This is a genomic window from Arthrobacter sp. 10T419 (genome assembly GCF_056394105.1).
In genome coordinates, this window is record NZ_JBFTHF010000005.1 from 1 (window position 1) to 113,491 (window position 113,491).

General features: G+C 69.1%; 102 protein-coding genes and 2 tRNA genes (1 of these 104 cut by a window edge). 62 read left to right on the plus strand and 42 right to left on the minus strand.

Going from position 1 to position 113,491, the window contains the following annotated elements; genetic code table 11:
• Window positions 1-155 precede the first annotated feature (155 nt).
• Both AC1DBD_RS10100 and AC1DBD_RS10105 read left to right on the plus strand, forming a co-directional pair.
• On the plus strand, window positions 156-818 hold the full coding sequence (locus AC1DBD_RS10100) for a TetR/AcrR family transcriptional regulator (protein WP_441417168.1): 663 nt from the start codon (window positions 156-158) through the stop codon (window positions 816-818).
• A gap of 58 nt (window positions 819-876) precedes the next feature.
• The gene (locus AC1DBD_RS10105; protein ID WP_476982037.1) at window positions 877-1,488 is read left to right on the plus strand and encodes a hypothetical protein; all 612 of its coding nucleotides are present in this window, start codon (window positions 877-879) and stop codon (window positions 1,486-1,488) included.
• 14 nt (window positions 1,489-1,502) lie between these two features.
• Here AC1DBD_RS10105 and AC1DBD_RS10110 read toward each other — a convergent pair whose 3' ends face one another.
• Window positions 1,503-2,354: a hypothetical protein gene (locus AC1DBD_RS10110; protein ID WP_476982038.1), complete on the minus strand. Its 852-nt coding sequence runs from the start codon at window positions 2,352-2,354 to the stop codon at window positions 1,503-1,505.
• Between the two features lie 96 nt (window positions 2,355-2,450).
• Entirely contained in the window at window positions 2,451-3,461 is a 1,011-nt protein-coding gene (dapD, locus tag AC1DBD_RS10115) for a 2,3,4,5-tetrahydropyridine-2,6-dicarboxylate N-succinyltransferase (RefSeq protein WP_476892191.1), read from the minus strand.
• Window positions 3,462-3,532: 71 nt separating this feature from the next.
• On the opposite strand from dapD, the gene dapE reads away from it, so the two are divergent.
• A complete protein-coding gene (gene dapE, locus AC1DBD_RS10120; RefSeq protein WP_441417172.1) occupies window positions 3,533-4,657 on the plus strand; it encodes a succinyl-diaminopimelate desuccinylase in 1,125 nt (374 codons plus the stop codon).
• A gap of 105 nt (window positions 4,658-4,762) precedes the next feature.
• Here the strand turns inward: dapE and AC1DBD_RS10125 are convergent, their stop codons facing one another.
• The 4 genes from AC1DBD_RS10125 to AC1DBD_RS10140 form a co-directional block, all read right to left on the minus strand.
• A complete protein-coding gene (locus AC1DBD_RS10125; RefSeq protein ID WP_441417173.1) occupies window positions 4,763-5,599 on the minus strand; it encodes an amino acid ABC transporter permease in 837 nt (278 codons plus the stop codon).
• Window positions 5,596-6,246 carry an amino acid ABC transporter permease gene (locus AC1DBD_RS10130; protein ID WP_441417174.1) on the minus strand — a complete coding sequence of 217 codons (651 nt, stop codon included), beginning with the start codon at window positions 6,244-6,246 and terminating at the stop codon, window positions 5,596-5,598. The genes AC1DBD_RS10125 and AC1DBD_RS10130 overlap by 4 nt, the downstream gene beginning before the upstream one ends.
• A gap of 100 nt (window positions 6,247-6,346) precedes the next feature.
• Complete coding sequence (locus tag AC1DBD_RS10135; protein ID WP_441417175.1) at window positions 6,347-7,228, minus strand: glutamate ABC transporter substrate-binding protein; 882 nt, start codon at window positions 7,226-7,228, stop codon at window positions 6,347-6,349.
• 88 nt (window positions 7,229-7,316) lie between these two features.
• A complete protein-coding gene (locus AC1DBD_RS10140; RefSeq protein ID WP_441417176.1) occupies window positions 7,317-8,072 on the minus strand; it encodes an amino acid ABC transporter ATP-binding protein in 756 nt (251 codons plus the stop codon).
• Window positions 8,073-8,233: 161 nt separating this feature from the next.
• On the opposite strand from AC1DBD_RS10140, the gene AC1DBD_RS10145 reads away from it, so the two are divergent.
• The 4 genes from AC1DBD_RS10145 (at window position 8,234) to AC1DBD_RS10160 (ending at window position 11,282) form a co-directional block, all read left to right on the plus strand.
• Entirely contained in the window at window positions 8,234-9,139 is a 906-nt protein-coding gene (locus AC1DBD_RS10145) for an LOG family protein (protein WP_476982039.1), read from the plus strand.
• Between the two features lie 35 nt (window positions 9,140-9,174).
• Window positions 9,175-9,582, plus strand: coding sequence for a DivIVA domain-containing protein (locus AC1DBD_RS10150; protein WP_441417178.1), 408 nt, complete (start codon window positions 9,175-9,177; stop codon window positions 9,580-9,582).
• A 20-nt stretch (window positions 9,583-9,602) separates the two neighbouring features.
• Window positions 9,603-10,889: a hypothetical protein gene (locus AC1DBD_RS10155; protein WP_476982116.1), complete on the plus strand. Its 1,287-nt coding sequence runs from the start codon at window positions 9,603-9,605 to the stop codon at window positions 10,887-10,889.
• Window positions 10,890-11,114: 225 nt separating this feature from the next.
• Complete coding sequence (locus AC1DBD_RS10160; protein WP_079550332.1) at window positions 11,115-11,282, plus strand: DUF3117 domain-containing protein; 168 nt, start codon at window positions 11,115-11,117, stop codon at window positions 11,280-11,282.
• A 65-nt stretch (window positions 11,283-11,347) separates the two neighbouring features.
• Here the strand turns inward: AC1DBD_RS10160 and AC1DBD_RS10165 are convergent, their stop codons facing one another.
• Entirely contained in the window at window positions 11,348-11,980 is a 633-nt protein-coding gene (locus tag AC1DBD_RS10165; protein ID WP_441417179.1) for an O-methyltransferase, read from the minus strand.
• A 235-nt stretch (window positions 11,981-12,215) separates the two neighbouring features.
• Here AC1DBD_RS10165 and sigE point away from each other — a divergent pair, with 235 nt between their 5' ends.
• The 3 genes from sigE (at window position 12,216) to AC1DBD_RS10180 (ending at window position 14,502) form a co-directional block, all read left to right on the plus strand.
• Window positions 12,216-12,851 carry an RNA polymerase sigma factor SigE gene (sigE, locus tag AC1DBD_RS10170; RefSeq protein WP_175321762.1) on the plus strand — a complete coding sequence of 212 codons (636 nt, stop codon included), beginning with the start codon at window positions 12,216-12,218 and terminating at the stop codon, window positions 12,849-12,851.
• A gap of 8 nt (window positions 12,852-12,859) precedes the next feature.
• Window positions 12,860-14,023, plus strand: coding sequence for an anti-sigma factor family protein (locus AC1DBD_RS10175; RefSeq protein ID WP_476982040.1), 1,164 nt, complete (start codon window positions 12,860-12,862; stop codon window positions 14,021-14,023).
• Between the two features lie 101 nt (window positions 14,024-14,124).
• Window positions 14,125-14,502 carry a twin-arginine translocase TatA/TatE family subunit gene (locus tag AC1DBD_RS10180; protein ID WP_441417181.1) on the plus strand — a complete coding sequence of 126 codons (378 nt, stop codon included), beginning with the start codon at window positions 14,125-14,127 and terminating at the stop codon, window positions 14,500-14,502.
• 33 nt (window positions 14,503-14,535) lie between these two features.
• Here AC1DBD_RS10180 and AC1DBD_RS10185 read toward each other — a convergent pair whose 3' ends face one another.
• The 3 genes from AC1DBD_RS10185 to AC1DBD_RS10195 are packed head-to-tail and all read right to left on the minus strand — an operon-like array spanning window position 14,536 to window position 17,713.
• Window positions 14,536-15,687, minus strand: coding sequence for an Mrp/NBP35 family ATP-binding protein (locus tag AC1DBD_RS10185; RefSeq protein WP_476982041.1), 1,152 nt, complete (start codon window positions 15,685-15,687; stop codon window positions 14,536-14,538).
• A 12-nt stretch (window positions 15,688-15,699) separates the two neighbouring features.
• Window positions 15,700-16,449 carry a DUF1003 domain-containing protein gene (locus AC1DBD_RS10190; RefSeq protein WP_441417183.1) on the minus strand — a complete coding sequence of 250 codons (750 nt, stop codon included), beginning with the start codon at window positions 16,447-16,449 and terminating at the stop codon, window positions 15,700-15,702.
• Window positions 16,430-17,713 (minus strand): magnesium transporter MgtE N-terminal domain-containing protein, encoded by a 1,284-nt coding sequence (locus tag AC1DBD_RS10195; protein WP_441417184.1) that lies wholly within the window; start codon window positions 17,711-17,713, stop codon window positions 16,430-16,432. The genes AC1DBD_RS10190 and AC1DBD_RS10195 overlap by 20 nt, the downstream gene beginning before the upstream one ends.
• Window positions 17,714-17,790: 77 nt before the next feature.
• Here AC1DBD_RS10195 and AC1DBD_RS10200 point away from each other — a divergent pair, with 77 nt between their 5' ends.
• Window positions 17,791-18,663, plus strand: coding sequence for a YflT domain-containing protein (locus AC1DBD_RS10200; RefSeq protein ID WP_476982042.1), 873 nt, complete (start codon window positions 17,791-17,793; stop codon window positions 18,661-18,663).
• Between the two features lie 88 nt (window positions 18,664-18,751).
• On the opposite strand, the gene AC1DBD_RS10205 is transcribed toward AC1DBD_RS10200, so the two are convergent.
• Window positions 18,752-20,335, minus strand: coding sequence for an aminopeptidase P family protein (locus AC1DBD_RS10205; protein ID WP_441417186.1), 1,584 nt, complete (start codon window positions 20,333-20,335; stop codon window positions 18,752-18,754).
• 71 nt (window positions 20,336-20,406) lie between these two features.
• Between AC1DBD_RS10205 and AC1DBD_RS10210 the strand changes: the two genes are divergently transcribed.
• Both AC1DBD_RS10210 and AC1DBD_RS10215 read left to right on the plus strand, forming a co-directional pair.
• Window positions 20,407-21,252 (plus strand): PHP domain-containing protein, encoded by an 846-nt coding sequence (locus AC1DBD_RS10210; protein WP_476892198.1) that lies wholly within the window; start codon window positions 20,407-20,409, stop codon window positions 21,250-21,252.
• Window positions 21,253-21,260: 8 nt separating this feature from the next.
• Entirely contained in the window at window positions 21,261-21,869 is a 609-nt protein-coding gene (locus tag AC1DBD_RS10215; RefSeq protein WP_441417841.1) for a MarC family protein, read from the plus strand.
• 65 nt (window positions 21,870-21,934) lie between these two features.
• On the opposite strand, the gene AC1DBD_RS10220 is transcribed toward AC1DBD_RS10215, so the two are convergent.
• The 3 genes from AC1DBD_RS10220 to AC1DBD_RS10230 all read right to left on the minus strand — a co-directional run bounded on the left by AC1DBD_RS10220 (window position 21,935) and on the right by AC1DBD_RS10230 (window position 26,391).
• Window positions 21,935-22,816, minus strand: coding sequence for a DNA-methyltransferase (locus AC1DBD_RS10220; RefSeq protein WP_441417188.1), 882 nt, complete (start codon window positions 22,814-22,816; stop codon window positions 21,935-21,937).
• A gap of 8 nt (window positions 22,817-22,824) precedes the next feature.
• Entirely contained in the window at window positions 22,825-24,567 is a 1,743-nt protein-coding gene (locus tag AC1DBD_RS10225) for a DEAD/DEAH box helicase (protein WP_476908520.1), read from the minus strand.
• Window positions 24,568-24,885: 318 nt separating this feature from the next.
• Complete coding sequence (locus tag AC1DBD_RS10230) at window positions 24,886-26,391, minus strand: RNB domain-containing ribonuclease (protein WP_441417190.1); 1,506 nt, start codon at window positions 26,389-26,391, stop codon at window positions 24,886-24,888.
• 40 nt (window positions 26,392-26,431) lie between these two features.
• Here AC1DBD_RS10230 and AC1DBD_RS10235 point away from each other — a divergent pair, with 40 nt between their 5' ends.
• Complete coding sequence (locus tag AC1DBD_RS10235) at window positions 26,432-27,103, plus strand: ferritin-like fold-containing protein (RefSeq protein WP_476982043.1); 672 nt, start codon at window positions 26,432-26,434, stop codon at window positions 27,101-27,103.
• Here the strand turns inward: AC1DBD_RS10235 and thiE are convergent.
• Window positions 27,100-27,828 carry a thiamine phosphate synthase gene (thiE, locus tag AC1DBD_RS10240; RefSeq protein ID WP_441417192.1) on the minus strand — a complete coding sequence of 243 codons (729 nt, stop codon included), beginning with the start codon at window positions 27,826-27,828 and terminating at the stop codon, window positions 27,100-27,102. The two genes, AC1DBD_RS10235 and thiE, sit on opposite strands and share 4 nt — an antisense overlap.
• A gap of 138 nt (window positions 27,829-27,966) precedes the next feature.
• Here thiE and thiO point away from each other — a divergent pair, with 138 nt between their 5' ends.
• The 8 genes from thiO to AC1DBD_RS10280 all read left to right on the plus strand — a co-directional run bounded on the left by thiO (window position 27,967) and on the right by AC1DBD_RS10280 (window position 34,727).
• Window positions 27,967-29,262, plus strand: a complete 1,296-nt coding sequence (gene thiO, locus AC1DBD_RS10245) for a glycine oxidase ThiO (protein WP_476982044.1) — start codon at window positions 27,967-27,969, stop codon at window positions 29,260-29,262.
• Window positions 29,259-29,495, plus strand: coding sequence for a sulfur carrier protein ThiS (gene thiS / locus AC1DBD_RS10250; RefSeq protein WP_441417194.1), 237 nt, complete (start codon window positions 29,259-29,261; stop codon window positions 29,493-29,495). Before thiO ends, thiS begins: the two co-directional genes overlap by 4 nt.
• Window positions 29,496-29,500: 5 nt before the next feature.
• Entirely contained in the window at window positions 29,501-30,310 is an 810-nt protein-coding gene (locus tag AC1DBD_RS10255; protein ID WP_476982045.1) for a thiazole synthase, read from the plus strand.
• Window positions 30,311-30,497: 187 nt separating this feature from the next.
• Entirely contained in the window at window positions 30,498-30,779 is a 282-nt protein-coding gene (locus AC1DBD_RS10260) for a DUF3311 domain-containing protein (protein WP_441417196.1), read from the plus strand.
• Window positions 30,776-32,470: a monocarboxylate uptake permease MctP gene (gene mctP / locus AC1DBD_RS10265; RefSeq protein ID WP_441417197.1), complete on the plus strand. Its 1,695-nt coding sequence runs from the start codon at window positions 30,776-30,778 to the stop codon at window positions 32,468-32,470. Before AC1DBD_RS10260 ends, mctP begins: the two co-directional genes overlap by 4 nt.
• Window positions 32,471-32,653: 183 nt before the next feature.
• Window positions 32,654-32,980, plus strand: a complete 327-nt coding sequence (locus AC1DBD_RS10270) for a YciI family protein (protein WP_441417842.1) — start codon at window positions 32,654-32,656, stop codon at window positions 32,978-32,980.
• Between the two features lie 53 nt (window positions 32,981-33,033).
• Window positions 33,034-34,329, plus strand: coding sequence for an RNA polymerase sigma factor (locus AC1DBD_RS10275; protein WP_476892203.1), 1,296 nt, complete (start codon window positions 33,034-33,036; stop codon window positions 34,327-34,329).
• A 5-nt stretch (window positions 34,330-34,334) separates the two neighbouring features.
• Window positions 34,335-34,727 carry a VOC family protein gene (locus AC1DBD_RS10280; protein WP_441417199.1) on the plus strand — a complete coding sequence of 131 codons (393 nt, stop codon included), beginning with the start codon at window positions 34,335-34,337 and terminating at the stop codon, window positions 34,725-34,727.
• 78 nt (window positions 34,728-34,805) lie between these two features.
• Here AC1DBD_RS10280 and AC1DBD_RS10285 read toward each other — a convergent pair whose 3' ends face one another.
• From AC1DBD_RS10285 to AC1DBD_RS10295, 3 genes are all read right to left on the minus strand, one after another.
• A complete protein-coding gene (locus tag AC1DBD_RS10285) occupies window positions 34,806-35,108 on the minus strand; it encodes a hypothetical protein (protein WP_476982046.1) in 303 nt (100 codons plus the stop codon).
• Window positions 35,109-35,173: 65 nt separating this feature from the next.
• Window positions 35,174-35,398, minus strand: a complete 225-nt coding sequence (locus tag AC1DBD_RS10290) for a DUF3107 domain-containing protein (protein WP_441417201.1) — start codon at window positions 35,396-35,398, stop codon at window positions 35,174-35,176.
• 105 nt (window positions 35,399-35,503) lie between these two features.
• Complete coding sequence (locus AC1DBD_RS10295; RefSeq protein WP_476982047.1) at window positions 35,504-36,250, minus strand: TetR/AcrR family transcriptional regulator; 747 nt, start codon at window positions 36,248-36,250, stop codon at window positions 35,504-35,506.
• A gap of 6 nt (window positions 36,251-36,256) precedes the next feature.
• Between AC1DBD_RS10295 and moeB the strand changes: the two genes are divergently transcribed.
• A complete protein-coding gene (gene moeB, locus AC1DBD_RS10300; RefSeq protein ID WP_476925284.1) occupies window positions 36,257-37,468 on the plus strand; it encodes a molybdopterin-synthase adenylyltransferase MoeB in 1,212 nt (403 codons plus the stop codon).
• A gap of 69 nt (window positions 37,469-37,537) precedes the next feature.
• Window positions 37,538-38,551 (plus strand): SDR family NAD(P)-dependent oxidoreductase, encoded by a 1,014-nt coding sequence (locus AC1DBD_RS10305; RefSeq protein ID WP_476925283.1) that lies wholly within the window; start codon window positions 37,538-37,540, stop codon window positions 38,549-38,551.
• A 75-nt stretch (window positions 38,552-38,626) separates the two neighbouring features.
• On the opposite strand, the gene AC1DBD_RS10310 is transcribed toward AC1DBD_RS10305, so the two are convergent.
• Window positions 38,627-39,976 (minus strand): glutamyl-tRNA reductase, encoded by a 1,350-nt coding sequence (locus AC1DBD_RS10310; protein ID WP_476892206.1) that lies wholly within the window; start codon window positions 39,974-39,976, stop codon window positions 38,627-38,629.
• A gap of 158 nt (window positions 39,977-40,134) precedes the next feature.
• On the opposite strand from AC1DBD_RS10310, the gene hemE reads away from it, so the two are divergent.
• The 10 genes from hemE (at window position 40,135) to hemL (ending at window position 51,124) form a co-directional block, all read left to right on the plus strand.
• On the plus strand, window positions 40,135-41,268 hold the full coding sequence (gene hemE / locus AC1DBD_RS10315; RefSeq protein WP_476925282.1) for a uroporphyrinogen decarboxylase: 1,134 nt from the start codon (window positions 40,135-40,137) through the stop codon (window positions 41,266-41,268).
• Between the two features lie 5 nt (window positions 41,269-41,273).
• The gene (gene hemG / locus AC1DBD_RS10320) at window positions 41,274-42,791 is read left to right on the plus strand and encodes a protoporphyrinogen oxidase (protein ID WP_476982048.1); all 1,518 of its coding nucleotides are present in this window, start codon (window positions 41,274-41,276) and stop codon (window positions 42,789-42,791) included.
• 181 nt (window positions 42,792-42,972) lie between these two features.
• Window positions 42,973-43,632: a hypothetical protein gene (locus AC1DBD_RS10325; RefSeq protein WP_476908529.1), complete on the plus strand. Its 660-nt coding sequence runs from the start codon at window positions 42,973-42,975 to the stop codon at window positions 43,630-43,632.
• Between the two features lie 99 nt (window positions 43,633-43,731).
• Window positions 43,732-44,445: a hydrogen peroxide-dependent heme synthase gene (gene hemQ, locus AC1DBD_RS10330; protein ID WP_441417209.1), complete on the plus strand. Its 714-nt coding sequence runs from the start codon at window positions 43,732-43,734 to the stop codon at window positions 44,443-44,445.
• Window positions 44,442-45,722 (plus strand): ferrochelatase, encoded by a 1,281-nt coding sequence (locus AC1DBD_RS10335; protein ID WP_476982049.1) that lies wholly within the window; start codon window positions 44,442-44,444, stop codon window positions 45,720-45,722. Before hemQ ends, AC1DBD_RS10335 begins: the two co-directional genes overlap by 4 nt.
• Complete coding sequence (gene hemC / locus AC1DBD_RS10340; protein ID WP_476908531.1) at window positions 45,719-46,717, plus strand: hydroxymethylbilane synthase; 999 nt, start codon at window positions 45,719-45,721, stop codon at window positions 46,715-46,717. Before AC1DBD_RS10335 ends, hemC begins: the two co-directional genes overlap by 4 nt.
• Window positions 46,718-46,737: 20 nt before the next feature.
• Entirely contained in the window at window positions 46,738-47,658 is a 921-nt protein-coding gene (locus AC1DBD_RS10345; protein WP_476982050.1) for a uroporphyrinogen-III synthase, read from the plus strand.
• Complete coding sequence (hemB, locus tag AC1DBD_RS10350) at window positions 47,655-48,638, plus strand: porphobilinogen synthase (protein ID WP_476908533.1); 984 nt, start codon at window positions 47,655-47,657, stop codon at window positions 48,636-48,638. The genes AC1DBD_RS10345 and hemB overlap by 4 nt, the downstream gene beginning before the upstream one ends.
• Entirely contained in the window at window positions 48,635-49,756 is a 1,122-nt protein-coding gene (locus tag AC1DBD_RS10355; protein ID WP_476908534.1) for an LLM class flavin-dependent oxidoreductase, read from the plus strand. Before hemB ends, AC1DBD_RS10355 begins: the two co-directional genes overlap by 4 nt.
• A gap of 36 nt (window positions 49,757-49,792) precedes the next feature.
• Window positions 49,793-51,124, plus strand: a complete 1,332-nt coding sequence (gene hemL, locus AC1DBD_RS10360) for a glutamate-1-semialdehyde 2,1-aminomutase (protein WP_441417215.1) — start codon at window positions 49,793-49,795, stop codon at window positions 51,122-51,124.
• Window positions 51,125-51,235: 111 nt separating this feature from the next.
• On the opposite strand, the gene AC1DBD_RS10365 is transcribed toward hemL, so the two are convergent.
• From AC1DBD_RS10365 to AC1DBD_RS10380, 4 genes are all read right to left on the minus strand, one after another.
• The gene (locus tag AC1DBD_RS10365; protein WP_476982051.1) at window positions 51,236-52,078 is read right to left on the minus strand and encodes a MetQ/NlpA family ABC transporter substrate-binding protein; all 843 of its coding nucleotides are present in this window, start codon (window positions 52,076-52,078) and stop codon (window positions 51,236-51,238) included.
• A 108-nt stretch (window positions 52,079-52,186) separates the two neighbouring features.
• Complete coding sequence (locus tag AC1DBD_RS10370) at window positions 52,187-52,858, minus strand: methionine ABC transporter permease (RefSeq protein WP_441417217.1); 672 nt, start codon at window positions 52,856-52,858, stop codon at window positions 52,187-52,189.
• Window positions 52,858-53,883, minus strand: a complete 1,026-nt coding sequence (locus AC1DBD_RS10375) for a methionine ABC transporter ATP-binding protein (RefSeq protein WP_476982052.1) — start codon at window positions 53,881-53,883, stop codon at window positions 52,858-52,860. Before AC1DBD_RS10375 ends, AC1DBD_RS10370 begins: the two co-directional genes overlap by 1 nt.
• 285 nt (window positions 53,884-54,168) lie before the next feature.
• Window positions 54,169-54,879, minus strand: a complete 711-nt coding sequence (locus AC1DBD_RS10380; protein WP_476908537.1) for an exonuclease domain-containing protein — start codon at window positions 54,877-54,879, stop codon at window positions 54,169-54,171.
• Window positions 54,880-54,983: 104 nt separating this feature from the next.
• Between AC1DBD_RS10380 and AC1DBD_RS10385 the strand changes: the two genes are divergently transcribed.
• From AC1DBD_RS10385 to AC1DBD_RS10395, 3 genes are all read left to right on the plus strand, one after another.
• Window positions 54,984-55,400, plus strand: coding sequence for an MGMT family protein (locus AC1DBD_RS10385; RefSeq protein ID WP_441417220.1), 417 nt, complete (start codon window positions 54,984-54,986; stop codon window positions 55,398-55,400).
• A 62-nt stretch (window positions 55,401-55,462) separates the two neighbouring features.
• Complete coding sequence (locus AC1DBD_RS10390) at window positions 55,463-58,711, plus strand: ATP-dependent helicase (protein ID WP_476982117.1); 3,249 nt, start codon at window positions 55,463-55,465, stop codon at window positions 58,709-58,711.
• Between the two features lie 107 nt (window positions 58,712-58,818).
• Window positions 58,819-62,268, plus strand: coding sequence for an ATP-dependent helicase (locus AC1DBD_RS10395; RefSeq protein ID WP_476982118.1), 3,450 nt, complete (start codon window positions 58,819-58,821; stop codon window positions 62,266-62,268).
• A 6-nt stretch (window positions 62,269-62,274) separates the two neighbouring features.
• Here AC1DBD_RS10395 and AC1DBD_RS10400 read toward each other — a convergent pair whose 3' ends face one another.
• The gene (locus AC1DBD_RS10400; RefSeq protein WP_476982053.1) at window positions 62,275-63,603 is read right to left on the minus strand and encodes a macrolide 2'-phosphotransferase; all 1,329 of its coding nucleotides are present in this window, start codon (window positions 63,601-63,603) and stop codon (window positions 62,275-62,277) included.
• A 383-nt stretch (window positions 63,604-63,986) separates the two neighbouring features.
• Between AC1DBD_RS10400 and nudC the strand changes: the two genes are divergently transcribed.
• From nudC to AC1DBD_RS10415, 3 genes are all read left to right on the plus strand, one after another.
• Window positions 63,987-64,934 (plus strand): NAD(+) diphosphatase, encoded by a 948-nt coding sequence (nudC, locus tag AC1DBD_RS10405; protein ID WP_476982119.1) that lies wholly within the window; start codon window positions 63,987-63,989, stop codon window positions 64,932-64,934.
• A 171-nt stretch (window positions 64,935-65,105) separates the two neighbouring features.
• Complete coding sequence (locus tag AC1DBD_RS10410) at window positions 65,106-67,226, plus strand: ATP-dependent DNA helicase UvrD2 (protein WP_476892299.1); 2,121 nt, start codon at window positions 65,106-65,108, stop codon at window positions 67,224-67,226.
• Complete coding sequence (locus tag AC1DBD_RS10415; RefSeq protein ID WP_476892217.1) at window positions 67,226-67,858, plus strand: M48 metallopeptidase family protein; 633 nt, start codon at window positions 67,226-67,228, stop codon at window positions 67,856-67,858. Before AC1DBD_RS10410 ends, AC1DBD_RS10415 begins: the two co-directional genes overlap by 1 nt.
• Before the next feature lie 80 nt (window positions 67,859-67,938).
• Here the strand turns inward: AC1DBD_RS10415 and AC1DBD_RS10420 are convergent, their stop codons facing one another.
• The gene (locus AC1DBD_RS10420; protein ID WP_441417223.1) at window positions 67,939-69,390 is read right to left on the minus strand and encodes a zinc-dependent metalloprotease; all 1,452 of its coding nucleotides are present in this window, start codon (window positions 69,388-69,390) and stop codon (window positions 67,939-67,941) included.
• 235 nt (window positions 69,391-69,625) lie between these two features.
• Between AC1DBD_RS10420 and AC1DBD_RS10425 the strand changes: the two genes are divergently transcribed.
• The 3 genes from AC1DBD_RS10425 (at window position 69,626) to AC1DBD_RS10435 (ending at window position 74,338) form a co-directional block, all read left to right on the plus strand.
• The gene (locus tag AC1DBD_RS10425) at window positions 69,626-70,855 is read left to right on the plus strand and encodes a YlbL family protein (RefSeq protein ID WP_476982054.1); all 1,230 of its coding nucleotides are present in this window, start codon (window positions 69,626-69,628) and stop codon (window positions 70,853-70,855) included.
• Window positions 70,856-71,014: 159 nt separating this feature from the next.
• Window positions 71,015-74,044, plus strand: coding sequence for a UPF0182 family membrane protein (locus AC1DBD_RS10430; protein WP_476982055.1), 3,030 nt, complete (start codon window positions 71,015-71,017; stop codon window positions 74,042-74,044).
• Between the two features lie 220 nt (window positions 74,045-74,264).
• Window positions 74,265-74,338: transfer RNA gene (locus AC1DBD_RS10435), tRNA-Met, on the plus strand.
• Window positions 74,339-74,392: 54 nt separating this feature from the next.
• On the opposite strand, the gene AC1DBD_RS10440 is transcribed toward AC1DBD_RS10435, so the two are convergent.
• Window positions 74,393-75,955 (minus strand): acyltransferase family protein, encoded by a 1,563-nt coding sequence (locus AC1DBD_RS10440; RefSeq protein ID WP_476982056.1) that lies wholly within the window; start codon window positions 75,953-75,955, stop codon window positions 74,393-74,395.
• A 336-nt stretch (window positions 75,956-76,291) separates the two neighbouring features.
• Between AC1DBD_RS10440 and AC1DBD_RS10445 the strand changes: the two genes are divergently transcribed.
• Window positions 76,292-76,368: transfer RNA gene (locus AC1DBD_RS10445), tRNA-Met, on the plus strand.
• A 52-nt stretch (window positions 76,369-76,420) separates the two neighbouring features.
• On the opposite strand, the gene AC1DBD_RS10450 is transcribed toward AC1DBD_RS10445, so the two are convergent.
• The 3 genes from AC1DBD_RS10450 to AC1DBD_RS10460 all read right to left on the minus strand — a co-directional run bounded on the left by AC1DBD_RS10450 (window position 76,421) and on the right by AC1DBD_RS10460 (window position 80,877).
• Window positions 76,421-77,845 carry a cryptochrome/photolyase family protein gene (locus AC1DBD_RS10450; protein WP_476982057.1) on the minus strand — a complete coding sequence of 475 codons (1,425 nt, stop codon included), beginning with the start codon at window positions 77,843-77,845 and terminating at the stop codon, window positions 76,421-76,423.
• 82 nt (window positions 77,846-77,927) lie between these two features.
• Window positions 77,928-78,716 carry a PspA/IM30 family protein gene (locus AC1DBD_RS10455; RefSeq protein WP_441417228.1) on the minus strand — a complete coding sequence of 263 codons (789 nt, stop codon included), beginning with the start codon at window positions 78,714-78,716 and terminating at the stop codon, window positions 77,928-77,930.
• A 115-nt stretch (window positions 78,717-78,831) separates the two neighbouring features.
• The gene (locus AC1DBD_RS10460) at window positions 78,832-80,877 is read right to left on the minus strand and encodes a TPM domain-containing protein (protein WP_476982058.1); all 2,046 of its coding nucleotides are present in this window, start codon (window positions 80,875-80,877) and stop codon (window positions 78,832-78,834) included.
• A 306-nt stretch (window positions 80,878-81,183) separates the two neighbouring features.
• Here AC1DBD_RS10460 and AC1DBD_RS10465 point away from each other — a divergent pair, with 306 nt between their 5' ends.
• The 6 genes from AC1DBD_RS10465 (at window position 81,184) to AC1DBD_RS10490 (ending at window position 87,684) form a co-directional block, all read left to right on the plus strand.
• Complete coding sequence (locus AC1DBD_RS10465; protein WP_441417230.1) at window positions 81,184-82,758, plus strand: S1C family serine protease; 1,575 nt, start codon at window positions 81,184-81,186, stop codon at window positions 82,756-82,758.
• A 309-nt stretch (window positions 82,759-83,067) separates the two neighbouring features.
• Window positions 83,068-83,868 (plus strand): electron transfer flavoprotein subunit beta/FixA family protein, encoded by an 801-nt coding sequence (locus AC1DBD_RS10470; RefSeq protein ID WP_476892300.1) that lies wholly within the window; start codon window positions 83,068-83,070, stop codon window positions 83,866-83,868.
• Window positions 83,869-83,882: 14 nt separating this feature from the next.
• Window positions 83,883-84,836, plus strand: coding sequence for an electron transfer flavoprotein subunit alpha/FixB family protein (locus tag AC1DBD_RS10475; RefSeq protein ID WP_476892224.1), 954 nt, complete (start codon window positions 83,883-83,885; stop codon window positions 84,834-84,836).
• Between the two features lie 3 nt (window positions 84,837-84,839).
• The gene (locus tag AC1DBD_RS10480) at window positions 84,840-85,619 is read left to right on the plus strand and encodes a PIG-L deacetylase family protein (protein WP_441417232.1); all 780 of its coding nucleotides are present in this window, start codon (window positions 84,840-84,842) and stop codon (window positions 85,617-85,619) included.
• Window positions 85,620-85,693: 74 nt separating this feature from the next.
• Window positions 85,694-86,227 (plus strand): gluconokinase, encoded by a 534-nt coding sequence (locus AC1DBD_RS10485; RefSeq protein ID WP_441417233.1) that lies wholly within the window; start codon window positions 85,694-85,696, stop codon window positions 86,225-86,227.
• A gap of 62 nt (window positions 86,228-86,289) precedes the next feature.
• On the plus strand, window positions 86,290-87,684 hold the full coding sequence (locus tag AC1DBD_RS10490) for a GntT/GntP/DsdX family permease (protein WP_476917217.1): 1,395 nt from the start codon (window positions 86,290-86,292) through the stop codon (window positions 87,682-87,684).
• Window positions 87,685-87,768: 84 nt separating this feature from the next.
• On the opposite strand, the gene AC1DBD_RS10495 is transcribed toward AC1DBD_RS10490, so the two are convergent.
• The 4 genes from AC1DBD_RS10495 to AC1DBD_RS10510 all read right to left on the minus strand — a co-directional run bounded on the left by AC1DBD_RS10495 (window position 87,769) and on the right by AC1DBD_RS10510 (window position 90,980).
• Complete coding sequence (locus AC1DBD_RS10495; protein WP_476982059.1) at window positions 87,769-88,641, minus strand: anti-sigma factor; 873 nt, start codon at window positions 88,639-88,641, stop codon at window positions 87,769-87,771.
• 10 nt (window positions 88,642-88,651) lie between these two features.
• A complete protein-coding gene (gene sigK, locus AC1DBD_RS10500; protein WP_441417235.1) occupies window positions 88,652-89,257 on the minus strand; it encodes an ECF RNA polymerase sigma factor SigK in 606 nt (201 codons plus the stop codon).
• Between the two features lie 255 nt (window positions 89,258-89,512).
• Window positions 89,513-89,980, minus strand: a complete 468-nt coding sequence (locus AC1DBD_RS10505) for a tRNA (cytidine(34)-2'-O)-methyltransferase (RefSeq protein ID WP_441417236.1) — start codon at window positions 89,978-89,980, stop codon at window positions 89,513-89,515.
• A 28-nt stretch (window positions 89,981-90,008) separates the two neighbouring features.
• Window positions 90,009-90,980, minus strand: a complete 972-nt coding sequence (locus tag AC1DBD_RS10510) for a J domain-containing protein (protein ID WP_476892227.1) — start codon at window positions 90,978-90,980, stop codon at window positions 90,009-90,011.
• Between the two features lie 126 nt (window positions 90,981-91,106).
• Here AC1DBD_RS10510 and AC1DBD_RS10515 point away from each other — a divergent pair, with 126 nt between their 5' ends.
• Both AC1DBD_RS10515 and AC1DBD_RS10520 read left to right on the plus strand, forming a co-directional pair.
• Window positions 91,107-92,009, plus strand: a complete 903-nt coding sequence (locus AC1DBD_RS10515) for a diacylglycerol/lipid kinase family protein (RefSeq protein WP_476982060.1) — start codon at window positions 91,107-91,109, stop codon at window positions 92,007-92,009.
• Window positions 92,010-92,023: 14 nt separating this feature from the next.
• Window positions 92,024-92,695, plus strand: a complete 672-nt coding sequence (locus AC1DBD_RS10520; RefSeq protein WP_476925542.1) for a hypothetical protein — start codon at window positions 92,024-92,026, stop codon at window positions 92,693-92,695.
• Window positions 92,696-92,735: 40 nt separating this feature from the next.
• On the opposite strand, the gene AC1DBD_RS10525 is transcribed toward AC1DBD_RS10520, so the two are convergent.
• Window positions 92,736-93,149 (minus strand): hypothetical protein, encoded by a 414-nt coding sequence (locus AC1DBD_RS10525; RefSeq protein WP_476892229.1) that lies wholly within the window; start codon window positions 93,147-93,149, stop codon window positions 92,736-92,738.
• An 89-nt stretch (window positions 93,150-93,238) separates the two neighbouring features.
• On the opposite strand from AC1DBD_RS10525, the gene AC1DBD_RS10530 reads away from it, so the two are divergent.
• Complete coding sequence (locus tag AC1DBD_RS10530; RefSeq protein WP_476925269.1) at window positions 93,239-93,937, plus strand: helix-turn-helix transcriptional regulator; 699 nt, start codon at window positions 93,239-93,241, stop codon at window positions 93,935-93,937.
• Here AC1DBD_RS10530 and AC1DBD_RS10535 read toward each other — a convergent pair.
• Entirely contained in the window at window positions 93,924-94,799 is an 876-nt protein-coding gene (locus tag AC1DBD_RS10535) for a DMT family transporter (protein WP_476982061.1), read from the minus strand. The two genes, AC1DBD_RS10530 and AC1DBD_RS10535, sit on opposite strands and share 14 nt — an antisense overlap.
• Before the next feature lie 148 nt (window positions 94,800-94,947).
• On the opposite strand from AC1DBD_RS10535, the gene AC1DBD_RS10540 reads away from it, so the two are divergent.
• A complete protein-coding gene (locus AC1DBD_RS10540; protein ID WP_476925267.1) occupies window positions 94,948-96,174 on the plus strand; it encodes a cysteine desulfurase family protein in 1,227 nt (408 codons plus the stop codon).
• On the opposite strand, the gene AC1DBD_RS10545 is transcribed toward AC1DBD_RS10540, so the two are convergent.
• A complete protein-coding gene (locus AC1DBD_RS10545) occupies window positions 96,171-97,415 on the minus strand; it encodes an NAD(P)/FAD-dependent oxidoreductase (RefSeq protein ID WP_476925266.1) in 1,245 nt (414 codons plus the stop codon). The genes AC1DBD_RS10540 and AC1DBD_RS10545 overlap by 4 nt on opposite strands.
• A 182-nt stretch (window positions 97,416-97,597) precedes the next feature.
• Here AC1DBD_RS10545 and mnmA point away from each other — a divergent pair, with 182 nt between their 5' ends.
• The 7 genes from mnmA to AC1DBD_RS10580 all read left to right on the plus strand — a co-directional run bounded on the left by mnmA (window position 97,598) and on the right by AC1DBD_RS10580 (window position 106,725).
• The gene (gene mnmA / locus AC1DBD_RS10550) at window positions 97,598-98,722 is read left to right on the plus strand and encodes a tRNA 2-thiouridine(34) synthase MnmA (protein ID WP_476892234.1); all 1,125 of its coding nucleotides are present in this window, start codon (window positions 97,598-97,600) and stop codon (window positions 98,720-98,722) included.
• 803 nt (window positions 98,723-99,525) lie between these two features.
• Window positions 99,526-101,160, plus strand: coding sequence for an ABC transporter substrate-binding protein (locus tag AC1DBD_RS10555; protein ID WP_476892235.1), 1,635 nt, complete (start codon window positions 99,526-99,528; stop codon window positions 101,158-101,160).
• 132 nt (window positions 101,161-101,292) lie between these two features.
• Window positions 101,293-102,384, plus strand: coding sequence for an ABC transporter permease (locus AC1DBD_RS10560; RefSeq protein WP_476925265.1), 1,092 nt, complete (start codon window positions 101,293-101,295; stop codon window positions 102,382-102,384).
• 1 nt (window position 102,385) lies between these two features.
• Entirely contained in the window at window positions 102,386-103,417 is a 1,032-nt protein-coding gene (locus AC1DBD_RS10565; protein ID WP_441417247.1) for an ABC transporter permease, read from the plus strand.
• A complete protein-coding gene (locus AC1DBD_RS10570) occupies window positions 103,414-105,129 on the plus strand; it encodes an ABC transporter ATP-binding protein (protein ID WP_476982062.1) in 1,716 nt (571 codons plus the stop codon). The genes AC1DBD_RS10565 and AC1DBD_RS10570 overlap by 4 nt, the downstream gene beginning before the upstream one ends.
• Before the next feature lie 133 nt (window positions 105,130-105,262).
• A complete protein-coding gene (locus AC1DBD_RS10575; RefSeq protein WP_476982063.1) occupies window positions 105,263-105,685 on the plus strand; it encodes a chorismate mutase in 423 nt (140 codons plus the stop codon).
• 2 nt (window positions 105,686-105,687) lie between these two features.
• Window positions 105,688-106,725 (plus strand): uroporphyrinogen decarboxylase/cobalamine-independent methonine synthase family protein, encoded by a 1,038-nt coding sequence (locus AC1DBD_RS10580; protein WP_476982064.1) that lies wholly within the window; start codon window positions 105,688-105,690, stop codon window positions 106,723-106,725.
• A gap of 3 nt (window positions 106,726-106,728) precedes the next feature.
• Here the strand turns inward: AC1DBD_RS10580 and AC1DBD_RS10585 are convergent, their stop codons facing one another.
• Genes AC1DBD_RS10585 through AC1DBD_RS10610 form a run of 6 tightly spaced genes read right to left on the minus strand, consistent with a single transcriptional unit; the run spans window position 106,729 to window position 113,005 of the window.
• A complete protein-coding gene (locus AC1DBD_RS10585; RefSeq protein ID WP_441417251.1) occupies window positions 106,729-107,439 on the minus strand; it encodes a DUF4166 domain-containing protein in 711 nt (236 codons plus the stop codon).
• Between the two features lie 16 nt (window positions 107,440-107,455).
• Window positions 107,456-108,748 (minus strand): DUF58 domain-containing protein, encoded by a 1,293-nt coding sequence (locus AC1DBD_RS10590; protein ID WP_476892238.1) that lies wholly within the window; start codon window positions 108,746-108,748, stop codon window positions 107,456-107,458.
• Window positions 108,749-108,751: 3 nt separating this feature from the next.
• Window positions 108,752-109,852, minus strand: a complete 1,101-nt coding sequence (locus AC1DBD_RS10595; protein ID WP_476908549.1) for an AAA family ATPase — start codon at window positions 109,850-109,852, stop codon at window positions 108,752-108,754.
• Complete coding sequence (locus tag AC1DBD_RS10600) at window positions 109,849-111,006, minus strand: DUF4350 domain-containing protein (protein ID WP_476908550.1); 1,158 nt, start codon at window positions 111,004-111,006, stop codon at window positions 109,849-109,851. The genes AC1DBD_RS10595 and AC1DBD_RS10600 overlap by 4 nt, the downstream gene beginning before the upstream one ends.
• Window positions 111,003-111,716, minus strand: a complete 714-nt coding sequence (locus tag AC1DBD_RS10605) for a DUF4129 domain-containing protein (RefSeq protein WP_476982065.1) — start codon at window positions 111,714-111,716, stop codon at window positions 111,003-111,005. The genes AC1DBD_RS10600 and AC1DBD_RS10605 overlap by 4 nt, the downstream gene beginning before the upstream one ends.
• Complete coding sequence (locus AC1DBD_RS10610; RefSeq protein ID WP_476982066.1) at window positions 111,713-113,005, minus strand: DUF7847 domain-containing protein; 1,293 nt, start codon at window positions 113,003-113,005, stop codon at window positions 111,713-111,715. Before AC1DBD_RS10610 ends, AC1DBD_RS10605 begins: the two co-directional genes overlap by 4 nt.
• A 264-nt stretch (window positions 113,006-113,269) precedes the next feature.
• Here AC1DBD_RS10610 and mtrA point away from each other — a divergent pair, with 264 nt between their 5' ends.
• Window positions 113,270-113,491 carry the beginning of an MtrAB system response regulator MtrA gene (gene mtrA / locus AC1DBD_RS10615; RefSeq protein ID WP_175321836.1) on the plus strand. Its footprint extends 453 nt past the window's final position, so 222 of the gene's 675 nt are visible here — the first part of the coding sequence; the start codon lies at window positions 113,270-113,272; the stop codon falls past the right edge of the window.

Here is a 113,491-nt window from a genome sequence, read left to right on the forward strand (position 1 = left end):
GCCGCGCACCTCAWGCWTGAGGTGCGCGGCCGGCGTCGTTAGCGGGGAAGTCCGTGGTGCTGGAGTGAATGGTGCTGGAGTGAATGGTGCTGGAGTTGCGGGTGTGACCGGCGTGGGCAACCCGGGTGGGGGCACATCCGTGCTAAAAAGGAGCAATGCCCAAATTTGTCGACGCTGCATTGCGGCGCCAGGAAGTTGTCGAAGCCGTCTTCAGGATCGTCGCGGCGGACGGGCTGGAACGGGCCTCCCTCCGCGAAGTAGCGGACGAAGCCGATCTGGCGGTGGGCTCGGTGCGGCACTACTTTGCCAGCAGCGACGAACTCCTGGCCCACTCGTTCGGCGTCGTGGTGGACCGCATCGCCGGCCGGCTCGACGCCGCCGAGGACCGGCTGGCGGAAACCGCCCCTGGCTCGGCCGAGCACCGGCGAGGCGTGTTAACCCTGCTGGGGGAACTGCTGCCGCTGGATGAGGAGCGGGCCGTGGATGCCTGCGTCTGGATGGCCTTCAAGAACGCGGCCCGGACCAAGCCATTCCTCGCCGCGGAAGCCGACCGCAGCCACCGCACGGTGGCAGCCGTCGTGGGCCGGTTGATGATGGACCTAGCCGCGGCCGACGGCACGGCCGCCGTCGACGGCACAGACGGCACGGAGGTGCCGGGGCAGCAGCGGCTCGTCACCGAGGCCGAGCGGCTGCTGGCGACCCTGGACGGACTTACCATGCACGCTTTGCTGCAGCCGGAATGGATGACGGCGCAAATGTGCCACGATGTACTGGAAGCCCATCTGGCGAGCCTGGACCGCCGCGCTGCCAGCCATTAACGTGCGCTACCTTCAGGAATAGACTGGATAAGTACGTCATGCCAAGGGAGGCAATCGGATGCACCACACAGGCGGTCCCGGCTGGCGAATCACCATGGACACCTCAGGTCCCATGCTCATAGCGCTTTACGTCCGCGACGCGGCCGGCCTGGAAACCGCGGGCCACCCCGCACTCTCCCACGTGGCACCGAAAATCCGGTCCTCCGACCATACGCACCTGATTGACGAGGTCGGCGGCATGCCGGCCCTCAAGACCGAGTGGGAAGCCTGGTGGGCGCAGATCCTGAAGGCCCACCCGGAGATGGAGCCCGAGCTTGGTCCGCCTGGCTTCCGGGCCTTCGGTAACTCGCCGGCCCTCCGGCGCGTGCTGCAGGCGCACTTCGGCGCCGCCCTCAGCTGGGCCCGGGAACGCCGCGGGGAGTATCTTGCCCTCGAAGCCGAGCGGGACGCCAGCGGGGCCAATCAGGTGCTCGCCGACATGGTCGATGACCGGCTGCTGGAAGTCGGCCGGGCCGCGCGCGACTTCGAACTGACCATCATCGAGCTTCCGCTCGCCGAGCCCCGGGCCTGGTACCTGGAGCCGGACAAGATCATCATGAGCTCGGCCTTGCTGTCCGAACCGGAGCTCTTCCGCAGCTACGTCCAGCCGGTCGTCGAACTGCTGGTCTGAGCGGGGCCCGGCAGCTACGACGCGGGTTTGTCGGCAACCGTGATGGTGACCTGCCCCTCAGGCCCTTCTGCGGTTTGCCAGCCCTTGTGGGACACCCTGGTCCAGCCCTGCCCGTCAACCCGCACCTCCGTGACGGACAAGGCCTTGGCGTTGGCCACCGCCCACTGCGCCACTGCCCACGCCTCGCTGCCCTGGACCTGGATGGTCAGCGTCCGGCCGGCCGCCGTCGCCGGGATGCTCCCGAAAGCCGCCAGCAGGCGCTGGCGGACCTGCCCGGCGGCCCCGGCGGTATCCGGCTTGCGCAGCGAGCAATCGACGCCCTGCGGGGTGTACCCGGTCAGCGCCGAGGCGAAGGCCCGGGCCATCGGCTCATGCTGGGCATAGGCGCCCGGGTACGCTGAACGCTGGACCCGCTGCGCGGCCTCCGTGATGGGAAGCGATTCGTAGCCCGGGATCTTCACCAGCGCATCGTAGAAGGCGTTTGTGGCGTGGTACGGGTCCATCACCTGCTGCTCGGTGCCCCATCCCTGCGACGGCCGTTGCTGGAACAGCCCTCGGGAATCCGGGCCGGCCTGGTCGCCGTGGCCGATGTTGCGCAGCTTCGATTCCTGCATGGAGGTGGCCAAGGCGATGCTGGCTGCGCGTGCCGGCAGCCCGCGCCGGACCGCAATGGCGCTGATCAGGGCGGCATTGGCGGCCTGGTCGGTGGCAAGATCTTCGCCGCCTGCGCCCACCGCGGTGCAGCGCTCCGTGATCAGCGTTTCGGAGCGCTGCAGGAATCCCACCGCCGTGTAGATGGCACCCGCCACCATGGCCAGGGTCAGCAACAGCACGATCCGACGGCGCCAGCCACCTCTGCGTGCCACGTAACTACTCCCTCAAGCCCTGACGGGCTAGTTAGTTCTTCAGCCAGTTGTTCTTCAGCCGGTTTGTTCTTCAGCCGGTTGGTTGGCGGCAGCCGCCTAGTTGGCGTGCAGGGCCTCATTGAGCTCGACAGTCTGGCCCTTGCGCGGCAGTACTTCCACCTCGCCGCTGGAGGAGTTGCGGCGGAAGAGCAGGTTCGGGACGCCGGAGAGTTCGACGGCTTTGACGATCCGGCTGGTGTCCTCGCCGTCGGCGTCCTTCGGCCCGATCACCCGCACCCGGGTTCCGGCCGTGACGTAGAGGCCGGCCTCGACGACGGAGTCGTCGCCGATGCTGATGCCCACGCCGGAGTTGGCGCCGAGCAGGACCCGTTCCCCAAGGGAGATCTTCTCCTTGCCGCCGCCGGAGAGGGTGCCCATGATCGAGGCCCCGCCGCCGACGTCGGAGCCGTCGCCGGCCACCACGCCGGCGGAGATGCGGCCCTCGACCATGGATGTTCCGAGCGTGCCGGCGTTGAAGTTTACGAAACCCTCGTGCATGACGGTGGTGCCCTCGGCCAGGTGCGCGCCGAGGCGGACCCGGTCGGCATCGGCGATCCGCACACCGGAGGGGATGACGTAGTCGACCATCCGGGGGAACTTGTCCACGCCGTAGACGGTCACCGCGCCGCGCTTGCGCAGCCGTGCGCGGGTCAGTTCGAAGTCCTCGACGGCGGCCGGGCCGAAGTTGGTCCACACGACGTTGGGCAGCTTGCCGAAAACGCCGTCCAGGTTGATGCTGTTCGGCCGCACCAGACGGTGGGAGAGCAGGTGCAGGCGCAGGTACGCGTCGGCGGTGTCGGCAGGCGCCTCGTCAAGGTGGATCTGCGCGAAAACGACCTTTTGTTCGGTGCCACGGTCCGCGTCGGCGCCGTGTGCGGCGATGTCGAGCAGTGACTGGTCCGCGTTCGCGACGTCGCGCAGGTTCTCTGCAGCGGTTCCGAGCGCCGGCGCCGGGAACCAGACGTCCAGCACCGTGGCCGTGCCGTTGCGGGTGGCGATGGTTGCGAGCCCGTAACCGTAGGCGGAGCGGGAGTTGTCGGGCACAGCAGCAGAAGCGGTTTCAGTCATGCGTCAAGTCTATAGACGGCCCCCGCGCTCCCCGAAACCGGTGACGGGGGGCGGGCAGATACAGTGGAACGGTGACTGATCATACTGCCCCCGCCCGCCTGGACCTGCGCCAGGACGTTGCCCTGCTGACCGCGGACATCATCGACATTTTCAGCGTCTCCGGAGAGGAACGCCGGCTGGCCGACGCCGTGGAGCATGCCCTCCGCGCCATCCCGCAGCTGGAGCTGACCCGCGACGGCGACGCGATGATCGCCCGCACCAACCTGGGCAGGGCGGAGCGCGTCATTCTCGCCGGACACCTGGACACGGTCCCGCTGCCGACCACCGAGGGCGCGCTGGGCACCGTCCCCTCCTACTGGCCCTCAGGGGCGCCGGGGGAGGGCGTCCTGTACGGGCGCGGCGCCACCGACATGAAGAGCGGCGTCGCGGTGCAGCTCGCGCTGGCAGCGGGCCTGTTCGACGGCGGCGCGGCACCGGATAAGGACGTCACCTTCGTCTTCTATGACCACGAGGAAGTCGAGGGGGTCAAGAGCGGCCTCGGCCGGCTGGTCCGGAACCACGGCGGCCTGCTCGAGGGCGACTTTGCGATCCTGCTGGAACCGACCGACGGGACCGTCGAGGGCGGCTGCAACGGCACCATCCGTTTCGAGGCGACCACCCTCGGTGAGGCGGCCCACTCGGCGCGGGCCTGGATGGGCAGCAACGCCATCCACGCTGCGGCCCCGATCCTGGCCAGGCTGGCCGCCTACCAGCCGCAGACCGTCACCGTGGACGGACTGGACTACCGGGAGAGCCTCAACGCCGTGCGGGTCAACGGCGGGACGGCCGGCAACGTCATTCCGGACCGCTGCGTGGTGGAGATCAACTACCGCTTCGCCCCGGACAAATCCATGCAGCAGGCCGAGGAGCACGTCCGCGAACTGCTCGCCGGCTTCGACCTGGTCCGCACCGACGGAGCGAACGGGGCCCGGCCCGGCCTGAACCACCCCGCCGCCGCGTCCTTCGTCGCCGCCGTCGGCGCGGAGCCGAAGCCGAAGTACGGCTGGACCGACGTCGCGCGTTTCAGCGAGCTCGGCGTCCCCGCCGTGAACTTCGGGCCGGGTGATGCGCTGCTGGCGCACAAGGACGACGAGCACGTCGACGCCGACGCGATCCGCGAGTGCCTGCGGGCGCTGCGGAGCTGGCTGGGAGTCTAGCCGGCCGGGACCAATTCGCCGCTGGCCCGTCCGGGAAAAAGGCAGAAGGTCCGGAACCCGACTGGGTTCCGGACCTCCTGCGTTTGTACTGGCGGCTGGTACCGGCTACTTGGCCGGTGCGACTCCGGCGACCGGGACGTGGGCCATGCCGCCGGCGGCCTTCTTGGAACCGCGCTTCTCGATCCAGATGGCGATGCGGGAGACCGCCAGGTTTATCGCGATGTAGATCGCGGCGGCCACGAAGAACACCGGGAAGAGGAACTGCGGACCCAGGAAGTCCGCCATGACCTGCACCGCGCGGAGCAGCTCGCCGTAGGCCACGATGTATCCGAGCGAGGTGTCCTTGAGCAGGACAACCAGCTGCGCCACGAGCGAGGGGAGCATGCGGCGGATGGCCTGGGGCAGCTCGATGGTCAGCCGGGACTGGAAGCTGGTCAGGCCGATAGCGAGGCCGGCTTCCCGCTGGCCCTTGGGCAGCGACTGGATGCCGGCCCGGATGATTTCGGCGAAGATGGCCGAGTTGTAGAGGACCAGGCCGGCCACGACGGCGATGAAGGAGCTGGTGGCAAAGACGAGCAACACGAACAGCATCATCAGGACCACCGGCATGCCGCGGAGGAACTCCAGGACGATGCGGGTGGGGACACGGATCCAGGCGACGTCGGAGATCCGCATCAGGCACAGCAGCAGGCCCAGGGGGAAGGCGATCACGGCCGAGACCGCGGCGGCGCTCAGCGTGGCGCCGATGCCGTTGGCGATCAGCGTCCAAACGTCGGCCTGGCCGAAGATGGCCCACCGCTGGCCTTCGAAGATGCCCTGCTGGGCCAGGGTCATTACGGCCAGGACCAGGAGCGCGCCGATCACAATGACGCCGATGACCGAACCGATCAGGGAAACGCGGCGGGCCTTGGGACCCGGGACGTCGTAGAGAACTGAGGTCATCGTGCGATCGCCACCTTTCGTTCAACCACGTTGGCGAGGTAGCCAAGCGGGACGGTTATCAGCAGGTAGAAGAACGCGACGCCCACCAGGACCCACATGACGGCATCGCCGTGGTCGTTGGCAAGCTGCTTGCCGTAGCCGAAGAGCTCCAGCACATAGAACGCGCCGGCCACGGAGGAGTTCTTCACCAGGGCGATCAGGATATTGATCAAGGGCGGGATCACCGTGCGCAGGGCCTGCGGCAGGATGATCAGGGAGAGCACCTGGCTGAACTTCATGCCGATGCTGCGGGCGGCCTCGGCCTGGCCCACGGGAACGCTGTTGACGCCGGAGCGGACGGCCTCGGCGATGAAGGCCGAGGTGTAGGCGCTCAGGGCGATGATGGCGGCGACTTCGAACTGCTGGAACGTGACACCCAGGCGGGGCAGCACCACGGCGGCGAAGAAGAAGGCGATGGTCAGCGGGGTGTTCCGGACGATCTCCACGTAGGCCATGCTGAAGCCGCGCAGCGCGGCGATGGGGGAGACCCGGGCCGCTGCGAGCAGGGTACCGAAGACAAGGGCGATGATTCCCGAGACCACTGCCAGGAAGAGGGTTCTGAGAAAGCCGTCCCAGTATTGGGGCAGGCTCTCAATGATGACGTCCATAGGTTCCTTCAGCTGCGTTGAGGGGATTCAAGCGTTAGCGGGGCTGTGGCGGCCGCCGGGCCGCGAGTGCCGCGGTTTCCGGCGGCCGCCACATCCGGCTTTAGTAGCGGTTGATGGCGGGGAGCTTCGGGGCCGTCTTGATGACGGAGCCCGCGGTGGCTTCCCAGGCCTTCTTGTAGGAGCCATCCTTGTCGAAGGCTTCCAGCTGGTCGTTGATCCAGTTGCGGAAGACCTTGTCGTCCTTCTTCAGGCCAATGCCGTAAGGCTCCTTGGTGAAGGTCTCGTCCGAGGCCAGCTTGAAGGCGTCCGGCTCCTTGTTGACGAATCCGGCGAGGATGACGTTGTCGGTGGTGACGGCTTCAACCTGCTTGTTGCGCAGCGGCTCAAGGCAGGCCGAGTAGGTAGCGGCCGGGACCAGGATTGCTCCGTACTTCTCCACGATGGTGGAGGCAGGGGTGGAACCGGTCACGGAGCAGACCTTCTTGCCCTTGACGTCCTCGGGCTTGGTGATGGAGTTGTTGTCCTTGTTCACCATGAGGGCCTGGCCAGCCTCGTAGTACGGGCCGGCGAAGTCGACTTCGGTCTTGCGCTTGTCGTTGATCGTGTAGGTGGCGACGATGATGTCGACCTTGCCCTGCTTGATGAACTGCTCGCGGTTGGCGGAAACAGTCTCGACCCACTCGATCTTGTCGGCGGGGATGCCCAGCTTCGCGGCGATCAGCTTGCCGATCTCAACGTCGAAACCGACAGGCTTGCCGTCGAGGCCCTTCTGGCCGAACAGCGGCTGGTCGAACTTGGTGCCGATGGTGATCTTGCCGGCAGAAGAAAGCTTTGCCATGGTGCTGTCGGCGGCGAAGCTCGGCTTCTCGGCTACGGGCGGGTTCGTCGTGGAGGAGCTGCCGCCGCAGGCGCTCAGGCTCAGCGCCAGAGCTGCGGATGCGGCCACCAGAAGGGATTTCCTTCGGGTCAAAAATGCCATCATGACATTCCTTTCATTGGACGGCCGCCTCGCGGCAGCCTGGGTGCGGAATCTGCGGAATTTCAGTGGTGGTGTGCGGAGCCTTGCCGGCTCAGTGGGTCAGGAGCTTGGACAGGAAGTCTTTGGCCCGATCGCTCTTGGGGTTGGTGAAGAACTCCTCGGGCGTCGCGTCCTCGACGATCTGGCCGTCGGCCATGAAGACCACGCGGTCGGCTGCCTTGCGGGCGAAGCCCATCTCGTGGGTCACCACGATCATCGTCATGCCTTCCTTGGCCAGCTGGATCATGACGTCGAGGACTTCGTTGATCATTTCCGGGTCCAGCGCGGAGGTGGGCTCGTCGAAGAGCATCACCTTCGGCTTCATGGCCAGGGCGCGGGCGATGGCCACGCGCTGCTGCTGGCCGCCGGAGAGCTGAGCCGGCAGCTTCGGTGCCTGGTGTCCGACGCCGACGCGCTCCAGCAGAGCCATGGCGTCCTTGTCGGCCTCGGCCTTGGACACCCCCTTGACCTTGATCGGGCCGAGCGTGACGTTTTCCAGGATCGTTTTGTGCGCGAACAGGTTGAAGGACTGGAAGACCATCCCGACGTCGGCGCGCAGCTTTGCGAGTTCCTTGCCCTCGGCGGGAAGTTCCTTGCCGTCGATCGTGATGACGCCGTCGTCGATGGTCTCGAGGCGGTTGATGGCGCGGCAGAGCGTTGACTTGCCGGAGCCCGAGGGGCCGATGACAACAACGACCTCTCCCTTGCGGACGTTCAGATTGATGTCCTTGAGGACGTGCAACTGGCCGTAATGCTTGTTGACGGCATTTAGGGAGACGAGGGCATCGCCGGGCACTTGAGTAGTCATAAGAAGAATCTAGCGAACATTAGCGGATTATGACCCCAATCACTCGGAGTTGGTCAACATCGTGACCCAAGAGATATCCGCAGGTCAGGGTCGTACCACACCCTCCCGGCGCCCCGCCGCGCCGCGGCGCCGGGCCTTCCGATCCGCGCTAGCCTATGGGCATGAGTACCGAGCAGCAGCCCACGCCAGAGCAGAACCCCGCACCGAACGCCGGGGCCGGGCGGCGGGACGCCCCGCAGGCGAACGGCATCCGGCACAAGGGTCCGTTGGAGCTGCGCCGCAAGGCTGCCAGGGTCACGATGTCGGACCAGACGCTGCTGGACACCAAGGGCCCCGGACAGTTTGTGCACACCGACCCGTGGCGTGTGCTGCGGATCCAGAGCGAATTCGTGGAAGGTTTCGGCGCCCTCGCGGACCTTGGCCCGGCGGTCAGCGTGTTCGGCTCCGCCCGGACGCTGCCGGGCAGCCTCAACTATGAGCTGGCCGTCGACGTGGGCCGCAAACTGGCCGAAGCCGGCCTGGCCGTGATCACCGGCGGCGGTCCCGGGTCCATGGAAGCGGCCAACAAGGGCGCGGTCCAGGGCAACGGGGTGTCGGTAGGCCTGGGGATCGAACTGCCCTTCGAGCAGGGCATGAACCAGTGGGTGGACCTGGGCATCAACTTCCGTTATTTCTTTGCGCGCAAGACCATGTTCGTGAAGTACGCCCAGGGTTTCATTGTCCTTCCCGGCGGCCTCGGCACCCTGGATGAGCTATTCGAGGCCATGGTCCTGGTCCAGACCCGGAAGGTGACTTCCTTCCCGATCGTGCTGATCGGGACCGCCTTCTGGAGCCCGATGCTGGACTGGATCCAGACCACCCTGGTCGCCGAGGGCATGATGGCGGAGGAAGACCTCGACCTGGTGCAGGTCGTTGACGACCCGGCGCTCGCCGTCGAACTCATCGTCGAAGGCGCCGCCCGCCACCGCAACCCGAACGGAACCAGCCCCAGTAATGGGAATAACAGCACGGGGACCAGCGGCACTGGAAACGGCAGCTACGGCGCGGCTAACGGCCCGCGGGCCTGAGCAGCCCGCACGGCCGGGTCTGGCACGATGGAGCTGTGAGTTTCTTCCTGGTTTTCGTGGCGATCGTGCTGGCCGCCGTCGCCATCCTCGTCGGCACCGACCTGGTGCCGCGGATCTTCCGCCGCGGCGCCGGCGAACAGCCCTTCAACGACGGCTTCGACGAGCCGGTGGCCTCGCTGCCGGCCGTGCTGCTGCCCGCCGACGCGGACCCGGCCGACGTCGACCGGATCAGGTTCGGCGTCGGGCTGCGCGGCTACCGGATGGACCAGGTGGACCAGGTCCTCGACGAGCTGCGGGACCAGATCGCCCGGAAGGACCGTGAAATCGCCCGGCTCCGCACGGAGCGTGAGGCAACGACGCCGGAACTACCCCCGCTGGAACACCCGCTGCCGGAAGGGGCGCCGGAACGGCACCCGGACCCTGCGCCGGACCCGGCCCCGTGACCCCGGTGGCTCAGGAGGGCCTGAACTCCGCCGTGTGGAGCCGGATTGCGGCCGCCGGCACGCGCGCCGCCCGCTGGCCGTGGTGGCTGCAGGTCGGCGGCATCTACCTTGCCGCGCGGCTGGTCAGCGCCTGCATCTTCATGGCGGCCGCCCTGCACCAGGGCGTGAACCCGTGGTTTCCGGCGAAGCCCGACTACTGGAACTTCATCAACATCTGGGATGCCCGCTGGTACGGCGAGGCCCTGCGGAACGGCTATCCCGCCCAACTGCCGACCGACGACGCCGGCGCGGTGCAGGAAAACACATGGGCCTTCTACCCGCTCTTCCCGCTGCTGGGCCGGACCCTCGCCGGGCTGGCCGGAATCGCGCCCGCCGCCGCGCTTACCGTCATCGCCATGCTCTCCGGACTGGCGGCGGCCCTCGTGGTCTACCGGCTATTCCGGCACAAGGCCACCCACCGCACGGCGCTCTGGGGCACGGTGTTCTTCTCCACCTTCCCCGTCTCCCCGGTGCTGCAGGTTCCCTACGCGGAGTCCCTGAATCTCCTGCTGCTGGCCGCGGCGCTGCTGCTCGTCCTGCGCCGGCGCTACCTCTGGGCCATGCCGGTGGTGCTGCTGATGTGCCTGTCGCGGCCAACCGGCGTGCCGTTCGCCGCGATGGTCGGGCTGCTGTTCCTGTACCGCGTGTACCCGAGCCTCGTCGCGACGGTCCGCGGCCGGCCCCGGACCGGTGCGGTGCACAGCCCCGACCTGGGGATGCCCGCCGCCGGGATCCCCGCCGCCGGGCCGCATAGCCGCGGGGAGCTGTGGTCGCTGGCCGGCCTTGCCGCCGTCAGCGGCCTGGGGGCGCTGTTGTGGCCCGCGTTTGCCTGGGCCGTCACGGGCGACGTCCAGGCCTACACCAAGACCGAAACGGTGTGGCGCGGGCATGACCTGGTGCCGTTCAAACCCTGGTTCGACGCCGGCGTCCAGCTCTTCGGACCCGTCCTGGGGCTGCTGGCGCCGTTCGTCTTCGTGGCCGCCTTTGTCCTGCTCATGATGTCCCGTCCCGTGGCGGCGCTGGGCACGGAGCTGCGGCTGTGGTGCGTTTGTTACGTGGGTTATCTGCTGGTGTTCCTGCACCCGCAGACCAGCACCTTCCGGATGCTGCTGCCGCTCTTCCCGCTGGCCCTCGGCGCGGCACTCGTATCCCGCTCCCGCGCCTACCGCGCGACGGTTGTTGTCATGTTTATTCTGCTGCAAATCGTCTGGATCGTGTGGCTTTGGGCGTGGGCCCAATTGCCCGGCGGCGGCGACTATCCGCCGTGACGCCGAACACGTTTTCCTGCCGTAAGCGCGACATTCCCAAGGAGCATAAAAAGTCCATCGATTAGCTACAAGCGCGTAATTACGGGATAATGGGCCGTAAGCAAAGGAAAACTGAGTGTTGAGCCACGGCGGCTGCCATCACGGCCGCCAGGCGTCTTGTTTGACCAAGCGGACACAGCCCGGCCGGGCTGGTAAGTCACGGGACTACTGGAGGGGATATTCCTCATGGCGGCTATGAAACCACGCACCGGCGACGGCCCTATGGAAGTGACCAAAGAGGGCCGCAGCCTGATCATGCGGGTTCCGCTCGAAGGCGGAGGACGGCTTGTGGTCGAACTCAACGCTGCCGAAGCGACAAATCTTAAGGAATGCCTGGTCGGCGTTACCGAATAGCCTTATCGTCACAGGAAAAGGGGCCCGCAGCCGGTTGGCAGCGGGCCCCTTTCCGGCAGCCCGGGCTATTTCTTGACCGCCACCAGCAAACCGTCGCCGGTGGGCAGCATGGCTGAGGCGAGGCGGTCGTCGTCGCGGATGGATTTTCCGACCTGGCGCAGGACGACGGTGGTTGCCTCGCGGGCCGCGGGGTTGGAGACGCGGTCCTTGTCCAGGGCGTCGTTGACGATCAGCAGGCCGCCGGACTTGAGCAGCCGGACGGCCTGCTCCACGTAGCTGGGGTAGTTGGGCTTGTCCGCGTCGATGAACACCAGGTCATAGGCGCCGTCGGTCAGGCGCGGCAGCACGTCGCCGGCACGGCCGGAAATGGTGCGCGTGCGGTTGGCGGGGCTCCCGGCCTCCTGGAAGGACTCCCGCGCGGCGCGGAGGTGTTCGACGTCGACGTCGATCGTCGTCAGCACCGCCTGCGGCCCCAGGCCCCGCAGGATGCAGACGCCGGAAACGCCGGCCCCGGTGCCGATTTCCACCGCGGTCTGAGCCTTGGAGGCGGCTGCGAGTACGGTCAGGACGGCGCCGACGCCGGGCCCGATCGGGGTGACGCCCAGTTCGAAAGACCGTTCGCGCGCGTGCAACAAGACCTCATCCTCGGCAGGCAGATCTTCTGCGTAGGACCAGCTCGTGGACTTATCGGCGCTCATGGGTATCGCTTTCCGGGCAGGAGGGGAGTGTTTCATACAGCGTACTGTGTCCTGCGCGGTCTTCTGCGTTCCGCCGTGGGCGGAAGAACCGGCCACGTCAGGAAATTCCCAGCTTATTTTGAAATGATGGATATCCGCTCATCCGCGTGGTGATCGGCGCCGAATCTAGGGGTGTAGGGGCTTGCAGCAGCAAGTGCCATCCAGGCGTAAGCACCATCCGCGAGGGGAGTGGACAATGTCGGTTGTGGCAGCTGTCCCGGTAACTGACGAGTCCCAGCCCACGGCCGAGGCCGAGTGGGTCAGGCCGACGTGGGAAGAGGTGGTGACCAACCACTCCGCCAAGGTCTACCGCCTGGCGTATCGGCTCACGGGCAACAAGTACGACGCCGAGGACCTCACCCAGGAAGTCTTCGTCCGGGTCTTCCGCTCGCTGGACAACTTTAAGCCCGGTACGCTCGACGGCTGGCTGCACCGCATCACCACCAACCTCTTCCTCGACCAGGCCCGGCGTAAGAGCCGGATCCGCTTCGATGCGCTGGCCGAGGACGCCGAGTCGCGCATTCCCGGCCGCGAGCCCGGTCCGGAGCAGAGCTTTGAATTCAACAATCTCGATCTGGACGTGCAGGCCGCCCTCGAGGAGCTCCCGCCGGATTTCCGCGCCGCCGTGGTGCTTTGCGACCTTGAGGGCCTGTCCTATGACGAGGTTGCCGTGGCCCTGGACGTCAAACTCGGCACCGTCCGGTCCCGGATCCACCGCGGCCGGACGATGCTCCGCGAGAAGCTCGCCCACCGCGACCCCAGGCCGCAGCCGGCCGCAAAGCAGTCACTGAAGCCCCGGCTCAAGATGCCCCGCATCGCCGGCCTCCTCTGAACCAGGCAATGGGTCAACTGAAACACTTCCTCGCGGGCCTCACGTGCACGTATTTCGGCCGGAAACCGGGCCGGGTCCGGACGGGCGCGCAGCCGCTCGCCGGCAGGGCCCAGGAGCGGCGCCGGAAACACCTTGAGCGGTGCACCGCGTGCCGTGCCCGGCTGCAGCGCGAACGCCAATACCTCGAACGGCTGCGCGGTGCCGCTGTGCCCGCCGCAAGCGAAGACCTGACCGCCCGCCTGCTGGCCCGCACCGGCGTCCTGGCCGCCGGGCAGCAGGATGCGGAGGCGGCTCCCGCGCCCGGTCCGGCCTCGGTTGCGCCGCGGCGGACGCCGCCACAGCAGGGGCGGCCGCTGCGGCTCGCTGTCCAGATCGCCGGCGGCGTGGCTGCCACCGCCGTCCTGATGGGCGGTGCCGCCTACCTCATGGGCAGCGATACGGCGCTGCCCGCCGACGAGGCGTTCACCTCGGCCTTTCCCGGGTCGGGTCCGTCCGGCCCGGCGCTGTCTTCCGAGAGCATCTCGGCGGCCGCGTGGAAGCTCAGCGTCGAGCCGGACGTCACGCCGGCCGGCTCGCTGAGCGCCGAACAGCTCTCCGCACTGCGTGCCCGTGGCTGGACCTGCCCGGAACTGCGGGAGCTGGGCTACCACCTCGTCTGGGCCCGCGGCGGGGTCGCCGACGGCTCGAAACTCCTGGAGCTTCGCCTCACCGACGGCCGGCACTTTGCGACGGTCCTGGAACAACACGCGGACGTCTCCGCCGACCAGCACGGCACGGCTGGCACTGTGCGGCCGACCCCCGGGGCCGCTGGCCCAGCACAGCCTGGCCCAGCACAGCCCGCCGCCGGGCCGCCGGTGAATGTGCTGACCGGGCATCCGGCCACCGAGGACGGCTTCGTTGCCGCCCGGCTGGACGCCGCCGCGGCGGTTGGCCCCGCCGCCCCGGCCGGCTCGCTCTGGATCAACAAAGAGGCGCCCTTCCGCGCCATCTACCGGACGTCCACGGCCACCTTCACGTATATCTCCGAGCTCCCGGCGGAGCAGGCGGACGACGGCGTGGGCGCCATGGTGCATGCCCATCCCGTTAAGGCCCCGACGGCGCACGGCGCGGAGGGAGTCCCGGCCCGCCTTGAGCGGGGCCTGGAACGGATTGTGGAGCTGCTGGCACGATGACGCACACCATGGCGCCGCACCGTAACGGGGCCCGTCCGCCAGGCCCGGGCAGCGTTTTCTGGAATCGTCGCGCACAGGACTGAGAGGGTAATCTTCCTAGGGTGCTTGGAATCAACGGACCGGAGTTCATACTTCTGCTGATCATCGGCCTTTTGGTGATCGGACCCAGCAGGCTGCCCGAATACACGCAGAAGCTGGCCAACATCGTCAAGGAAGTCCGGCGGATGGCCTCCGGCGCCCGCGAGCAGATCAAGGAAGAAGTCGGCATCGACATCGACGATGTGGACTGGAAGAAGTACGACCCCCGGCAGTACGACCCCCGCCGGATCATCAAGGAAGCCCTCCTGGAGGACGACACCAAGCCCGTGAGCGCCGGTGCGCCCGCCGCCGTCGCCACCGCCGAAGAGCGCCGGCCGGCCCGGGTCGTTGAGCGGCTGCCGGAGGGCGAGGCTGCGCCGTTCGACTCCGAGGCAACCTAAACAGGACGTCCGGCGGGCCCGGTGCGGCCCGTGTCAGCGGGGCTGGAGGCCCAGCGACATCCCTTTCAGCCCGCGCGGGCTGGCAGCCAGCCTGCCGGCTATGCCCGCCAGGGCCAGCGCTGCCGGAGTTTCGGGCCGGCCAAGCACAAGCGGAACGCCGGTGTCTCCGCCTTCGCGAAGCAGGATGTCGAGCGGAATCTGGCCCAGCAGCGGCACGTCGGTGCCAACGGTGGCGGACAGACGCTCGGCGAGCACGGCGCCTCCGCCGCTGCCGAAGAGTTCCATCCTGCCGCCGTCGGGCATTTCCAGATAGGACATGTTCTCCACGACGCCGGCCACTGACTGGCCGGTCTGGACCGCGATCGCCCCGGCCCGCTCGGCCACGTCGGCCGCCGCGGCCTGGGGAGTGGTCACGACCAGGATCTGCGCCCTGGGCAGCAGCTGCGCCACCGAGATGGCGATGTCGCCCGTGCCCGGCGGCAAGTCCAGGAAAAGGGCGTCCAGGTCGCCGAAGTAGACGTCGGTGAGGAACTGCTCGAGGGCGCGGTGCAGCATCGGCCCGCGCCAGGCCACCGGCTGGTTGCCCGTGACGAACATGCCGATGGAGATGACCTTGACGCCGTAGGCCACCGGCGGCAGGATCATGTCGTCCACCCGGGTGGGTGCCTGGCTGATGCCCATCAGCGCCGGGACAGAGAAGCCGTACACATCCGCGTCGACGATCCCCACCCGCAGCCCCTGGGCCGCGAGGGCGCAGGCCAGGTTCACGGTCACCGAGGATTTCCCCACCCCGCCCTTGCCGCTCGCCACGGCGTAGACCTTGGTCAGGGAGCCCGGCGCGTTGAACGGGATGCCGCGCGCACCGCCCGGGCCGCGCAGTTGCTCCTTGAGGGTGTCGCGCTGTTCCTGGGACATGACCTTGAGTTCGACGTCGACGGCGGTGACGCCCGGCACGGCGGCCAGGGCCGCCTCGCAGTCCGCGGTGATGGTGCCGCGCAGCGGGCAGCCCGCAATGGTGAGCAGCACGGCTATCCGTACGTGGCCGGAGCCGGAAATGTCCACGGAATCGACCATGCCGAGTTCGGTGATGGGGCGGCGCAGTTCCGGGTCGATCACGGTGGCCAGTGCGGCGTGCACGGCCTGGTCCAGGGGGAATGCCGGGGTTGATCCCTGCGGGGTGCTCATTGCGGGCTTGGCTCAGCTTTCGGGGAAGGTGCGGTGCGCCGGCGCGCCGGTGGCGTCCGGACCGGAACCGGACTGCTTGTCCGGCGTTGCCTCGCTCCTGACGCGGGGGATCTGCTGGGTACGCGGGCTGCGCTGTTTGTCGCGGCGTTCCTTGAGCTTTTCCTTGACTTTGTCCCGCGGGGTCTCGTGTACGCCGGCCGAGGGGTCGTGGGTGCGCAGTTCCTCCTGCGCTTCGAGCATGTCCTCAAGGAGGCTGCGCAGCTCGGCCCGGACGTAGTCGCGGGTTGCGACCTCGCGCAGGGCGATGCGCAGCGAGGCGAGTTCCCGGGTCAGGTATTCGGTGTCGGAGAGGTTGCGTTCGGCACGCTGGCGGTCCTGCTCCAGCGAGACGCGGTCACGGTCGTCCTGGCGGTTTTGGGCCAGCAGCAGCAGCGGTGCGGCGTAGGAGGCCTGCAGGGAGAGCATCAGGGTCAGCAGCGTGTACCCGAGCGCCTGGGAGTCGAACTGCCACTCCTTCGGCGCAAAAGTGTTCCAGACCAGCCAGAAGACGCAGAACACGGTCATGTAGACCAGGAACGTCGGCGTGCCCATGAACCGGGCGAAGCCCTCGGTGGCGTGGCCGAAGGCATCCGGGTTGGGGGAGAACTTGGGCAGGATCCGGGCGCGGCCGCTCAACGGGGTATCAAGGCCGCCGGTGGTCCGGGCTCCCGGGCGGACGTTGGGGTTCCGTGGTGTGCTGATATCAGCCAATGCGGCCTCCAAGTTTCCTTATCGGGGCGTCGTCATCGTGGGCGCGCCAGTCGTCGGGCAACAGATGATCAAGCACGTCATCAACAGTCACCGCCCCGACGAGTCGGCCGTCTTCGTTGACCACGGGGAGTGAGTTCAAGTTGTAGGTAGCCAGGGTGCGCGCCACCTCGCTGATGTGGGCCTGGTCAGAGACCGGTTCGAGGTTCTTGTCCACCAGGTTGCCCAGCGGTTCCGGCGGCGGGTAGCGCAGCAGCTGCTGGATGTGCACGACGCCGAGGAAACGCCCCGTCGGCGTCTCCAGCGGCGGGCGCGCGATGAAGATCGACGAGGCCAGCGCGGGGGAGAGCTCCTCGCGCCGGACGTGGGCGAGGGCCTCGGCGACGGTCGCTTCCGGGGGCAGGATGACCGGAACGGGCGTCATCAGGCCGCCGGCGGTGTCCTCGTCGTATTCGAGCAGGCGGCGCACGTCCTCGGCGCCTTCGGGTTCCATCAGCTGCAGCAGTTCCTCGGCCTGCGCGCTGGGGAGCTCGGCGAGGAGGTCTGCGGCGTCGTCGGGGTCCATCTCCTCCAGCACGTCGGCGGCGCGTTCGACGTCGAGGGCGGAGAGGATTTCCACCTGGTCGCCCTCGGGCATTTCCTGCAGGACGTCGGCGAGGCGTTCGTCCTGGAGCTCGCTGGCGACCTCGAAGCGGCGCTTGTCGCTCATCTCCTGGAGGGCCTCGGCAAAGTCGGCGGGCTTGAGGTCCTCGTGGGTGGCGACGAACTGGGTGGCGGCCTGGGGCTCGGTGCGGGCGCCCTGCTGGGCGTCTGCCCAGTCGATGATCATGGTTTCGTTGCGGCGCAGCCTGCTCAGCGGCGAGAGGGAGTGGCCGCGGCGGACGAAGAGCTTGCTGACAAACCAGTCGCCGGAGCGGTGCCGGTCCATCGCGATGTCCTCGATGGTGGCGTCCCCGCTGCCGTCGGCCAGGGTCACGCGGCGGTCGAACATCTCGGCGACCACGAGGGTTTCCGCGCCGCGCTGTTCGAACCGGCGCAGGTTCACCAGCCCGGTGCAGATGACCTGGGTCTGGTCGATCGAGGTGATCCGGGTCATCGGCACGAAGACGCGCTTCTTGCCGGGGACCTCGACGACGATGCCCACCACGTGCGGGGCGCCCCGGTTGCCGCGGGAGAGCACGACGACGTCGCGCAACCGGCCCAGACGGTCGCCCAGTGGGTCGAAGACGTCCAGTCCGAGGAGGCGCGCGACAAATACCCGCGAAAGAGTTGTGCTCACACCTACAGGCTACCGAGTCCGCTCTCTTTTAGCTGAATTTGCAGCCGCTGCCCAGCTGGATGGGTGAGAATGGGCGTATGTCTAACATTTTTGGTGGTCCAAAGGCCGGCGCTCCCGGCGGGGCGGACGAGTCCCGCGCTGTTCCCAAGGGGGACACCGTCGGTTCCTACAACTCCTACCTGGACGCCCAGAAGGCGGTGGACTATCTGGCGGACCAGCAGTTCCCCGTGCAGCTGGTCTCGATCGTCGGCAATGACCTGAAGATGGTGGAGCGCGTCACCGGCCGGCTCACCTACCCCCGCGTGGCGCTCTCCGGCGCGCTGAGCGGCATGTGGTTCGGCCTCTTCGTGGGAGTCATGCTCTCCTTCTTCTCGGAGTCGGGCGGCTACTTCTCGATCGTCACCTCGGTGTTGATGGGTGCGGCCTTCTTTATGCTGTTCGGCATCGTCACGTACGCCATGCAGCGCGGCCAGCGTGACTTCACCTCCACCAGCCAGGTGGTCGCAACGAACTACGACGTCGTGGTGGCCTTCGAGGCCGCCCATGAGGCGCGCCGCCTGCTCCACCAGCTGCCGATGACGCAGCATGACGCCTCCGCCGCGGGCTACCAGCAGCACGACCACCAGCACCAGCCGTTCCAGCCCGGTCCGCGGCAGTCCGGTCCGCAACAGCCGGGCCCGCAGCAGCAGCAGCCCGGCCACCAGGGGCAGGGGCCGATGCCCCAGCGTCCCGCGGGCTGGAGCGACCCGTATGGCCAGCGGACCGCCGACGCCGGCCAGCCGGCGGCCGCCGGTGAGCCCGCCGCGGAGGAGGAGCCGGTGCGCCCCTCCGGGGTCAGCTACCCGGACCTGCCCGACGGCCGGCCGCAGTACGGCGTCCGGGTCACCAACGAACCCCGGCAGGGAGAACCCAGCGCGGACGGACCCCGCCGGGACGGCGAGCAGCGCTAAGGCCGCCAGGCAGTCAAAGCACGGCACTGGACAAGAAAGGGAGGGCCGCCGGATCACCGGCGGCCCTCCCTTTCTTGTTGCCCGGCTGCTAGGGCAGCTGCGCCTCAACGTCCTGGTAGATGCCCGCCATCCAGGACTCGACGTCGTCGGCCTTCCGCGGCAGCGCCGCGCTCAGGTTGACCGGGCCGTCCGCCGTCATCAGGATGTCGTCCTCGATCCGGACGCCGATTCCTCGGTATTCCGCCGGAATGCCGAGGTCCTCCTCCTTGAAGTACAGTCCCGGTTCGATCGTGAAGACCATGCCGGGGGCCAGGATCCCGTCCAGGTACAGTTCACGCTTGGCCTGGGCGCAGTCGTGCACGTCCAGGCCCAGGTGGTGGCTGGTGCCGTGCGGCATCCAGCGGCGGTGCTGCTGGCCCTCGGGGCTGATGGCTTCCTCGACGGACACCGGCAGGAGGCCCCACTCGGCGAGGCGTTCGGCCAGAACGGTGGTGGCCGCGGTGTGGATGTCGCGGAACTTGGTGCCGGGCTGCGCGGCGGCAAAGCCGGCGTCGGCGGCGTCGAGCACGGCTTCGTAGACCTTGCGCTGGATCTCGGAGAAGGTGCCGTTGGCCGGCAGGGTGCGGGTGATGTCCGCGGTGTACAGGGAGTCGGCCTCGACGCCGGCGTCCAGCAGCAGCAGCTCGCCGGCGTTGACCTTGCCGGTGTTGCGGGTCCAGTGCAGCACGGTGGCGTTGTTGCCCGAAGCGGCAATGGTGTCGTAGCCGAGCTCGTTGCCTTCCTCGCGGGCCCGGGCGAAGAAGGCGCCCTCGACCACGCGTTCGCCGCGGCGGTGGGTGAGCGCCCGCGGCAGGGCCTTGACCACTTCGGTGAAGCCTTCAACCGTGGCGGCCACGGCGGTCTTCATCTGTTCGACTTCCCATTCGTCCTTGATCAGGCGCAGCTCGGAGAGGGCCTCGCTGAGCTTCTCGTCGAGCGCGTCCAGCACGCCCAGGTCCAGGTTCTCCGGATCCTTGGCGGTGTTGTAGCGGGCGGTGTCCACGAGCGCATCAATGTTCTCGTCCACCTTGCGCACCAGCCGGATGGAGATGCCGCCGATTTCCGGGGCACCGACGTTCTTGGTGATGGCGAGCTCGAGTTCGGCCAGGTCGGCGGTCTCCAGGCCCAGCTGGGCCTTGAACTCGGCGAGGGTCGGCCGGGCGCCGATCCAGAACTCGCCTGAGCGGGAGTCGGCGTAGAACTGCTCGGTGTCGCGGCCGGCCAGCGGGCGGAAGTACAGCGTCGCGCGGTGGTGTCCGCCGTCGTCGCCCTTGCCTTCGTCGGCCGGCTCCAGGATCAGCACGGCGTCGGGCTCGTGATCCAGGCCCAGGCCGGTGAGGTGGGCGAAGCCCGAGTGGGGGCGGAAGCGGTAGTCGCAGTCGTTGGAGCGGACCTTCAGCGGGCCGGCGGGGATGACCAGGCGTTCACCTTTGAACAACTCTGAGATGGCCCGGCGGCGGGCGGCGGCGTGGCCGGCCACGGCGTCGAGTTCCGGCAGCTGTTCCCGGGACGGGGCCCAGTTGCTGGCCATGAACGCCTTGAAGGCATCGGAGCTGGGCCGCTGCGAGCGGTTGTTGACGCGCTCTTCGAGGGGCTGGGAAGCGGAGACTTGGGTGTTATCTGCATCGTTCACCGTCCCATCGTCTCACCAGCTGCGCGGCTTAGGCCAACAAGCCGCCCCGGCGGATCTACTAGGCTAGGGAGGTGAGGATTGACCTGCATGCCCACTCGAATGTTTCCGACGGCACCCAAGCGCCCGCGGAGGTGATCGCGTCCGCTGCGGGGGCCGGGCTCGACGTCGTCGCGCTGACCGACCACGACTCCACCGACGGCTGGGCCGAGGCTTCCGCCGCCGCCCGGGAAAACGGCGTGGCGCTGGTCCCCGGCATGGAGATCTCCTGCCGGACTCGGGAGGGCATCAGCGTCCACCTGCTCAGCTACCTGCACGACCCGGCGCACCCCGGGCTGCTGGAGGAAATCACCAAGGCCAAGGACGCGCGCTTCACGCGGGCCGAACGGATGGTCAGCCTGCTGGCCGAGGACTACCCGCTGACCTGGGACGACGTCATCCACCACGTCGCCCCCGGCGCCACCCTGGGCCGGCCGCACATCGCCGACGCCCTCGTTGCCGCGGGCGTGGTCGAGGACCGCAGCGAAGCCTTCGAATCGATCCTGACCTCGCATTCCCGGTACTGGGTGCAGCACTACGCGCCGGACCCGGTGTACGCCGTCGAACTGGTCCGCGACGCCGGCGGGGTGCCCGTGTTCGCGCATCCTGTGGCGTCCTCCCGCGGGCGGATCGTGAGGGACCGCACCTACGGGGAGATGATCGACGCCGGCCTGGCCGGGCTGGAAATCGACCACCGGGACAACCCTGAGGAGGGCCGCGCCTTCCTGCGCCGCCTCGCAGCACAGCACGGACTGCTCGTGACCGGGTCCTCTGACTACCACGGGACCGGCAAACCCAACCTGCTGGGCGAGAACCTGACCGCTCCCGAGGTCTTCGCGCGGATCGAGGAACTGGGCACTGGATCGTCCGTGGTGCGCTGATGGAGTGGATTGACCTCCAGCTCCTGGCCTCCGTGATCGTCACGCTGTTCGTGATCATGGATCCGCCCGGGACGGTGCCGATCTTCATGTCCCTGACGGCCCAGATGGACGCCAGGGACCGCAACCTGTCGGCGCTGCAGGCGCTGCTCGTGGCCACGGGCGTGATCGTGACCTTCGCGATTTTCGGGCAGTCCATCCTGAACTACATGCACATCTCGCTCGCCGCGCTGCAGGGGGCCGGCGGCCTGCTGCTGGTGCTGATCGCGCTGCAGCTGCTCACGGGCTCCACCAGCGGCGAGGAGAACGCCGCCAAGTACAAGAACGTCGCGTTTGTGCCGCTGGGGACGCCGCTGATGGCGGGCCCGGGTGCAATCGTGGCCGTCATGGTGTTCGTCCAGCGCTCCGGCAGCATGGCGCAGTACCTCGCCGTCGGGCTGGGGATCGCCGTGACACTCGCGTCCCTGTACCTGGCGATGCGGTTCGCCGGTCTCGTGCAGCGCGCCCTGGGCGAGAACGGCGTCGAACTCATCACCCGGATCGCCGGCCTGCTGCTCTCCGCGATTGCGGTGCAGATGATCGCCGACGCCGTGCACGCCTTCATCAAGAGCTGGACCTGACGACGTCGCCCAACTGACTCCCACTTGTTGTCGTTTTGAGGCGTCAAAACGACAACTAATGCGAGCTAGTTGGGGTCTGAGCCCGGCAGCGCGGTGAACGACGCGTGCGCGCTGAGCCGCTTGGCCATGACGTCCACGGCCGCCTGGTTCTGGTCCACACACACAAACCGACGGTCCAGCTTGGCCGCCACAGCGCCGAGCGTGCCGGAACCGGCGAAGAAGTCCAGGCACCAGTCCCCGGGGCGGCTGGAGGCCGCGACCACCCGCCGGATCAGGCCTTCGGGCTTCTGCGTCGGGTAACCGGTCTTTTCCTTGCCGGTGGGCGAGACAATCGTGTGCCACCAGACGTCGGTGGGAAGCTTGCCGAGTTCGCGCTTGGCCGGCGTGACGAGTCCGGGTGCCATGTACGGCTCCCGGTCCACCTCGGCGCTGTCGAAGTGGTATTTCGCCGGGTTCTTCACGTACACGAGGATGTTGTCGTGTTTGGTCGGCCAGCGGAACTTGGCCCGGGCGCCGTAGTCGTACGCCCAGATGATCTCGTTGAGGAAGCACTCGCGGCCGAAGATCGCATCCAGCATGACCTTGGCGTAGTGCACCTCGCGGTAGTCGAGGTGCAGGTACAGGGTGCCGTCGTCGGCGAGCAGCCGCCAGGCTTCGACCAGCCGGGGCTCCAAGAAGGACCAGTAGTCGCTGAAGGCGTCGTCATAGCTGTGCAGCGCGCCCTTGATGGTGTCGTAGGAGCGGCCCTTGAAGCCGACGCGGTCGCCCTCGCCGCCGGTGTTGAGCACCATTTTGGTTTCCTGGCGCCGCTGGACCCGGCCAGTGTTGAAGGGCGGATCCACGTAAATGAGTGTGAAGGCGCCGTCCGGCAGCGTCGGGAGGTATTCCGCGTTATCCGCGTGAACCACCAGGTTGCTGCCGTCCGGCGCCCAGACGGTGTCAGTCATGTAGGGGATTAGGCCTCGGCGCTGCGTGCCGGGGCGCCGCCCTGTGCCTCGCCGGCCACCACTTCGCCGTTGCGGCGGCGGGTGCGGGTCCGGCGGCGCGCGCGGGTAGCCCGGTCGACCTCGGTCGGAGCGCTCGCCGTTGCCGGGGCGCTTGCCTCGGCGGGTCCCGTGGCGGTCTCCTTTTCGGGCGAACGACGACGGCGCTCACCGGAGCGTCCGGCGTCACGGCCGCCTTCGCGGGAGCCTGAGCGGCCATTGTCGCGTCCGCCCTCGCGGGAGCCTGAGCGGCCGGCGTCGCGTCCACCCTCGCGGGAGCCTGAGCGGCCGCCGTCGCGTGCACCGTCGCGTGTGCCGGGACGGGCGTTCTTCTTGCCGGTCTCGCCGAGGTCCTCGAGGACTTCGGCGTCGACGCCGGCGAGCACCCGCTTGTCGCGGGGGAGGCGGCCCTTGGTGCCCTCCGGGATGTCCAGCTCCTCGAACAGGTGCGGCGAGGAGGAGTAGGTCTCCACCGGTTCGGGCACGCTCAGGCCGAGGGCCTTGTTGATCAGGCCCCAGCGCGGCATGTCGTCCCAGTCGACGAAGGTCACGGCGGTGCCCTTGTTGCCGGCGCGGCCGGTGCGGCCGACGCGGTGCAGGTAGATCTTCTCGTCTTCGACGCACTGGTAGTTGATCACGTGCGTGACGTCGTCGACATCAATGCCGCGCGCGGCGACGTCAGTGGCGACGAGAACGTCCACCTTGTTGTTGCGGAAGGCGCGCAGCGCCTGCTCACGGGCGCCCTGGCCGAGGTCGCCGTGGATGGCGGCCGCAGCGAAGCCGCGGTCCACGAGCTCCTCGGCGACCTTGGCGGCGGTGCGCTTGGTCTTGGTGAAGATGATGGTCCGGCCTCGTCCGCGGGCCTGCAGGATGCGAGCCACCACCTCGATCTTGTCCATGCTGTGGGCACGGTAGATCAGCTGGCGGATGTCGCGCTTGGTGAGGCCCTCATCCTCGGGATCCGCGGCGCGGATGTGGGTGGGCTTGGTCATGTAGCGGCGCGCCATCGCGACGACCGGGCCGGGCATCGTGGCGGAGAACAGCAGCGTCTGGCGAACGGCCGGGGTACCTGCGATGAGGGTCTCGACGTCCGGCAGGAAGCCGAGGTCCAGCATCTCGTCGGCCTCGTCGAGGATGACCATCTTGACGTTCTTGAGGACGAGGTGCTTCTGCTTGTAGAGGTCGATCAGGCGCCCGGGGGTGCCGACGACGATCTCGACGCCCTGCTGCAGCGACTCGACCTGCGGCTCGTAAGCACGGCCGCCGTAGATCGTGGTGATGCGGGCGTTGCGTTTGCGGGCAGCGTTCTGCAGGTCGCCGGCGACCTGCACCGCGAGCTCACGGGTCGGCACGATCACGAGGGCCTGCGGTGCGCCGGGGGCCGGGAGGTCGGCGAAGCCCGCGTCGTCGCGTCCGATGACGCGCTGCAGGGCCGGGATGCCGAAGCCGAGGGTCTTGCCCGTGCCGGTTTTGGCCTGGCCGATGATGTCGTGGCCGCTCAGTGCGACCGGCAGCGTCATGGCCTGGATCGGGAACGGGTGGGTGATTCCGGCGTCGGCAAGGGATTCAACAATGTCGGCGCGGACGTTGTAGTCGGCGAAGGACTTTTCCGCGATTTCGTGCGGGGTTTCGTCCGAAATGATGGTCTCTTCCGGCTCGATCGATTCCGTGCCGGACTCGTCGGTAAGAAGCTGGTGCGTGTGCAATTCACTCACAGGGGAGTTTCCTTATTCATTTGGGCTGCGCTGCTTGCTCAACGGGGCCGGCCGAGGGCCGTTCCGGAGCACGCTCAGGAGCGCAAGCAAGTCCAGTGGAAGCCGATCGCGGGCTATCTAAATGCTGGCACTGGGACCAGCGGGTGTGTCTCAAGATCGCGTAGGGGCGGGCTTGTTGAATTCGAAAAACATGGAAATCAACGACCGGGCATCCATTACTACCCTTCCAGTCTAGCTGTTCGCCGTTCGGAACCTCGACCGGGGCCCGCGGTGCGGCGCGCCAGTGGCACGGCTGCGGGGCGCAAGCCGGGCGTAACATCAGCCCACGAGTTCGAGCCGGACCTCCCGCGTGGCGATGTCCGAGGATACGACCCGCACCCGGACCTGGGTGCCGGGTTCCAGCTCGCCGGGGCACCGTGCGGTCACCGCGGGCTCGGCGATCTGCACGATCCCGGACGGGCCATTGCCGTTCCCGTTGCTCTTCCCGTTCCCGTTGCTGCCCTTACCGTTTCCGTTCGTGCCGCCGTTCTTAGCGGGCTTTGAGCCCGAGATCACGACGGCGTCGAACTCCTGCCCGATGTGGTTGCTCAGCAGGGCCGCCTCCACGGTGTCCAGCGACAGCCGCTCCAGCTTGGCGGCCAGTTGGTCCGAAGCCGCCATGATGGCCGGCAGCGACGGGAGGGCTTCGCGGGCCCAGCCCGGAACCTCGGCGCCGTTGGACAGGGCCTCGCAGATGACCAGGACGAAGCGGTCGATCAGGCGCCGCAGCGGGGCGGTGGAGTGGGCATACGCCGCGCCGATAGCGGACTGGATGGCGTCCTCCGGGACGGCGCCGTCGAAGTGGGTGTAGCCGGCGCCGCGGAAGAGCATCCCGGCCGAGTGCACGATGGCAAGCTGGCGCGGGTCGGTGGGGTCCAGAGTGCGCAGGTATTCGCCGTAGCTGATCCGGCCGTCCCAGGGCTTGCCGAGTGCGCCGGTCTGGCGCCGGAAGTGCCGCAGCGAGCTCTCATCCGGGGCGGGCATGGTCCGCAGGATGCCGACCTTGCCCTGCAGCATGAGCTCCGCTGCGGCCATGCCGGTCATCAGCGAAATCTGGGCGTTCCAGTCCTCCACCGGCAGCGGCGGCGCCGCGACGATCCGGTAGCCGCCGTCGGGCAGCTGCTCGATCTCCTGCTCCGGCATGTTCAGGCTGGCCCCGCCGCGCAGGCGCTCCAGTTCCACCCGCTTGCTGCCGACTTCCTTGAGCAACTGCAGAACGGGGTCCGCGGTACCGCCGTCGAGTTCGGCCTGCACACCTTGGTAGCTGAGCTTGGCCCGGCTGCGGACCTGTGCCCGGCGGACCAGCACGGAGGAGACCTCGGCGGCGGCGTCGAGCTCGAACTCCCAGACGAAGGCCGCGCAGAGCTGGCCCGCCAGCAGGCTGCCGGCCGCTTCGCTGATGACCTCGGGGTGCAGGGGGATTCGGCCGTCCGGAGTGTAGAACGTCTGGCCGCGGCGCCGGGTCTCGGCGTCGAGCGCGCCGCCGGGGGCGACGAAGGACGGGACGTCGGCGATCGCGTAGAAAACCCTGTACCCGTCGCCGGCGCGGTCAATGAACAAGGCCTGGTCCAGGTCCGTCGAGGACGCCGGGTCGATGGTCACGAACTCCACGTGAGTCAAATCCAGTTCCGGCAGCTCGTGGGAGGCGACGGCCGCCTCGGCGTCCCGGAGCACGGCTTCCGGAAACGGCCCGGGCAGCTCCAGGACGGTGCGCAGTGCGTTGAGCGCCTGGGCAAGCTGGTTCTTCTGCTGGCGGACGCTCGGAGTCAGGCGATGATGAGACACGGAATCAGGTTAGCCCGATTTCCGCTACTAGTCTTGAAGCATGAGCACCTCCCCGGCCGAGCCCGCCCGCTACAACCGTTTCCTCCGGGACCTGCTGGGCGTGATGGCCTACGGGGAGCTCTCGGCCTTCGAACGGCTCTCCTCCGACGCCCGGTATTCGCCCACCCTGCACGACCGGGCGGTGCTGGGCGGCCTCGCCGTCATCGAGTTCCAGCATTTTGAACTGGTCTGCGCGAAGCTGGCGGAGATGGGCATTGACGCGGAGGAGGCCATGCTGCCGTTCCAGCCTTCGGTGGACCACTTCCATGAGCGCACCCGCCCCGCCGACTGGCACGAGTCGCTCATGAAGGCCTACGTGATCGACACGGTCTCCGCGGACTTTTACCGGTCCATTTCGGGCTATGTCGACGCCGGGACGGCCGGGCTGATCGAACTGGTCCAGGCGGCCGGGGACGCGACGGTGGTGCTGCGGGACCGGCTCAAGGCCGCGCTCGCCGACGATCCGCGGCTGGCGTCCCGGCTGGCCCTGTGGGCTCGGCGGTTGCTCGGCGAAGCGCTTACCCAGGCCCAGCGGGTCAGCGTGGAGCACGCCTTCCTCGGCGGCCTGACCGGCACGGACGATGACCGGGCCGGTGAACTCGCCCGCGCCCTGACCGCCGAGCTTGCCGCCGCCCATTCCCGTCGGATGTCAGAGCTGGGACTAGCCGGCTAGTTGTCCGCGGCGCCGCTGTGGACGTCGGCGTCGGCGTCCGCCCCGGCGTCGAGCGCGGCGAGCAGGGCACGCGCGGCCCCGGCAGGATCAGCGGCCTCGGTAATCGCCCGGACCACCACAATCCTTCTGGCTCCGGCGTCGACCACCTGCGCCACGTTGCCCAGGTCGATGCCGCCGATCGCGAACCACGGCACCACCCCGGCGACTTTCCCGACGTCGGCGGCCTCGGCCCGGCCGATCGCCGCGGCGGCGTAGCGCACCAGGTCCAGCCCGACGGCGGCGCGGCCCGGCTTGGTGGGGGTGGCCCAGACCGGGCCCACGCAGAAGTAGTCCAGCCCGCCCCGGCCCGGGGACGCCGCGATGGCCGCATCCACCTGTTCCGGCGTGTGCGTGGACATGCCGATCACGGTGCCCTTGCCCAGGAAATCCCGTGCCGCGGCGAACGGGATGTCCTTTTGCCCAATGTGGAACACCGGCGCCCCTGCCAGTGAGGCCAGGTCGGCACGGTCGTTTACCGCCCAGAGCCGGCCGTGCCGCCGCGCCACGGAGTGCAGGACCTCCAGCAGCTCAAGCTCCTCGGCCGCCTCCAGCGACTTGTCCCGCAACTGGATGATGTCGACGCCGCCGGAAAAGGCAGCGTCAACGAAGTCCTCGAAGTCACCGCGCTCCTTCCGGGCATCGGTGCACAGGTACAGGCGGGCGGTGGTGTGGACATCCTGGCTCATGCCCCAAGCCTAGTTCCTCTAAACTGGGCGCATACCGCGGGAGCCCGCGCGGGCCGCCAGACGGCCGACGGGCTGAGAGGGCGTCAGAGCCGACCGCTTGACCTGATCCGGCTAGTACCGGCGTAGGGAAGGAACCCCATGGACGTATCCGTCGCACCGCCCGCCACACCACCGGGCCCATCCTCGGATTATTACGACGTCATCGTGATCGGCGGGGGAGTGATCGGCCACGGCATCGCCTGGGAGGCCCGCCGTTCGGGCCGTACCGTCGCGCTGGTCGACGACGCCCCCGGCACCGGCGCCAGCTGGGCTGCCGCCGGCATGCTGGCGCCCGTGAGTGAACTCCACTACCAGGAGGAGGAGCTCCTGGCCCTGATGCTGGAAGCCTCAGGGCTGTGGCCGGAGTTCGCCGCCGGCCTGGCCGGCGGCAGCACTGACGGCGGCGGTACTGGATATCTCACGACGCCGACCCTCGCCGTCGGCGCGGACGCGGCCGACCGCCGGGCGCTCGCCGACCTGCGGGCCGCGCAGCAGGCCTGCGGCCTGGCCGTGGAGCCGCTGACCGTCCGTGAAGCACGCAGCCGCGAACCGTTGCTCAGCCCCGGTATCTCCTGCGCCTTCGACATCCCGGCCGACCACCAGGTGGATCCGCGCCGGTTGTTGGCCAGGATTGGTTCACTGCTGGCTGCCGACAGCCGGTTCACGGCCGTGCCCCGCCGCGCGGCCGGGCTGCTCTGGCGGGGCGGCCGCGTCGCCGGCATCCGTTTCGAGGGCGGCGGAGAGCTCCGCGCCGGCGAGACGGTCGTAGCCAACGGCCTGGCCGCGGCGGAACTGCATGGCCTGCCCGGGGGATTGTCCCTGCCGCTGCGTCCGGTTTACGGGGACATCCTGCGGCTCCGGGTCCCGGCACGGCTCCGGCCACTGCTGCGCTCGACCGTGCGGGGCCTGGTCCGCGGGGTTCCGGTCTACATCGTCCCGCGGGAGGACGGCACGGTCGTGATCGGCGCAACCCAGCGGGAGGATGCGCCCTCCGAGGCTGGCGCCGTCTCTGCCGGCGGCGTGTACCAGCTTCTGCGTGATGCCCAGCAGCTGGTCCCGGCCGTTGCCGAGCTGGAACTGCTCGAGGCCACGGCGCGGGCACGGCCCGGGACCCCGGACAACGCCCCGCTCCTAGGGCGCGTGGCCAGCGCTGGATCCGGACAGGACGTCGAGGGACTCATCATTGCCACCGGGTTCTTCCGGCACGGGGTCCTGCTCACCCCGGCGGCCGCCGCCATCTGCCGGGCGCTGCTGGACGGAGAGCCGGATCCGCGCTGGGCGGGCTTCCGCCCGGACCGCTTCTCCAGCCGCCGCCCGGTTTCTCCAGCCCCCGGCTCATCCGAGCGGGACGCTTCACCCGCGGACGCTCCAGCGAAAGACAGGACGACAGCATGAATATCAGGCTCAACGGAGCGCAGCACGCCCTCGCCGACGGCGCCACAATCAGCGCCTTGGTCAGCGGGGTGACCGGCCGGACGCTGGCCGCCGACGGCCGGGCCACGGACGGCCGGAAACTGGGCGTCGCCGTCGCCCGCAACGCCGAGGTGGTGCCGCGCAGCCAGTGGCACGCGACCGCGCTCGCCGAGGGCGACGACGTCGAACTCGTTACGGCAGTACAGGGAGGATAGAGGGCATGGAAGCAACAGCAATGCAGGAAACGCAGCAGGGGCGCCGGGACCCGCTGACGGTTGACGGGGTGGAATTGGGCTCTCGCCTGATCATGGGCACCGGCGGTGCCCCCAGCCTGGACGGCCTCGGTGCCGCGCTGGCGGCCTCCGGAACGGAACTCACGACGGTGGCCATGCGTCGCTACTCTCCGGCCGAGAGCGGCTCGTTGTTCCAGATGCTGGCGGACCACAACATCCGGGTACTGCCCAACACCGCCGGATGCTTCACCGCCCGTGACGCCGTCCTCACGGCCGAACTGGCCCGCGAAGCGCTGGAGACGGACTGGGTGAAGCTCGAGGTGATCGCGGATGAGCACACCCTGCTGCCCGACGCCTTGGAACTGGTGGAGGCAACCGAACAGCTGGTGGCGCGCGGCTTCAAGGTCTTCGCTTACACGAATGACGACCCGGTCCTGGCCCTCCGGCTGGAGAACCTCGGCGCCACGGCCGTGATGCCGCTGGGCGCCCCGATCGGCACCGGCCTGGGCATCTTGAATCCGCACAACATTGAACTCATCGTCTCCCGTGCCTCGGTGCCGGTGGTGCTCGACGCAGGAATTGGCACCGCCTCCGACGCCGCGCTCGCGATGGAACTGGGCTGCGACGCAGTGCTGCTCGCTACCGCCGTGACCCGGGCCCAGGACCCGGCGCTGATGGGGGAGGCGTTCCGGCACGCCGTCATCGCCGGCCGGCTGGCGCGGCGGGCCGGCCGGATCCCGCGCCGCGAGCACGCCCTCGCGTCGTCCGCGATGGAAGGACGCGCCGAGTTCCTGTAGCGGCCCCGGCGGCGCTTCCGTCCGGGCCCGTTCGCCTCGCCAATCGGTGGCTAAAGGCACTGTTTAAGATTTAAATCCAGTGTCTATCCTGTTGGGTAACGACCGCTGCACTGCACGGTCCGCAGGCCGCCGGCACGTCCCGGGAAGCCTTCCCGCTCCGGGGGCCCGTCTCGGTGAGGAGGCGTCCATGTCCAGTCCTGATGTGCCAACGCGGGGGCCGGCCAAGCCGGGTCCCTATGTAGTGTCCGGAATCCTGTTGCTCGTCGCCATTGTGGTTCCGTTGGTTGTGCCCGCGTACGCCTTCGACGAACCGCGGCTGGCGGGTATCCCGTATTTCTACTGGTATCAGATGGCATGGATCCCGGTCACCGCGGCCTTGGTGGGGATCTCCTACTGGCTGGTCACCAGGGAGGACCGCCGTCGCCGTGAATCCGTCCGCGGGGCGGCCGCTGCGGGGGAGGAGCGGTGAACGGGGCGGTCGTGCCGCTGGCGGCACCGGACCGGCCGGTCAACGGCATAGCCCTCACTATTGTGATCATCCTCTTCGTCCTGGTGGCGGTCCTCGGCTTCTTTGCCGCGCGGTGGAGGCGGGAAGAAACGACAGGGCTGCATAGCCTCGACGAATGGGGACTGGGCGGCCGGGGCTTTGGTACCTGGGTGACCTGGTTCCTGCTCGGCGGGGATCTTTACACGGCTTACACTTTCGTGGCGGTCCCGGCGGCGATGTGGGCCACCGGAGCCGTGAGCGGCTTCTTCGCGGTGCCGTACACAATCGTGCTCTATCCGATCGTGTTTTTGCTGATGAGCAGGCTGTGGTCCGTCTCGCACCGCCACGGTTTCGTCACGCCGGCGGACTTTGTTGGCGGCCGGTATGGCAGCAGGGCCCTTACCGTTGCGGTCGCCGCCACCGGCATCGTCGCCACCATGCCCTACATTGCCCTGCAACTCGTGGGCATCAAGGCCGTACTCACTGTGCTCGGCCTGGGCAGTGCTGAGAACGCGCTGCTGACCGACCTGCCGCTCATCATCGCGTTCGTGGTTCTGGCCGCGTATACCTATACCTCGGGCCTGCGCGCTCCTGCCCTGATCGCCGTCGTGAAGGACCTGCTGATCTATCTGGCCGTGATCGTGGCGGTGATCTACCTGCCTATCAAGTTCGGCGGGTGGGGTACCATTTTCGACTCCGCCGAGGCGAAGCTGGGAGCGGTCAATCCGGCGACGGGCAAACCGGCGGGCGCGTTCATCCCGGGGGCGTCCAGCTACTCCGCGTATTGGACCCTGGCGCTTGGTTCCGCGCTGGCCCTGTTCATGTATCCGCACTCGATCACGGGCGTCCTGGCGACCAAAAGCCGGAACACCATCCGCCGGAACGCTGCGGTGCTGCCGCTGTACTCCTTGATGCTGGGCTTCCTGGCACTCCTGGGCTACGCGGCCATTTTCGCCGGCACCAAGCCCACCGACCTGAACGGCGCCGTCAATCCGCAACTGGTGGTGCCGCAGTTGTTTCTGGATCAGTTCCCGGCCTGGTTTGCCGGCATTGCGCTCGCCGCCATCGCCATCGGGGCGCTGGTCCCGGCCGCCATCATGTCCATCGCCGCGGCCAACCTGTTCACCCGAAACATTTACCGGGACCTGATCAAGCCGGACGCCACGCCCCGGCAGGAAGCCAGCGTTTCCAAGATCGCCTCCCTGGTGGTGAAGTTCGGCGCGCTGGTCTTCGTGATCGCCATGGACCAGTCCGCGGCCATCAACATGCAACTACTTGGCGGCATCTGGATCCTGCAGACCTTCCCTGCCATCGTGGCTGGACTCTATACCCGTTGGTTCCACCGGTGGGCGCTGTTCCTCGGTTGGGCGGCCGGCATCGCCTATGGCACGATCGCGGCGTATAACGTCGTCAATCCCGTCACGAAAGCCCACTTTGGCGGGTCCATCTCGGCCATCCCCGGCACCGATATCCAGGTCTACATCGCCGTTGTGGCGTTCGTGATTAACCTCGTCGTCGCAGCTGTGCTGTCCCTGGTTTTCCGGGCAATGAAAGTCCCCGACGGCAAGGACATCACCCGCTCCTCGGACTACGGCGCAGACGAGAACGATCCGAAGGTGGCCCAGCTCCAGCGCGAACACCCGCTCGCCGAACCAGGGGGCCCGACGTACTGAAGCCCTTTATCCGTGGTGACCATGGATCGGCGATTGACCGCCCGCGGGCGTTCACGGGCCATAGACTCCGGTTGGAGGTGGCTGGCCGGCCGACCAGGAATTTTTCCACCGGGTGTCCTTTTGCCGGCAGCTCCTTCGTCGTATTGACGTATCGACCTACTAGAAGGAGTCACCGTGGACTACATGCTGTTCATCTGCACCGATCCGACTGCGCCGGAATATGTGCCGGCCGAGGACAACATCGAGGAATGGGCGGCGGAGATAGAAGCGCGAGGCATCGCGCGCCACGGCGACAGGCTGCGACCTGTCGAGGACGCGACCACCGTGACGGTGCGGGCGGGGGAGGTGGTCGTCGCGGACGGCCCGTTTGCCGAGACAAAGGAATGGATCGCGGGCTATGACATCATCGCCTGCACCGATCTTGACGAGGCGATCGAGGTGGCGTCCAAGCATCCGATGGCAAAATTCGGCAAGATCGAGATCAGGCCCGTGTGGCCGCTCGGTTTATAGCACTCGTTACAGCAATCGGCGCCTCAGCGCGGGAGGGCGAAAAGGGGGATCAGATGGCAGCGGACGCGGCGGAGGTGCGGGCGGCCCTCGGGGGTGCTTCCGCCGAGGCGGCAGCACGGATCACGGCCACCCTCATCCGCATCACCGGCGACTGGAGCCTGGCCGAGGACTGTGTCCAGGACGCGTTCGCGCGTGCCCTCGTCGACTGGCCCCAGCGCGGCATCCCCGGAAACCCGGCGGCCTGGCTGACGACCGTTGCCAAGAACAGGGCTATTGACTGCTTGCGGAGCGCAGCGAGCGAGAAGAAGGCGGTGCGGGAGCTCTCGGTCCTGGCCAGGCTCGAAGAGCTGGCGGAGGATGCTCCCGGGGATCCCGTGGACGGCGACGACCGGCTGCGCCTGATCTACACCTGTTGCCATCCCGCCCTTCCGCTTGAGGCGCGGGTCGCCCTGACCTTGCGCACCGTGGCTGGCCTGACGACCAGCGAGATCGCTCGCGCGTTCCTCGTCTCGGAGTCAACCATGTCCAAACGGCTGGTCCGTGCCCGCGCCAAAATCCGCGACGCCGGGATCCCCTACCGGGTGCCGCCGCCAGAATTAATAGCGGAACGCACGGCCGGGATCCTGGCAGTCCTCTACCTCATGTTCAATGAAGGGTATGCGGCCACCGGCGCCAACACACTGATCCGCGAGCCCCTTGCCCGGGAGGCGATCCGTCTCGACCGGCTGCTGATTGGCCTGCTCAAAGGGTCACCGCAGGAACCCGAAGCGCTGGGCCTGCTGGCGCTGATGCTCCTCCAGCACGGCCGCCGGCACGCACGTACGGACGCGGCCGGGGACCTGGTGACGCTGGAGGACCAGGACCGCGAACGATGGGACCGGGCAGCGACTGCGGAAGCGGTGGCGCTCCTGGCGGCCGCCGACCGCGCCGGCATTTCACTCGGCGTCCGGCCCGGCAGCTACCGGATCCAGGCAGCCATCGCCGCGTGCCATATGACCGCCCGCGATTTTGGCAGCACCGACTTCGGCCGCGTGGCAATGCTGTACGACCGTCTTGCGCGGCTGGCACCGTCACCGGTCGTCGAACTCAACCGTGCCGTCGCCGTCGCGATGTCCCAAGGGCCGGACGCCGGGCTGGCGCTCATCGACCGGCTGGAGGATGCCCGGTCACTGGAGGGGTACTACCTCCTGCCTGCCGCGAAGGCGGACCTCCTGCGGCGCCTTGGCAGAATGCCGGAGGCCAGCCAGGAATACCGGCGTGCCCGGGAGCTCGCACCGTCTGAGGCCGAGCGCCGCTACCTCAGCAAACGCCTGGCGGAGACCCGCCCGGAAGTATCGGGAGTACTGTGATGCGCATGGAGATGCGTCTGGAAGTCGTACAAGTGCCGGTCACCGACGTGGACGCGGCCAAGTTGTTCTACACGGAGAAGCTGGGTTTCGTACTGGACCACGACGTCGAATACATTCCAGGCATGCGGGTCGTCCAGCTCACGCCGCCCGGCTCCGCCGCCTCAATCGTCATCGGCACCGGAATGACCGCCATGGCCCCCGGAAGCCTGGAAGGACTGCAGTTGGTGGTCCCGGACATGGCCGGCACCCGCGCCGAACTTCTGGGACGCGGAGCCGAGATCAGTGAAGTCCAGGACATCGGCGGGATAGCCTTCGCCTACTTCAGCGACCCGGACGGCAACCGCTGGGTCCTTCAGGAAACCACGGACCCGGAAGTGAAGGAAGCTTCCCGGCGCTGAGGGCTTCAGCCGGTTAAGGCACTGCGGCCACTCACCCGAGGGGGAGTGGCCACAGCGCTTTGCGACTTCAGCTGTCCGCTAGATGCGCAGGATGGCGGTCATCCGGGCCGTGTCCAGCCGGGTCCGGGACTTGCCGAGGTACAGCACCGCGCCGACCGCCGCCGCCGAGCCCAGCAGTAGGGGCAGGACCCACGGAATCCAGGTCAGGCCCGGCTGGTACCCGAAGCCGGCCGCCATGAAGATGATCCAGCTCAGCATCGCCACGCCCAGGGCGATACCGGCCGGGACAGTGATGCCGTACTTGGCGTGCCGCTTGTCGTTCGCCCAGACCAAAAAACCCGCGGCCACGGCGACCATGGCCACCACAATCAGGGACAGCATTCAGACTCCTTTGGGAACTGCGGGTTGAGGGACGGGTTGAACGGTAGGGGGATCCGGGGCGTTGCCTAGAGGGCGCCGAAGCCGACCCGGCGGACCTCTTCGGCGCCGATTTCCACGTAGCCCAGGACGTTCGCCGGGATGATGATCTGGCGGCCCTTCTCATCGGTCAGGCGGAGTTCGGTGCCCTTGGAAATGGCCTCTTCCACAAGCTTCGCCACCGCGTCCGCGTCCTGGTTGGATTCGAGGGCAATTTCGCGGCCGATGTTCTGAATGCCGATCTTTACTTCCACAGCAAGGCCTCCCAGCCAATCAAAGTGTTCAAATTTTCTCTGCGAGGGTTTCTCTGCGAGGCGTTCTCTGCGAGTTTCCTCCACGAGGTGTTCTCTATTTGTAGTCTAGGACTCTTTGGGAAAGCGGGAGATTCCGCGCCAAGCTAAACGGTAAATCAGGTCACTGGCCACATCGATGTCCAGGTTACCGTCGGTTTCCAGCCAGTACCGGGCACTGACCTGCGCCATTCCGGACAGTCCGCGGCCCAGGAGCTGGGCTTCCAGCAGCGGCAGTTTGGTGTCCTCGGCGATGACTTTCGCGATCGCGTCCGCGAAAGTCTTGTTGAACGTTTCCAGCCGCGCGCTCACATCTTGGTCGTTGACCAGATCGGATTCGAAGACCAGCCGGTGGGCCTGGTCATCGTTGGCGATGAAATGGAAATAGGCCCGCATGACGGCCTGGACGCGCTCGTCGTTGTCCGTCGTGGAGTTCAGCGCACCGAGCAGCAGTTCCGTGAGCGCCGACAGGTGGCTGTCCAGCAGGGCCAGGTACAGCTCGCGCTTGGACGGGAAGTGCTGGTACAGCACGGGCTTGCTCACGTGCGCTGTCTCGGCGATTTCGTCCATGGCGGCGCCATGGTAGCCGTTGGCGACGAAGACCTCCTGCGCGGCGGCGAGCAGCTGGGCCCGCCGTTCATCGCGCGGCAGCCGCGCCGAGCGCTGTGTCCCGCTCCGCGCCTGGGCCGCCGACGACTTTCCGGTATGTCCCCGCTCAACCGGTGCCTGATGAACCACTATCGGCCTTCTTTCCTTCGCTGTTAGCTCCACTTTACGCGGGGGTAATATGACCTGGCGGCATCTTCGGGCATACATTGAAGTATGGCTTCCCAGTTGACCCCAAACGGAACCCCCGCAACCCCGCCGCCGGCGCCCGGACCGCTGGTCGAACCTGCGGACGCGCTGACGCCGGACGAGGTGGAGCGCTACTCCCGCCACCTGATCATTCCCGAGATCGGTACGCTCGGACAGCGCCGGTTAAAGAACGCCAGGGTCCTGGTGATCGGCGCCGGCGGCCTCGGCTCGCCCGCGCTGCTCTACCTGGCCGCCGCCGGGGTGGGAACCCTGGGCATTATCGACGACGACGACGTGGACCTCAGCAACCTCCAACGCCAGGTGATCCACGGCGTGGCCGACGTCGGCCGGCCCAAGACCGAGTCCGCCCGCGACGCGATCGCAGCGCTGAACCCCCTGGTCGATGTCCGGCTGCACAACGTCCGGCTGGATGCCTCCAACGCTCTGGAGCTCTTCGCCGATTACGACCTGATCGTCGACGGCGCCGACAACTTCGCCACCCGCTACCTGGTCAACGATGCCGCCGCCATCCTCGGAAAGCCCTACGTGTGGGGCTCGATCTTCCGCTTCGACGGACAGGTCAGCGTCTTCTGGGAGCAGCACGGCCCGACGTACCGGGACCTGTACCCCGAAGCGCCGCCCGCCGGCTCGGTGCCCTCCTGCGGGGAAGGCGGCGTGTTCGGCATGCTGTGCGCCGCGGTCGGCTCGCTCATGGTGACCGAGGCGGTCAAGCTCATCACCGGCGTCGGGCGTTCCCTGCTGGGCCGGGTCGCGCTGTTCGACGCCCTCGGCGGCAGCTGGCGCGAAATCAAAGTCTCCCGGGACCCCGGAGCCCCGCGCGTCACCGAGCTCACCGACTACGAGGCCTTCTGCGGGATCGCCCCCGCCGCGGACGCCGGAACCGAACACACCGTCACCGCCACCCAGCTCGCCACCATGCTCGCGTCGCGCAAGGCCGGCCTGAAGGATTTCCAGCTCGTGGACGTGCGCGAGAGCGGCGAATTCGACATCGTCCGCATCGACGGCGCCACGCTGATCCCGCAAGGCAGGATCCTGGCCGGCGACGCGTGGGCCGAGCTGCCGCAGGACACGGACATTGTGTTCCACTGCAAGGGCGGGACACGCTCCGCGGCCGTGCTCGCCGCCGCCCGGGCAGCCGGCTACGAACGGGTCAGCCACCTGGAGGGCGGGATCCTCGCCTGGGTGCGCGAGGTGGAACCGGGAAAACCGGTCTACTGACGTTTTTGAACACCTTGCCCTGAACACCTTGTCCCCGGACCGCCGGGCCCCTACCCGAGAGGCACTGCCATGAGCGAAGACACCAGCCTGACCCCGCAGCACAAGATCGGCTCGGGTTTCGGCCCGCGTTCGACGGCGGCGGAGGTCATTGCGGGCGTGGACCTGAGCGGGAAGACCGCCGTCGTCACCGGCGGCTATTCCGGGCTCGGCCTGGAGACGGTGCGGGCGCTATCGTCCGCCGGGGCCCGGGTGATGGTTCCGGCGCGGCGCCCCGACCATGCCCGCAAGGTCCTGGCCGAGGCCGGCCTCGACGGCGTCCGCGTGGCCGGGCTGGACCTGGCCGAACTGTCCAGCGTGAGGGAGTTCGCGGCCGGTTTCCTTGCCTCCGATTTCCTCGGCGACGGCGGCAGCCTGGACATCCTGATCAACAACGCCGCCATCATGGCCAGCCCGGAGCAGCGCGTCGGCCCGGGGTGGGAATCCCAGTTCGCCACGAACCACCTGGGCCACTTCGCGCTCACCAACCTGCTTTGGCCCGCGCTCTCCGCGGGGGAGGGGGCGCGGGTGGTGGCACTGTCCTCCACCGGCCACAAGCTGTCGCCCATCCGGTTCGATGACATCAATTTCGACTCAGGCTACGACAAGTGGAAGGCCTACGGTCAGGCGAAGACCGCGAATGCGCTGTTCGCGGTGCAGCTGGACGCGCTCGGGAAACATGCCGGCGTCAGGGCCTTCGCCGTGCACCCGGGAGGCATCATGACCGAGTTGCAGCGGCACCTGCCCCGGGAAGAGATGATCGCCTCGGGCTGGATGGACGCGGAGGGCAACCTCAACGAACGGTTCAAGACGCCTGCCCAGGGGGCCGCGACCTCGGTCTGGGCGGCCACCTCGCCGCTGCTTGCCGGCGAGGGCGGCGTCTACTGCGAGGACTGCGACATTGCCGAGCCGACGGTGCCGGGAACCCCGGAAGCACGGGTCAGGGGAGTCGACGCCCACGCCGTGGACCGGGCGGACGCCGAGAGGCTGTGGCAGCTGTCCGCCGAGCTGACGGGCGTCAACGCCTTCGCCGCGCAAACGGACTAGGCGCCTGACTGGCCGGCCGGACTGACCGGACTGGCGGCCGGACGGAAATACCGCCGGGCAAGGCGCTGAACGTTATTAGGCCGTTTCCCGCTGGCCGTCGGCGGCGGGAAACGCGCTGTGGTCGACCGGGCACTCGGCCTCGGTGCCGGAAGCGGGGCGCCGTGCCGCAGGCTGTTCAACCGTGATGCCGTAGACGGCCTCGAGGCCGGCCACATAGTCGTCCTGCTGGCCGTTCGCAGCGAGTTCCCGGGCACGGACGGTGGGCACGTGCAACAGCTGCTTGACCATCCGGCGCAGGGCAAACTCGACTTCCTCGGCCGCGGCGGTGCAGCCGTGGCGGGCGCGCACCTTTTCCATTTCGGCGTCGAGCACGTCCATCGTGTGGCGGCGCAGGGCGACGATGGCCGAATCAACCGAGCGCGCCTCGCGCTCCTGCTCAAAGGCGGTGGCGGCGCCGTCGACGATGCCGCTGGCCTGGTTCAGGGACTCCGCCTGCTCCTGCGGGGCGGCCAGCCGGACGGACTCAAGCGTGAGCAGCTCGACGCCGTCGAGTTCGGCGACGGCGGGGTCGAAATCGTGGGTGAGGGCCAGATCGATCGCGATCAGCGGCTGCGGCGACGCCGAGCGGATCCGGGCCAGTTCGGGGGCCTCGACGCGGTTGTCGGAGCCGCTGCAGCCGATCATCACGTCGGCGGCCGCGACTGCGTCCGGCAGGGAAGCGCTGTCCAGGGCGGTGCCGCCGCGGGTGGCGACGAAGCCGGCGGCGCGGCCGGAGGAGGAGAAGACGGAGATGTCGGTGCAGCCGCGTTCGCGGAGCAGGGACATGGTTGCGCCCGCGTAGGCGCCGGTGCCGAAGACGACGGCCTTCTTGGTGGACCAGTCGGGGTTCTCGGAGAGGTCGGTCGCGAGGTCCAGAGCGACGGAGACGATCGACAGTCCGCGCGAGCCGAGGGCCGTCTGCGCACCGACGTCCTTGGCGGTCTTGGAAGCGGCCTGGAACAGCCGCACGAGACCGGAGCTCGCGGTGCCTTCGTGCTGCGCGGTGATCAGGGCGCGCCGGACCTGGCCTGCGATCTCCCGTTCCCCGACGACGGCGGAATCCAGTCCGGAACTGACCGCGAACAGGTGGCGGCTGACGTCCGGGCCGGTGCGGGTATTAAAGGACCGGGAGACGAGCTGTTCGTTGAGTCCGCTGGCACCGCTGATCTCGGAGACCAGCGCGGCGCGGGCCGCCTCGACGTCGTCCGGGTGCGGCGCTTCGCCGTAGATTTCGAAGCGGTTGCAGGTGGCAAGGACAACGGCACCCGCCACGGCCGGCGATCCGGCGAGGGCGGATGTGGCAAGCCCGGAAGCGCCGGTGCTCAGTTGAGCAACGGTCTCCAGATCGATGTCGGCGTGTGTAGCCACCAATGAGAAAAGAACCACAGCACGACAATCATAGCTTTTTCGCGTCCGTGTAGAACAACTACCGGGCGTGGGACTGCCCACCCGGGGTTGTGATTCCCGCCACGGCGGCGCCTGCAGCGGCTGCCGTGACAGGTTGTCGTTATCTTTTGGAGCCGATTTTCGGCACAATCAAAGGCATGACTCTTAGCGCTGCGGCCACGAACGGCACTGCAATCGACGGCACGGCAAACTCCGGCACGGCACACAACAGTCTCGACGCCGGCCACCCCCTGATGGACGGCCGTACCGCCGACTCGCCGCTGATCACCGCCTACCGCGGCGGCAAGCCCTCCCGGCGCCCCGTCTGGTTCATGCGCCAGGCCGGCCGGTCGCTGCCCGAGTACCTCAAGGTACGCGAAGGCGTGGCCATGCTGGATTCCTGCCTGCGCCCCGATCTCGCCTCCGAGATCACCCTCCAGCCCGTGCGCCGGCACGACGTCGACGCGGCGATCTTCTTCTCCGACATCGTCATCCCGCTCAAGCTGGCCGGCGTCGGCGTCGACATCGTCCCCGGCGTCGGCCCGGTGCTGGACAAGCCCGTGCGCACCGCCGCGGACGTTGCCGCGCTGCCCCAGCTGAGCTGGGAGGCCCTGGAGCCGATCCGCGAGGCCGTGCGGCTCACCGTGGCCGAACTCGGCAGCACCCCGCTGATCGGTTTCGCCGGCGCCCCCTTCACCCTGGCGGCGTACATGGTGGAGGGCAAGCCGTCCCGCGACCACCTCGGCCCGCGCACCATGATGCACGCGGATCCGGAGACCTGGACGGCGCTGGCCAACTGGGCGGCCGACGCCTCCGGGATGTTCCTGCGCGCGCAGCTGGAGGCCGGCGCCTCCGCCGGGCAGCTCTTCGACTCCTGGGCCGGCTCCCTGGGCCTGGCCGACTACACGCGGTTCGTGGCTCCGGCGTCCGCCCGCGCCCTGGATCACGTCCGGCACCTCGGAGCACCCCTGATCCACTTCGGCACCGGCACCTCGGAGCTGCTGGTGGCAATGCGCGACGTCGGCGTGGACGTCGTCGGCGTCGACTACCGGCTGCCACTGGACGAGGCCAACCGCCGGCTCGGCGGGACCGTGCCGCTGCAGGGAAACATCGACCCGGCACTGCTCTCCGCACCATGGGAAATCCTCGAGGCCCATGTCCGCGACGTCATCAAAGCCGGCGCCTCGGCCCCGGGCCACGTCCTGAACCTGGGCCACGGCGTGCCTCCGGAGACGGACGCGGCGGTGCTGACCCGCGTGGTCGAACTGATCCACTCGATCGCCCCGGAGTAACCCCGATGGCCACCGACGCCGCCACTGACACCAACCCCGGCTCCAACACCAGTGCTGCTCCCGCGCGGACGGCCGTGGTGGTGGGCGGCGGCATCTCCGGCCTGCTCGCCGCCCGGGAGCTGGCGCGGGCTGGCGTCCGGACCACGGTGCTGGAAGCATCGGGCGACTGGGGCGGCTGCGTGGGCAGCCATGTGGTGGCCGGCCTGACCCTGGACAGCGGCGCCGAATCCTTCGCCACCCGGTCCGCCGCGGTGGCCGGCCTGGCCGAAGAGCTCGGCCTCGGCGCGCAGATCGTTCCGCCCAACCCCGGCGGCGCCTGGGTCCAACTGCCGGAGGGTCCGCGGGAATTGCCGAAGACCGGGGTGCTGGGCATTCCCGCCAACCCCTGGGACCCCGAAGTCCGGCGTTCCCTTGGCCTGCTCGGATCCCTGCGCGCATCGCTCGACGCACTGCTGCCGGCTTCCATGGGGACCGCTGCCGAGGCCACAAGCGTGGCGGCCCTGGTCCGCGCCCGGATGGGCCGACGCGTGCTGGAGCGGCTGGTGGCGCCGGTGGTCGGCGGCGTGCACTCGGCCGACCCGGCCCTGCTTGACGTGGACATGGTGGCGCCCGGATTGCGCGCCGGAATCCGCACGCACGGCTCCCTCGCGGCCGCCGTGGCCGCGCAGCGCCGGGGGGCTGGGCCCCGGCCGGGCGCGCCGGAGTCCAGCGCTCCCGCGCCCGGTGCCCAGCAGCCTGGGCTGCAGAAGGCGGGCTCCGCCGTGGCCGGCCTCCGCGGCGGGATGCACACCCTCGTCACTGCCCTCCTCACCGAGCTGCGCGGGCTGGACGTGGCCCTGCTCAGCGGCACCCGGGTAGGCGCGGTGCAGCGCATCCCGGGCGGCTGGCGGGCCACCGCGGGCCAGGCCACCTTCGACGCCGGGCGGCTAATCGTGGCGGTTGAGGGCCCGGCGGCGGTCTCGCTGCTCGCCGGCACGCTGCCGGCATTGGCGGCCCTCCGTCCGGACGCGGGACCCGATGTGCGGCTCGTGACGCTGGTGCTGGACAGTCCCGCGCTCGACGCCGCACCGCGCGGCACCGGAGTGCTCGTGGCCCCGCAAAGCCCCGGCATCCGCGCGAAGGCCCTCACCCACGCGACCGCCAAGTGGGCCTGGCTGGCCGAACGGACGGCGCCCGGCCGGCACGTCCTCCGGCTCTCCTACGGACGCGGCGCGAACGTGCCGGACGCCGCGGCGGCCCCGGAGCCCCGGAGCGACGAGGAGTTGTTCGACGCCGCGCTGCAGGACGCCGCCGCGCTGCTCGCCGTCCCGCTGGCCCGGACCGACGTCGTCGGCTGGGACGTGGTGCGCTGGTCCGGCGCGCTGCCCTTCGCGGCACTCGGCCACAAGCGGCGGGTCGAGCAGGTTCGGCAGCTTTGCGCGGCGGAAGGTGGCCTCGCCGTCGTCGGGGGCTGGCTGTCCGGAAACGGCCTCGCCGCCATCGTCGCCGACACCCCCAAACAGGTGGCCGCCCTGCTTCCCTGAAGCCTGCCCCGGGGCTTGATGGGGGGCCACGGCACGGTGCCCGATAGCCGGAAAGTAGGCGTTTGGGCAAATTTTCCACGCCGGCGTTCTCCGGCTAGGGTCGATGACCATGGTTATGCACAGGTCCGAAGTTCCAGAAACGCCGGCCGGTCACCATGGGGGACTCCGACGCGGCACGGCCGTGGCAGCACTCGGAGCGGTACTGGCTCTCACCGCAGGGGTTCCTGCCACCCAGGCTGCCACCCCGACGCCCAGCCCGGACGGCCCGTCAGCCTCGATTTCCGTCGGCATCGACGACCTGATCGGCGGCCTGGTGGAATCCCCGACGCCGTCGCCCTCGCCGACCTCCGACTCCGGCAGCCCGGACCCCACCGAAAGCACGGCCCCGCCGACGTCGACCGCACCGGATCCGACCGAGACGCCGGAGCAGCGGGCTTCCCGGCAGGCCTCCGAGCGGGCCACGGCGCCGGGAACCTCGGTTCCGCCACCGGTGCCCGCAGCCCCGCAGCCGGCAGCCGGCCAGCCCTCCGGAACCCAGCAGGCCCCGGCCCCGGTCCAGGCGCCAGCGAACGACACTCCCGCCGGTGCCGCTCCCGGTGTTGCGGCTGGTACGCCGGCGGCAACCGGTACGCCGGCGGCAACGCCGAGCGGCCCGCCCAGGTCCGCCACCACGATGTCCGCCGCCAAGCAGGCTCCCACCGCCGCGCCCCGGTCCGGCGACAAGATGCAGGCTGCCTCCTCCGTTGAACCGTCCCCCTCCGCCCTGGTCGGCTGGGGGATCTGCCTGCTCGCGGTGTCGCTGGGAGCAGGCGTCGTGGCCCTACGGATGCGCAAGATCTAAGGGACGTCCGAACCACCCGGCTGTGAAATTGAGCACTTCTACGCGTTGTAGAAGTGCTCTATTTCGACTTAGCTCGGGGGAGGGGGCAGACTGGTATCCATGAGCCACACTTCTGCCGAATCTGTCACTAAAACCGGAACAGCAGCCGAGGAATCGACCGAGCAGTTCTTCACGCTCTGGACGGTTTTCAAGCGCTCCGCCGATGTCCTGCGCAGCGGCGACGCGGCTGAGGACTTCGACGCACTCATCGAACGGCTGGCCGAGGACGGCGTCGTCCACCGCGGCAGCTACGACGTGTCCGCGATGCGGGCCGACGCCGACATCATGATCTGGCTGCACGGCCCCCGGGCCGAAGCGCTGCAGCGCGCCGTGCGCGACATCCGGCGCAGTAAGCTCTTCACGGGGACTGAGATCGCCTGGTCCGCGATGGGCGTCCACCGCGAGGCCGAGTTCGCCAAGAACCACACGCCGGCCTTCTCCCGCGGCGTGGAACCGGCCGAATGGCTCTGCGTCTACCCCTTCGTGCGCTCCTACGAGTGGTACCTGCTCCCGGACGCCGAGCGCGGCGCGATGCTGCGGGACCACGGCCTGCTGGGCCGGGACTTCCCGCAGGTCATCTCCAACACCGTTTCCTCCTTCGCCCTGGGCGACTGGGAGTGGATCCTGGGCCTCGAAGCACCGGAGCTGGTGGACCTCGTGGACCTGATGCGCCACCTGCGCTCCACCGAAGCCCGCCACCATGTTCGCGAAGAAGTCCCGTTCTACACCGGCCGCCGCGTCAGCGCCGTCGAGATTGCCGAGGTCCTCGCATGAGCCCGCTCGATCCGCAGGATCCCACGGCCACCGCCGTGAATCCCGTCACCGAGGCCGGCCGGATGGCCCCCAAAGACTACGACGCCGTGCTGCTGGCCTCCTTCGGCGGTCCCGAAGGCCAGGAAGACGTCATCCCGTTCCTGCGCAACGTGACCCGCGGCCGCGGCATCCCGGACGAACGGCTCGAAGAGGTCTCGCACCACTACCGCGCCAACGGCGGCATCAGCCCGATCAACCAGCAGAACCGCGAGCTCAAGGCCGCCATGGAGAAGGAGCTCGCCACCCGGGGCATCGGCCTGCCGGTCTTCTGGGGCAACCGCAACTGGGATCCCTACATCCCGCAGACCCTGCAGGAGATCTACGACGCCGGGCACCGCAAGGTCCTGATGGTCACCACCAGCGCCTACTCCTGCTACTCCAGCTGCCGGCAGTACCGCGAAGACATCGGCATGGCGCTCACCGAGACCGGGCTGGACGGCAAGCTCGAGGTGGACAAGGTGCGCCAGTACTTCGACCACCCGGGCTTCGTGGAGCCTTTCGTCGAGGGCACCGCCGCCGGCCTCGCCGACGTCCGCGCCCAGCTGGCCGCGGCCGGCACCCCTGACGCGCCGGTGCACATCCTCTTCGCGACCCATTCGATTCCGACCCGCGACGCCGAAGCCGCCGGCCGCTCCGAGGGCGAGCCGCGCCACTTCGAACAGGACTCCGCCTATGTGGCCCAGCACCTGGCCACCGGCACCGAGGTCATCCGCCGGGTCGAAGCCGAAACCGGCCTGACCGCCCCCTGGTCCCTCGTGTACCAGTCCCGGTCCGGGGCCCCGCACGTGCCGTGGCTCGAACCCGACATCAACGACGCCATCGAGGAGCTCGCCGGCCAGGGCGTCAAGGGCGTCGTGATCGTGCCGCTGGGCTTCGTCAGCGACCACATGGAAGTCGTCTGGGACCTCGACACCGAGGCCCTGGAAACCTGCGGCAAGCTGGGCCTCGCGGCCACCCGCGTTCCGACGCCCGGGACGCACCGCAAATTCGTTGCCGGGATCGTGGACCTGATCAGCGAGCGGACGGCGGCAAACAACATCGCCGACCGGCCGCACCTGACCAAGCTCGGCCCCTGGTACGACGTCTGCCGCCCCGGCTGCTGCGCCAACTTCCGCGGCGAAAAGCCCACCATCGCGGGCGCGGACACCACCGTCGGGACAGGGCATGATCCCTACCCGGCAGGAGCATCCGCGGCTGCGGATGAGGCGGTCCCGGCAGCAGGCCAGGCCACGCCGTGACCGTACGGATCGGCACCCGGGCCAGCAAACTTGCCCTAACCCAGACCCAGCAGACTGCGGACCAGCTGGCCGCCGTCGGAGGGTTTCCGGTGGAACTCGTCCACATCCGCACCGACGGCGACGTCCTGACCGGCCCGCTGTCCCAAATGGGTGGCACCGGCGTGTTCGTGGCGGCGCTGCGCGACGCCCTGCTGCGGGACGCGTGCGACGTCGCGGTCCATTCGCTCAAGGACCTGCCCACCGGCGCTGCCCTGGGCCTGACCCTCGCGGCGACGCCCAAGCGCGTGGACGTCCGGGACGTGCTCTGCGCCCGGGACGGGCTCACGCTGGCCCAGCTGCCGGCCGGCGCCACCGTCGGCACCGGCTCCCCGCGCCGGGCCGCCCAGTTGCGCGCCGCACGGCCGGACCTCGACATCCGGGACATCCGCGGCAACGTCGACACCCGCCTGGGCCGCGTGCCGGGCCTGCCGGGCAACAACACAGGCGCCGTCGTCGAAGGCAAGTCCGGCGACCTCGACGCCGTCGTGCTCGCCGCTGCCGGCCTGCACCGGATCGGCCGGCTGGACGCGGTCAGCGAATACCTCGACACCGAGGTGATGCTCCCGGCCGCCGGCCAGGGTTCGCTCGCGATCGAATGCCGCAGCTCCGACGCGCCGCGCAAGGCCGGGTCCACCGAGGGCTCCCAGGGCGTGCTCGCCCAGGCCCTCGCAGCCCTGGACGACCCGGACACCCGGCTGGCCGTCACCGCCGAACGCGCGCTGCTGGCCCGGCTGGAGGCCGGCTGCGCCGCGCCGGTGGGCGCCTACGCCTACCGCAAGGGCAGCATGCTGCACCTCGAGGCCGTTGTCTGTGCCGTGGACGGCACCGCGACGGTCCGGGACAAGAAGGCCACCGACGGGCTGACCGAGGTCGGCGCCACCCTGCTGGGAATCGAACTGGCCGAGGCGCTGCTGGCGGCCGGTGCTGCCGACATCGCCGACCTGGCCGCTTCCTGAGCCGGACGGATTCTCACCTGATGGGACGCCGCAGCGCCAGCCGCCGGCCGGACGGGGGCGCCGGGCCGCGGGTGCTCGAGGGCGCCCGGGTCCTGGTCACCCGCAACCCGGACCGTGCCGGTGCCTTGCTCTCCGCGCTCCGCGAGACCGGCGCCGAGCCGCTGCTGCTGCCGCTCATCGACTTCGAGCGCGCCGCCGACCAGCACTCGCTGGACGTGGCCTTCGACGCGCTCGGCGCCGGCGCCTACTCATGGCTGGTGGTCAGCAGCGTGACCACGGTCCAGGTCCTGGAAGCCAAGGCGGCCGAACGCGGTGCGGCCCTCAGCGCGTGGCTTCCGGGCAGCCTGCAGGTGGCCGTCGTCGGCCCGGCCACCCGCCGCATGCTTGAAGGCCTGGACATCGCAGTGGACCTCGCGCCCGCCGGCCAGCAGTCCGGCGCGGGATTGCTCGACATCTGGCCCCGCGGCCACGGCAGCGTCCTGCTGCCTCAGGCCGACATCGCCGACCCGCGGCTCCGCCGGGGGCTGGAGGCCCGCGGCGCCTCGGTCCAGGCCGTCACCGCCTACCAGACCGTCGATTTCCCCGCGGACCCGCGACGCAGCCTGGCCGCCGCCCCCGACCCGCAGGGGCACGACGCCGCGGTCCTGACCGTGGCCGACGCGAAAGCCGCGATCGACGCCGGAACGCTGCACGCCGTCGTCGCGGCCTCACCGAGCGCCGCCCGCCGCGTCCACACCGGGCTGTCGCCGCTGGGCGGCTGCCAGCTCGTCGCGATCGGACGCTCGACGGCGGCCGAGGCCCTGGCCCTCGGACTCCCGGTCGCCGCCGTTGCCGAGGAGCCCACCGCCTCCGGACTCGTCGCCGCCGTTATCCGGGCCCTGGATCCGGCAACCCCCACTCCCCATCCCGACCCCGAGCAGACTGTGAAGGACCAGACATGAGCTTCCCGACCCACCGCCCCCGCCGGCTCCGCACCACCCCCGCGATGCGGCGGCTGACGGCCGAACACCGCCTCTCGGCTGCCGAACTCATCCTCCCGGCCTTCATCCGCGAGGGCCTCTCCGAGCCGAACCCGATCGCCTCGATGCCCGGCGTGCAGCAGCACACGACCGACTCGCTCAAGCGCGCCGCCGCCGAGGCCGTGCAGCTGGGCGTGGGCGGCATCATGCTCTTCGGCATTCCGGCCGAACGGGACGCCCGCGGCACCGCCTCGCTGGACCCCGAGGGCGTGCTGAACAAGGCCATCCGGGATGTGAAGGCCGAGGTCGGCGACGAACTGGTCGTCATGAGCGACGTCTGCCTCGACGAATTCACCGACCACGGCCACTGCGGCGTCCTGGACGCGCACGGCTACGTCGACAACGACGCGACCCTGGAGATCTACGGGCAGATGGCCGTGGCGCAGGCCGAGGCCGGCGCGCACGTGCTCGGCCCCTCAGGCATGATGGACGGCCAGATCGCCGTGATCCGGCAGGCCTTGGAGGAGGCCGGACACGCCAACACCGCCGTCGTGGCCTACGCCGCCAAGTACGCCTCCGCCTTCTACGGCCCGTTCCGCGAAGCCGTCGACTCGCAGCTCACCGGGGACCGGCGCACTTACCAGATGGACGCCGCCAACCGCCGCGAAGCGATCCTCGAAGTGGAACTGGACCTCGAGGAGGGCGCCGACATGGTGATGGTGAAACCAGCCATGAGCTACCTCGACATCCTGGCCGACGTCGCCGCGATGAGCCCGGTGCCCGTGGCCGCCTACCAGATCTCCGGTGAATACTCGATGATCGAGGCCGCCGCCGCGAACGGCTGGATCGACCGCCGCGCCGCGATCACCGAATCCGTGCTCGGCATCAAACGGGCCGGGGCCAACATGGTCCTGACCTACTGGGCCAGCGAACTCGCCGGCTGGCTGAAGGAGACCCGATGAGCCCCGCGGAAGCGCCGGACCCGGCATCGGGAGCCAACCCGACCGCGCCGGTCGGCCCGGACAAGATCCTGCTCGGCTTGAACACCTTCGGCGACGTCGGGGTGTTCCCGGACGGGCACCCGGTCCCGCACGCCCAGGTGCTGCGGCAACTGCTGGAACAGGCCGAACTCGCGGACCAGGTGGGCCTGCACGCCTTCGGGGTGGGGGAGCACCACCGCCGCGACTTCGCCGTCTCCGCGCCCGAGGTCTTCCTCGCCGCCGCCGCGGCCCGGACCAAGAAGATCCGGCTCGGCTCCGCCGTCACCGTTCTCAGCTCCGATGACCCGATCCGGGTATTCCAGCGTTTCGCCACCGTGGACGCCATCTCCAACGGCCGGGCCGAGGTCATGCTGGGCCGCGGTTCCTTCGTGGAGTCCTTCCCGCTGTTCGGACTGGACCTGGCCGACTACGAGGTCCTGTTCGAGGAGAAGCTTGAGCTCTTCGACAAGGTCCGGGCCCAGAAACCGATCAAATGGGAGGGCCGGACGCGCCGGGCCATCAACGGGCTCAGCGTCTACCCGCCGCTCGAACACCACCTGCTGCCGGCCTGGATCGGCGTCGGCGGCACCCCGGAATCGGTGCTGCGCTGCGCCGAATACGGCTACCCGATCATCTTCGCCATCATCGGCGGCCAGCCACGGTCCTTCGGTCCGCTGGCCGGGCTCTACCGTGAGGCCATGGCCAAATACGGCCACCCGATGCAGCAGGTGGCCACGCATTCGCCCGGCCACGTGGCGGCCACGGATGAGGACGCGCGGGAGGAGTTCTTCCCGCACTGGCTGGGCCAGCGCAACCAGCTCGGCGCCGAACGCGGCTGGGGTCCGGGCAGCCGCGACGAATTCGACCACCTGTGCAGCCCCGAGGGTGCGCTCTACGTCGGCTCGCCGGACACGGTGGCCGCGAAGATCGCCCTGCTCAAGCGGAACCTGGGCGTGGACCGCTTCGACCTCAAATACAGCAACGGCACGCTCCCGCATACCGCCATGATGCGCTCCATCGAGCTGTTCGGCACCGAAGTGGCGCCGCGTGTGGCCGCCCAGCTGGGCGGCGGGGTGCCTGCCAGTGACCGGGCCCTGTGAGAGCGACCTGTGAGAACCACTGAGAGAATAGGAACCATGACTTCCAGCCACCCTCGCAACGAGGAACTCTTCGACCGCGCCCGCCGCCTGATGCCGGGCGGCGTGAACTCGCCGGTCCGGGCCTTCGGCTCGGTGGGCGGCACACCCCGCTTTATGGTCTCCGCCACGGGCCCCTACCTCACCGACGCCGACGGCGCCGAGTACGTGGACCTCGTCTGCTCCTGGGGGCCGGCGCTGCTGGGCCACGCCCACCCGGCTGTCCTCGCGGCCGTGCACGCCGCCGTCGACCGCGGGCTGTCCTTCGGCGCCTCGACCCCGGACGAGGCCAACCTCGCCGCAATCGTCCAGGAACGCGTCCCGGCGGCCGAGCGCGTCCGGATGGTCTCCACTGGCACCGAGGCGACCATGACCGCGATCCGGCTGGCCCGCGGCTACACCGGCCGGAACCTCGTGATCAAGTTCGCCGGCTGCTACCACGGCCACCTCGACGGCCTCCTCGCCGCCGCCGGTTCCGGGCTCGCGACACTCGCGCTGCCCGGCTCGGCAGGCGTCACCGCCGCCACGGCCGCCGAAACCCTCGTGCTGCCCTACAACGACCTCGCCGCGGTCGAAGCCGCCTTCGCCAAACACGGCGACAGCATCGCGGCCGTCATCACCGAGGCCGCGCCGGCCAACATGGGCGTGGTCACCCCGGGCGAGGGCTTCAACGCCGGCCTGGCCCGGATCACCCGCGAACACGGCGCCCTGCTGATCCTCGACGAGGTCCTCACCGGGTTCCGCACCGGCTACTCCGGCTACTGGGGACTCACCGGCGGGGCGGCCGACGCCGCCGAGCCCTGGGCCCCGGACCTGCTGACCTTCGGCAAGGTCATCGGCGGGGGCATGCCGACGGCGGCCCTCGGCGGCCGCGCCGAGGTCATGGACTACCTCGCCCCGGTGGGCCCGGTCTACCAGGCCGGGACCCTCTCGGGGAACCCGGTGGCGATGGCTGCCGGCGTCGCCACCCTCACCCACGCGACCCCCGAGGTCTACTCGTTCGTCGACGCCCGCTCGCTGGAACTCTCCGGCGCCCTGTCTTCGGCGCTGGACGCGGCAGGGGTGGACCACTCCATCCAGCGCGCCGGGAACCTGTTCTCGGTGGCCTTCGGCACCTCGGCCCGCGGCGTCCATAACTACGACGACGCGCAGGGCCAGGAGGTCTTCCGCTACGCGCCGTTCTTCCACTCGATGCTGGACTCCGGGGTGTACCTGCCGCCGTCGGTGTTCGAGGCCTGGTTCCTCTCCGCCGCGCACGACGACGCCGCGATGAACCGGATCTTCGAGGCCCTGCCGGCTGCCGCCCGGGCCGCCGCGGCGGCGCGAGCCTAGGAGCAGGGCGCAGGCCCAGCGAGCCGGCGGCGGCCGTCGCCGTCGTCGCCCTTTAAACACTTTCGGCACCCGCCGCAGCGGGTGCCGAAAGTTGTTAACGCTGGTCCGGGCCTAGAAGGCCGGGGTCACGTCGCCGTTGGGCCATTCCTTCTCGATGAAGGCCTTGACCTCGGGGGAGTGCAGCAGCTCATCAAGCTTCTTGATGCGCACGTCGTCCTTGGAGTCCTCACGCCAGGCCAGGAAGTTGGCGTAGGGGTTGTTGTCCACGGATTCCACCGCGAGGGCGTTCTTGGTGCTCAGCCCGGCCTTGAGGATGAAGTTGCCGTTGATCAGGGCCAGATCCACCGAGGGGTCCTTGAGGTCGTTGATCAGCAGTTCCGGCTGGTTCTCGGAGAACTTCAGCTTCTTGGGGTTCTGTTCGTCGCTGAGCGTCAGTACCGAGGTGTCGTCCTTGATGTCCTTGACCAGACCGGCGACCTGGAGGACCTTGAGGGCCCGGACCTGGTTGGACGGGTCGTTCGTGATGGCGACCTTGGCTCCGTCCTGAATGTCCTTGATGTCCTTGACCTTTTCCGAGAACGCGGCGTAGGGCTCGATGTGCACGCCGGCGCCGTGGCCGAACTTGTAGCCCTTGGTCTTGACCTGGTCCTCGAACCAGGGCAGGTGCTGGTAGAAGTTGGCGTCCAGAGAGCCGTCGCTCAGCGCGGTGTTCGGCGTCTGGTAGTCCTCGATCTCCTTGATCTCCAGTTTGAGGCCGGCCTTGGGGGCGAGCTCCTGGTTGATGAATTCGAGGATCTTGGCGTGCGGGACCGGGCTGGCGCCGACCTTGAGGGTGGCGGGCTTCGCCGGATCCAGGGCCGTGACCTGGGCGCTGGGGGTGGAAGAACCACCGCAAGCCGTCAGCGCCAGGGCAGTGACAATGCCGGTGGCCAAGAGGGTGAGTGACTTACGCATCGGATGCGTTCCTTTCGAAATAGGCGGAAAACACGACGGCGGTGCCGTGGTCCGCGCAGATGCAGAGGGCGGCTACCCGCTGCAAGGCTGGGGTGGTTGTTCGTCGGGTCAGCGGTGGTCGAGGCCGCGGGAAATCCGCTCGCCCACGAGTTGGATGACCTGGACGAGGACGACGATCAGGACGATGGTGACGATCATGACCGTGACGTCGAAGCGCTGGAAGCCGTAGTTGTAGGCCAGCTTGCCGAGGCCGCCGCCGCCGACGAGGCCGGCCATCGCGGAGTAGCCCACGAGGGTCACCACCGTGGTGGTGGCGGCCGCKACGAGGGCTGGCAGGGATTCGCGCAGCATCACCTTGCTGATGACCTGCATGTTGGTGGACCCCATCACCTGGGCGGCGTCGATCTTGCCGTGGTGCACATCGCGCAGGCAGGATTCGACGAGCCGGGCGAAGAAGGGGATGGTACCGATGGACAGCGACACCGACGCTGCAATCGGGCCGAGGCTCGTCCCGGTCAGGGCGCGGGCCAGCGGGATGAGCGCCACCATCAGGATGGCGAACGGGATGGACCGGGTGATGTTGACGATCACGTCGCTGAGGATCCGGTTGGTGACGGGCATCGGGCGCAGTCCGCCGGGGGCCGTGACGTGCAGGAAGACGCCCAGCGGCAGGCCGATCAGCACGGTGAAGAATGCCGAGATGCCGACCATCTGCAGGGTCTCCACGATTGCCTCGGGGAGGGCCCTGGCGAGTACGGGGTTGCTGAAGATGTCGTTCATTAGTTGGCTCCTTCTTCCGCCGGAGCAGCATCGGCGGCGAGGCGCTTGGCGCTGATGCCCCGCTCGTGCAGGTAGTGGAGGACGGCGTCGAAATCGGCGTTTTCGGCGAGCTGGACCCGGAGGTGCCCGAACTGCTGGCCGCCGAGGGTCTCGACGCTGCCGGCGAGGACGTTAAGGTCCATGTCGAAGTGCCGGGCGACGCCGGTCAGGACGGGTTCTTTGGCGCTCTCGCCGGAGAAGAGGATCTCCAGGACCGGCCCGCGCTGCAGCGCGCCGTGCAGGGGCTCCGACGGCGGCAGCGGAAGCAGGGCCCGGGCCAGCTTGCTGTCCAGCTCGCCGGCCACGTCCTGCAGGGCGCCGTGTTCGATGATGCGGCCCCGGGAGAGCAGGGACACCGAGTCGCAGACCCGCTTCACGACGTTCATCTCGTGCGTGATGATCAGGACGGTCAGCTGCAGCCGCCGGGTCAGGTCCTGGATCAGGTCCAGGATTTCCTCAGTGGTGGCAGGGTCCAGGGCCGAGGTGGGCTCGTCGCAGAGCAGCACTTCGGGGTCCGAGGCGAGGGCCCGTGCGATCCCTACGCGCTGGCGCTGGCCGCCGGAGAGCTGGGACGGGTAGGCGTTCTCGAAGCCTTCGAGTCCCACGAGCTTGAGGAGCTCGGCAACCCGGGTCCGGATCTTGTCCTTGGGGGTCTTGACGAGTTCCAGCGGGTGCGCCACGTTGCCGGCCGCGGTCCGGGAGTCCATCAGGTTCGCGTGCTGGAAAACCATGCCGATGCGCCGCCGCGCAGCACGGATCTCCGAATCCCGCACGGAGCTCAGCTCGGTGCCGTCGATGCTGACGGACCCGGCGGTGGGGCGGTCCAGCAGGGTCAGGCAGCGCACCAGCGTCGACTTGCCGGCGCCGGAGTGTCCGATGATGCCGTGGATCGAGCCCTTCGGCACGGAGAGCGTGACGCCGTCGAGCGCTACCACTTCCTTTTTGCCCTGCCGGTAGACCTTGCGAAGGTCGGTAACTGTGATCATTTATCCCTTGGCGGTTGGGGTCTGGGCGCGACATAACACACGCTCTGTTCTGAACTAAATTATGTCAGCGGCACCAAAGGCCATCCACTTGCGCATTTAGTTCGTCACAAAGTGCCATCGGGTGCAGATAATTTCGTCCTGAAGGTCGCTGGGCGCGGGAGGAAACCGGCAGCCGTCCCGCGGCCAAATCCCTGAGGGCGCCAGGAGCCGCCGGCAGGGGCAACCGCCGCTGTGATCTCAGTCCCAGTAGCTTGCCGGTCCCGTGCCGGTGGCCCGCGCTCAGGGCTAGAAGTCGCCCCGGCTGGCATCTTCCGGCGGCAGAACCGGCCAGTCGCCCTCAATCACGGCCGCGGGCTTTGTCTTGCGCAGGTAGCTCTGGAAATCCGCGGCCTGGGCCGACGCCCACTCGACCTGGAGCTGGTGCAGGTGGCTGGCCGGCATCCGGAGCTTGGGAAACTTCCCGGCCATGGCATCCAGCATCCGCAGCGTGGCCAGCGCATCGGCCGCGGAGGTGTGCGCATTGTCGAGGCTGACGCCGTACTCCTCGCACAGCGCGGTCAGGGTGCGCTTGCCCTTGCGGTACCGGTCCACCTGCTTGTTCATGATGAACGGGTCCAGCACGGGAAAGCGGCTCAGCTGGGGCACGCCGTAGCGGGCCGACTCGGCGGCGAGCACGGTGAAGTCATAGCTGGCGTTGAAAGCAATGACCGGTACGCCGGTGTCGAACAGCTCCTGCAGCACGGCCGACAGCTCCCGGGTCACCTCGGCCGCAGGCCGGCCGTCACGGCGGGCCTGCTCGGTGGTGACGCCGTGGATGTCGCTCGCCTCGGTGGGGATCTCCACCCCGGGATCGGCCAGCCACTCGTGCTCCTTGATGACCGAGCCGTCGGCGTCCACCACGGTCACCGATGCCGTCACGATCCTCGCAGCGCGGGAATTCCGCCCGGTGGTTTCCAGGTCGAAGGCTGCGCGGGGGAGGGTGTGCCAGGTGCTCATGCTTCAACGCTACCTGTTGCCGCTGACAGTTTTTTGCACCGCCGTGCAGTGCCTTGCGGTGCCGTGCCGGGACCGGCGGCAGCCGGCACCGGTAACCTTGGTCCATGCGGACGGAGTATGTGGAGGCGGTACTGGAGCTCGCAGCGATGGTTCCGGCGGGCACCGCCGTCGCCTACGGGGACGTCGCCGAACTCCTGGGCGCGGGCGGCCCCCGCCAGGTCGGCTCCGTAATGAGCCACCACGGCAGCGCCGTTCCCTGGTGGCGGATCCTCAAAGCCAACGGAGACGCCCCGCCCGGCCACGAGCGGGAGGCCCTGGCCTTCTACCTCGCCGAAGGGACACCGCTGCTGGGCAGCTACCTGGAATACGAGCGCACCGGCGAGGGCCGCTGGCGGGTCGACCTGATGGCGGCCCGGTGGGCGCCGTCCGAGCCGGACTTCGAGCAGATCGACGCCATCGCCGAACGCCTCGAACGGGAGCTGCATAAATTGTCTGTCCCCAATGATGAAATGTCTGTGTGAGTAGCCCCAGCCGGACCGCCCCCAACAAAGCCGCCCCCAACAAGACCGTCCCCAAAAAAGCCGTGCCCGGCCAGACGGGCCTCCGGCTGCTGCCGCCCCGGACGCAGCACAGCGCCGTCCCGGTACTGTCCCCGGACCAGCGGGACGCCGTCGACGTCGCGCACGGCTCCGGACCCGTCCTGGTGCCCGGCGCGCCGGGCACCGGCAAGTCCACGGTCCTGGTCGAGGCCGCCGTCCGCAGGGCCCAGCGCGACGGCCTGGACCCGGAACGGATGCTGATCCTGGCCCCCGGCCGGCTGGCCGCCGATGCGCTGCGCGACCGGTTCACCGCGCGCCTGGACCGCAGCCTGAGCACGACGCCGGCCCGCACCTGGGCGTCGTACGCCTTCGACCTGATCCGGCGTGCCAAGGCGGAGGGCATCCTGCCGCTGCCGCGTGCGCCGAAGCTCCTCTCCGGGCCCGAACAGGACCTGATCATCAAGGAACTCCTCGAAGGCCATGCCCAGCCCGGGCTGGAACTGCCCTGGCCCGAGGACCTGGCCGCCGCCCTGCAGACCCGCGGCTTCCGGCAGGAAGTGCGCCAGCTCTTTGACCGGATCATCGAATCCGGGCGCACCGCGCAGGACCTGGCGGCCCTCGCGCAGCGCTGCGGCCGGCCGGACTGGACCGCCGCGGCCGCCCTCTATGCCGAGTACCGCGACGTCCTCGACCTGCGGATGCCCGAATCCTTTGACCCGGCCGGGATCATCACGGCGGCACGCCAGATTTTCCAGGACGCCCCGGAATTCCTGGCCGCGGAGCGCGACCGGCTCCAGCTGATCCTCGTGGACGATATCCAGGAGGCGAACCCGGCCGTGTTCGAACTGCTCGCGGACATCGCCGCAGGCAAGGACACGCTCGTCACCTCTTCCCCGGACACCGTGGTGCAGGGATTCCGCGGCGCGCGGCCGGACCTGGTGGCCGAGCTGCCCCGGCTGCTCGCTCCGGCCGGCGGCACCGTCCTGGAGCGGCCGCTCTGGACCGCACACCGCCATACCCCGGCCGTCGCGCAGGCCTGGCAGGGCGTCGCCGAACGGATCTCGCTGCGCTCCGGCGGGACGATGGCGCGCCGGCTGGAACACCCGAAGCCCAGCGGACAGGGCGACGGCGTCGTTGAGGCGCACCTGCTGCCGTCCCCGGTCCACGAACTGCGCTATGTGGCGCAGCGGATCCTGGAAGCCCAGCTGAATGACGGCCGGGAGCTGGGAGACATCGCGGTGATCGTGCGCAACGGCGGCCAGCTCAGCCAGCTGCAGCGCCACCTGGCCGGCCAAGGCATCCCGGTCCGGATCCCGGTGGCCGAGTCCGCGGTCCGGGACGAGGTGGCCGTGCGGCCGCTGCTGGACGCCTACGCGGTGGCGCTGGACCCTGACGTCCTTACCCCGGAAGCCGCCGTCTCGCTGCTCACCTCAAGGATCGGCGGGGCAACGTCGATCGAGCTGCGCCGGCTCCGCCAGTCACTGCGGCGTGAGGAACTCCTGGGCGGCGGCGGCCGCACCAGCGACGCGCTGCTCGTGGAAGCACTCCTGGACCCCGGCGCCCTTGCCACGCTCGGCATCGAGGGGCATTCCGCCCGCCGCGTTGCCCGGATGATCCGCGCCGGCCGGGACGCCGCCGAGGCACCGGGCGGCAACGCCGAGACCGTGCTCTGGGCGCTCTGGCATTCCACCGGACTGGCCGGCCGCTGGACCGAGGCAGCCCTGGCCGGCGGGGCGGCGGGCGCCCGCGCGGACCGCGACCTGGACGCCATGATGGCCCTGTTCCACACCGCCGAGCGGTACGTGGACCAGCTCCCGGGCTCAGGTCCGGAGCAGTTCCTTGAGTACCTGCTCAGCCAGGAACTGCCTATGGACACGCTGGCGGCCCGGGCACAGCTCGAGGACGCGGTGGAACTCATGACCCCGGCCAGCGCCGCGGGACGTGAATGGCCGGTCGTCATTGTGCCCGGCCTCCAGGAAGGCGTGTGGCCCAATACCCGGCTCCGCGGTGAACTGCTCGGCAGCACACTTTTCGCCGACGCCGTCGAACACGGTGTCGAGTACGCCCTGCAGCTCGATCCGCTGAGCCGTCTCCGCGAGATCCGCTATGACGAGCTGCGGAGCTTCTCCACCGCCGTTTCACGGGCCCGCGAAGTGCTGATCTGCACGGCGGTTTCCTCCGAGGACGAACAGCCCTCATCCTTCCTGGACTACGTTTCGCCCCTGCACCCGGACCAGGACCGGCGCGGCTTCACGCCCGTTGAGCGGCCGCTGACCCTGCGCGCGCTCGTCGCGGAACTGCGCCAGTACGCCCAGCTCGACGGCGCCCCCGCCGAGGCGGCCGAAGCCACCGCCGTGCTGGGCGCCCTCGCGGCCGCGCAGCCGGCGGTGCCCGGCGCCCACCCGGACAGCTGGTGGGGGCTGGCTCCGCTGTCGTCGACGGACCCCGTGGTGCCGCCCGGCAGTACCGTCTTCGTTTCGCCCTCCAAGGTCGAGACCGTGCAGAAGTCGCCCCTCGACTGGTTCGTCCAGGCAGCCGGCGGAGAGGCCGCAACGGATTTCGCCCGCAGCCTCGGAACCCTGGTCCATGCCATTGCCCAGGATCTCCCGGACGCCTCGGGCGGCGAGTACGTGGCCGAGCTGGTGAAACGCTGGCCCGCGCTCGGGATGAAGGACAACTGGGAGGGCAAGCTCGACTTCCAGCGGGCCGAAACCATGGTCCGCAAGCTCGCCCAGTACGTGCTGGTCATGCGGAGCGAGGGCCGGAGCCTGCTCGGCGTCGAGCAGGACTTCGAGGTGAAGCTTCCCGATCTGGAGCCCGCAGCCGTTGCCGGCGGTGAAGAGTCCTGGCCCTCGCGGCCCGCCGTGCTCCGCGGCCAGGTCGACAGGCTGGAGATCGACGCCGAAGGGCGGCTGGTCATCGTGGACCTCAAGACCGGCAAGCGCCAGCCCGGCAAGGCCGAGCTGGAACGCCATCCCCAGTTGGGCGCCTACCAGGCGGCGGTCCTGGCCGGCGGGTTTACCGGCCCGGACGACGGTCCGCCGCCAAGACCCGGCGGCGCGGTGCTGGCCCAGCTCGGCACCAGCACCAAAAGCCCCGGGGTGCAGAGCCAGCCGGCGCTGGATCCGGAAGCGAACTGGGCCCTGGAGATGGTCGGCGAGGCCGCACGCGTCATGTCCGGCACCACGTTTGAAGCCCGCCACGACCCCGCAAAGGGCGGGCACGGCGGCCACGGCTGCAGGCTCCCCGAAGTCTGCCCGCTGTGCGCACGCGGAAAGCAGGTCACCGAATGAGTATCGAGACGACGACGACGGCGGCCGGGCCGGAGACCGCCGCGCCGGCGGACACACGGCCGAAGCCCCTGCCCGAACCGCGGTTCAGCCCGGAAGAGCTGTCCGCGATGCTGGGGGAGAAGAACAGCCCCACCGCCGAACAGTCACGGATCATCTCCTCGCCGCTGGCGCCCCGGCTTGTCATCGCCGGGGCCGGCTCCGGCAAGACCGCCACCATGGCGGACCGTGTGGTGTGGCTCGTCGCAAACGGCTGGGTCAGGCCGGAGGAAGTACTCGGCGTGACGTTCACCCGAAAGGCTGCCGGCGAGCTCGCCACCCGGATCCGGGCCAAGCTGGCCGCCTTGGCGCGGATCGCCGCGGCCGATCCGGAGCACAAGGTGTTTCCGGCCGGGCTGCTGAGCACCGACGCACTGGAACCCAAGGTCTCCACCTACCACTCTTACGCGAGCGGCATCGTCTCGGATTACGGGCTCCGGCTCGGCGTCGAACGGGACGTTGTGCTCCTCGGCGGTGCCCAGTCCTTCCAGCTCGCGAGCGAGGTGGTGGAAGCCTTCGACGGCGACTACCAGCATTTCCGTTCCGCCAAGTCCACCCTGGTCAAGGCGGTCATCCAGCTTGCCGGGGAATGCGCGGAGCACCTGCAGGACCCCGCGCAAGTCCGGGGCTGGCTGCTGGACCGGGTGGCCGAGTTCGAGGCGCTGCCGTATGTCGCCACGGCCAAGAAGAATCCCAGCCAGGCCGCGGGGGACCTCAGCGCTTTGCTCCGGACCCGCGCCAGCGTTGCGGACATGGTGGGCCGCTATGCGGAGGCCAAACGGGCCCGCGGCGCACTGGACTTCGGTGACCTTGTGGCCCTCGCGGCCCGGGTGGCCAACGAGATCCCGGTGGCCGCGCAAACGGAACGCCAGCGCTACAAGGTGGTGCTACTGGACGAATTCCAGGACACCTCCCACGCCCAGCTTGTCCTCTTCTCCCGCCTGTTCGGTGACGGGCACGCCGTCACCGCGGTGGGAGACCCGAACCAGTCCATCTACGGCTTCCGCGGCGCGTCCGCGGGCCAGCTCTTCCACTTCGTCCGCGAATTCCCTGTCCGGGTTGACGACGGCGGAAGTGCGCGTGATTCCGGCGACGCCGGCGGCGGCCCGCCGCAGTTCGCCGTCGCGCCGACGTCGTACCTCACCACCGCGTGGCGCAACGGCCGGAATATTCTCGAGGCCGCCAACGTCATTTCGGCCCCGCTCAGCAAGGCGGCGGCCCATGCCGCCGTGGCCGGTGCCCGGGACAGCGCCGACACCGTGGAGGTCCCGCCGCTGCAGCCCAGCCCCGCCGCGGTCCAGGGCCGCGTCCTGATGGGCCGCTTCGGCACGGACGAGGACGAAGCGGCGGCCATCGCCGCCGACGTGCTGAAATTCCGGCGGACCGACTTCGGCGCCGGCAAGGCGGAGGAGCCCGAGCCGCCGGCGATGGCCGTACTGTGCCGCCGCCGGGCCCAGATGGAGTGCATCCGCCGCGAATTCGAGCTGCGCGGCATCCCCTACGAAATCGTGGGCCTCGGCGGGCTGCTGGACACCCCCGAAATCGTCGACCTGGTGGCGACCCTGCGGGTGCTGGCCGATCCGGGTCGCTCCGACTCGCTGATGCGGCTGCTGGCCGGCGCGCGCTGGCGGATCGGGCCTGCGGACCTGATGGCGTTCCGCGACTGGTCGAGCTTCCTGGCGCGGCGCCGCGGCCGCCCCGGCAGCGACACCGACACCGATACCGACGGCGACAGCGCCGAAACCGTCATCGAGGGCGACCTCACCGACGCCGCGAGCCTGATCGAGGCGCTGGACTGGCTGCCCCGTCCCGACTGGACGTCCGCCCACGGCCGCCGGCTGAGCCCGGACGCGCTGGAGCGGCTGCAGCGGCTCTCCGCCGAGCTCCGTCAACTGCGCAGCTTCATGGGCGATGACCTCAGCACCCTGCTGGGCGAAGTGGAACGTGCCATGCTCCTGGACATCGAAGTTGCGGCCCGGCCCGGCATCAGCATCCATCAGGCGCGGCGCAACCTGGACGCCTTCCAGGATGCTGCCGCCGGGTTCCTGCACACCTCGCAGCGGGTCGACGTGCTCGCCTTCCTGGCCTGGCTGGAAGCGGCCGCCGCCGAGGAGAACGGCCTCGACGCCGCCGCGCCGGACGTCAACCACGAGGCCGTCCAGCTGCTGACTGTCCACGCCTCCAAGGGGCTGGAATGGGACGTCGTGTTCGTTCCCGGCCTCAACGCCGGGGCGTTCCCGTCCAGCCGGGATTCGCGCTGGAGCAGCGGGTCCGCCGCGCTGCCGTGGCCGCTCCGCGGGGACCGCGCCGACCTGCCGCAGTGGGACCTGGATCAGCCGGACCAGAAAGGCTGGCTCGACGCCGAGAAGGAGTTCAAGTCCGCGGTCCAGGCCCACGGCGAAGCCGAGGAACGGCGCCTGGCCTATGTTGCCTACACCCGCGCCAAGCATGTGCTCTGGGTCTCCAGCGCAGCCTGGGTGGGCTCCCGGGCGGGCCTGGCCGAGATGTCCCCGTTCCTGGCCGAACTCGAAGGGCTCAGTGGGGCCGGCGCGGCCGAGATCCATCCGCATTCCGTCGCCGAGGAGGCCCTGCCGGAGGAAAGCCCGCTGACCTCCGAGCTGGAGCTGGCCCTGTGGCCCTACGATCCCCTGGAAGGACCAGTCCACCCGCACACCGGAGCCCGGTTGCGGCTCGTACCGGGCCGCCGTGCCGCCATGGAGGCCGCCGCGGCGCGGGTCCTGGAGCAATTGGAACAGCCCGGCGCCGGCTCGCTGCCGGCTCCCGCCGGGCCGGGAACGGCGCCCGTAGCTTCGGCGGCCGGGGCGCGCAGACTGCGCGGGCCGGCGGCCGGGTGGGCGCAGGAAGCGGCCACCCTGTTGGACCGGCGTTCCCGGCGGTCAGCCGTCCAGGAGGTGCACCTGCCGGGCCATATTTCCGCCTCCACCCTGGTGGACCTGGACGAGGATGCGGCCTCCGTGGTGGCCCGGCTGCGGCGGCCCGTTCCGCGCGAACCCGGGATGTCGGCCCGCAAGGGAACGGCCTTCCACGCCTGGGTCGAAGAATACTTCGGCACCTCCGGGATGCTGGACCTCGGCGAGGCCGCCGGCTCGGACGACCACATTGACGAGGCCTACGGCCTGGACGCCATGGTGGAGACCTTCCGCCAGTCGGAGTGGGCCCACCGGGCGCCCGCACACGTCGAGGTGCCGGTCGAAACCCGGATCGGCGACGTCGTGGTCCGCGGGCGCATCGACGCAGTCTTCCGCGACGCCGACGGCGGCTGGGACCTCGTCGACTGGAAGACCGGACGCCGGCCCTCGGCCGGCCAGCTCAAGACCAAGTCCGTGCAGCTCGCCGTCTACCGCCTGGCGTGGTCCCGGCTCAAGGGCGTCCCGCTTGAGGACGTCCGGGCAGCGTTCTACTACGTGGCAGACAACCAGGTGGTCCGCCCGCACGATCTCGGCTCCGCGGAACGGCTGGAGGAAATCGTCGCGGCGGCCCTCGGAAGGAAATCGGGCTAGCCGGCCTTAGCGACGCTCGCTCGCCGGTACCACGGTGAGCGTCGTGGTGGAGGTGTCGTCCGCAGCGGACGGCTTTGGCGGGGCCGGAACGTCGGCAACGGGCTTCCCGTCCCCCGGATCGCCGTCGGCGGCTGCCGGGCTGTCGACGGGCGTGCTGTCCTCCGGATCGCCGTCAGCGGCGGTGGCACCGGCGTCGCGCGTGCTGTCCTCCGGATCGCCGTCAGTGGCGGCCTGCGTCCCGGCGTCGTCCTGCGCCACGCCCGGAACCTCTTCGCGGGGGATCGGCGTGACGTGGACAGCGGTCGCCATATCGCTGACGTGCTGCGGATCCTGTCCGGGCGTTGAGCCGGGGGCATCCGGGCTGATCGGCTGCACGGTCACGGCCGGCTGCGGCAGCGGCTCGACGCTGATCGGCTGGCCGCCATGTTCCGCGACGTCCTCGGCCAGCACCGCGAGCATCGACTCGGCCTCGCGGATCATGTCCTGGTCGGCCGCCGCAAGGCCCTTGACCAGGTACTGCGCCAAGGCGAACTCGGCGGACAACGCGGCGCGGCGCAGCAGATGGGCGTCGGGGGCGTCCCGGCGGCTGGACGTGTAGTGCGCAAGGACGGCGTCCACAAAGTCCTGGTCGTTGGACGCGACCAGCCACGCCATGTCGTCGGCCGGGTCGCCGATCCGCAGGTCGGTCCAGCCGGTCACGGCGGTGACCCGGTCGCCGTCGACCAGGAGGTTGTCCTCGTGCAGGTCGCCGTGCACCACGCTGGGGTTGAAGCGCCAGAGCGACACGTCCTCCAGCGCGTGCTCCCAGCGGCGCAGCAGCAGGGGCGGGATCATTCCCGTGGTGGCGGCCTGGTCCAGCTCGTTGAGCCGCCGCTGGCGGAACTCGTTCGGCGTGTAACTGGGCAGGTCGGCGTTGCTGACCAGAGAGTGCGGGAGGTCGTGGATGGCCGCGAGAGCGGCGCCGAGTTCCCGGGTCAGCGCGGCGGAGCCGGTGCTGAGCTCCTCCACCGAGCGCGTGGTGCCGGAAAGGTGGGAGTAGACGAAGGTGCTGAGCGTGCCTTGCCGGACGGTGCCGGCCACGGTCGGCATCAGGAAGGGGAGCTCGGCGCGGATGCCGGGAGTGAACGCGCGCAGCACCAGGAACTCTGTTTCGAGCCGCGCACTGGCCTCGGCATGGCGTGGCGAGCGGACACGCCAGCGTTTGCCTTCGGAGTCCAGGAGAAGGGCGGAATCGAAGTCTGCCGGATCGTCGGGCGCGGAGCTCACGGCGGTCGGGGTCAGGCCGGGGACAGCCGCAGTCGCTACAGCTGCCAGTTCGATTGGTTTTCTTCTCACGCTTCCACGGTAGATTGAGCCGGCCCTAAGACGGCGCTGCATCACGGCGAGTCTGAAAGATCGGCCCGAAATAGCGCCTAACGGCGGCTGCTTGGGCAACCGCTCCCGCAATCGGCCGGGAGGCGGGCCCCGGAGGGCCGGCGAAAATGTCAATTGTCGGCGGGGGTCGGTACGGTGGGTACATGAGTCTTGCGGAGTCACCGGAGTCCGGTAATGCAGAAATCGATGGGCAAATTACCGGGCAAAATAGCGGACAGGTTGATCCTGGATCGGTGCCCGCTGCCGGGGCCGCTCCGGCGGGGGGAGTTGCGGTGGCCCGGGCCGCGGGCGACAGCCCCCCGGCCAACCAGCTGCGGGACACCGTTCTTCCGGTCCGGCCCGCGATGATTGACCGCGGCTCCGCGGCCAGGCTGAAGCCGGGCATGCTGGAGGAGCTGCTGCGTTCCGGTGGCGTGCAGGCGATGGTCCTGTCCCGGCGCCAGGCGCTGGTCAGCGGTGAGGGGCTCGTCTTCCTGGACGCGGCCGGCCTCGCCGGGCGGCTCAAGGGAACCGCGTACGCCCCGGAACAGGTGATTTACCTCGGCACCGCACTGCCCGGAGCGCGTGCGGCCGAGGGAACGCAATACGTGCTGTTCGTCCTTCCGGAACAGTTCGAGGTCCGTGCCGAGCCGTTCGAGCCGCACGTCGAGGGCATCCCGGCGGGTGCGCAGTGGGCCGGCTTCCGCGAGGTGGCCGCCCAGCTGGACCCCACCGATACTGCCCTGTTCATTGAGGCCAGCGCCATTGCCAACTGGCACGCCACCCATACGCACTGCCCGCGGTGCGGCGCCGCCACGGTCCCGGAGGCCGGCGGCTGGGTCCGGCGCTGCCCCTCGGACAATTCCGAGCATTACCCGCGCACCGATCCGGCCATCATCGTCACGGTCGTCGGCCCGGACGACCGGCTGCTGCTGGGCGGCGGCGGCCCGCTCGACTCCCGGAACTACTCGACCCTGGCCGGGTTCGTCGAGCCCGGTGAGTCCCTCGAGCAGGCAGTGGTCCGGGAAATTGGCGAAGAGGTGGGGGTGCGGGTCACCGCATCGCAGTACCTCGGTTCCCAGTCCTGGCCCTTTCCGGCTTCGCTCATGCTCGGCTTCACCGCGACGACGGCGGACACGGAGGCCACGCCCGACGGCGTCGAGGTCACCCGGGCGCGCTGGTTCAGCCGCGCCGAGCTACAGGAAGCGGTGCTGAGCGGTGAAATCGTTATTTCCAGCCGGCTCTCGATCGCGCGGGCCCTGATTGAACACTGGTACGGGGGCGTCATCCAGGATCGCCCGGACAGTGCCTGACGTCCTCGTGACACCATCCGGCGGCACCCCCGTGCGGCGGGTTCCACACGCCGCGGCATCCACCGCACACACTCCAACGACTGAGCAGCAGAAGTGAACACAGATATCTTCCAGTCCAGCGCCTTTCCGGCCGGACAGTCCCACGACGGCTCACCCGCCGCTGAAGCTTCGGTGCCGGACGGCCGTTCCCTCGAGGAGCGGATTCTTGGCGGCCTCGACGCCGAACAGCGCGAGGTGGCCAGCACCCTGAACGGGCCCATGTGCGTGCTCGCAGGCGCCGGCACCGGCAAGACCCGCGCCATTACGCACCGCATCGCCTACGGTGTGCACTCCGGCGTGTACAGCCCGCAGCGGCTGCTGGCCGTCACCTTCACCTCGCGGGCCGCCGCCGAAATGCGCAGCCGGCTCCGCGACCTCGGCGTCGGTAGCGTGCAGGCCCGCACCTTCCATGCCGCGGCGCTGCGCCAGCTCCAGTTTTTCTGGCCCCAGGCCGTCGGCGGCGCGCTGCCCAACCTGCTGGACCACAAGGCCCAGATGATCGCGGAGGCTGCCCGCCGGCTGCGGCTCAGCACCGACCGGGCCTCCATCCGGGATCTTGCCTCCGAAATCGAGTGGGCCAAGGTGTCCATGCTCACCCCGGCCAACTACCTGGAAAAGGCCCAGGGCCGTGGCACCCCCGGCGGTTTCGACCTGACCGCCGTCGCCCGCGTGTTCCAGTCCTATGAGGACGTCAAGACGGACCGGAACGTGATCGACTTCGAGGACGTGCTGCTGATCACCGTGGGGATCCTGCAGGAGGACCCCAAGGTCGCCGCCACCGTCCGCGAACAGTACCGGCACTTCGTGGTGGACGAATACCAGGACGTTTCGCCGCTGCAGCAGCGGCTCCTCGAGCTGTGGCTCGGCGGCCGTGACGACCTCTGCGTCGTCGGCGACGCCAGCCAGACCATCTACTCCTTCACGGGCGCCTCGCCGAAGCACCTGCTCGGCTTCAAGGCGCAGTACCCCAACGCCACGGTGGTCAAGCTGATCCGGGACTACCGTTCCACGCCGCAGGTGGTGAAGCTGGCCAACGACCTGCTCGCCGGCCGGCGCAGCGGCGGTCCCGTGGCGGACGCGGCCTGGGCCACGCCGCTGCAACTCGTGGCCCAGCGGCCGGCCGGCCCCGTGCCGCAGTTCACCGAATGTTCCGACGACGAAGCCGAGGCTGCCACCGTCGCCGTGAAGATCCGCGAACTGCTCGACGCCGGGACGCCCGCGAGCCAGATCGCCGTGTTGTTCCGCACCAACGGCCAGTCGGAGGCCTACGAACAGGCACTCGCCTCGGCCGGCATCGGCTACCAGCTCCGCGGCGGCGAGCGGTTCTTCGCCCGCAAGGAAGTCCGCGACGCGATCCTGCAGCTGCGGGCCGCCACCCGCGCCGTCGCCGAGACCGCGACGCCGGAGCCCCTGGGTCAGCTGGTCCGCGACATCGTGTCCTCGCTGGGCTACACGGACGCGGCCCCGCACAGCGGCGGCGCCCTCCGGGAACGGTGGGAGTCGCTGGCAGCACTCGTGGCACTCGCCGACGAACTGGTGGTCAGCAGGGGAGCGCAGTTCAGCCTTGCCGACTTCGTGAATGAACTGCAGGAGCGCTCGCTGGCGCAGCACGCTCCCACCGTCCAGGGCGTGACCCTGGCCTCGCTGCACGCCGCGAAGGGGCTGGAGTGGGAAGCCGTGTTCCTGGTCGGATTGAGCGAAGGCCTGATGCCGATCTCCTTCGCGGACACTCCCGAAGCCGTGGACGAGGAGCGCCGGCTGCTCTACGTCGGCATTACCCGCGCCAAGGAGCACCTGCACCTGTCCTGGTCCACGGCCCGGACACCGGGCGGCCGCGCCAACCGGAAACCTTCGCGGTTCCTGGACGGGCTGCGGCCCGACTCGGTCGCGAGCTCCTCCGTCCGCGGCAAGGGGGCCGCGCCGCGGCGCAAGGCGGCGGTGCCGGCGTCGTGCCGGGTCTGCGGGAGCATGCTCTCTTCCGGTGCCGAACGCAAGGTGGGCCGGTGCAGCCAGTGCCCGCCGAGCTACGAGGAACAGACTTTCGACGCGCTGCGGCAGTGGCGGAAGGAGACCGCGCTGGAGGCAGACGTCCCCGCCTTCGTGGTCTTCACCGACGCGACCCTGACCGCGATCGCCGAGGCGCGGCCGGAGTCCCTCGAACAGCTCGCCACGCTGCCGGGGGTCGGCGCGTCGAAGCTGGAAAAGTACGGCGAAGCCGTTCTGGCCGTCCTGGTCGAAAGCTCCAGCCTCTGATGGCCGGCGCCGCCAACACCAGCGTCACCCCGGTGACCACCGCCGACGGCGCTCCCGTGGAGGTGCGCCGCTCGGCCCGGCGGCGCCGCACGGTGGCCGCATTCTGGGAGAACGGCACCGCGGTGGTCGCCATCCCGGCGCATTTCAGCGGCGCCCAGGAGCGCGAATGGGTGCACCGGATGCTGGAGAAGCTCCGCCTGCAGGGCAGCCGCGGCCCCAAGGCCGCCGGCAAGCGCCGGGCGGGCAGCGACGCGGAGCTGGCGGCCCATGCGGCCGACCTTTCCGCCAAATACCTCGGCGGCCGGGCGGTCCCGACGTCGGTCCGCTGGGTGACCAACCAGAACTCACGCTGGGGTTCGGCCACGCCATCGGAGGGAACCATCAGGCTCTCCCACAAGCTGCAGCCGATGCCGCAGTGGGTCATTGACTATGTCCTGCTGCACGAGCTGGCGCACCTCCTGGTGGCCGCCCACAACGCCGCGTTCTGGCGGCTGCTGGCCGCCTACCCGGAAACCGAACGCGCCAAGGCGTTCCTGGAGGGCGTGTCCTTTGCCACCGCCCGCGGCCTGCCGGCCGACCGGGACGACGTCGACAGCGCCGATGTCGAAGACGCCGGGACCGCCGTCCGCTGACGACCCCGGGCACGGGAAAGCCCCGGCCGGAACCGAGGTTCCGGCCGGGGCTTTCCGGTGCCGCTCGCCGAAATAGCCAGTCAGGCCTTGGGGCTGCCGGTGTCGTCCCCGGCTCCGGGCTCACCGCTGGAATCGTCCCCGGTTTCGCCGGTATGGTCTTCGCCCTGCTCCGCCCCGGGTTCAGCCGTGTCGAACCCGCCGCTCAGCAGCTTCTGCAGCGCGTCGTCAACCTCGGTGTCACTGGCCTCGGCCAGCTTGCGGCGTTCGCTGAAGCCCTTCGGATCGTCCAGGTCTCCGGCCGTGGGCAACAGGTCGGGGTGCTGCCAGATGGCGTCCCGGCCTTCCACGCCGCGTTCTTCCTTCAGCTGGGCCCACAGCGTGGCGGCCTCGCGCAGCCGGCGGGGCCGCAGCTCAAGACCGACCAGCGAGGAGAACGCGTGCTCCGCGGGGCCGCCTGTCGCGCGTCGGCGCCGGACGGTTTCGCGCAGCGCCGCGGCCGAGGGCAGCAGCTTCTCCGTTGCGGCGGCCGTGAGTTCATCCACCCAGCCCTCCACCAGGGCCAGTGCCGTCTCAAGCTTCTCGAGGGCCTGGTCCTGGGCGGGCGTGCGCTGCGGCATGAAGACACCCTGCGAGAGTGCTTCCTGGATGCCCTCCGGGTTGCTGGGGTCCAGCTCGCGGGCGAGTTCCTCGATCTTGGAGGTGTCGATGTGGATGCCGCGGGCGTAGGCCTCGATCGCGCCGAGCAGGTGCCCGCGCAGCCACGGGACCTGCACAAAGAGCCGGGCGTGGGCGGCTTCGCGGACCGCGAGGAAGAGGCGGATGTCGTTTTCCGGCAGGCCGAGGCCCTCGCCGAACTTCGCCACGTTGGCCGGCAGCAGCGCCATTTCCAGGTCGGCCAGCGGGACACCGATGTCGGTGGAGCTGACCACCTCGGCGGAGAGCGCGCCGATCGCCTGGCCCAGCTGCATGCCGAAAATGGCCCCGCCCATGTTCTGCAGCATCGAGGAGGCGCCGCCCATCATGGACTTCATTTCCTCGGGCATCTGCTCGGTCATGGCGGAGGAGAGCGCGTTGGCGATGCTGTTCGCGACGGGCTCCGTCAGCCGCTTCCACGTCCCCAGGGTTTCCTCGACCCATTCGGCGCGGGACCAGGCCCGGCCGATCAGTCCGGTGGCGGGAAGCTCGGTGACCTGGTCCAGCCAGAGCTCGGCGAGCCGGAGGGCCTCGTCGACTTCGCGGGACTGCGCGGCGGTCACTGACGGGTCGGAGCCGCTGGCGGCCACCCGGCGGGCGTTTTCGTGCGCCAGCTGCCAGTTCACCGGACCGTCGGAGGACGCGCTCATCATGGCCTGGACCTGCGAAAACATCTGGGCCAGCAGGTTGGGGTCGTCGGGCAGCCCGGCGGCCTTGGCGAGCTCTGCCGGATCGATGTCCCCCATGCCCTTGCCGCCCATCAGGTTCTGCAGCATTTCTGCCAGCGGATCCTTGGGTTCGTCGTCCCCGTTGGACGGATTGAGTGGGTTAGAGGTCATGATCCCGCCGATCGTCGGTGTGACTGGTGCTCATCTTCACGCTACCCCTCCGTGTGAGTGGCTGTCTCCCGAAACCCGGCCACGTTCGCTGTCGGCAAAGAGCCCCTGCGGTGCCCGAGCGCGTAGTGTTAGAGGCTGGAATATTTGAAGGCTGCGGAGCCGGTTTCGGCCGCAGCCGCAGCGCCCTGATCCGGGCCCCGCAAGGGCCAGGGCGCCGGCATGGAGAGGTCCTTCATTGACGTTTAACCAGGGCGGGCAGCTGCCGGCCGAACCCGCGCCCCGCGCCGGCGGCAGCGGTACCCGCAGCGCCGGCGGCAAGCCCAGCCTGTGGTCCCGTTTCGCCGCCGGACGCGGCGCCGCAGGCAGCGGAGGCCGTGCCCCGGGACGGAGGACCCGCGGTGCCAACGGCGGGGGAGAGGACAACCGCTCCTCCACCATGCTCGTCTCCGGCCTGTTGGCGATGGCCCTCGGACTCGCCGCCATGAGCCTGCCCGTTCCCTATGTGATCGAATCGCCCGGCCCTACGTTCAATACGCTCGGCACGGACAACGGCAAGCCGGTCATCACCGTGGCGGGACACGAGACCTTCCCGGCCAAGGGCAACCTGGACCTCACCACCGTCTACGTCGACGGCGGCCCCAACGGGCCGGTCACGGTCTTCGAAGCCCTGAGCGCGTGGCTGAACGCCGCAAAGGCGGTCTATCCGGAGGAACTGATCTTCCCCAAGGGCGTCACCAAGGAACAGTCGCAGCAGGAAAGCGCGGTCGCCATGACGACCTCGCAGGAGAATGCCGTCGCCGCGGCGCTCAAGGAACTCAGTATCCCGTTCGAGCAGAAGCTGCAGGTTGCCGGGATTCCGGACGACTCGGCGTCGAAGGGCAAGATCCAGGAAGGCGACGTGCTGGTCTCGATCGACGGCAAGCCGATCACCGCGCTGAGCGTTGTCCAGGCGCAGCTCGCGGCGGGGAACGGTAAGCCGGTCACGGTCGTCGTCGAGCGCAATGGCAGCCAACTGCCTCTGACGGTCACCCCGAGCAAGTCCCAGACCGGCCGCTACCTCCTCGGCGTCGTGCTGCAGTACAAGTTCAAGTTCCCGTTCAACGTCAAGATCTCGCTGGACAAGGTCGGAGGCCCCAGCGCCGGCATGATGTTCGCCCTCGGCATCGTGGACACTGTGACCCCCGGTGACCTGACCGGCGGCAAGCATGTTGCAGGCACCGGCACCATCACGCCCGACGGCGCCGTGGGGGCCATCGGCGGGATCAGCCAGAAGATGGTCGGGGCCAGGTCCGGCGGCGCCACGATGTTCCTGGCCCCGGCGGCCAACTGCGACGACGTCGTGGGCCACATCCCGGCAGGCCTCCAGGTCGTCAAGGTGGAGAACCTGGCCGACGCGCGCCGCGCCGTCGAGCTCGCCGCTGCCGGCGGCGACACATCGGGGCTTCCGGTCTGCACCAGCAACTAGACTGACCCCGGAACTAAGCTCAGGCGCCACTCGTGGCACTAATGACGGCCGCTGCCGCCCTGCCGGGCCGGCGCCGGCAGTCGCTAGACTGCAGCAACACGATGCACTTAGACAACTAAAAAACCAGCAGCACTGACGACCAGCTATGAGGTACCGAGTTTGTCCCGTCCCAGCACCGTCCCACCCGGAAGGCCACAGCAACGGCGAGGCGCACTGACGCCGACACTGATTGTTGTCGCCCTGATCGTCGTGGGCTTCATTTTCTTCGCCAATGTCTGGACGGACGTCCTCTGGTACCAGCAGTTGGGCTTTTTTGAAGTCTTCCTGACCGAGAACATCGCACGGATCGCCATCTTCCTGGCCGGCTTCGCCGTGATGTTCGCCGCCGTGTTCTTCGCGATCCGGATCGCCTATATCGCCCGGCCGGTCTACGCACCCGACTCGGACGTCCGCGACAACCTCAACCGCTACCAGGCCCAGCTTGAACCGATCCGCCGCGTGGTCATGATCGGCCTGCCGGTGCTGTTCGGCCTCTTCGCCGGCAGCGCGGCCGCCAGCCAGTGGCAAAAGGTGATGCTCTTCCTCAACCAGGAGCCCTTCGGCCAGAACGATCCGCAGTTCAACCTGGACATCAGTTTCTACCTCATGACCCTGCCTTTCCTGGGCTTCGTTACCGGTTTCCTGATCAGCGTCGCCGTCGTGGCCGGGGTCGCCGGCATCCTCACGCACTACCTTTACGGCAGCATCCGCCTGATGGAGCGCGGCGTCTTCACCAGCCGCGCCGCCCAGATCCACCTCGCGGTCGCGGGCGCGGCGTTCCTGCTGCTGCTTGGCGTCAACTTCTGGCTTGACCGCTACTCCGCCGTGCTGAACAACGGCGGCCGCTGGGCCGGCGCGCTCTACACCGACGTGAACGCGGTCATCCCCACCAAGGCCATCCTCGCCGTCGCCGCCGCACTCGTGGCCGTCCTCTTCATCGTCGCTGCAGTGATCGGCAAGTGGCGCTTGCCGGTGATCGGCACCGCCATGCTCGTGATCACCTCGATCCTGGCCGGCGGCGTTTACCCCTGGGTGATCCAGCAGTTCCAGGTCCGCCCCTCGGAGCAGACCCTGGAGAACGAGTACATCAAGCGCAACATCACCATGACCCGCGCCGCCTATGGCCTGGATAAGATCCAGGAGAAGCGCTACGAGGCCACCACCAAGGCCACCACCGGCGCCCTGGCCCCGGACGCCCAGACCACCGCCAACATCCGCCTGCTGGACCCGAACCTGATCTCGGACGCGTTCTCCCAACTGGAGCAGTACCGGCCGTACTACCAGTTCCCGAGCACCCTGAACGTGGACCGCTACGAGGTGAACGGCAAGATCCAGGACACCGTCATCGCGGTGCGCGAGCTGAACCCGGGCGGCCTGGCCACCAACCAGCAGTCCTGGCTCAACAAGCACGTGGTCTACACCCACGGGTACGGCGTGGTCGCGGCCAAGGGCAACAAGTTCACCGCGGACGGCAAGCCCGAGTTCCTGCAATCGGGTATCCCCTCCACAGGCGTGCTGGGGACCGACACCAGCTACCAGCCGCGGATCTACTTCGGCGAGAACTCGCCGGACTACTCGATCGTCGGCGCTCCGGCCGGTGCCGCGCACCGCGAGCAGGACCGCCCGGCGGCCAAAGAAGGCGACGCCGGAACGCAGTACACCTTCACCGGCAACGGCGGTCCGAACGTGGGCAGCTTCTTCAACAAGATCCTCTACTCGATCAAGTTCCAGTCCTCGGACCTGCTGCTGTCCGACGGCGTCAACGCCGAGTCACAGATCCTTTACGACCGGAGCCCGAAGGACCGGGTGGAGAAGGTCGCGCCCTACCTGACGGTCGACGGAAACGCCTATCCCGCCGTCGTCGACGGCAGGGTGAAGTGGATTGTGGACGGCTACACCACGAGCCCGTACTTCCCGTACTCGCAGCAGGAGCAGCTCTCGGACGCCACGCGGGACTCGCAGACCTCGGCCGGCCGCACCGCCGCGCTGCCGAGCAACTCCGTCAACTACATCCGAAACTCGGTGAAGGCCACCGTGGACGCCTACGACGGTTCCGTCACGCTCTACGCCTGGGACGACCAGGATCCGGTCCTGAAGGCCTGGCAGAAGGTGTTCCCGACCTCCCTGAAGCCGTACTCGGAGATGTCCGGCGCCCTGATGAGCCACGTCCGCTACCCGGAGGACCTGTTCAAGGTCCAGCGCGAACTCCTGGGCCGGTACCACGTAACGAACCCGGACAGCTTCTTCACCAACAATGATGCCTGGAGCGTCCCGAACGACCCGACCGTCAAGGAAGAAGGGGTCAAACAGCCGCCGTTTTACATGTCGCTGCAGATGCCCGACCAGGACAAGCCTGCTTTCCAGCTGACGTCTTCATTCATCCCGCAGGTAGTCAATGGCAATGCGCGCAACGTGCTTTACGGCTTCCTGGCCGCGGACTCGGATGCCGGCAACCAGAAGGGCGTAAAGGCGGCGAGCTACGGGCAGTTGCGGCTGCTGCAGATTCCGCCGGAAGCCAACGTCCCCGGGCCCGGCCAGGCGCAGAACAAGTTCAACTCCGATCCCACCGTGTCGCAGGCCCTGAACCTGCTGCGACAGGGCGCATCGGCGGTGCTCAACGGCAACCTGCTGACGCTGCCGGTGGGCGGGGGCCTGCTCTACGTGCAGCCGGTGTACCTGAAGTCGACCGGCGAGACCTCCTACCCGACGCTGCAACGGGTCCTGGTCGCATTCGGTGACAAGATCGGCTTCGCGCCGACCCTTGACGAGGCACTGAACCAGCTGTTCGGCGGCCGCTCCGGCGCCACCGCCGGCGACGCCGCCAACAACGGCCAAACTCCGGCTACCCCGGCCCCGGGAGCAACGCCCCCGGCCGCCGGCGGTACGACGGACGCCAAGGCGGAACTGAAAGCGGCCCTCGAAGAGGCCAACGGCGCGATCCAGGCCGGCCAGGCGGCCCTGGCCAAGGGTGACTTCGCGGCCTACGGCGAGCAGCAGAAGAAGCTCTCCGCGGCCCTGCAGCGGGCGATCGACGCAGAGGCCAGGATCACCACGACGACGCCGTCGCCGTCACCGTCGGCCACTCCGTCGCCGAGGGGCAGCGCGTCGCCGTCGTCCACGCCCTCGCCGTCGCCCTCGCCGAGTAAGTAGGCGCCGACGGCCCGGCAGGCGTTTGTAGGAAGGCCGAAGGCCGGATTCCCCGTACCGTTCGAGCGGGGGATCCGGCCTTTCGCCTTGGCTTGAACGGGCGAACCGGCAGCTTGCGGGTCCCGTGCGGACCTCCGGGCAGGGGCCGAGTGACGGATGGGACGCACATCACGCCGCCCCGATTTGGCCTGCCGTTCACCGGCAGGTAAAGTTGATCATGCGACGCGGGGTGGAGCAGTTCGGTAGCTCGCTGGGCTCATAACCCAGAGGTCACAGGTTCAAATCCTGTCCCCGCAACTGAGAAGGAGTCCGGAACACTGGAAAGTGTTCCGGACTTCTTGCTTTAAGTCCTCAGACTGCCCGACCGGACCTCGGAGGTATGTGGATCCGCTCGCTGTGCCCTTCAAACAGGCCCAGAAACTCCACCGGTTCGGTCCCGGCGCGCCCAAACCAGTGCGGGACCCGTGGGTCGAAGTCCGCGCTCTCGCCCGCGAGCAGGACCAGTTCCTTGTCCCCGACCAGCAACCGCAGATGGCCGTTCAGAACGTGGATCGACTCCTGGCCGCTGTGAGCGTGCGGTTCCGGCTGATGGCCCCCTGGTCCGGCAGCGATGATGCATTTGTAGGCCCGGATCCGCCCGGTCTGTCGGTTCAGCGGCAGGACTGTCAGCTTTCCGTTAGTGATCGGTTCCTCCGCAATCAGTGGATCGGCAGGGGCCGGGGGATGCCCGTCTCCGGGAGGCGTGTTTCGGGTTCCGGTGGGCCAAAGCTGCGGGGTGCGTTTGGCGGCGACGTCTTCCACCCACCCGATGGTGAGGAACATGAGCGCCAACAGGAACCAGACTGCGATGAACTGCGTCCACTCGCTGTCCAGCAGCCAGGGTATGGCTGTGGCAACGGTGTCGATGTCATAAAGCCTGTCGATGATCACCACCGTGACGACCAGCAGCAGGTTGTGCCAAAGGTAGATGGTCATGGCCCTGTTGTTCACAAGCGTGACCGTCTTGTCCAAGAAGCGCAGGGGCCTCGGGAGCGATTGCCAGGACGGTGAAATCCGCAATAGCATCGCGCAAAACCCCACGGACCAGAGGGCTTGGGCGAGGGGAATGTTGTTCAGGTCCCAGCCGGAATCGTCCAGGTGGGTGGAGGCCCAGAGTAAGCCCAGCGCCATTACGGCCGGCCCCGCGATGAAGACCACCCGCCGGGGGAACTGGCGCAGGAGGCCCTGGTAGTGGGCGAAGCCGAGGATCCAGCAGGAGCCGTAGGTGGCGAAGTCCGTGACGCCGCTGTCTGCCCAGCCCGGAAGGGGGACAACGCCAAGGCTAAGCAGGGCCATCAGGCCCAGCGAGGCAAGCAGTGTGGCCCACGGAAAACGACGGAAGGACTTGAGCAGCAGCGGTGAGAGCAGCATGAACCAGAAGTAGGCCCGGATGTACCAGAGGATTTCTTCGGCCTGTGATGCCCAGGATGATTCGACGAGGCCCGCATCCGTTCCGATAGCTTCCGGGAAGGGCGGGTCCGCTACCGGGATGAACCACAGCAGGGTCTGCAACCAGGATTGCCCCGCCTCCCTATCAGGGATCCAGCCCTCCCAAAGCAACAGCATAAGTACGGTCGCGCTGTAGACCGCCAGGGGAACCAGCAGCCGGCGGGTCCGGCTCCGCAGTACGCCGAAGGCGGGCCGCTCGAGGGAGCGCGCCATCAGGGAACCTGCGAGGGCGAACATGACACCCATTGAGGGGAAGACGACGCTCAGCCATACCGCGCTGGCGAAGGAGTGGTAGGCGACCACGCGGGCCAGAGCAACGGCGCGCAGCAGGTCAAGGTACCGATCCCGGACGGGGGCAAGGGCCGGCGGCGCACTTGGAGTGGCAGCCAGCCCGGGCGCCAGCTTGGCTCGTACAGGTCCGGACATGATGTGTCCTCTTTCCGTTCCTGAGGGTAGTCGCCGTCGCGACTGTTCCTTCCTTCCCGCGGGCACGGAGATAGGAGGAAAACGGATCGATCTCTCGAAGATTCTTGGTACTGCGGAGATCAGGTGGACATGGGTTCTTCGGAGCTTACCTTTACCGGTGCGGCACGGTCTATGGCCTGTCCTGCCGATGGTGCAGAAAGTCCGACCGGGTGCTGCAGAAGGTCAGGACGGCGGCGCCTGCGACCGGTCGGGAGCGCCGTCGGCTACCCATGGGAGCCCCCTGGACCCGCCCGTGGTCGGGGCGGCGGCCAAAGTGCGGTAGTGTTGATCAAGCGACGCGGGGTGGAGCAGTTCGGTAGCTCGCTGGGCTCATAACCCAGAGGTCGCAGGTTCAAATCCTGCCCCCGCAACCAATGGCAGTAACAACAGAGGCCCGGATCCCAGGATCCGGGCCTTTGTCGTTTCCTAGGCGTCCTTGAGCCGCTGGTAGGTGTCCAGGGCCCGAGCCCGCGACTCGGGCAGACCCACGATCGGGCCCGGGTAGCCGGCCGCGCCGCCGTCGGCCTTCCACGGTTCATGTACCGCCTTGTCGTCGAGGCCGGCAAGCTCCGGAATAAAGGCCCGCAGGTAGCGCCCGGCAGCGTCGAACTTCTTGCTCTGGGTGACTGGGTTGAAGATGCGGAAGTAGGGGGAGGCGTCGGCTCCGGAACCGGCCACCCACTGCCAGTTTGCCGGGTTGCTCGCGGCGTCGGCGTCCACCAGGGTGTCCCAGAACCACGCCTCCCCGAGCCGCCAGTCGGCCAGCAGGTTCTTGACTAGGAACGAGGCCGCTGCCATCCGGACACGGTTGTGCATCCAGCCGGTCTGCCACAGCTGGCGCATGCCGGCGTCCACCAGCGGGTAGCCCGTGCGGCCCTGCTGCCAGGCCTGCAGTTCCGCGTCCGACGGCGTCTGCCAGGCGAAGCGGTCAAACTCGGGGCGGTAGTTGCGGGTGGCCAGCTGCGGGTTCTCGTAGAGCAGTTGCCAGCAGAATTCCCGCCAGCCGAGTTCGGAGCGGAAGATCCCGACGTCGGCCGGTGCGCCGCGCGGGTAGCGTTCCCGCAGCGCATGCCAGACCCGGAACGGGCTGATCTCGCCGAAACGCAGGTGCGGGGAGAGCCTGCTGGTGCCCTCGACGCCGGGGACGTCCCTGCCGGTGCCGTACTCGACCGCGGGCCCGTCGAGGAAGTCTTCCAGCCTGCTCTGCGCGCCCGCCTCGCCCGGCGTCCATTCCGCGGCGAGCCCGGCGCTCCAGTCCGGGCTGTGGGGGAGCAGGTGCCAGCTTTCCAGAGCGTCGCTCCCCGGCAGTTCACCGGCCTCGGTCTTCGCCGGCTCGGGGAGCCGCTGCGGCGCGTCCAGCGGCAGTCGGGGCTCCGGTGCGTCGAGGCAGGCCTTCCAGAAGGGGGTGAAGACCTTGTACGGGCCGCCGGATCCGGTCCGCACCGTCCACGGCTCGAACATCAGGCTGGCCTGGAAGCTCGTGGCGTTGATCTCCCGGCCCGCCGCCCAGTCCTTGAGGCCGGCATCGATGGTGCGTTCCGGGCCGCCGTAGCGGCGGTTCCAGAGCAGCCGGGTGGCGCCGGTTTCCTCGGCTAGCCCCCGGATGACCTCATAGGCCGGGCCGCGGCGGAGGAGCAGGCGCGACCCTGCCGCCTCAAGGTCGGCGGCGAGCGACTCGAGCGAGTGGTGCAGCCACCACTTCGCGGCGCCGCCGAGGGGCCGCACGCCCGGCGAAGCTTCGTCGAGCACATAGACAACGGTCAGCGGGTCACCGGACGCCGCAGCTTCCGCCAGGGCGGGGTTGTCGTCGAGGCGGAGGTCATCGCGGAGCCAGACAAGGGTCGAAGACATGGCTCCACGCTACTGGATTGGCGGCCCCCCGGGGACACAGCAAAGGCCGGGCACCCACAGGTGCCCGGCCCCGCCTCAAGGGTTAGAGCTTGTCGAAGTCGGCTTCCTCAACGGTGGAGCGGGCGGCCGAGCCGTTGCCGGCGCCGAGGGCCGGGGTGGCGCCGCCGGACTTCAGCGCTGCCAGGCGGGCCTCGATCTCGGTCTGCTCGCCGAGGTCCTCCAGGGAGTTGAACTGGGCGTCCAGGCTGGAAGCGGCGAGTTCCTGCTGGCCGCGGACCTTGGCCTCCTCGCGGCGGATCTTTTCCTCGAAGCGGCCCACCTCGGAGGTCGGATCCATGATGTCAATGCTCTTGAGGGCATCGTGCACCTGGGTCTGCGCGGCCGCCGTCTTGGACCGGGCCACCAACTCGTTGCGCTTGCTGGTGAGCTCGTTGAGCTTGCCCTTCATCTGGTCCAGGCCGTGCTTGAGCTTGTCCACGACGTCGGTCTGGGAAGCGATGCTCGGCTCGGCCGACTTCGCCTCGTTCTCCGACGACATCTGGCGCTGCAGGGCCACCTTGGCCAGGTTGTCGAACTTCTCGGCATCCACAATGTCGCCCTTGGCACGGTACTCGTCGGCCTTGCGCGAGGCGGCCAGTGCCTTGTTGCCCCAGTCCTGCGCGTTCTTGATGTCCTCGTTGTAGTCGTCCTGGAGCATGCGCAGGTTGCCGATGGTCTGGGCGACCGCTGATTCGGCCTCGGCGATGTTGTTCGTGTAGTCGCGGACCATCTGGTCCAGCATCTTCTGCGGGTCCTCGGCCTGGTCCAGCAAGGAGTTGATGTTCGCCTTCGCCAGCTGCGCCATGCGGCCGAAAATGGACTGCTTAACCATGGTGTTACCTTTCGTCCTATCCAGTGGTGGCCACTGAATTCGGTGAACAGTGAATGTACCGCTTCTACCCGCCGGCCGGATCGAGTCCGCCGGCGCCTAGTCTGTGACCGGCCAGCTAAAAACTCCCTGAGTCCCCGCCGCCGAAATCGCCGCCGCCGCCAAAGTCGCCGCCGCCCCAACCGCCGCCGGAGTCGCCGCCGCCCCAGCCTCCGCCGCCTCCGCCCCAACCGCCGCCACCGCCGCCGTGCAGGATGGAGTTGATCAGGATGCCACCGAGGATGGCGCCGCCGAGGCCGCCTCCTCCGCCGCCGCCGAACATCCCACCGCGGCCGTAGCCCTGGTTCGCGTAGCCGCCGAACTGGTCCACGTCGGCTTGCGCCAGCTGTGCGGCCTGGGCGGCGAGGGAATGCGCCTGCTGCGCGTACTGCAGGGCGGTGACCGGGTCGGTGCGGGAGATGGACAGGGCGTAGTCGAGGTTGCGCTGCGCCTCGGCGAGCCGGGTGCGCGCCTCGGTGCCCACCCCGCCGCGGCGTGCCGTGATGTAGTCGGAGGTCGCGCTGATCTGCGCCTGGGCGGACATGATGCTCTGCTGCAGCGAGGCCTGCGCCCGGCGGGCCTGCTCCTGCTGGTCCCGGATGCCGGTCAGGGCCGTGTCGAGGGACTGGTGGGCGTTCTCCACGCGCTCCAGCGTGGCGATGGGGTCGATCTTGCCGGCCTGGATTTCGGCTTTGACCTGGGCCAGTGCGGCCTCCACCCCGGCGACCGGTCCGGCCAGTTCCGGGTGGGCGCCGGACTGGATCATGGCCCGCGCCTGGGCGAGGTCCTGCGACGTGTCCACGACGGCAGACTCGAGTCCGCTGCGGGCCTCGTCCAGATTGGCCGCCACCTTGGCGATGGCCCCGAGCAGCACGTTGGTCTGGTGCAGGCTCTCCTCGGCGGCCCGGACCGCGACGGCGGCAAGGCTGCCCTCGCCGGCGCTGAGCTTGTCCTGGGCCGTGGTGGAGGCGTTTTGCACAAATGCCAGACGTTCCTTGGCCTGGCTGATGTTGTCCGCGACCTGCGTCAGGGCGCTCTCCGCATATTTTGCCCGGAGCTCGCCCAGCGACTGCTCAGCGGCCGCAATCTTGGCCTCCGCGTCCTTTGCGCCGGTGCCGACGGCCGCCAGCGCCTGCGGGGCGTTCTTCTCAAGCTCCCGCAGGGAATCGAAGTCCGCCTTCTGCTCCTGGAGGGAGGACAGTGCGGCCTCGGAGCGGCGGATGATTTCGCCCAGCCAGGTCCGCTGCTGCTCTTCGGTGTCCGGAATGTGGTCGTCAAGCTGCTGCTGCAGCTTGAACGACTCGCTCATGTGGGCCTTGGCGTCCTGCAGTGCTTTCGTGAAGTTGCCGACGGCGGCGTCGCCGTACTGCGCCTGGGCGAAGCCAAGCTCCTGTTCGCTGGACTTGATGGCGTCGTCCGCTTCGATCAGCAGCGAACCGCTCTTGCGGCGCAGCTCCTCGACGCTCAATCCGGCGAGGGGGTCGAGTTCGGCGCCCTGCGGGCCATAGGCGGTGCCGCCTGCCGCGGCGGTCTTTTTCCGTCGGTTGCGCAGGTAAAGATAGGTTCCCACGCCGCCGGCCGCCACGACGCCGACGCCGACCAGGACGCCGTTCCCGGCGCCCGCAGAGGGGACCGAGCCGCTGCCGCCGCCGGCGGCGTCACCGACTGCCGCGGCGGTGTCAATCGCGGCCTGCGCAAAGTCGCGCTTTCCGCCGGCCAGGTTCGCGACGATTGCGTTCTGGCTGATGGTGCTGGTCTTCGAGTAGATGGCGCTGGCCGAGTTGGGCGAGAAGTAGTACTTGCCGTCGTCGGACATGGCCAGGATGACGTCGGCCCGGCCCATGCCCTTCTTGGTGGCCACGGCTTGTGACCATGACTTGGGGTCGGCCGGGTTCTCGAAGGTTTTTACGGTGACCACGTAAAGGTTGTACTTGTGGTCCTTCAGGAGCTTCTGGATCGCGTCCTGGACCTCGCCCTTGCGGCTGCCGAGCACGTTGCCGCTGTCGACGATGTTCTGCCCGGAAGGAATGGTCACCGGATCTTCGGCGAGGGCAGGAGCGGCGGGGAGCGCCAGCAGTCCGGCCACGCCGAGAACGGCGAGGAATCGTTTCATCATTGACCGCATGTGCAACCCTTCAGCACTTCTGTGACCGGATCGAGCCGAGCCGGTCGTCTCAGAACGCAGCAGCGCCCCCACGCAGGTGTAAAGCCGCAGGTCGCTGTGGCAATTCCATTTGATTCTATGGTGCACCCCAAAGGCCGTCCACCGCCGGGAATATGCCACCAGCGAAACGCGCTGAAGCTGGCGGGACGGGAGGACCCAGCCCCGCCCCGGCGCGCGTCGGCATTCAGGAACCTCCCAGCAAATGTTCGCTTATGTTCCAGTCTGGACCGCCATAATTGACTGCAGACGAGGATGAAAGGAAGTCCCATGACTGAGAACCCAATGCAGGGCGCGTCACCGGATCCATCGACCCCGAACGGGGAGCCGCTTGAGCCGGGGGAGGCCGCTGCCGGGGCTTCGCACAGCACGGCGGCGGAGGACTCAGCCCGGGAAAACCCGACCATGAGGCTTGACCAATCGGCGGACGGCTCCCCGCGCCCGGTGTATCCGGAGCGTCCCCCGGCCTATGCCCAGCACTCGGGTCCCGAGACGCAGCAGTTTGGCGCGCCCTCGCACGAACAGCCCGCGCCCTACGGCCAGGGAGCCAGCCCCTATGGCGCCTACGGCAACCAGCCGCCTGCCGGACAGGCTCCCCACAACAATGCGTTTAACCACCCGGCCAACGCGCCGAAGCGCAAGGCCGCCTTCGGCGTTCCCACCCTCATTGCCAGCATCCTGGCCGCCGGTCTGGTGGGCGGCGGAGTCGTGGCCGGCAGCAACGCCCTGATCGGGAACCGGCCCCTGTCTTCCACGGGCAGCACCAGCCAGTCCGGCACCGTGATCGTGAACAACAAGGACGACGTCAACGCGATCACCGCCGCAGCGATGAAGGCCTCGCCCAGCGTCGTGACCATCAAGGCCTCGAGCGGAAGCGACGGAGGCACGGGGTCCGGCATCATCCTCGACGGCGATGGCCACGTCCTCACCAACACCCACGTCGTCACGCTGGACGGCAAGACCGCCAACGCCGCCGTGGAGGTCCGCACGAGCGACGGCAAAGTCTTCAGCGCGAAGATCGTCGGCACCGACCCGCTCTCGGACCTCGCCGTGATCAAGATCGACAAGCCGGCCGGGCTGGTTCCGGCAACCCTTGGCGACTCGGACAAACTCAACGTCGGTGACACCGCCGTCGCGATCGGCTCCCCGCTGGGCCTGACCGGAACCGTCACGGACGGCATCGTCTCCACGCTCAACCGCACCATCAGCGTGGCCTCCTCGGCCGCCCCCAAGGGCGGCGCCGACAATTCCCAGGGCGGCGACCAGGGCTTCCAGTTCGCCCCTCCCGGTGGCGGCCAGGCGCCGAGCACTGCCGATCAGGGCAGCATCTCGATCAACGTCATCCAGACCGACGCGGCCATCAACCCGGGTAACTCCGGCGGCGCGCTGGTGAACAGCAAGGGTGAAATCATCGGCGTCAACGTGGCCATCGCCTCCGCCGGCGGGGACGCCAGCGGCAGCACGAGCAGCGGCAACATCGGCGTTGGCTTCAGCATCCCGATCAACCACGCCAAGCGCGTGGCCCAGGAGATCATCAGCACCGGCAAGGCCACCCACGGCCAGCTTGGAGTGAGCGTGAAGTCCAAGGCGGCCGGCACCTCGTCCTCCGGCTTCTCGGTCGGCGCCGACGTGGCCACGGTCGAACCGGGCTCGGCCGCCGACAAGGCCGGCATCAAGGTGGGCGACGTCATCACGAAGTTCCAGGACCGGACCATCAGCGATCCGAACCAGCTGACGGCCGCCGTGCGCGAGCAGGCCGCCGGCGCGACCGTCAAGGTCACCGTCCTCCGGGGCGGCCAGGAACAGCAGCTCGATGTGACCCTTGGTGCGGCCGCCGACCAGTAGCCGGCACCAGTAGCGAACAGCAGTACGACGAGAGGGTCCCGGAGCCGCAACGCCCGGCCCGTGACGCCGGCCGGCGCCTTGGGGTGCCGGCCGGCGCTGCTTTTCCCGGCTCCCTTTTCCGGCACGCTAACGACCGCTATTGCCCCTTTCCGGGGCGCCCTGACACAGGCGTTAACCGAGGCCCCGCCAGGCCCGCGCTATATGGTTAGCTAGGAGCAACCCGGCACCCCGGGCGCTCCCTGGCCACGTCCCCACCCGGCTGGCTGCCCACCCGCATGGAAGGCTGCTGTAAACACAGTGGAAGAGACTTTGAAGATCATCGTGCTGGTCAAGCACGTACCGGACGCGCAGTTCGACCGCCACCTTGGCGGCGGGGACAACACCACGGACCGGTCCGAAAGCATCCTGTCGGAGCTCGACGAATACGCCCTGGAAGCCGCGCTGCAGCTGATCGAGGCCCGCGGTGGCGAAGCGGCCGGCAACAAGGTCATCGCCCTGAGTATGGGCCCGGCCGGCGCCGTCAATGCCGTCAAGAAGTCGCTGCAGATCGGCGCCACCGAAGGCGTTCACCTCAGCGACGATGCGCTCGCCGGCTCGGACGCGGCAGCCACCTCGCTGGCGCTGGCCGCGGCGATCCGGCACCTCGGCGCCGACGCGCCGGCGGATCTCATCCTGACCGGCATGGCCTCCACCGACGGCGAGACCTCGCTGGTCCCGGCCCAGCTCGCCGAGCGCCTCGGCCTGCCGCAGGTGACCTTCGCATCCTCGCTGGAGCTCGACGGCGGCAAGCTCACGGCCCGCCGCGACGGTGACTCGCACGCGGACACCGTCGAGGCCACCCTGCCGGCCCTCGTTTCGGTCACGGACCAGATCAACGACCCCCGCTACCCGAATTTCAAGGGCATCATGGCGGCGAAGAAGAAGACCATCGCCACCCTGACGCTGGCGGACATCGGCGTTGAACCCGGCCAGGTGGGGCTCGCGGGCTCCTGGACCGCCGTCGAGACCGCCGAAGCGCGCCCGCCGCGGACGGCCGGCACCATCATCACCGACGAAGGCGACGCCGGCCTCAGGCTGGTCGAGTTCCTGGCCGCCCAGAAGCTGCTCTAAGGGGAAATCCAGACATGGCAAAAGTACTTGTATTCATCGATACCCCGGGCCAGGCGCTGAAGAAGTCCAGCCTGGAGCTGCTCACCATCGCGCGCTCGCTGGGTGAGGCCGCGGTGGCGTTCAACGGCGAACTGCACGACGACGTCGCCGCCGAGCTGGCAGCCTACGGAGCGGGGGAACTCTACGTCCCCGCGGCAGCCGACCTCAACGACTACCTCGTCGGCCCCAAGGCGGCGTTCCTCGCGGCCGTGGCCGGAACCTCCGGGGCCACCGTGGTGCTGGCCGAGAACTCGGCCGAGGGCAAGGAGGTCGCGGCGCGGCTGGGGATCAAACTCGGCGCCGGTGTGATCACCGACGTCGTCGCGGTCGACCCGGACGGGACCGCGCACAAGTCGGTGCTCGCCGGCTCGTACACCACCACGGCCAGGGCCACCACCCCGGTGGCCGTGCTGACCGTCAAGGCCAACAGCGTCGCCCCGGAGCCGGCCGCCACGGCCACCGCCCCGCAGCCTGTCACGGTCGACCTGCCGGCGGACGCCATAGCCGGCGCGGCCCGGGTGACCGCCCGGACCGAGAAGGCCGCCAGCGGCCGCCCCGACCTCTCCGAGGCCCGGATCGTCGTGGCCGGCGGCCGGGGAGTGGACGGAAACTTCGGACCGCTTGAGGACCTCGCCGACGCCCTGGGCGCGGCCATCGGCGCGTCCCGCGCCGCCACGGACGCCGGCTGGATCGGCCACGACGCGCAGATCGGACAGACCGGCAAGACCGTCTCCCCGCAGCTCTACATCTCAGCCGGCATTTCCGGCGCCATCCAGCAGAAGGCCGGCATGCAGACCGCCAAGGTGATCGTGGCGGTGAACAAGGACGCCGAATCCCCGGTCTTCGAGATCGCCGACTTCGGCATCGTCGGCGACCTCTTCCAGGTGCTGCCGCAGGCCACCGAAGAAATCAAGAAGCGCAAAGGCTGACCATTGAGCACCAACGCCCCCGCGGCACAGAGCCCGTTCGATCCGAACCACACCCGGATCGAGCGGGTGCTTTGTTTCACCGCCCACCCGGACGACATCGACTTCGGCGCCGCCGGCACCATCGCCGCGTGGACCGCCGCCGGAGTCCAGGTCAGCTACTGCATCATGACGGACGGGGACGCCGGCGGCTTCGACCCGGCGAAGCGCGACGAAATCGTCCGGCTGCGGACGGAGGAACAGCAGCGCGCCGCCGCGCTCGTCGGCGTGAGCGATATCCACTACCTCCACCAGCTGGACGGCTACCTTGAGCCCTCGCACGAGGTCATCCGTGAGGTGGTGCGCCTGATCCGCCGGCTCCGTCCCGACGTCGTGCTCGCCATGCATCCGGAACGGAACTGGAACCGGATCCAGAAGAGCCACCCGGACCACCTGGCGGTGGGGGAGGCGGTGACCAGGGCTGTGTACCCGGCCCTGGAGAACCCCTTCGCGTACCCGGAGCTGGCCGCGGCCGGGCTGGAGGCCTACAAGCTGCCCTGGCTGTGGCTCTTCGCCGGACCGGAGGAGCGGGAGAACCACTTTGTGGATGTCACCGGGAACGTCGAGGAAAAGCTGGCGGCCATCCACATCCACGCCAGCCAGCACCCCGACGTTGACGCCATGGAACGCACCGTCCGCGGCCTCATGCTCGCCACCGGGGAACGCGGCGGCCTCGCTCCGGGCCGGAGCGCCGAGGCGTTCCACGTCGTCGCGGTCAACGGCCCGGGAACCATCGCCGGCTTCTAGTGTTGCCCGAGCGTGACCGCTGCCATATGCTTGCCATTGTTTAAATCATATTTATTGATGGAAGGCAGACTTTAATGGCGAAGACTGCGCAGCACCCCGTCCTGGTCATCATGGGCGTCTCAGGCTCGGGCAAATCCACCGTGGCCGGCCTGCTGGCCGGGCGGCTGGGTTGGGACCTCGCGGAAGGCGACGACCTGCATCCGGCGTCCAACGTGGCCAAGATGCACGCCGGCCAGCCGCTGACGGACGAAGACCGCTGGCCCTGGCTGGACACCATCGCCGCCTGGATCCGGGAGCACACCGCCGCCGGGACCCCCGGCGTCGTAACCTGCTCGGCCCTGAAGAAGCGGTACCGCGACGTCCTGCGCGGGGAAGGCGTGGTTTTTGTCTTCCTCGAAGGCAGCAAGGACCGGATCTCGGACCGCCTCGCCTCCCGGCACGGCCACTTCATGCCACCGGCGCTGCTGGAATCCCAGTTCGACGCGCTGGAAGCCCCCACCGAGGACGAAAACTTCATCACCCTCTCCGTAGGGGCAACCCCCGCGGACGAAGCCCAGGAAATCATCGACCGGCTCCACCTCAACGGCGCCGACGCCGCCGCGCGCTAACCGCGCGCCGGTCACCACCCCCTTATTCCAGCTAGGAAAACGTTTTGAATTCTCTTACAGCAATGCAGCTTCCCGCTGCCCTCGAGGCCTGGACCGGCCACGACACCCAGCTCCTGGTGGTCGCCGGCCTCGGCATCGCACTGATCGTGGTGCTGATCGCGAAGTTTAAGCTCCACCCCTTCCTCGCGCTTGTGCTCGGCTCGGCCTTTGTCGGACTGGCCTCGGGCGTGGAACTGCCCAAGATCATCAGCAACTTCGAGGACGGCGTGGGCGGCGTCTTGAAGGAGGTCGGCCTGCTGATCGCCCTCGGCGCCATGCTGGGCAAGCTCCTGGCGGACTCCGGGGGAGCCAACCGCGTGGTGGACACGCTGCTCGCCAAGGCGGGGGGTAACCGGGTGGTCTGGTCCATCACGCTTGTCGCGGTGATCATCGGCCTGCCGATGTTCTTCGAAATCGGCCTCGTGCTGCTGCTGCCCGTGATTGTCCTGGTCACGCAGCGCTCCAAAATGCCGCTGATGCGCATCGCCATCCCGGCGCTGGCCGGATTGTCGGTGCTGCACGGCCTCGTGCCGCCGCACCCGGGTCCGCTGATCGCGATCAGCGCCGTCAAGGCCGAGCTGGGCACCACGCTCGCGCTCGGACTCCTGGTCGCCATCCCCACCGTCATCATCTGCGGTCCGTTGTTTTCCCGCCTCGCCGCCAAATGGGTGCCGGTGGGCGCCCCCGCCGTCGCGGGCGGCATCGACACCGAGCACGGCGCCGATCTCGAAGGCGTCAAGCGCCAGCCCAGCTTCCCGGTCACGCTGATGACCATCATCTTCCCGGTCGTCCTCATGCTGCTCAAGGCCGTCGTGGACATCATCTGGCCCGACGCCGCCTCGGCGCCGTGGATCCGGGTCTTCTTCGATTTCGTGGGTCAGCCGCTCGTTGCGATGACCCTGGCGGTCCTGCTCGCCATCGGCACCTTCGGCTACGCCGTCGGCTTCACCGGCAACAAGATCACCACCAAGATCGGCGCGAGTCTCGGCCCGATTGCCGCGATCCTGCTGATCGTGGGCGCTGGCGGCGGCTTCAAGCAGACGTTGATCGGCGCCGGCGTCGGCGACGCCGTCAAGAAATGGGCCGAGGGCGCCAACATGTCCGTGCTGGTCCTCGGCTTCCTCGTGGCCGTGGCGCTGCGCCTCGCCACCGGCTCCGCGACCGTGGCCACCGTGACCGCGGCGGGCATCGTGGCACCGCTGGCCAGTTCGCTTTCCCCGACCCACGCCGCCCTGCTGGCCCTTGCGATCGGCGCCGGCTCGCTCTTCCTCTCCCACGTCAACGACGCCGGGTTCTGGCTGGTGAAGGAACTCTTCGGCCTCAGCGTCGGACAGACGTTCAAGACCTGGTCCGTGATGGAGACGCTGATCTCCGTGGTGGGCTTTGCCTTCGTGATGCTGCTCTCGCTGGTCATTTAGCGGGCGGCACAACAAAAGCCGCGCAGGCCCCGGGCAATCGGGTCCTGCGCGGCTTTGTCGTTGTCGGATACTAAGCGTCAGCTACTAAGCGCCCAGCGGCGCGGAGGCCACGGTCGGCATGGTGGGCGTCTTAGAGCCGCCCGCCGGCTCCACCGTGATGCCCAGGGCCGCGGCGGAGCCGATGCCCGTGACGACAGCAGGCTTTGACAGCGCCTCCGCGTCCATCAGGCCCTTGGAGACCGGAGCCGAGCCGTCCTTCGGGATCAGCCACATCTGGTAGACCTTGCCCGTCGGTGGAGCGGGAACGCCGTTCATCTTTACTACCGCGGCGTCCCTCGAGGACGAGAGCGTGAGCGAGGCCGTGCCGCCGCCGATCACGTCGATCGTCGCCTTGCGCACGTCGCTGGCCTGAAGCACCTGGTTCAGCGGGTCGTTCTGGTTGGCGACATACGCGCCCACCCCGACTCCGCCTACCGCGATGGCGGCAGCAGCGGCGACGCCGATCAGCCAGTTGCGCATGCCCTGGGGCCGGCGCCGTTCGTCACGGCGCTGGCGGGCGGCGCTGAGTTCGTCGGTGACCGGAAGCCCCGGGTGTTCGCGGACCGGACGGGCCACCACCGGGGGAGCGGCAGGGCCAGGCCGTGCCTCGGCACCCGGCTCGGCGGCCTGCGCCGGCAGGGCCGCGACAATGCGGTCGAAGAGGCCGGCCGGCGGCTCCTCCTCCGCGCTAAAGCTCATCGTCAGCGTCTCTCGGGCCTGCCGGACACGCTCCTCGAACTCGGCGCGTTCCGCCGGCGGGGCCTCCGTGAGGTAGCGGTCGACGGCGGTGCGTTCGGCGTCGTCGAGGGCGTGCAGCGCGTAAACCTCGGCGAGGTCGACGGCGCGGCCGGAGCTGAGGTCGCTGGCGATGTCGGCGGAAAAGCTGCCGGGCGTGCGGCCGCTGTTCTGAGGATTCATGTCATTCATCTCAACTCACCCCCAAACAGGTCTTCAGTCGGATCAGTCCGTCGCGGATGCGGGACTTAATGGTGGGAACGGCCGCGTTGAGCTTCTCGGCGACTTCCCGGTAGGTGAGCCCGCCGTAATAGGCGAGCCGGACGGATTCCTGCTGTGTGTCCGTCAGCGTGTCCAGGCAGCGGACCACCGCTTCGGCCTCGAGCTTGCTGCCGACCGCATCGGAAACGGAGTCGTGGTCGATCTCCTGGCTGCTGGCGCCGTACTTGGCCTCACGGTCGGTGGAGGACTGCGAGGACCGGACCTTGTCCACGGCCCGGCGGTGGGAGATGGTCATCAGCCACGCGAGCGGGCTGCCGGCGTCGGCGTTGAACTTGGCGGCGTTCTGCCAGACCTGGAGGAACACCTCCTGCGTGGTGTCCTCGCTGAGCTCCGTGTCAATCAGGACCCGGCGCGCCATGCCGAAAACGCGGCGCGACGTGAGCTGATAGAACTCGGCGAAGGCGGCCTGGTCACCGTTGGCGATCTGTCCGAGCAGGGCTCCCAGCCGGCGGTTAACGTCGGCTGAGGCGCTGGGGGGAGCGGCGGCCTCGGGATTCGGGGCATTCGGAGTTTCCATCACCCTCAAGCATAAGGTGCCAGCCTCCGGTCCGGGGCCAGAACGGACTTCGACCGTGCCGTGGTTGCCCGCAGCCCAACGGGCCGGGCGTCTATCCGCCTGCATTATTGTCACCTGCCGCTCCTCGCTCCCTTCAACGCTCGCCTGGATGGTGTCTCACAAACGATTCGGCGCGGCGGGAGAAACGGATGGGCGGGCTTCAGGGAAATTTGCGCCAGCGGCCTGATCCGGATCCAGCGCCGCAAGCCCCAGGTACTACAGCTTGGCGCCCGCGAAGCCCTGCTGGCGCCAGGCCTCGTAGACAGCAATCGACGCCGCGTTGGCCAGGTTCAGCGAACGCAGCGCCGGCAGCATAGGCAGCCGGACGCGGGACGTCACATGCGGGTCGTGCTTGAGTGCCTCGGAAAGGCCCACGGATTCCCGGCCGAACATCAGCACGTCGCCGGGACGGTAGCTGATGTCCGTGTAGGAGGTTTCGCCGTCGGAAGTGAAGGCGAAGACCCGCTCCGGCTGCAGCGCTTCCCAGGCCGCGTCGATGTCCGGGTGGACGGTGACGACAGCGAGGTCGTGGTAGTCCAGGCCGGCGCGGCGGAGCTTGGCGTCGGAGAAGTCAAAGCCCAGCGGCTCCACGAGGTGGAGTTCGGCGCCCGTGATGGCGGCCAGCCGGATGGCATTGCCGGTATTGCCGGGGATTTCGGGGCTGTGGAAGAGGATGCGGAACACGCTCCCATCCTAGCGAGCCGGCTGGCCGCTAATGCATTCCGCGCAGCAGCCTGGCCAGCACCGGTACGTTGACGGTGTTCGGGGCGGGCCCGGAACTGAGGAACTGCTTGAGGCCGCGGGCCAGCCCGGCGGCGTTGACCACCTGGACGAGCTCCTGGCTGTCGCCGCGGTCGCGGGAGCGGCCGTGCCGGTCGATCACCGGTTCGTGCAGGTTGCCGTCGGTGCTGTGGACGACGGTCCAGCCGGTGACGTTCAGCTCCGGGAAGATGTCCTGCATCCGGCGCACCACATGGGCCAGCTGCGGCGGGGCGATGGACCGGCCGCCGTGGTTCAGGGTGCTGCCGTTCCAGGCGTAGGCTCCCGGCGGCAGGAGCATGGAACCGATGATGGCCAGCCGGTAGCCGGAGACCAGCACATGGTCGATGTGGCTGTTGTCCGCGGGGGACTGCAGACCATTGATCAGCCGGGCGGCCGGGATGGCAGGCAGGATCTGCCGGGTGATCAGCTGCACCGTCCGCATTTCGCGCTGGATGCGCGCCTCAGCGCCGAAAATGCCCCGCCGGCGGGGCATGCCGTGGACCTGCTGCCCGGCCACCGACGCCGGGATCAGCGGCACCTCACCGGCCGCCGCCACCTCTTCGAAGGAGGGAACGTAGACCGGGGGATCCGCGGCGGTGTTGCGCGGCGTGTTAGGACGGCGGACATGCGCGGAAGCCCGGCTGCCGGCTGCCGGCGCGTCGAAGTGCGCACCTTCTTCGGCCGGGGCCGTGCGGCTGGAGAAGGCGGTCCCGCTGCCGTAGGAACGGTCGTAATCGGCACGGCGCTTGGCATCGATGAGGGTCTCATAGGCCAGGGTCACCCGGCGGAAGGTGGCGGCGTCGCCTCCGTGGTCGGGGTGGGCCGTGCGGGCAGCCTTGCGGTAGGCCACCTTGATGTCCTTGTCCGTCGCCGTGACGGGGATCCTGAGGACCTGGTAATGCGAGCTGTTGCCCTGCGTCAAGCACGATTCCTTTGCGTCAGTGGAGCCGGTCCGGTCGGGGACCTCCGGCGTGGACAGTTTAACCGGCTGGGGGAATAACGAGCGTGTGGCCGTGGATGGTTCCCGGCGGCTGGCATAATTCAGCGCATGAAGATTGCCCTCGCCGTCAACCCGCGCGCCTCCTTTGGCCGCGGGCGGCATGCCGGCCGGGAAGCGGCCAAGTGCCTCAGCGCGGCCGGGGTCCAGGTCCAGCTGCTGTGCGAGGACAGCTACCAGCAGTTGTCCCGGGCCGTGGACAAGGTGCTCGCCGACGGGGTGGACGCGCTGGTTGTGGCGGGCGGCGACGGCATGGTCCACCTGGGTGTCAATGCGCTCGCCGGGTCGGGTGCCCCGTTCGGCGGGACTCCGCTGGGCATCATTCCGAGCGGAACCGGAAATGACATGGCACGCGCGCTCGGCCTGCCGCGGCACGACATCCCGGCGGCCGCCGCACGGGTGCTGGCTGCCCTGCCGTCGGGCGGCCGCCTGATCGACGCCGGCCGGGTGAGCTCCGGCGGCCGGACGCACTGGTTTGCCGGGGTGGTGTCCGCAGGCTTTGACGCCGCGGTCAACGAGCGCGCCAACGCGTGGCGCCGGCCGCGCGGCCAGGCCCGGTACAACCTGGCCATGCTGCGCGAACTGGCCACCTTTCGCGCCATCGAGTACACCGTGACGGCCGACGGCGAACGCTGGCAGCAGGGTGCCATGCTGATCTCGGTGGCCAACGGACAGTCGATCGGCGGCGGCATGAAGGTCGTGCCCGACGCCGTCCTCGACGACGGCTATCTGGACCTGTTCATCGTCCGGCCGTTGTCCCGCGCCGCTTTCCTGGCGGTGTTCCCCAAGGTGTTTTCCGGCAAGCACGTGGGCCACCCGGCCGTGGAGATCCGCCGGGTCCGGCGGGTTGAACTTGAGGCCGACGGCGTCGTCGCGTACGCGGACGGCGAGCGGGTCGGACCGCTGCCACTGACCATCGACGTTGTGCCCGGTGCGCTCCGGGTCCTGGCGTAGGCAGGGTGACGGACATGGCGGGCCACGGCACGGCACGGTTCGGCGGCGCACTGCTGGCACTGCTGCCCCTGCTGGCAGGCTGCAGTGTGGGGGTTCCGGATCCCTCGGCGGCCAAACCGGTGAGCAGCGCTGCCACCGTCGCCACCCCGACCGTGACGCCGGGGTACGACGCCGAAGCGGTCGCTGCGCGCAGCCTGCCTTTCGGAGCGGGGGACCGCCTCGCTGCCGGCGTACCGGTCCGACTCTCCGACGGGCTGAGCGACGCCCCCGCCTGGAAGGCCGGCAAACAGGATGTGGCCGGCGCCAGCGAGTACCGGAAGGCCGACGGCTGCCTGGTCTCCGCCAGGGTCCGGGTGAACCAGTGGCCGCTCGTCGTCGCCGGCGACGACAAGGCGTCCACGGAGGCCCTCTTCCACTACCTGGACCCCAGCATCCTGCCGTCCTACCTCAAGACGGCAGTCCTGCGCTGGGGCGGCGAACCGGACAAGCCGGGCCCGCGGGTCGAGGTGCTGGTGCTCGAGGGCGGCAAGAAGGCCGGGAGCCGGGCGAGCGCCAGCTACGCCCGGCTCTTTGCCAAGGCCGGCTCATCCGTCTATGTCTCCGTGTCCTGCCCGGACGACGCGGCGCTCGCGGCCGCGCGGGCCGACATCGCCGCACGGTTGGCCGTGCTGCCGCCGTCGTCCTGACCCGCCCGAAGCGGACAGGCCGGCGGCGGAAGGGGGCCGACTAGTGGAGCTTCGCCGGCGAGAGCCGGTTCAGCGCCAGGGCCCCGACCAGCAGTCCGAAGTCGCGCAGTGCCACGTCGAAGTAGCTGCCAAGGACCAGCAGGTTGACGATGATGCCGAGCAGCCACACGGCGACCAGCAGGGATCCGAAGCGCGGGCGGACCGCCACGGCGATGCCGGCGATGATCTCGACGACGCCGACGACGTACATAAAACTCTGTGCCGACACCGGGACCACCGAGGTGGCCACCGGGGCGAGATACATCGTCCAGTCGGTCAGCAGGTTGGTGAACTTGTCCAGGCCGAAAATGATCGGCGCGACGGTGAAGACCGTGCGCAGCAACAGGAAGGCCTGCCGCTGGGAACCGGCTGCGACCGTCGGGGCCGGGGCCGCAAGTGCTGTTGAAGATTTCATCTTCTGCTCCTCTAAAATTGGGTAACTTGATTTTAGAATGACTCCAGGGGTTAAGCAATGGATCTTGTTTTTAGAGTTAGGCTGATGCCATGAACCGTTTGCCGTGGAGCCGCAGGATTGCCGCCGTCGCGTCCCTGGGGGATGAAAACCGCAGGCGGCTCTTTGACTTCGTCACCGCGGCGGATCAGGCGGTGGGCCGCGACGACGCGGCCGGTGCCCTCGGGCTGGCAAGGAGCACCGCGTCGTTTCACCTGGACCGGCTGGTCCACGACGGCCTGCTGGCGGTGGAGTTCCGCAAACTCGGCGGCAAGGAGGGGCCCGGTTCCGGCCGGCCGGCCAAGCTGTACCGCGCGGCCGTCCAGGAGGTCTCGGCATCCGTCCCGGAACGCAACTATGATCTGGCCGCCGAACTCCTGGTGACGGCGATTGAACAATCCGCGGCCGACGGCGGATCGGCCCGGACCGCGCTGCTGCAGGCCGCCCGGTCGCGGGGCCTGGCCGCGGGGGAAGCCGCCGGCACCGCCGACTTCGCGGAGCTGCTGACCGCCGAGGGGTACCGACCGGCGGACGACGGTGCCGGCGGGCTCGTGTTGCTCAACTGCCCGTTTCACCGGGTGGCCCAGGGCCACGCGGAGGTGGTCTGCGCCATGAACGGCGCGTTCCTGGGCGGGGCCGCGGCGGGCTGCGGGGTGGATCCGGCCAGGGTCGAAGCGCTCGACATCGAGGAACTCCGGGTGCAGGGCTCGGCTGCCCCGGCCCAGTGCTGCGCCCGGATCAGGCCGCTCTGAGCTTCGCCTGCCCCTTGATGCCGGTCAGCAGGACGCCGGCTACCACCATGATGCCGCCCGCGACCTGGACGAGGGTCAGGGGCGTCCCAAGCGCGACCGTGATGACGGCGGTGAAGACCACCATGAGGTTCAGATAGTTCCCGGCGGTGCCCGGCGGGGTGGTCTTTAATGCCAGGTTCCAGAACAGGTAGGCGCCCAGCGAGGGGAAGACCGCTATGTAGGCCAGCGACCAGCCCTCCGCCGGTGTCTCCGGCAGCCGCACGTGCATGGCCAGCGCAAACGGTGCCAGCGTCACGGTGGCCATGGTGACCTGCACGGCGGTGGCGGCGATGGCGGGAATGTCCAGCCTGCGGGCGATGATCGTGTAGCTGCCCCAGACCACGATGGCGCCGATCATCAGGAGCTCCCCGGTGTTGATCGAGAGGCTGAGTACCCGCTGCAGTTCGCCGCGGGTCAGGACCAGCAGCACGCCCAGCAGCCCCAGCCCGATGCCGAGCCAGCCGAGCCGGGTGGTCCTCTCGCCGAGCAGGAAAATTGCCATCACCACAATCAGGGCCGGGTTCGCCGCGGTGATCAGCGAGGCGTTCATCGCGGAGGTGTAGCCGAGCGCGCTGTACAGGAGCAAGGTGTAGCCGCTCATCCCCAGCGCGCTCAGCAGCAGCAGCACGGGCCAGCGGCGCAGGACCGCGCGCCAGTCCGGCTTTTCCACGAAGTGGGCCAGGGCCAGCAGCGGCAGGGCGGCCAGCGTCCAGCGCCAGAAGGTCAGGTCCAGGGGCGTCATCGAGGCGACAGCGGCCTGGCCGACGACGAAATTTCCGGACCAGAACAGGGTGGCCAGGACGAGGTAGAGGGACGCTTTCACCGCTTGAATGTACACCAGTGCCGTCTCCTTCCGGCGTCGCCCTCCGGCGCCTTCCGTCTCCTTCCGGCGTCGCCGTCCCGCGCCGTCCCGCGCCTTCCGGCCGCGCCGTCCCGCGGCGCGGAGCAAGCCCCCACGGTAGAATTGGCGTGTGCCCGTATACCTAGACCACGCAGCCACCACGCCGCTTGCCGCGGAGGCGCTGGCCGCGCTGACGCGTGAGCTGGCCCGCACCGGCAACCCCTCCTCTCTGCACGGGTCCGGCCGCCGCGCCCGCCGGGCTGTCGAGGATGCCCGCGAGGCCCTGGCCGCGGCAGCCGGGGCGCATCCTTCGGAGGTTATCTTCACCTCAGGTGGCACGGAAGCCGACAACCTTGCCGTGAAGGGACTCTATTGGGCCCGCCAGGCCGAGGATCAGCGGCGGACCCGCGTTCTCTGCTCCGCCGTCGAACACCACGCGGTGCTGGACGCCGTCGAATGGCTCGAACGGCACGAGGGAGCCGACGTTCGCTGGCTGCCCGTGGACGCCGACGGCGTGCTGGACCTGGCCGCGCTGGAGGCCGAGTTGGCCGACGATCCGGCCTCGATTGCCCTGGTCACCGTCATGTGGGCCAACAACGAGGTAGGCAGCCTCCAACCGGTCGCGGAGGTCGTGCGGCTGGCGCACGCCGCCGGCGTGCCCGTGCATTCCGACGCCGTGCAGGCGTTCGGCTCCGTGCCGGTTGATTTCCGTGGGACCGGCCTGGACGCCATGTCCATCTCCGGACACAAAATCGGCGGCCCGGTCGGCGTCGGCGCGCTGCTGCTGGGCCGCGCCGTCAAGCTGACCCCGGTCCAGCACGGCGGGGGACAGGAACGCGACGTGCGCTCCGGCACCCTGGACACCGCGTCGATCGCAGCCTTCGCCGCCGCGGCGGGGGCAGCCACCGGAAATCTCGCCGCCGAGTCGGCACGGATCTCCGCGCTCCGGGACCGGCTGATTGACGGCGTCCGCGCCGCCGTTCCGGAGGCCGTCCTGCGCGGTGCCCCCGGGAACGGCCGGCTGCCGGGCAACGCGCATTTCACCTTCCCCGGCTGCGAGGGCGACTCGCTGTTGTTCCTGCTGGACCTCGCCGGGGTGGAATCCTCCACCGGCTCAGCCTGCACCGCCGGCGTGCCACGGCCCTCCCACGTGCTGCTCGCCATGGGCCTGGATGAGGACACCGCCCGGGGCGCCCAGCGCTTCACCCTCGGCCACTCCTCTACCGACGCCGACGTCGATGCGCTGCTGGCGGCCCTGCCGGCGGCGTACACCCGCGCCCGCCAGGCCGGCATGGCCGGACACGAGTCCAGCATCCAGACCGCGGGAACCGTCGCCCGCCAATCCGCCAACGGCTAGTCCCCGGACAGTAGCTGCTCCAGCGGGACGTCCGGATCCGCCAGCGAGTCCGGGCTGACGGAGGCGCGTGCAGTGATGAGTGCCTTGATGGCCTTTTGCGGCTTGTCGGACCGCGGCCAGTTGACGTTCATGCCTGCGACCACGCAGCCTTCGCGCTGCCAGAAGGCGAGGAATTCCTGCCGCTCCAGTGAACCCCTGAGTACGGGCGGGCCCTCGACCAGGCTGGGGAAGCCGGAATACTCCATGCTGACGTCGTACTGGTCCGTATAGAAGTAAGGAATGGTGTCCAGTACGGCCTCCCGTCCGAGCATCGCCCGGCCGGCGACCTTCCCGCCGTTGAGCGCGTTGGACCAGTGCTCGCTGCGGTGGTGCCCGCCGGTGAACGGATGCAGGGCGTTGGCGACGTCGCCGGCGGCAAAGACTCCCGGAGCCGAAGTGCGCAGCGACGCGTCCGTGAGGATCCCGTTGTCCAGGGCGATGCCCGCGGCTGCGGCGAGCGATGTGTCGGGGACGACGCCGACGGCGATGACAACCAGGTCGGCGGCCAGGATTTCGCCGGCGTCGGTGCGGACGCCGGTGACCCGGCCGTCGACACCTGTGATGGCTGCGGCCGACGCCGGCAGCCGGAACCGCACGCCCCGGGACTCATGCAGCGAGCGGAAGAAGGCGCCCAGTTCGGGGCCGATCGCCGCGGCCAGCGGCACCTGCTCGAGGCCCAGCAGGGTGACGGAGTTGCCATACGAGTTCGCGGCGGCCGCAAGCTCCATTCCGATCCAACCCGAGCCGACCATCACCACGTTCCGGCCGCCCGCGGAGAGGGCATCCCGGAGCCGGCGGCTGTCGTCGAGCGTCCGGAACGTCATGACGCCGTCGAGGCTGCTGCCGGGCAGCGGAATCGAGCGCGGACGTGCCCCCGTGGCCAGCAGGAGCGCGGAATAGGGTAGCCGGCTGCCGTCGCCGAGGGTCACCGTGCGGGCCGCGGGGTCCAGCCCGGTGACCGGAGCGCCCAGCCGGAGGTCGACGTCGTTCTCCCCGTACCAGCCGGCCGGAACCACCGGGAGGGCGTCCTCGCCGTCCTTGCCCAGGAGATATTCCTTGGACAGCGGCGGCCGCAGGTAGGGGGCCTGCGCCTCCTCGGCGAGCAGCGTGACCGGGCCCTCGAAGCCCTCCACCCGCAGGGTCTTCGCGGCGGTGGCGCCCGCCAGGCCGCCACCCACAATCACGATGTTCTCGACAGCCATCTCGCGCGTCCCGTCTGGGCTTTCGCCGCCCTTGTTCTAAAACCGCTAACGCTGACGTTAGAAGCGCGGCAGGCTGCCGTCAAGCCTTTTTGGGGCAGGAATCGGCGTGGCGATAGAATCGGTAGGCGGGCGCTGTGTTATTCCTCTGCCCGCGGACCTCCCGATTCCTAGAGAAAGCCAGCATGCGAGTTCTTGCAGCCATGAGCGGCGGCGTCGATTCAGCCGTTGCCGCAGCCCGCGCCGTCGAGGCCGGCCACGACGTCGTCGGGGTCCACCTCGCCCTCTCACGCATGCCCGGAACGCTGCGCACCGGCAGCCGCGGCTGCTGCACCATCGAGGACTCGCGCGACGCCTGGCGGGCGTGCGACGTGCTGGGCATCCCGTACTACGTGTGGGACTTCTCCGAGCGATTCAAGGAAGACGTCGTCCAGGACTTCATCGACGAATACGCCGCCGGCCGCACGCCCAACCCGTGCATGCGCTGCAACGAGCGGATCAAGTTCGCCGCGCTGCTGGAGAAGGCGATCGCGCTGGGTTTCGACGCCGTCTGCACCGGCCACTACGCCAAGGTGATCACGGACGCCGACGGTAACCCCGAACTGCACCGCGCCGCGGACTGGGCAAAGGACCAGAGCTACGTGCTCGGCGTCCTCACGCACGAACAGCTCCGGCACTCGATGTTCCCGCTCGCGGACACCCCCTCCAAGGCCGAGGTCCGCGCCGAGGCCGAACGCCGAGGGCTGTCCGTGGCCAACAAGCCCGACAGCCACGACATCTGCTTCATCCCCGACGGCGACACCGCCGGCTGGCTGGCGGAGAAGATCGAGATGTCCACCGGCGACATCGTGGACGAATCCGGCGCCAAGGTCGGCGAACACCCGGGCGCCAACGCCTTCACCGTCGGCCAGCGCCGCGGGCTGAAGCTGGGCACCCCGGCCGCCGACGGCAAGCCGCGCTTTGTGCTGGAGATCCGCCCCAAGGAGAACAAGGTGGTCGTCGGCCCCGAGGCCCTGCTCGCGATCGACGAGATCCGCGGCATCAAGGTGTCCTGGGCCGGGCTGCCGATTGCGGAGATCGCCACCGGCGAGGAGTTCGACTGCTACGCCCAGGTCCGCGCCCACGGGGACCCGGTGCCGGCAACCGCCCGGATGGAACACTCCGGAGGGTCCGGCGACCTGGTGGTCACGCTGGCGGAACCGCTCCGCGGCGTCGCCCCCGGCCAGACCGTGGTGCTCTACCAGGGCAGCCGGGTCCTTGGCCAGGCCACCATCGACGCCGCGCGGTCGCTCCAGCGGGCCGCACTCTAACCGCCCTCGACGGGCCGCGTCTTCGCTTCGGCGGGGGTCCGCCGAATCCAGGAGCGCCGCATGCCATTGGCCTGCGGCGCTCCTGCCTTTAACCGTCGCCCGGGCGCGGGACATGTCCATTCTTCGCGGCCACGAGTGGGCACTTCGGGTATATGTCCACTCCAGGGCTCGGGCGCGGGACATGTTCGTTAGCGTGCACCCCGCGCAAGCATCCCGCGCGGGACATGTCCGTTCGTCGCAGCCAGGAGTGGGCACTTAGGGATTATGTCCACTCCCGGGTTCGGCGGTGAGCATGCCCGTCCTCCGGCAAGAGCGCGGGACATGTTCATTAGCGTGCGGCCCGCGCAAGCATCGAGCGCGGGCCATGTCCATTCTTCGCTGCCACGAGTGGGCACTTCGGGATTATGTCCACTCCCGGGCCTCGGCGGTGAGCATGCCCGTCCTCCGGCCAGAGCGCGGGCCATGTTCGTCTTCCGGCTAGAGCGCGGGACATGTCCATTCTTCGCGGCCACGAGTGGGCACTTCGGGTATATGCCCAGTCCCTGGCCCGGGCGGTGGGCATGTCCGTTCCCGAGCCCCCGCCGCCGCAGGCCGCACCGAGTCCGGGGTGCCGAAGATCCGGGCGAAATCCCGAAGAATGCGATAACTTCCGCCGGTTCGTGTAAATTTTGTGTCTCAACTCACAAGATGTAGCGATTCGCCCGTGGTCTTCTGGTTGAATCTAGGAATCAGGACAGGTGCTGCCCAACGAGTCAAGCTACTTCGGGCTGCGCACTAGTACTCATCGAACAGAAAGTTCACAGATGGCAATGAACAAAAAGGCCCTGCAGAGCGCCATCGCGCTTGCCGGGGTTTCCGCCTTTGCACTGACGGCCTGCACCGGCCCTACCGGCGGCGGAACGTCCTCCGGCAGCGCCGCAGGCGGAGGCAGCATTACGTACGGCACCACGGACAAGGTGGTCACCCTCGACCCGGCCGGCTCCTACGACGCCGGCTCGTTCATGGTGATGAACCAGATCTACCCGTTCCTGATGAACTCGAAGCCCGGAACGGCTGACTCCAGCCCGGACATCGCCGAGTCCGCGTCCTTCACGAGCCCCACGGAATACACCGTCAAGCTCAAGTCCGGCCTCAAGTTCGCCAACGGGCACGCGCTGACGTCCTCGGACGTGAAGTTCTCGATCGACCGCGTCATCAAGATCAACGACGACAACGGCCCGGCCTCCCTGCTGGGCAACCTCGCCTCGGTGGAAGTCAAAGACGACTCCACCGTGGTCTTCAAGCTCAAGGAAGGCAACGACCAGGTCTTCCCGGGCGTGCTCGCCGCGAACGCAGGTCCGATCGTCGACGAAGAGGTCTTCTCCGCCGACAAGCTGATGAGCGACGAGGACATCGTCAAGGGCAAGCCTTTCGCCGGCCAGTACACGATCGAGAGCTACAAGAAGAACGAGCTCGTCAGCCTCAAGGCCAACCCTGACTACAAGGGTCTGCTCGGCAAGCCGGCGAACGACAGCGCCACGATCAAGTACTACGCGGACTCCAACAACCTCAAGCTCGATGTCCAGCAGGGCAACATCGACGTCGCCGGCCGCAGCCTGACTGCGACCGACGCCGCCGACCTCGAGAAGGACTCCAAGGTCAAGGTTCACAAGGGCCCCGGTGGCGAACTGCGCTACATTGTCTTCAACTTCGACACCATGCCGTTCGGCGCCAAGGCTGCCGACGCCGACCCGAAGAAGGCACTCGCCGTCCGCCAGGCGATGGCAGACATCGTCGACCGCGACGCGATCGCCAGCCAGGTCTACAAGGGCACCTACCTGCCCGCGTACTCCGTCGTCCCGGACGGCTTCGTCGGCGCCATCAAGCCGCTCAAGGAAATGTACGGCGACGGCAACGGCAAGCCCAGCCTGGACAAGGCCAAGAAGGCCTTCAGCGACGCCGGCGTCACCGCCCCGGTCACGCTGAAGCTGCAGTACAACCCGGACCACTACGGCAAGTCCTCCGGCGACGAGTACGCCATGATCAAGGAGCAGCTGGAAAAGTCGGGCCTGTTCAAGGTCGACCTGCAGTCCACCGAGTGGGTCACCTACTCCAAGGACCGCACCAAGGACGTCTACCCGGTCTACCAGCTCGGCTGGTTCCCGGACTACTCCGACGCCGACAACTACCTGACCCCGTTCTTCGTCCCGGGCAACTTCCTCAAGAACCACTACGAGAACGCCTCCGTCACGGCGCTGATCAAGAAGCAGCTCACCACCGTTGACAAGACCGAGCGCGAAAAGGTGCTTGGCGAGGCCCAGACGGCCGTCGCCAAGGACCTCTCCACGCTGCCGCTGTTGCAGGGCGCCCAGCTCATGGTCGCCGGCAAGGACGTCCAGGGTGTCGAAAAGACCCTCGATGCGTCCTTCAAGACCCGTCTTGGTGTGATTTCCAAGTAGGTCCATTCCCCATCCGGTCCTGACCAGCCAAGGAGGCGGGGCGCCTGCGCGGCGTCCCGCCTTTCTTGCTGATAGCAGGACAACCGATTCCGGAAGCCCACGAAGCCGACGGAAACACAAATTTAGGTACCAATGACAACACTTATTGAGGCGCCGCCCAGCGACGCCGACGGCCTATTGCCAACAAAGAAGAAGGCGTCCGGTGGGGGACTGGGCCAATACATCCTGATCAGGTTCCTGCTGATCTTCCCGACCATTTTCATCCTGGTCACACTCGTATTTTTCCTGATGCGCATCACGGGCGACCCGATCACGGCCGCCCTCGGCGGGCGGCTCCCGCCGGAACAACTGGCGGAGCGCATCCACGCGGCCGGCTACGACCGGCCCATCTTCGTGCAGTACTTCGAGTACCTCGGACAGCTCATCACCGGCAACTTCGGCACCACGCTCTCGGACAACCGCCAGGTCTCCGAGATGCTGACCACCTACGGTTCGGCAACGCTGGAACTGTCCATCAACGCACTGATCGTGGCACTGCTCGTGGGTATCCCGCTGGGCATGATCGCCGCGCATCGCCGCGACAAGGCGGCCGACGCCGTCCTGCGCATCTTCGCGATCCTCTGCTACGCCACGCCCGTCTTCTTCGCCGGCATGCTGCTCAAGCTGACCTTCTCGGTCTGGCTCGGCTGGCTCCCGGTCGCCGGCCGCGCCAAGACCTCCACCGAACTGGCCCTCACCGCGCTGCAGGCGCCCACCGGCATCTACTGGCTCGATGCCGTCCGCAGCGGCAACATGGCCGCACTCGGTGATGTCACCGCGCATGCCGTGCTGCCCGCCGTCGCCCTTGGGCTGCTGACGGCCGGCATCTTCCTGCGGCTGGTCCGCACCAACGTGATCGGCACCCTCGGCAAGGACTACGTGGAGGCCGGCCGCTCACGCGGCGTCAGCGAATTCCGGCTGGTCACCAAGCACGCCTACAAGCCGGCGCTGATCCCGATCATCACCGTGATGGGCCTGCAGATCGCGGTCATGCTCGGCGGCGCCGTGCTGACCGAGACCACCTTTGAATGGAAAGGCCTCGGCTTCCAGCTGGCGACCTACCTGACGGCCCGCGACTTCGTGGCCGTGCAGGGCATCGTGGTGCTGCTCGCCGTGATCGTGGCCGTGACCAACTTCATCGTGGACATCGTCGCCGCGCTGATCGACCCCCGCGTGAGGTACTGACATGAGCATCGAACCAACCATTGCCGCAGAAAGCCGCCGGGACCCCTGGTACCGGCGCCTGCCGGTCGTCTCCCACTTCAACAAGAGCGTCGGCCTGCAGCGGGGCATGCTCGTCACCGGGCTGATCCTGACCTCGCTGTTCCTGCTGACCGCCATCTTCGCACCGTTGATCGCACCCTTCGGCTTCTCCCAGATCTCCGACGCCGACGGCAGCTTCCCCGCCCAGCAGGCACCCGGCGGGAAGCACCTGCTCGGCACCACCGTGGGCGGCTACGACGTGTTCTCCCGGGTCGTCTGGGGCGCGCAGACCGCCGTCATGGTCATCATCGTGGCCGTCATCATGTCGATCTTCATCGGCGTCATCCTCGGCCTGGTCAGCGGCTACATCGGCGGCTGGCTTGACCGGATCCTCGTGGTCGTCGCCGACGCGGTGTACGCGTTCCCGTCCCTGCTGGTCGCCATCGTCATGGCAATCGTGATCAGCGGCGGGCGTTCCAGCCTGTGGGGCGGCATCCTGGCCGCGGCGATCTCGATCACCGTGGTCTTCATCCCGCAGTACTTCCGCGTCATCCGCGCCGAAACCATCCGGCTCAAGGCCGAACCCTTCGTGGAATCGGCCAAGGTGGTGGGCGCATCCAACATCAGGATCATGACCCGCCACATCTACAAGAACGCCACCCGCACCCTGCCGCTGATCTTCACGCTGAACGCCTCCGAAGCCATCCTCACCCTCGCGGGCCTGGGCTTCCTCGGCTTCGGCATCGAACCGACTTCGGCCGCCGAATGGGGCTTCGACCTCAACAAGGCGCTGGCGGACACCACCTCCGGGATCTGGTGGACCGGTGTCTTCCCGGGCCTGGCCATTGTCCTCACCGTGGTGGGGCTGACCCTGGTCGGCGAAAGCATCAACGACCTCAACGACCCGCGCCTGCGCGGCCGCAAGAAGGCTGCCTCCGGCAAAGCCGGCCCCGGCACCGGCGGACCCGGTTCCGCCGCCCAGGCAGCGCACTCAGCAGAAGTGAGCAGTTCATGAGCACCAATATCGGTTCCGTTTCAGACCAGCACGACCGCGGCGCCGGGCCCGTGCTGGACATCGACCACCTCAGGGTCACCTTCGCCACGGACGCCGGGGACGTCTATGCCGTGAAGGATGTCAGCCTCGAGGTCAACCCCGGCGAAGTCGTCGCCATCGTCGGCGAGTCCGGCTCCGGCAAGACCGTCACCGCCAAGACCATCCTGGGGCTGCTGCCGGAGACGGCGATCAGCTCCGGCGCAGTGCTGATCAACGGCAACAACGTGATCAGCGTCAGCGCCTCGAAGCTGCGGGAAATCCGCGGCCGCGACGTGGCCATGGTGTTCCAGGAGCCCTCCACGGCGCTCAATCCGGTCTTCACCGTTGGCTGGCAGATCGCCGAGGGCATCCGCGCCCATGCCGGGCACGGGGGAGCGGGCCGGGTCAGCGCCAAGGAGGCCAAGGCTCGCGCCATCGACGCCCTGCGCAAGGTGGGCATCCCGGATCCGGAAACGCGGGTCAACTATTACCCGCACCAGTTCTCCGGCGGCCAGAAACAGCGCGTCGTCATCGCCGCCGCGCTGGCGCTCAACCCGGGCCTCATCGTCGCTGACGAGCCGACCACCGCACTGGACGTCACCGTGCAGGCGGAAATCCTGGAACTGCTGCGCGACCTGCGCGACCAGTACGGCACCTCGATCGTGCTGATCACGCACAACATGGGCGTCGTGGCCGACCTCGCCGACCGCGTCGTCGTGATGTACCAGGGCGACGTCGTCGAGGAGGCCAGCGCTCGGGTGCTCTTTGCGGAACCGAAGCAGGACTACACGAAGAAGCTGCTGGCCGCCGTCCCGCACTTGGGCCGGAACTCCGCCTCGGCGGGCATGACCGAACGCGCCCACCAGGGCGGCAAGGTACTGGTCGAGGCGAAGAACCTCACCATCGAGTACCCCGGCCGGCTGGGCAGCCCGGCGTTCAAGGCCGTGGACGGCGTGAACTTCACCCTGTCCGAGGGAGAGGTCTTCGGCCTCGTCGGCGAGTCCGGCTCCGGCAAGACGACGATCGGCCGCGCCATCGCGGGCCTGAACAGAACCACGGGCGGCAGCCTCAAGGTGCTGGACTACGAGATGCTCAACCTCAAGGAGCGCACTTTCAAACCCCTGCGCAAGCAGATCGGCTTCGTGTTCCAGGACCCGGCGGCGTCGTTCAACCCGCAGCTCACCATCGGTGACTGCATCGCGGAGCCGCTCATCATCCACACCAAGCCGACGCCGGCGCAGGCACGCCAGCGGACCCGGGAGCTGCTCGAATCGGTGCAGCTGCCGGCGGCTTACGCGGACCGGTACCCGCACGAGCTCTCCGGCGGCCAGCGCCAGCGCGCCTCGCTGGCGCGGGCACTGATCCTGAACCCGAAGCTGCTGATCGCCGATGAGCCGACGTCGGCGCTGGATGTTTCGGTGCAGGCGAAGGTGCTGGAGCTGTTCAAGGACATCCAGGCCGAATTCGGTTTCGCCTGCCTCTTCATCAGCCACGACCTCGCCGTGGTGGACATCCTCTCGCACTGGGTCGGTGTCCTGTACAAGGGCAAGATGGTGGAGCAGGGCCTTGGAAACCAAGTCATGGGGCACCCGCAGCACGACTACACCAAGAAGCTCATCGCGTCGCTGCCGGTCCCGGATCCGGACGAGCAGGCGCGGCGTCGTGAGGAGTTCCGCGCGGTTCTCGGAGCCTAGCAAGCGGCCGCGACTGCCCCGCCTGGGGCGAGGGCTGGCCGCACCAAGGGGCATGCCCGCCGTTCACTGCGAACGGCGGGCATGCCCGCTTAACACCCCGCGGGATTTCCGTGCCAGCCCCTAGACTGGACGAATGACCAAGCAGAACCAGCACCTCCCTGACGCCGATTCCTACGACCCCACGGCCAGCTCGCTGGCCGGGCACGTGGATCCCGCGGTGATGGCGGAACTGCTCTCCATCCGCTCCAGCATCGACAACATCGATGCCACCCTGGTCTTCCTCCTGGCCGAGCGCTTCAAGGCGACGCAGAAGGTCGGCTTCCTCAAGGCCGCGCACAAGCTTCCCGCGGGGGATCCCGGCCGGGAAACGGCACAGATCGCGCGCCTGCGCCGCCTCGCCGCCGAAGCCCACCTGGACCCGGCGTTCGCGGAAAAATTCCTGAACTTCATCATCGGCGAGGTGATCCGGCACCATGAGGCCATCGCCGAGGACCATGAGGCGGCCGCGCACCGGGCCACGGCTGCTGCGGACCCCGGCGTTTCCGCCGAGGCGTAGCCGTGCCCGCACCCGTTTCCCCCGGCCAGGTCACGGCCACCGCACTCGGCCCGTGGCCGGGGGAGGACCCGGTCGAAGCTGCCCGCATCATCCGCGGCGAGCTCGGCAGTCCACACGTTCCCTTCCTCGCCGAACTCCCGGACCGAGGCGTGGGTTCCGACGCGCTCGGCCGGACGGCGTCGCTGCTGGAGGGCCTCGCCGTCGACGTCCAGCCTTACGGCTGGCGGCTCGTTGACCGCCCCGGCAAGGACCTCATGCGGGCCCGTTCGGCGCTGTCCACCGACATCAACGTCCTCGCCGACGTCGTCGGGGCCGAGGACACGCCGGCCGCGGAGCTCAAGATCCAACTGCGCGGCCCGCTCAGCCTCGCCGCCGGACTGCACCTGCACAACGGGGAGCGGGCCCTCCTCGACCACGGCGCCCGGCGGGACCTCGCGGCCTCGCTGGCAGCCGGTGTGGGCCCCCACCTGCGCAAGGTCGCCGCCGCCGCGCCCGGAGCCGGCCTGGTGGTGCAGCTCGACGAACCGGACATCGCCGCCGTGATGGCCGGCACCATCCCCACCTCCAGCGGCTACCGCACCCTGCGCGCGGTCGCCGGTTCTGAAATCACCGAGTCCTGGCGCCTCGTCATCGATGCCCTGAGGGCCGCCGGCGCGGCCGAAATCGTGGTCTCCGTGCCTGAAGTCGAGGCGCCCTTCGACCGGATCCTCGCCGCCGGTGCCGACGGGATCGCGGTGCCGCTGCGTGCACTGACCTCCCGCCAGTGGGAACAAATCGCGGCAGCCGTGGAGTCCGGGAAACGCTTCTGGGCCGGGGCGCTGCCGGTCGACCAGCCGGCCGCGGCGCTGCCGCGCGTGCCCCAGGCCGTCGAAACGCTCTGGCTCCCGTGGCGCCAGCTCGGCCTCCCGGCCACGGCGCTGGGCACCGTGCGGGTGACGCCCTCCGCAGGCCTCGCCGGACACACCCCGTCGTCCGCGACGGCGGTGCTGACCCGCCTGACGCAGCTCGCTGACGGCCTCAACCAGCTGGCGCTCGGCTAAGACCTAGACGCGGCTTTCCCAACGCTCGGGCCGGGCCCTCTCCGGCAGGTAGCCCGGCGCCAGGGCATCCGCCGGGTAAGGCTCAAGCCGGTAGTCGAAGTGCCCGGCGTAGACCAGCACCAGGCCGATCTGGGGCTGGATCACCTTGACCTGGATCCGGTGCCGGCCCTCGTCCGGCTCCCACCATTGCTCGGCATAGGCCTTGGCATCCAGGGCGTCCGGCAGCGGGATCCGCAGCGGCCCCAGGAACAGCCGGGAGGCCTCGGAGACGCCCCGCAGCCGGCCTTCCGGGGTGACGCTCAGATTGAGGTCGGTGACCAGCCTGCGGTAGCGGCCGACGTAATCAACCAGCCGCGGGGTGCCCCCGGAGGAGTCCGTGCTGGTGGTGTCTTGGAAGATCCGGGTGGTCTGCGGGAAGAAAATTTCCCGGCGCGCGGTCAGGCTGGAGCGCCCGAACGGGTCCAGATGGGCGTGGTTCTCGATCCGGAACCTGATGCCCTCGCCGTATTCCGGGAAGAACGCCTGTTCGCCGGTCGCGAGCCGCAGCAGCGGCCGCAGCCAGCGCTGCCGGCAGCCGACGACGTCGAAGACGCCCTCGCCCACCCCGTAGTGCCCGGAGCCCGGGGCGAGCGAGAAGTACTGCTGCAGTTCCGGCTGCAGCCGGGAGAATTCGCGTCCCAGGCCGAGCTGGTAGATGGGTTCGTAGCTGGTCACGGCATACTCCTTGGGGTCACAGCCGTCCGGCGGCCTTCAATCGAATGTACGCGTCCGCCAGCGCCGGCGGCAGCAGGGATGGCTCGGCATCGACTACTTCAGCGCCGGCCTGGCGCAGCTGGGCGCTGACCGCCTCGCGTTCCAGCAGGGCCCGCTCGGCCGCCGCGGCCCGGAACACCCCGCTGGCGCTCGAACGCTCCTGCTGCATTTCGCCGAGCATGGGATCGCGGACCGAGGCCACCACCACCACGTGCTGCTGCGCGAGCAGGGCGGCCATCGGCAGCAGCCCCTCTTCGGGCGCGCCGCCGTCGAGCGCGGTGAGCAGCACCACCAGGGACCGGTGCGCGGAAACCGAGCGGATCTGGGCCGGGATCTGTGACCAGTCGAGTTCGATGAGTTCGGCGTCGAGCGGGACCATCGCCTGGACCAGCTGTCCCAGCAGGTTCCCCTTGGCTGCCGACCCGGCCCGCGCCCGGAGCCTGCGGTCGAAGGCGAGGAAGTCCACCCTGTCGCCGCCCCGTTCGGCAAGGACAGCCAGCAGCAGCGCCGCCTCGATGCCGGTGTCCAGCCGCGGCTCGTCCGCGATCCGGGCTGCGGCCGTGCGCGAAGTATCCAGCAGGATGACGACGCGGCGGTCGCGCTCCGGCCGCCAGGTGCGGACCACGACGGCGGAGCGGCGGGCCGTGGCACGCCAGTCGATGGAGCGCACGTCGTCGCCGCGGACGTAGTCGCGCAGGGAGTCGAATTCGGTGCCGGCGCCCCGGATCTGGACCGCCGCCTTGCCGTCGAGCTCCCGCAGTTGGCGCAGCTTGGACGGAAGGTGCCGCCGCGCGTGGAACGGCGGGAGCACCCGGAGGGAACCGGGGCAGGGCAGGGTGCGTTGCCGTGCGGCAAGGCCCAGCGGGCCGAAGGCGCGGACCGTGACATGCGCGGCGCCCAGTTCGCCGCGCCGCGTGGGCTGCAGCGTGACGGTCATCCGGCGGCGCTCACCCGCCGGTACGAGCAGGCGCTGGTTCGGGTTCTGCGCGCCGGCCGAGGGCTGCCAGGCGTCCCGGACCAGGCCGTGCAGGGCGCGGCGGCCGGCGTTGGCCACCGTCAGGACGGACTCCGCCGACCCCGTGAGCGGGACGCTGCCGGGATCGGTGCGCTGCACCGAGACGTGCCGCAGCGGTACCGCGAGGCCCAGGTCGAGCAGCGCGGCGGCGGCCAGCAGCAGGAGGACAACCCCTGCGGACTCCCAGCCGGGCAGGAGCACGGCGGGGACCAGGCCAAGCAGTGCCAGCAGCACGAAGCGTCCGGAAATCGCCATGGCTCAGCGCGGCACGGGCACGGAAGCGAGGATGCTGCCCAGCACGCCGTCGACGTGCACGCCGTCCATCTCCGCCTCGGGGCGCAGGGCCACCCGGTGCCGCAGGCAGGGCAGGGCGAGGGCCTTGACGTCGTCCGGGGTGACGAAGCGGCGGCCGGAGAGCCAGGCCCAGGCACGGGAGCCGTTCAGCAGGGCCGCGGCGCCGCGCGGCGAGACGCCCAGCTGGAACGACGGCGCGGAACGGGTGGCGCGGACGAGGTCGACGATGTAGGCCAGGACTTCGGGACCGATCTCGACGGCGGCCACGGCCTGCCGCGCCTGCTCCAGCTCGGCGGGACCCGCGACGGGGCGGACGCCGGCCGCGGCCAGGTTGCGCGGATCGAAGCCGGCCGCGTGCCGCCGGATCACCTCGATTTCATCCTCCCGGCCGGGCAGCGGCATGGTCAGTTTGAGCAGGAAGCGGTCCAGCTGCGCCTCCGGCAGCGGGTAGGTGCCCTCGTACTCCACCGGGTTTTGCGTGGCCGCCACGATGAAGGGCGCGGGAAGCTGGCGCGAGACGCCGTCAACCGACACCTGCCGCTCCTCCATGGCTTCCAGAAGCGAGGCCTGCGTCTTGGGCGGCGTCCGGTTGATCTCATCCGCGAGCAGGATGTTGGTGAAAACGGGGCCCTCGCGGAAGCTGAACTCCGAGGTGCGCGAATCGTAGATGAGCGAGCCGGTGACATCGCCGGGCATCAGGTCCGGGGTGAACTGGATCCGCTTGGTATCGAGGCTGAGGGCCGCGGAGAGGCTGCGCACCAGCAGGGTCTTGGCCACGCCAGGCACCCCTTCAATCAACACATGTCCCCGGGACAGTAGCGCAATCAGCATCCCGGTGACGGTGGCGTCCTGCCCGACGACGGCCTTGGCGACCTCCTGGCGCACATCCAGCAGGGCCTGGCGGACTGGGTCCGGGTCCCGGGCGTCCCGGTAGCCGCGGGTTCCCGCTGCCTGCTGCGGCGCCTGCTGCGCGGCGGGCCGTGGCGCGGGCCAGGGGGCGGCAGTGCTGGATCCGGCAGCGGCTGTTGCGGCCGGGCCGGTGGAGACGGTTGGCTGATCATTCATCGGGCGTGTACCTCTTTCTCTAGTCTTTCCAGCTGCTGGGCCCAGCGCACGAGCTCGGCTTCGGCCCGGGGCTCGGCGTCGAGGACAACGGCGACGCTTTCCGGAGTCCGGTCCAGGTGCCGGGCAGCCGCGTCGATGATGGCCGCGGCCCCGGCGTCCGGTCCCAGCCGGAGGGTCCTGGCCAGCCGCACCAGCGTGCCGGCCCGGAGGACGTCGGCGGCACGGTCCACGGCGCGGGCGTCATGGTAGAGGCGGGCCCGACCTTCAGCCGTCTCCACCGCTTTCACCACCACGGGGAGCGGTTCGAAGACCAGCGGGCCAAGCCTGCGGCCGCGCCAGAAGATTGCCAGCACCGCCACGAACGCCAGCCAGGGCCCCAGGACGTGGGTCCACGGCGCGGCCAGCTCATCGAGGGTCACCGGTTTCTTCGCCTCGGGCACATCGGCGATCCCGGGCAGGTACCAGACCAGCCGCTGCTCCGCCCCAAGGGTCCGCAGCACCAGAGCGGCGTTGCCTTGCTCGGCGAGGGCCCGGTTGCTGAGGATTTCGGTGCTGCCCAGGACCACGGTCCGGCCGTCCTCGCTGCCGGCGTAGAGGCCGCCCCCGCCGTCGCGCGGCGCGTAACAGACCACTTCTCCGTCGTAGAGGTAGCCATTCGCGGCCGAGACCGTGCCGGCGTCGACGGGGTCGGAAATAACGCAAGCCGGGGCTAGTACCTCGGTGCCGTCCCGCACCACGCCGGCCTGCACGATCCCGCCGCTGACGCCTTGCAGCGTGTTGAGCCGGGGTGTGATCACCACCAGACGGTCCGCCGCGCCGCCCAGGTACTGCAGCTGGTCGCGGCCGAGGTAGCCGTTGCGGTCGTAGAGCAGGACGGTGGTGCGCTCGCCGGCGCGTTTGGCGCTTTCAAGCGTCTGGATGGTCGACTCGAAAGAGTCCCGCTGCTCCACGACGACGCCATGGCGACCAAGGATTTCCGCGGCGGCGCGTGCTCCTTCAGGGGCGGGATTTCGGATGGACAGCTGGGTCCGATCTCCATGGGGTTGCAGCTGAAGCACCGCCGTGAGGACGAGGGCAGCGACAAAGACGACGCCGAGGATGGCCCAGGTGCGGTGCCGGCGGATCCAGCGCAGCGGCGCCGCTGTGCTCTTCACAGCGGCCTGACGAGCGCGTCCGAGCCGGTGCCCCGATAATCCGGGGTGGTGCCGGCCAGCGCCGCATCGAGCCGGGCGAGCGCCGCGTGGTCCGGGGATCCGGCGTCCGCCCCGCCGTACCGGACGGCGTCAAAAGTGAGTGCCGCCTCTTCCAGTTCGCGGGCGTACGCTCCAAAGGCGCGGCCCAACCGGGCGGCGACCTCGCTGGCGGTCCGGCCGGGTTGCGGATCCAGTACGGTGCGCTCCTCCGCCGCGCGCACGAGGGCGCGAAACTGCTCGACGACGGCGGCGGACCAGTCCCCGCGCGCCGCGGCGGCGGAGGCCCGCTCGCGGTGCGCGTCAGGGCTTAGTGCCGCATCGGCGTCGAACACGTCCTGGGCGGCGGCCCGCCGGGCGTTGAGCCGCGGACGCACCACCACGACGGCGACAGCGATGACCACGGCGGCGATGACCAGCAGGAGCGGCACGGCATAGCCGCCGTCGGCGCCGGGGGTGCCGTCGCCGGACAGGGAGCGCAGCCAGCGACCGAACTCGGCAAGTGCCTTGTCCAGCCAACTGGGCTCGGCTTCGCGGTACGGTGCCTTCGCGAGCTCCTCCGCCGCCCAGCGGCGCGCTTCGTCCCGGTCGGGCAGCACCGGAGGTTCCGGCTGCAGCCGGGCCGACAGCACCGCCACCGCGCGCTCGGCGGCGAAGACGGGGGCCGCCGTCACCGCCGGACCGGGGGAGGACCGTAGGGAGGTTGCTGCCAGGTGGAGGTGTCCCCGCGGATGGCTGCGGTCCGTCCCGGGACCCCCTCCGGGTCACTGCCCGTCTCCAACTGCCGCAGCAGGGACAGATCGAGTCCGTCCTTGCGCATCCGCAGATCCAGATAGACCAGGGCAACGGTTGAGGTCTGGAAGGCGTAGCCCACGGCGGCCACCAGCGCGGTGACCGCGGTGCCGACGACGGCGACCAGGATCCGGACCACCTGGGGCCCACCCTCGCCGCCCTGGGAGAAGACGGTAAACCCGACGGCGTTGCCCAGGAGGCTGACCGGAATAAGGACAATCTGGGTGATAACCCCGACGAGCAGCCCCACCACCAGGGTGACGCCCAGGATGCGCCACCAGTTCCTGCCCGTGAGCTGCCAGGAACGGCGCAGCCCGGCGAAGGTGCCGATCTCCTCCACCACAATCGCCGCCGGCGCGACGAGGAACCGGATGCCGAGCCAGAGCAGCACAATCATCAGGCCGATGAACAGGAGCACCAAGGCAAGCACGGCGGCGCGCTCCATGGCCGCAACCAGGGCCATCGTTGCCACCACTGCGAGGACGACGACGGCGGCCGCGCCCAGGATCAGCAGGCCTGCGAGTCCCAGCAGCGCACCGGTCCGGGAACGGGCGAGCGTCCACATCTGGCGGAAGCCTGTCCGCCTGTTCAGCAGTGCCCGCGCCACGGGGACCGCCATGGCACCCTGCATGACCACCGAAATCAGCACGGTCAGGAGCGACAACAGCGCGCCGACGCCGGCCGCTGTGCCAAAGGCGAACGCCGTGGCTTGCGACGAACCCAGGTTGCCCGGCCACGGTGCGCCTGATCCCCCGAAGAGGGCACCTGTCTGGGCCAGCGCGGAAGTGACAGACGTCAGGGCCTGGGCGATTACGCCCGCCCCCAGCATGGCCGCGGGATTCCGCCTGACGGTCCGGAATGCGCCGTCGAGGATTTCGCCGAACATCAAGGGACGCAGCGGCACAATGCCGGGCTTGGGCGGCGCGACGTAACGCGGCTGGCCGTAAGGGGAGGGGACGTAGGGGCCGGAAAAGCGGGGGCCGGGCTGGGGAGCGCCCCACTGCGGCTGCTGGCCCCACTGCGGGGTGGTGCCCCATGCGGGTTGTTGGGCCGGCGGCTGCTGGCCCCACTGCGGGGTGGTGCCCCATGCGGGTTGTTGGGCCGGCGGCTGCTGCCCCCACTGCGGCTGGCCGCCCCACTGCTGCGGTTCGCTAGGTTCCTGCTCAGACAAGCTTTTCCTCCCCAAGAAAATTGCCCACCGGATGCACGCGGCCGGGGACCGGTTGCCGTGCCGCCCGCGTGCCCCGGCGTGAGTCCGGGCCAGGCTTGCCCCCAGCCTATAGTTTCGACGGCCGGCCGCAAGCATTCGGGCCAAGTCGCGGCACCAAGTTAGCGGCGGGACCACCCCGGGTGCCGCAGCATGTGCAATCGCCCGCGCCATGCCGGGGACTGCCCGAATACGACAAAGCCATTTCAATAGGGGAATATATAACCTATGAAGGCACGGATTTTGGTAGTGGACGATGACGAGGCGCTGGCCGAGATGATCGGTATTGTGCTGCGCAACGACGGCTTCGACCCCGTCTTCTGCGCGGACGGTGGACAGGCCCTGGAGGTTTTCCGCTCATCCAAGCCGGACCTGGTGCTGCTGGACCTGATGCTTCCCGGCATTGACGGCATCGAAGTGTGCCGCCAGATCCGCGGCGAGTCTGATGTG

Bases quoted from the DNA above. Each gene is read 5' to 3' on its own strand.
- AC1DBD_RS10395 (WP_476982118.1), top strand. From the start codon at position 58,819: ATGCTGGGGGAGAAGAACAGCCCCACCGCCGAACAGTCACGGATCATC.
- AC1DBD_RS10565 (WP_441417247.1), top strand. From the start codon at position 102,386: ATGAGCATCGAACCAACCATTGCCGCAGAAAGCCGCCGGGACCCCTGG.
- hemE (WP_476925282.1), top strand. From the start codon at position 40,135: ATGACTCTTAGCGCTGCGGCCACGAACGGCACTGCAATCGACGGCACG.
- AC1DBD_RS10485 (WP_441417233.1), top strand. From the start codon at position 85,694: ATGGCGAAGACTGCGCAGCACCCCGTCCTGGTCATCATGGGCGTCTCA.
- hemB (WP_476908533.1), top strand. From the start codon at position 47,655: ATGAGCTTCCCGACCCACCGCCCCCGCCGGCTCCGCACCACCCCCGCG.
- sigK (WP_441417235.1), bottom strand. From the start codon at position 89,257: ATGGAAACTCCGAATGCCCCGAATCCCGAGGCCGCCGCTCCCCCCAGC.
- AC1DBD_RS10105 (WP_476982037.1), top strand. From the start codon at position 877: ATGCACCACACAGGCGGTCCCGGCTGGCGAATCACCATGGACACCTCA.
- AC1DBD_RS10130 (WP_441417174.1), bottom strand. From the start codon at position 6,246: ATGGACGTCATCATTGAGAGCCTGCCCCAATACTGGGACGGCTTTCTC.
- AC1DBD_RS10285 (WP_476982046.1), bottom strand. From the start codon at position 35,108: ATGCTGTCCCTGATTGTGGTGGCCATGGTCGCCGTGGCCGCGGGTTTT.
- AC1DBD_RS10420 (WP_441417223.1), bottom strand. From the start codon at position 69,390: ATGACCTCTAACCCACTCAATCCGTCCAACGGGGACGACGAACCCAAG.
- AC1DBD_RS10335 (WP_476982049.1), top strand. From the start codon at position 44,442: ATGAGCCCGCTCGATCCGCAGGATCCCACGGCCACCGCCGTGAATCCC.
- AC1DBD_RS10460 (WP_476982058.1), bottom strand. From the start codon at position 80,877: ATGCGGTCAATGATGAAACGATTCCTCGCCGTTCTCGGCGTGGCCGGA.
- AC1DBD_RS10520 (WP_476925542.1), top strand. From the start codon at position 92,024: ATGGCGGGCCACGGCACGGCACGGTTCGGCGGCGCACTGCTGGCACTG.
- AC1DBD_RS10465 (WP_441417230.1), top strand. From the start codon at position 81,184: ATGACTGAGAACCCAATGCAGGGCGCGTCACCGGATCCATCGACCCCG.
- thiS (WP_441417194.1), top strand. From the start codon at position 29,259: ATGAATATCAGGCTCAACGGAGCGCAGCACGCCCTCGCCGACGGCGCC.
- AC1DBD_RS10305 (WP_476925283.1), top strand. From the start codon at position 37,538: ATGAGCGAAGACACCAGCCTGACCCCGCAGCACAAGATCGGCTCGGGT.
- AC1DBD_RS10165 (WP_441417179.1), bottom strand. From the start codon at position 11,980: ATGAGCGCCGATAAGTCCACGAGCTGGTCCTACGCAGAAGATCTGCCT.
- AC1DBD_RS10515 (WP_476982060.1), top strand. From the start codon at position 91,107: ATGAAGATTGCCCTCGCCGTCAACCCGCGCGCCTCCTTTGGCCGCGGG.
- AC1DBD_RS10260 (WP_441417196.1), top strand. From the start codon at position 30,498: ATGTCCAGTCCTGATGTGCCAACGCGGGGGCCGGCCAAGCCGGGTCCC.
- AC1DBD_RS10455 (WP_441417228.1), bottom strand. From the start codon at position 78,716: ATGGTTAAGCAGTCCATTTTCGGCCGCATGGCGCAGCTGGCGAAGGCG.
- AC1DBD_RS10200 (WP_476982042.1), top strand. From the start codon at position 17,791: ATGTCTAACATTTTTGGTGGTCCAAAGGCCGGCGCTCCCGGCGGGGCG.
- AC1DBD_RS10440 (WP_476982056.1), bottom strand. From the start codon at position 75,955: ATGTCCGGACCTGTACGAGCCAAGCTGGCGCCCGGGCTGGCTGCCACT.
- AC1DBD_RS10415 (WP_476892217.1), top strand. From the start codon at position 67,226: ATGGCCGGCGCCGCCAACACCAGCGTCACCCCGGTGACCACCGCCGAC.
- AC1DBD_RS10185 (WP_476982041.1), bottom strand. From the start codon at position 15,687: ATGAGCACCCCGCAGGGATCAACCCCGGCATTCCCCCTGGACCAGGCC.
- AC1DBD_RS10530 (WP_476925269.1), top strand. From the start codon at position 93,239: ATGAACCGTTTGCCGTGGAGCCGCAGGATTGCCGCCGTCGCGTCCCTG.
- AC1DBD_RS10575 (WP_476982063.1), top strand. From the start codon at position 105,263: ATGACCAAGCAGAACCAGCACCTCCCTGACGCCGATTCCTACGACCCC.
- AC1DBD_RS10525 (WP_476892229.1), bottom strand. From the start codon at position 93,149: ATGAAATCTTCAACAGCACTTGCGGCCCCGGCCCCGACGGTCGCAGCC.
- AC1DBD_RS10545 (WP_476925266.1), bottom strand. From the start codon at position 97,415: ATGGCTGTCGAGAACATCGTGATTGTGGGTGGCGGCCTGGCGGGCGCC.
- AC1DBD_RS10175 (WP_476982040.1), top strand. From the start codon at position 12,860: ATGGGTCAACTGAAACACTTCCTCGCGGGCCTCACGTGCACGTATTTC.
- nudC (WP_476982119.1), top strand. From the start codon at position 63,987: ATGATTGACCGCGGCTCCGCGGCCAGGCTGAAGCCGGGCATGCTGGAG.
- AC1DBD_RS10475 (WP_476892224.1), top strand. From the start codon at position 83,883: ATGGCAAAAGTACTTGTATTCATCGATACCCCGGGCCAGGCGCTGAAG.
- dapD (WP_476892191.1), bottom strand. From the start codon at position 3,461: ATGACTGAAACCGCTTCTGCTGCTGTGCCCGACAACTCCCGCTCCGCC.
- moeB (WP_476925284.1), top strand. From the start codon at position 36,257: ATGGCTTCCCAGTTGACCCCAAACGGAACCCCCGCAACCCCGCCGCCG.
- AC1DBD_RS10495 (WP_476982059.1), bottom strand. From the start codon at position 88,641: ATGAATCCTCAGAACAGCGGCCGCACGCCCGGCAGCTTTTCCGCCGAC.
- AC1DBD_RS10590 (WP_476892238.1), bottom strand. From the start codon at position 108,748: ATGGCGATTTCCGGACGCTTCGTGCTGCTGGCACTGCTTGGCCTGGTC.
- hemQ (WP_441417209.1), top strand. From the start codon at position 43,732: ATGAGCCACACTTCTGCCGAATCTGTCACTAAAACCGGAACAGCAGCC.
- AC1DBD_RS10255 (WP_476982045.1), top strand. From the start codon at position 29,501: ATGGAAGCAACAGCAATGCAGGAAACGCAGCAGGGGCGCCGGGACCCG.
- AC1DBD_RS10220 (WP_441417188.1), bottom strand. From the start codon at position 22,816: ATGACTGACACCGTCTGGGCGCCGGACGGCAGCAACCTGGTGGTTCAC.
- AC1DBD_RS10135 (WP_441417175.1), bottom strand. From the start codon at position 7,228: ATGATGGCATTTTTGACCCGAAGGAAATCCCTTCTGGTGGCCGCATCC.
- AC1DBD_RS10295 (WP_476982047.1), bottom strand. From the start codon at position 36,250: ATGTATGCCCGAAGATGCCGCCAGGTCATATTACCCCCGCGTAAAGTG.
- AC1DBD_RS10375 (WP_476982052.1), bottom strand. From the start codon at position 53,883: ATGATCACAGTTACCGACCTTCGCAAGGTCTACCGGCAGGGCAAAAAG.
- AC1DBD_RS10570 (WP_476982062.1), top strand. From the start codon at position 103,414: ATGAGCACCAATATCGGTTCCGTTTCAGACCAGCACGACCGCGGCGCC.
- AC1DBD_RS10380 (WP_476908537.1), bottom strand. From the start codon at position 54,879: ATGAGCACCTGGCACACCCTCCCCCGCGCAGCCTTCGACCTGGAAACC.
- AC1DBD_RS10490 (WP_476917217.1), top strand. From the start codon at position 86,290: ATGCAGCTTCCCGCTGCCCTCGAGGCCTGGACCGGCCACGACACCCAG.
- thiE (WP_441417192.1), bottom strand. From the start codon at position 27,828: ATGAGCCAGGATGTCCACACCACCGCCCGCCTGTACCTGTGCACCGAT.
- AC1DBD_RS10125 (WP_441417173.1), bottom strand. From the start codon at position 5,599: ATGACCTCAGTTCTCTACGACGTCCCGGGTCCCAAGGCCCGCCGCGTT.
- thiO (WP_476982044.1), top strand. From the start codon at position 27,967: ATGGACGTATCCGTCGCACCGCCCGCCACACCACCGGGCCCATCCTCG.
- AC1DBD_RS10365 (WP_476982051.1), bottom strand. From the start codon at position 52,078: ATGCGTAAGTCACTCACCCTCTTGGCCACCGGCATTGTCACTGCCCTG.
- mnmA (WP_476892234.1), top strand. From the start codon at position 97,598: ATGCGAGTTCTTGCAGCCATGAGCGGCGGCGTCGATTCAGCCGTTGCC.
- AC1DBD_RS10160 (WP_079550332.1), top strand. From the start codon at position 11,115: ATGGCGGCTATGAAACCACGCACCGGCGACGGCCCTATGGAAGTGACC.
- AC1DBD_RS10345 (WP_476982050.1), top strand. From the start codon at position 46,738: ATGGGACGCCGCAGCGCCAGCCGCCGGCCGGACGGGGGCGCCGGGCCG.
- AC1DBD_RS10355 (WP_476908534.1), top strand. From the start codon at position 48,635: ATGAGCCCCGCGGAAGCGCCGGACCCGGCATCGGGAGCCAACCCGACC.
- hemG (WP_476982048.1), top strand. From the start codon at position 41,274: ATGGCCACCGACGCCGCCACTGACACCAACCCCGGCTCCAACACCAGT.
- AC1DBD_RS10560 (WP_476925265.1), top strand. From the start codon at position 101,293: ATGACAACACTTATTGAGGCGCCGCCCAGCGACGCCGACGGCCTATTG.
- hemL (WP_441417215.1), top strand. From the start codon at position 49,793: ATGACTTCCAGCCACCCTCGCAACGAGGAACTCTTCGACCGCGCCCGC.
- AC1DBD_RS10385 (WP_441417220.1), top strand. From the start codon at position 54,984: ATGCGGACGGAGTATGTGGAGGCGGTACTGGAGCTCGCAGCGATGGTT.
- AC1DBD_RS10145 (WP_476982039.1), top strand. From the start codon at position 8,234: ATGAGTACCGAGCAGCAGCCCACGCCAGAGCAGAACCCCGCACCGAAC.
- AC1DBD_RS10100 (WP_441417168.1), top strand. From the start codon at position 156: ATGCCCAAATTTGTCGACGCTGCATTGCGGCGCCAGGAAGTTGTCGAA.
- AC1DBD_RS10275 (WP_476892203.1), top strand. From the start codon at position 33,034: ATGGCAGCGGACGCGGCGGAGGTGCGGGCGGCCCTCGGGGGTGCTTCC.
- AC1DBD_RS10235 (WP_476982043.1), top strand. From the start codon at position 26,432: ATGAGCACCTCCCCGGCCGAGCCCGCCCGCTACAACCGTTTCCTCCGG.
- AC1DBD_RS10595 (WP_476908549.1), bottom strand. From the start codon at position 109,852: ATGAATGATCAGCCAACCGTCTCCACCGGCCCGGCCGCAACAGCCGCT.
- AC1DBD_RS10270 (WP_441417842.1), top strand. From the start codon at position 32,654: ATGCTGTTCATCTGCACCGATCCGACTGCGCCGGAATATGTGCCGGCC.
- AC1DBD_RS10140 (WP_441417176.1), bottom strand. From the start codon at position 8,072: ATGACTACTCAAGTGCCCGGCGATGCCCTCGTCTCCCTAAATGCCGTC.
- AC1DBD_RS10555 (WP_476892235.1), top strand. From the start codon at position 99,526: ATGGCAATGAACAAAAAGGCCCTGCAGAGCGCCATCGCGCTTGCCGGG.
- AC1DBD_RS10450 (WP_476982057.1), bottom strand. From the start codon at position 77,845: ATGTCTTCGACCCTTGTCTGGCTCCGCGATGACCTCCGCCTCGACGAC.
- AC1DBD_RS10280 (WP_441417199.1), top strand. From the start codon at position 34,335: ATGGAGATGCGTCTGGAAGTCGTACAAGTGCCGGTCACCGACGTGGAC.
- sigE (WP_175321762.1), top strand. From the start codon at position 12,216: ATGTCGGTTGTGGCAGCTGTCCCGGTAACTGACGAGTCCCAGCCCACG.